We start from the raw sequence: 107,750 nt of genomic DNA, 5'->3' as shown, positions 1-107,750 counted from the left end.
CGAAGCTCCCAGCTCCATAGACCCCACAAACCACAGAGCCTACAACGCTTCCTCATCCCAGATTGTTAAAGAGCGAATCGAGCGGCGCCCGGCTTTCGCCGCCGTTGCGTCCCGCCCAATGCAGAAGCGTATTTTACGCATCGCGCGGTGCGGGTCAAGGGGTTTGTTTCAGGATTTTTGCAAACAGCCCTTTTTGTCCCCGCCGCCTTCTTCCGACCAATCTTTTCGTCGATCGGAAACCATCTACTTTACGCATCCTGCCTACGCTTGTCCAGGGCTCAGGGCGCCTTTTTTATCCATGCCCGGGCGAAACGCCTTTTCCCCACCTGCAATAGATATGGACCGCCACAGGCCAGGGTGCGTTCCCGGTCCCCCTCCTTTTCTTCATCCACGCGCACGGCGTTCTGCTTGATCATGCGCAGCGCATCCGACGTGGACGTGACGAGGCCGGATTCCTTGAGGGCGACGGGAAGCCGCAGGCCCTCTTCGCTTTCGGCTTCCAGCTCCACCTCCGGAATATCCTCGGGTACCTGCTTGCGCTGGAACTGGTCCTCGAAAGCTCGCTGGGCCGCGTCCACCTGGCCCTCCCCGGAGAACCTCGCCACCAGCTCCCTTGCCAGCTCCACCTTGACGTCCCGCGGATTGCGCCCCCCCTTCACCTGCTCCCGGAGCCCTTGCACCTCCTCGATGGGCCGGTCGGAGAGCAAATCGTAGTAGCGCCACATCAGCTCGTCCGATATGGACATCACCTTGGCGAAGATCTCCTTCGCCGGGTCATCGATGGCGATGTAGTTATTGAGGGACTTGGACATCTTCTGCACGCCGTCGGTGCCCTCGAGAATGGGCATGGTCAGGATCACCTGCGCTTCCTGTCCGTAGTGCCGCTGCAGCTCCCTGCCTACCAAGAGGTTGAACTTCTGGTCGGTCCCTCCCAGCTCCACGTCTGCCTCCAGGTGCACGGAGTCATATCCCTGAATCAGGGGGTACAGGAACTCGTGGACCGCAATGGCCCGGCCCTCGGTGTACCGGGTGTGGAAATCCTCCCGCTCCAGCATGCGCGCCACCGTATAGTTGGAGGCCAGCCGGATCATATCCGCGGAGGACATGCGGTTCATCCACTCCGAGTTGAACACCACCTCGGTCCGCTCCGAATCCAGCACCCGGTAGATCTGTGCCGCATACGTCTCGGCGTTTTTCCGGACCTCTTCTTCGGTCAGGGCGGGGCGGGTGGCGCTCTTGCCGCTGGGGTCCCCGATCATCCCCGTGAAATCCCCGATAAGGAAACAAATGCGGTGACCGAAATCCTGGAAGGCCTTGAGCTTTTGGAGGAGCACCGTATGCCCGAGATGCAGATCCGGCGCCGTGGGATCGAATCCGGCCTTTACCGTCAGCGGCTTCCCGGTCTGCGCCGCACGCTCCAGCTTCGCACGAAGCTCCGACTCCACCAGGATCTCTTCCGCTCCGCGGCAGATCTCCGCCAACTGCTGGTCAATACTGGCCGGGGACCCGGTCGTGGTCAAAATGATTCCCTCATCGCTGTTCGGTTAATGGGTGGCCCGTAGGATAGCGGAGCGGGTGGGCGTGGTTCCATGGCCGGGTGGTTTATGATGTCCTGAAATCGGCATTTTTCAATCGTCCACGCGAAACGATTCCATGAGTCAGAACCTCCCCGCCCTTGCCAGCAGCACCGACCCGGTGGATCGCATCCGCGACGCTCTCGACGAGGGCGACCTCACCACCGTGGAGGCCATTCTCAAGGATCTGCATCCCGCCGACCAGGTCAAGGTCCTTACCCAGCTGGGGGACGAGGAACGGGACCGGTGCCTCGATCTGTACGAGGCCCCGGATATCGGTCCCCTGTTCAGCGAAAGCTACGGGCGGCTGCGGGAGCATCTCCTCGAATACTTCCCCGCCGACGTCCTTTCCGAAGTGGTTCAGGAGCTGGACTCCGACGAGGCCGCGGACCTTCTTCAGGGGCTGGAAGGCACGGCCGCCGACCGGGTCCTGGCCCGACTGTCCTTCGAGGACCGCGCCGAGGTGGAGCCGCTGCTGTCCTATCCGGAGGATACGGCGGGCGGCCGCATGCAGCGGGAGGTTTTCGTGGTACCCGCCAAGACCCGGACGCGCAAGGTCCTCGCCGAGCTGCGCAAGGCGGGGCAGGATCTGGAGGAACTGCAGGATATCTACTTGGTGGACAACCGCGGGGTGCTTACCGGGGTGATATCCATATTCCAGCTACTGCGTCTGGAGCTCCACACCCCGGTGGTGGAAGGGGCCAACATGGACCCCCTGTACGTGTCCCCGGACGAGGACCAGGAGACCGTCGCCAATCTCTTCCGGAAGCACCGTCTGCACAGCCTTCCCGTGGTGGACGACACGGGGCGCATCCTGGGACAGATCACGGCGGACGACGTCCTGGGCGTGATCGAGGAGGAGGCCACGGAGGACCTCTACCGGCTTGCCAACATTAACGAAGCCAGCGATCTCACCGAGCCCATGTTCCGCTCCGCTCGCCGGCGCGTTTTCTGGCTGGTCATCAATGCCCTGTCCGCCCTTCTGGCCGCCACCATCATTTCCCTGTTCGAGCCCTCCATCGCCCAGATCACCGCTCTGGCGGTACTCATGCCCATCGTGGCCAGCATGGGCGGGATCGCCGGGGTTCAGACCCTGACGGTCATGGTGCGCGGCATCGCCCTCGGCCACGTCCAGGCCGAGAATACCTGGCGCATCGTCGTCCGGCAGGCCGGCGTAGGCCTGGTGATGGGTACACTCTTCGCCCTCCTCGGCGGCGTTCTCGCCTGGGCCTGGTTCGGCCAGCCCCTCCTGGGCGCGGCCATGGCCTCGGCCCTGATCATCAATTTGTTCGCCAGTGGTCTTTTCGGCTCCCTGATTCCGTTACTGCTCCGCCGTCTGAACATCGACCCGGCCCTGGCCTCCGGTGTACTTCTGAACACCCTGACCGACGGCATCGGCTTCTTCTCCTTCCTCGCCATCGGCACCTGGGTCCTCCTTTAAACCGACTTCCGGCCCTTGCAGGGTAAGCGAGCACCTCCTAACCTCTTCCTGGGGGTTTTCCCTTTCGCGAACCGGGAGCTACCGGATTCAAGGCCGTTGCACTACGGGATTTCCCGTTTCCCTGCCCGCGCAAATCAGGTATACAGGGGACGCAATGGGCTCACCACCGGAGACCAGGAGGCCTGCCGGGGATGTCGCGCACCTTTCGCCAGGATTTTTCGGATTCCCTCTCCCCCCCGAGCCGACGCCGGGGGAAACGCACCAAACCGCTATTGGGGGCCCCCAGGCAGGCTGCCTGGGCGCGACTCCTGAAATCCTCCCGTGCTCGCGCCCTCGGCCTGGGAGTCGTCACGGCGGTCGCTTCCGGCCTCTTCGGACTGTTACCCGAATCCCCCGAGGGGCCCTCCGGCCCCCGGCAAATGACCCTGACTCCGGGCGGGGGACTCGGCGCCCGAACTACAACCCTTCCCAATCCGCTCGCCTTTACCGAGGTCTCCGGTGAGAAGCCGGTCGCAGCCGCCGCGGAGCCGGAGCCCGAATGGGAATGGCAGAGCTACGAGCTGCAGAAGGGAGAAACACTCTCCCAGCTCGGTGAGCGGGCTGGGATCGGCGCCCGCACCACGTGGGCGCTCGCCAAGGCGAGCAAGGAAGTCTATCCGGTACGCCGCATGCGTTCCGGCCATTCCATCCGGGTCCGGCGGGACGGGCGGGGCAAGCCTGCGGAAATCCGGTACGGGATCGACGCCTCGCGCTACCTTTCCTGGAAGCCCGACGGAGAGGGGGGGTTCAGCGCCTCCGTTGAGAAATACCCCCGTACCGAGCTTGTGCGCGCCGCCTACGGCAGGATCGACACCAGCCTCTTCGAGGCCGGTGGGGCGTCGGGACTTCCCGACCGTATTACCATGGAGCTCGCCCGCATCTTCGGCTGGGACATCGATTTCGCCCACGATTTGCGGCAGGGGGACTGGTTCCGCGTCCTCTACAAGGAATATTACCGCGACGGCGAGAAGGTCGCGGACGGCCCCATTCTGGCCGCAGAATTCGTCACCCAGGGCGAATCCCACCGGGCCATCCGCTTCACGGATGCCCGGGGAAGGACCGACTACTATAGTCCCGACGGGCGCTCGGTTCGGAAGGCCTTCCTGCGCAGCCCCGTCAAGTTCACCCGTATAACCAGTCGCTTCAGCCGCAGCCGCGACCATCCCATCCTCAAACGGCGCCGGGCGCACAAGGGCGTGGATTACGGCGCCCCGACCGGGACACCCATCCGGGCCACCGGCGACGGCCGGGTCATCTTCCGCGGCTGGAAGGGCGGCTACGGACGCGTGATGATGCTTCGTCACGCTGGCCGGTACACCACGGTCTACGCCCACATGTCCCGCTACGGCCGCTACCGGAAGGGGCAGCACATCAAGCAGGGTCAGACCGTGGGCTATGTGGGCCAGTCGGGTCTGGCGACCGGTCCGCACCTCCACTACGAGTTCCGGGTGCATGGCCGGCACCGTAACCCCCTTACGGTGAAGCTTCCCGATGCCGAGCCGCTGCCCAAGAAGTATCGGGACGCCTTCGACAGCCGGCAGCACCACTTCACGGCATGGCTGGAGGGTATCACCGGGCCGGAAACCCGGGTGGCCGACGCCGACTAGGTTTCCACCGGCGGAGCCCGCTCCAAAAAAAGCCCGGCCCTCGAAAGGGCCGGGCTTTTTTACGTACTTGCGGCCGGAAGAGTGGCGCCGGTTACACGCCGAACGAGGACCCGCACCCGCAAGTGGTGCTCGCGTTCGGGTTATTGATCATGAACTGGGCGCCTTCCAGGTCTTCCTTGTAATCGATATTGGCACCCATCAAATACTGGATGCTCATCATGTCCAGCAGGATGGTCACCCCGCCCTTCTCGACGACAGTGTCCGTATCCTGGCGATTCTCATCGAAAGTGAATCCGTACTGGAAGCCCGAACAGCCCCCGCCGGAAACGAATACCCGAAGCATAAGGTCCGGGTTGCCTTCCTGGTCGATGAGCTCCTTGAGCTTGCCCACGGCGCTATCGGTCAGTTCTATGGGATCGGGCATCTGCTCGGTCTGTTCTTCCGTGCCAACCGTGGCTTCGGCCATGGTGTGCTACCTCCGCGACAGATATGTACAAAAGTCCTTCCGGACCCACGCAAAGGTGCGCATCCTGCCAAGCTAGGGGATCCGGGATGGTATGTCAAAGCTGGGGTCAGCCGGACTCGGTCTTCGCCCGGGCGGCCAGGGGAGCATCCTCCTCGGGGCTCGCATTGCCGCCCGCCAGGACCTCCGGCTTTCCGGATAGCTGGTTTTCCGTAGCGGGTGCGGCGACGGTTTTCCCCTGCTTAGTGGTGGAAATGTGGGAGCAAGTTCCCGTGATTCCCGCCCCCTCTTCCATCTGAATCACCTCGTAGTAGAGGTCCCCCTCCACGCTCGACTGGGCATGAAGCTCCAGACGCTCGCTGGCGTGCACGTTGCCGATTACCCGGCCGTTGATCACCACGTTGGGGACCTGGACTTCCCCCCGGATCTCCGCCTGATCGGAGATCACCAGACGGCTCCCGCTGCCGTCAGGGGCGGTAATCGTACCCTCCAGCGTGCCATCCACCCGCAGCCCACCCTCGAAGGTGACGTCTCCTTTTACCGAGGTCCCCGCCCCGATCATGGTCTCCAGGGTGCCACCGGTATTCACCTTACGTTTTTTGTGAATCATCACCGTCTTCCTTCTCTTTGCCCTGGACCAGCTTCTCCCAGTCGTGCGCCTGACTAAGGAGCTCCCCCAGGCTATTGCGATCGTAGAGCTGCACGGTAGCCCGGATCGGGCTGGCGCCCTCCGGCAGCTCGATGCGCCCCTGAAAATTCTGGAAATACCGGAACTCCGCATCCATTCCGCGCTTGCGATATTTGGAGCCCTCGGGGAAGAACCGGACCTCCTCTTCCCCCTTCCCGTTCAGATAAGCCACCACCACCCGCGCGTAGCCACGCACCGGATCCTTCTTGGCGACGCCCTGGATCAGGCGGAACGAGTAAGAATAATCCCGGCCCTTCCCTTCAGCCGGACGAACCCGGAAATCCCGCACGCTGGCATCCCGGTACGCCTTGTCGGGATCCAAGATGTTGCGATAGAACGCCACCTTGTCCTGGAGCTGATTGATGCGTCCCTGCAACTGGGCGAGCAGCTGACGGAGCTTCTCCACCTCTCCGGACTGGATGGCCTTGGCCGATTGCAGCTCCCCGATCCGGCTCCGGAGGTCCGCGATCCTGGCCTCCAGCGCGCTTTTCTGCTCCTCCAGATTGCCGGCCCGCGCCTTGAGGCGCTCCACGCTGTGGACCCGCCATACCTGGCCGAGCTCGAAGGCCCCCCAGATTACCCCCGGAGTGCCCACCACCAGAAGCACCACGAGGATATAGAACACCATCCGCCGCATATAAAGGGTGCGGGGGCGGCCCCGATTCGGATGTAGCAGAAGAACCAGCGAAGCGTAGCGACGATCCACAGGGACCTCAGGGCTGCATGGGAGGGGTGTCGAGGCCCGCTTCCTCGGGCAGGCCGAACATGAGATTCATGTTCTGCACGGCCTGTCCCGCCGCCCCCTTCACCAGGTTATCGATCACAGAAAGTACCACCACCTGCCGCCCGCCGCGGGGGCGGTGAACCGCCAGCCGGCAGAAATTGCTCCCCCGCACCGAGCGAGTACCCGGATGGCTGCCTTCCGGCATGACGTCGACGAACGGGGAGCCCCCGAAGCGGGCCTCGAACAGATCCTGCAGACCGGCCCCCGCCTCTCCATCCAGGAGCGCGTAGCAATCCGCATGGATGCCCCGGATCATGGGCGCGAGGTGAGGCACGAAGGTCAGTGCCACCGACTCGCCCGCCGCCCGGCTCAAGCCCTGCTCGATCTCCGGCAGATGCCGATGGCCGGCCACCCCGTAGGCCGACATGCTGTCGCTCGCCTCGGCCAGCAGAAGGTGGGTCTTCGCCTCCCGGCCGCCGCCGCTGGCGCCGGACTTGGCGTCGGCAATCATCCCCTCCCGCGAAATCACGCCCGCTTCGAGCAGGGGCAGGAAGGCCAGCTGCACCGCGGTGGGATAGCAGCCGGGATTGGCCACCAGCGCGGCGTCCCGGATGGCCGGGGTGTTCACCTCGGGAAGGCCGTACACCGCCCGCTCCAGCCAAGCGGGGGCGGCATGGGTCTCCTTGTACCACTCCTCGTAGACGGCGCGGTCGGCGATGCGGAAATCGGCGGAGAGATCCACCACCCGGACCCCACGATCCAGCAGAGCCGGCACCTGGTGCATGGCCACTCCGTGGGGGACGCCGCAGAAAACCAAGTCGCAGCCCTCGGCCAGCCGATCCGTGTCCGGCTCTTCGAATTCGAGATCCACCCACCCCCGCAGGGAGGGGAACATGTCCGCAACCGGCTGTCCGGCCGCCTGTCTTGAAGTCACGACGGTTACTTCAGCACGGGGATGACCGGCCAGGATGCGGAGGAGCTCTACCCCCGTATACCCGGAGCCCCCGAGAATGCCCACGCGCAAGGTGGTTTCCATTTCGACTGCATGCTCCTCAGAAATACGCCGACACGGCCCCGTCGACTCCGGGCTCTATGAAAGCACAGGGGGCCGCACAACAAAAGGCCACCGATGACGGTGGCCTTTTGTCTCCCAACAAGATGCCGCGGGCTTCACCGCTTGGAGAACTGCGGGCTCCGGCGGGCCTTGCGATGGGCGATCTTCTTCCGCTCCACCTCGCGGGCGTCCCGGGTCAGGAGCCCGGCGCGCTTGAGGGTGGGGCGGAGCTGGGGATTGTATTCCAGCAGCGCCCGGGCGAGGCCGTGGCGGATCGCGCCGGCCTGACCGCTGGGGCCGCCGCCGTCCACGTTCACCTTGATATCGAACTGCTCGCCGGTCTCGGTCAGCTCCAGCGGCTGGCGCACGATCATCTGGGCGGTTTCCCGGGGCAGGTAATCGGACAGGGTCTTGCCGTTGACCCGGATGTCACCGCTGCCGGGACGCAGGAACACCCGCGCGGTGGAGCTCTTCCGGCGTCCGGTTCCGTAGTATTGCTGCTGTGCCATTCTCGACCTCGATCAGAGTTCCAGCAGCACGGGCTGCTGGGCCTGGTGCGGATGCTCGCTGCCAGAGTAAACCTTGAGCTTCTTGAACATCTCCCGCCCGAGGCGGTTCTTGGGCAGCATACCGCGGACGGCGTCCTCGATGATCCGCTCGGGGTGCTCCGCGTTCTGCTTCCAGAACGGGATTTCCCGGATGCCGCCGGGGAAGCCGGTGTGGTGGTAGTAGATCTTGTCGGTTCGCTTCTTACCGCTCACCTGGACATTTTCCGCGTTGATCACTACCACGTAATCCCCGGTGTCCACGTGGGGGGTGTACTCCGGCTTGTGCTTGCCGCGCAGGCGCCGGGCCACTTCCGTGGCCAGACGACCGAGCCGGTACTGGCTGGCATCCACCACGTACCAGTTACGCTGCACCTCGTCCGGTTTCGCCGAATAGGTCTTCATCGAGCCCGCTCCGAAACTCGTTCTTGCTGGGGGTTGCCCCGGAGAAAGCGGAAAAGTATAGCCTGCCCGGCCCGTTGGTTCAAGCCACTTCCGCGCTCGCGGCCCGCTCCGCCGTGGAGGGCCGCCACACCAGGGGCAGGAGACGGGCGCTGGCGGCCAGCACGCCCCCCCACATAAGCAGGGCGCCGCCGCCCGCCATCTCCGTCCCCCCGAGCCAGCGGCCGGCGACGAACAGCCACAGCCCGCCGTGCAGGAATGCGAGCTGGGCGGACGGCAGCCATCCAGTGCGGACCGCGTGCCCGGTGAAGCGGGGCAGCATGTGCTCTGCCACCCCGAAGATCATGAAGACCAAAAAACCGTAGGTGAACAGATGGAACAGGCCGATTCCTCCGCCCAGAAGGTCCCCCCGGCCCACCAGGGTAAGCCCTGCCAGGGTAAGGTAGACCACCGAGGCGCGGACCATGTGGCGGGGCCCCCGGCGCATGGTCATGGTCGCCCCTGCCTCTTCCCGGGCCTCGCCACCACCCTCGCGGGGCGGGGCGCAACGGACCAGCTCCCGGGCCTCCTCGGCCCCGGGCACGCCCACCTTCTTCAGCGCATCGTCCACCAGGGTCGCGGGGACGGTCTTGATCAGCTTCTCGGCGACCACCTTCCGGCCCTCGGGCTGCGCCACGTCCAGGACCTCGAGCTCGAAGTCCTTCTCCTCATTGACCTGGCGCCAGATCCGCTCGGCGTTGGGGCAGACGCTGCACCACTCCGAGACCAGCAGGGTTACCTTCACGGCACGTCCTCTTCCTCGGCGCCCGGAACCGCGCAGCGCATGCAGTAGACATCGTAGCGGTCGACCCACACCTTCATGGCTTCCAGGGCCTGCTGCCCGGTGGCGAGGTTCTCGAGCGCGCTCTCCGGATTCTCGGGGCGCAGCCGCACCAGCCAGGCCTCTCCGTAGGGGGCGATGTTCACCTGGCCGGGATCCTGCTCCATAAGCGAATTCACCGCGACGATCTCGCCATCGAAGGGCGCGGGGATGCCGCCGGCCCACTTGCTGCTCTCCAGTCGGCCCACCGGCTTGCCGCTCCGGATACGCTTGCCGGGCTTCTTGAAACGAGCGTACTGCACCCGCCCGCTCATGGTCTGGGCCGGGTCGGTGATGCCCAGCGTGAAGGTGCCGTCCTCCTCCGGCCGCACCCAGACATAGTCCAGATCGTAGTAGAGGTCCTCGGGCAGATCGCAGCCGCGGTAATTCGCCATGTCAGCCTCCTTCCTCCTCGGCGGGACGCGCGGACACGGAACGGAGGATGTTATAGGCAAAGACCGCCATGGCGGCCCAGGCGATCGTGCCGCCCGTGAACAGCACCGCTTTCCAATACCCCAGCCACCCCACCACCAGCAGGACCAGGCCAATATTGGCCGCCCATAGCTGCAGGTTGGCCAACCGCTCGGAGTACAGGGGCCTGTTGGCGAAGCGGGGGAGGGTATGGAGGGCGACGCCGTAGATCATCATGGCCACGAAGCCCAGCAGCATGATGTGGCCGTGGGCGCGCGCGGGAGCTCCCGGGAGGAGTCCCGGGGCGATCGCCTGAACGGCGCCGAAGCCGCCGCCGATCACGGCGTAAAGGAGGGAACAGACGATAAACCAGCGGTTGCGGGGGTGCATTGGGCGGCTCCCTTGCCGATGTACCAACCACAGCACACCGGATGGGGGCCTGCAGCGCATTGACGCATATCAAAGTGGAAAAGCGGGCACCGCCCTACGAAAACCAGTGCGCCTCAGGCCTTGAGGATTTCCTGAAGCCGCTCGGAATCCCGGATGCGGATGCGGTCGCCCTCCACCTCAATGGCCCCCGCCTCCCGGAGGCGGCCCAGCACCCGGGAAAAGGTTTCCGGCTGAATGCCCAGGCGGCTGGCGATGGCCGCCTTCTTCGCCGGTAAATGAACCTCCCCGCCGGCACCCTCCGCCTGGGCGAGGAGATAGCCCACCACCCGTCCGGTGGCGTCCTCCAGGGTGAGGGCGGCCACATCCTGAACCAGCTGGTGCAGCCGCTTGCTGAGGGCGCCGAGCAGGTTGCGGGTCAGGCCCGGCCTGCTGTCCAGCAGGTGGTTGAAGCCCTCGGCGCCGATCTCCAGAAGCTCCGTGGCCTCCAGGGCCCGGGCATCCACCGGATACTTCTTGCCGTCCATGAACAGCACCGCCTCGGCGAAGGTCTCGCCGGGACCGATGATCTCCACCACTTTCTCGTGGCCCGTGCTGGCCAGGCGGGAAAGCTGGATGTGGCCGCTGTTGACGACGAAGAAGCTGCGGAAGGGATCCCCCGCCTGGAACAGGGGCTCCCCGCGATCCAGACTGCGGGAATGGGTAAATCCCGCAATCTCCGCAAGCACGTCCTCCCCCAGATTCCGGAAGAGCGGCGCCCGGCCCAGCTGCTCCATCGCTTCCGACATGGCGCACCTATCCTCCGCCCGGGATGTGGGACGCCCCCGCGCCGCGCACGAGCGCGCGGTATGCCGCGGGGTTCATGCAGCCGCCTAGGCGGGCGTCAGCGCCTCTTCCAGTGCGTGCTCGGCCACTTGCCCGGCCATTTCCCGCACCAGGCCGGTGAAGAAATGATCCGCCTCCGGATAGTAGAGCCATTCCGGCTCCTTGCCCATCTTCCCACGGAAGGCATCCACGGCCTCCGCATCCACCACCTCGTCCGCCCCGCCTTGCACAAGCAGGGTCCGCCGCGGATCGGTTTCCAGGAAGCCGAAGTCGTACCAGGCCACCGGCGGCGCCACCGCCGTCAGCTGCCGCACCCGATCGTCCAGGGCCGCAGCGCGCAGCCCCGCATAGGCCCCGAAGGAGAAGCCCGCCACTCCCAAAGGCACACCGGGGAGGCGTTCGGCTAGGGCCTCCAGCGCTGCCGCCGCGTCGGCCACCTCCCCCGGTCCGCCGGAGAACTGTCCGCCGCTGGTCCCCACCCCCCGGAAATTGAAGCGGAGGGTGGCCGCACCCCGGGCCCGCAGCGCACGCGCCAGATAGACCACCACCTTATTGTGCATGGTCCCACCGTACCGGGGATGGGGGTGGCACAGCAGCACGGCGGCGCTCGGCGCGCTGCCGCGCGGCAGCCCCAGACAGGCCTCCAGCCGGCCGGCCGGACCGGACAGATCGAGGAATTCGCCCCGTCCGCCGGAGGCATGGAGACCCCGGCCGTCACTCATCGTCCAGCCGCAAACGCGTAACCGGCTCGCCGTTCATGATGTGCTCGAAAAGGATTTCGTCAATATCTTCCGCGCTCTGGTAACGATACCAGATACCTTCGGGGTAGATGACCATGCAGGGACCCTCGCTGCAGCGTCCGAGGCAACCGGCCTGGTTGACCCGCACGCCGCCCGGCTTCTTCAGGCCCCATTCCCCGGCCCGATCCTTGGCGTACTGACGCAGCTCCCCCGCCCGGCCATCGCTGTTGCAGCAATCACGCCCGTCCGTCCGGACGTTCTGGCACATGAAAATATGGTGGCTGTAATAGAATTGACTCATTTATTATCCATCCTTGCGCTACCGGATTTACGGCAACCGCCCCGTGGAACAGGGGCTTCCTACCATGGAGCCCGGCAATAATGCCTCCCGGCGGGACGGTTGGAAAGCCGGTTCGGTGGCCCGTACCCAATGGTCAACCAGCCGCCGAGAGGGTTCCATCATGCCGTCGTTGTTCCTAGAGACCGCCATCCGGCACTTCGACCGGGCCCTGCGCACGGTGGCCGGCGTTCCGGACGAGCAGGCCGAGAGCCGCCCTTCACCGGCGCTGGACCTGCCGGCGCCGGGCGGGCCGGGTCCGGGAAGCGGCCAGGCTCGTCATATCGGCCGCCTCATGCGGGTCAACTACGCCGGCGAAGTGGCCGCCCAGGGCCTGTACCTGGGCCAAAGCCTCACCGCCCGCACCTCCGAAGTGGCCGACAAGATGGATCAGGCCGCCCGCGAGGAGCAGGACCACCTCAACTGGTGCAGCGAGCGCATGGCGGCCAGCGGGGTGCCGGCCAGCCGGCTCAACCCCCTGTGGCTCGCCGGCTCCGTCACCATGGGCGCGGTGGCCGGCCTCGCGGGAGACCGCTGGAGTCTGGGCTTCGTGGCGGAGACCGAGCGCCAGGTCATGCGGCATCTGCAGGGACACCTGGAACAGGTTCCGGACAACGACCCGCGCAGCCGGGCGGTGCTGGAGCAGATGTATCTCGACGAGCGCCACCACGCCGAATGGGCCGAAGAGGGCGGCGGCCGTCGTTTGCCTTTCCCCGTCCGGACGGGCATGCGCCTGACTTCCAAATTCCTGACCGTGGGCTCCTACTGGATCTAGCCCGAACCGTAAAGAAAGCGTACGGCCAGCCATGAGCAATCAGTTTCCCGCCAGCACCGGGCCCATCCGGGTCCTGTTCGTGGAGGACGAAGCCCCCATCCAGGTGCTCGTCCAGCACAACCTCGAATCCGCCGGTTTCCGCGTGGAATTGGCCGGCGACGCCGAAACGGCCTTCGAGCGGCTGGCGTACGAGCGCCCCCACCTGGCCATCCTCGACTGGATGCTGCCCGGTATGAGCGGGCTGGACCTGTGCAAGTCCATGCGCGAGGACGGCGCCTACAGCCACATCCCGGTGATCATGCTCACCGCCAAGGGCGAGGAGGACCACCGGGTGCGCGGTCTGGAGACGGGCGCGGACGACTACATCCCCAAGCCCTTCTCGCCCCGGGAGCTTGTGGCCCGGGTCAACAACCTCCTGCGGCGCAGCTACCCGGAGCTCCAGGAGGAAGTGCTCACCGTCGGCGAGCTGCGGCTCTATCCAGGCCAGCGACAGGTATTCTTCGAGGACCAGGAGGTCCACCTCGGGCCTACCGAATTCCGGCTCCTTCAGTTCCTGATGACCCACCCGGGCCAGGTCTATGAGCGCGGCCAGCTCCTCGACCGGCTGTGGGGACCCCACGCCGAAGTGGAAGAGCGCACCGTGGACGTCCACGTCCGCCGCCTGCGACAGGCCCTGGAGCCGGTGGCGCCACGCGATCTGGTGCAGACGGTGCGCGGCGCCGGTTATCGCTTCGCCGCCCTGTAGAGCCGGCTGATGCGGCTCCTCCCCGTCGGCGCCCGCGGGGTCATCGCGCTCGGGCTTATGGTGGCCCTCATGGGCGCCCTGCAGGCGCGCTGGCCCGTCATCGCCCTCGGCCTGGGGGGAATGGTGCTGGGGGGCATGATCGGCTGGGCATGGGCCCGGACCCGGCTGTTCGCCCTGCGGCGCTGGCTGCGCTCCCGGGAGGGCGTGGTGGCCCTGCAGGGAGCGCATGCATGGGACACCCTGGAAAGCGAGCTCCGCTACTACTTCAAGCACCGCGACCGCCAGATCCGGGAAACCCGGCGCCGGCTCTCCCAGCTGGAGGGGCTCGCCCAGGAGCTCCCGGTGGGGGTAGCGCTCCTCGATATTCGCGGCCGCCTCATGGAGGCCAACGGCAAGGCCTTCGAGCTCCTCGCCCTGGACCCCGAACGGGGTCACGGTCAGCGTCTGCAGGGCTGGCTCCGCGAACCGAGCCTGCAGCATCTGTTCAGCGACGACGGGGAGGCGCTGCGGCACGGCACAGCCCCCTATCACCCCGATCCCTCGCGAACGCTCTCCTTTACCGTGACCCACAAAGAGGACGGCACCTTCTTGCTGGTAGTGGAGGAGATCACCGAGCGGCTGCGCCTCCATCAGATGCGGGAGGATTTCGTGGCCAACGTCTCCCACGAGCTGAAGAGCCCCCTCACCAGCCTGCGGGGCTTCGCCGAGACCCTGCTTGGGGACCCCGACCTGGAGCGGGAGCGGCGCCAGGAGTTTCTCGCCATCATGAACGACCAGATCGGGCGCATGCAGGGGCTGGTGGCCGACCTGCTCACCCTTTCCCGGCTGGAAGGCCGGCCCGAGCCCGCCCCGGAAACCCCCGTGGCCCTGGACGCCCTGATCGCCAACCTCTCCAATCAGTTCTCGGGCACGGCGGCACACCAGGACATCGCGCTGATCCTCCCCGACTCCGCCACCCTGGCCGGCTACCACTGGTACGGCGAGGCGGATTCCCTGAACCAGGCACTGGGGAACCTGGTCGACAACGCGCTGAAATATTCCCCGGCCGGGGGCACCGTTGAGATCCAGGTGGAGCCGCGCGCCGGGGAGCTCGCCGTCCATGTCCAGGACTCCGGCATCGGTATCGAGCCGCAGCACCTGCCAAGGCTGACCGAGCGCTTCTACCGCGTGGACAAGGGCCGCTCCCGCGAGGTGGGCGGTACCGGACTGGGGCTGTCCATCGTCAAGCACATCCTGCAGCACCACGGGGGGCACCTGGAGGTAAGCAGCCGGCCCGGAAGGGGCTCCCGCTTCTCCGCCGTACTCCCCGACCACCCCGCCGGGGAGCGGGAAAAACCGCTGTCCGGAGGCGTCCACAAGGCCTTGTAACAATTTTGTAATAAAGCAGTGGGACACTCACCATTGGCTGGAAGCGACCTCCTGGAGACAGGCAGCCAATCCACACCCATTCGGAGGCATGTACCATGAAGATGCTGCGCACCATCGGCGTGGCCGCGGCCGCGGTGCTGGCGGTAACGGCGGGCCAGGCGGAAGCCCGCGAGCAGATCCGCATCGTCGGCTCCAGCACCGTCTACCCCTTCGCCAGCTATGTGGTGGAGGAGTTCGGCGCCACCACCAAATACCCCACGCCCGTGATCGAATCCACCGGCTCCGGCGGCGGGCTAAAGCTGTTCTGCGCAGGATCCGGTGCGGACACCCCCGACATCACCAACGCTTCCCGCCGCATCAAGGTCAGCGAGCTCAAGCGCTGCCAGGACAACGGCGTGAAGAGCATCACCGAGGCGGTGATCGGCTCCGACGGCATCGTGCTGGCCAACAGCGTCGACGCTCCGCAGTTCAAGCTCACCCGCGAGCAGATCACCCTGGCGGTGGCCGCGCAGGTGCCCGAGAACGGCGAGCTGGTGAAGAACCCCCACAAACACTGGGACGACATCGACGCCAGCCTGCCCCATGAGGAGATCCTCATCTACGGCCCGCCCACCACCTCCGGCACCCGGGATGCCTTCGAGGAGCTGGTCATGGAGGCCGCCTCCGAGGAGATGGAGGGCTACGGCGGGGGGTACACCAAGATCCGCCAGGACGGCGTCTACGTGCCCGCGGGCGAGAACGACAACCTGATCGTCCAGAAGCTGATCCAGAACAAGAATGCCCTCGGCATCTTCGGCTACGGTTTCCTGGAGGAGAACACGGACCGCATCCAGGGCTCCCGCATCGACGGCGTGGCGCCGAAGCCCGACACCATCGCCTCCGGGGAATACCCGGTGTCCCGGAGCCTGTTCTTCTACGTGAAGAATGCCCACGCGGGCGAGGTTCCCGGACTCTATGACTACGTGAACCTCTTCCTCTCGGAGAAGATGGTCGGCGACCTGGGCTATCTGAAGCGACTCGGCCTCATCCCGCTACCCAAGGAGCGGCGCGAGGCGATCCGCCAGCGAGCCGGGGAGCACGAGGCCCTGGAGCTGGCCGACCTGAAATAGCGGCCCCGCTCTGGACCGCCGGGCCGGCCAGAATGTTCTGGCCGGCTCCTTTTGTTATCCGTATGCGCACGGCGATACAGGTTTACGGGCAGGCGCCTGATTACAGGCCCGTTTTCCCGATTTTTCGGCCGTCCGGCCCCCACAGGACATACCCTCCGCGGGAATTCCCTGCGCAGGGGCGGCATTTCGCGACATGATCGGTATAATGGCGCCCCCTTTCCGGCCGGAACCATTGAGGAGCAGTCCTTGAGCCCCGGACAAGCCGCCTTGCTCTTCTTAGGAGGCCTGTTTCCCCTGATGGCCTTGGCCTACATGCTGGGCCGCCGTCGGGTACTCGCCTTCGGAAGCGGCCCCCCCCTTCATTCCCGGCCGGGCTTCTACGGCTGGTACGCGGTGGTCTGGCTCGCCCTGCCGGCCCTGGCCGTAGCCCTGGCCGCCAGCCTCCTGCAGCTGCTCGGCCTGGCTACGCCGCCCGCATCCATGACCCTCACGGCCAGCCTCCTGGTGGCCGCGGGGGGCCTGGCACTGGCCATGCGCAGCGTCCACCCGGCGCTGCGGGCACGCAACATCGTCGAGGCGGTGGTGCGCTGGCTGCTGTTGGCCGCCTCCCTGGTTTCCATCCTGACGACCCTGGGCATTATCTTCAGCATCCTCTTCGAGGCCATCCGCTTCTTCCAGGTGGTCAGCCTGTGGGAGTTCCTCACCGGCACCACCTGGAGTCCGGATACCGCCTTCCTGGGCGGCGCGGGACGCGGCGCGGAGGGCAAGGCCCAGGCGGAGTTCGGCTCCGTCCCCCTGTTCGCCGGCACCTTCATGATCACCGCCGTCGCCATGGCGGTGGCCCTGCCCGTGGGCCTGCTCTCGGCCATCTACATGTCCGAATACGCGCCCACGAAGGTCCGCTCCGCCGCCAAGCCGACCCTGGAGGTGCTGGCCGGCATCCCCACCGTGGTATACGGCTTCTTCGCCGCCATCACGGTGAGCCCCCTGGTGGTCCAGGCCGCCACGGCCGTGGGCCTGGAGGCCTCCTACAGCAACGCCCTGGCACCGGGGGTCGTCATGGGGGTCATGATCATCCCCTTCGTTTCGTCCCTGTCCGACGATGTCATCAGCGCCATCCCCCAGAGCATGCGGGAGGGCTCTTTCGCGCTGGGTGCCACGCCCTCGGAGACCATCAAGCACGTACTGCTTCCGGCGGCACTGCCGGGGGTGGTGGCGGCCTTCATCCTGGCCGTTTCCCGGGCGCTGGGTGAGACCATGATCGTGGTCATGGCCGCGGGTCTGCGTCCCAACCTGACCGCGAACCCCCTGGAGGACATGACCACGGTGACCGTGCGCATCGTCGACGCGCTTACCGGGGATCAGGAGTTCGACAGTCCCGAGACTCTGTCGGCCTTCGGCCTGGGGCTGGTGCTCTTCATCGTCACCCTGGCCCTGAACATGATCTCCGTATACGTGGTCCGTCGCTTCCACGAGAAATACGAATAAGGCCCATTAGAGACCATGGCCACCCCCAATTCCCGCACCGAGAAGCTACTCAGGCGCCGCTACCGCGCGGAGCGCCGTTTCAAGGCCCTGTGCATCGGCGCCCTGACCCTGGCGGTCGCCTTTCTCGTCTTCTTCTTCGGCGACATCATCAGCAAGGGCTACCAGGCCTTCCAGCGCGCCCAGATCAAGGTGGAGGTCACCTACAGCGAGCGCTCCGTGGAGCTGCCCCTGGCGGCCTTGCAGGAGGACGTCCGGTATCTGGTGAGCCGCGGCTTCCTCCGCCAGATCCCCAATCAGGTGGAGCGCAGGCCGGCCCTCCTGGGCAAGACCGTCACCAAGTGGGTGATCGCCGATATCGGCGTGGACCAGTACCTCAAGGGCAAGCATAACCAGCTCTCCCGCCAGGACCGGCGGATCGTCGACCGACTCGCCGAGCAGGGCCGCGCCGAACTGGCCTTCAACTGGAAGCTGTTCACCGCCGGCGACTCCACCATGCCGGAGATGGCCGGCATCCGCTCCGCGGTGGTGGGGACCCTCTACACCCTGCTGGTGACCATGCTGGTGAGCTTCCCCATCGGCGTGATGACGGCGGTCTACCTGGAGGAGTTCGCCTCCGACAACCGCTTCACGCGGGCCATCGAGGTCAACATCAACAACCTCGCCGCCGTGCCCTCCATCCTCTACGGCCTGCTCGGCCTGGCGGTGTTCATCAACTTCTTCGGGGTGCCGCGCTCCTCGGCGCTGGCGGGCGGCTTCACCCTGGCACTCATGACACTGCCGATCATCATCATCAGCACCCGCGCCGCGCTGCGCGCGGTTCCCGATTCCATCCGCGAGGGAGCCTTCGGCGTCGGTGCCTCCCGGCTGCAGATGGTGGCGCACCACGTCCTGCCGCTATCGCTGCCCGGGATCCTCACCGGGTCCATCATCGGCCTGGCCCAGGCCATGGGAGAGACGGCGCCACTGCTCATCGTGGGCATGATGGCCTTTATTCCGTCCCCGCCGGACGGGGTCATGGATGCCGCCACCGTGCTCCCGGCCCAGATCTTCACCTGGGCCTCCCGGCCGGAGCGCGCCTTTGCCGAGCTCACCGCCGCTGGCATCATTGTGCTGCTGGCCGTACTGCTTACCCTGAACGCCGCCGCAGTCCTGCTGCGCAGGCGCTTCGAACGGCGCTGGTAGGGAGAATCGAACCATGCAACAGCCGAAATCCGCCGATTCCGAGCCCCAATCCCATCCCGGGGGGTCCAGCGGCGGCGATCCCGGAAAAGCGGCCGACCAGCAGCAAGGCCCGTCGCAGGAAGCGGGGCGCAGCACCCCCATGCACACGGAGGTCCCCGCCTCCGGGGCACCGCACGCGGCCCCCGGATCCGGCCAAGTGAAGGTCCAGGTGAAGGACCTGAGCCTCTGGTACGGCGAGACCCGGGCCCTCTACGACATCAATCTCGATGTCCAGGAGCGGGAGGTTACCGCCCTTATCGGCCCCTCCGGCTGCGGGAAGTCCACCTTCCTGCGCTGCATCAACCGCATGAACGACCTCATCCAGGGCGTGCACGTAAAGGGGGGGATCTACCTGGACGGCCAGGACATCTACGACCCGAGCGTGGATGTGGTCCAGCTGCGCTCCCGGGTCGGTATGGTCTTCCAGAAGCCCAATCCCTTTCCCAAGAGCATCTACGAGAACATCGCCTACGCCCCGCGCATTCACGGCATCGCCAGGAAAGGCGCGGAGATGGACGATCTGGTGGAGACCAGCCTCCGCAAGGCGGGATTATGGAATGAGGTAGCGGACCGCCTGGACCAGCCGGGCACCTCACTTTCCGGGGGCCAGCAGCAGCGCCTCTGCATCGCCCGGGCCATCGCCGTCAGCCCCGAGGTGATCCTCATGGACGAGCCGGCCTCGGCCCTGGACCCCGTGGCCACGGCCACCATCGAGGAGCTCATCGATGAGCTGCGGCAGAACTACACCATCCTCATCGTCACCCACAACATGCAGCAGGCCGCCCGCGTAGCCCGCTACACGGCCTTCTTCCACATGGGTGAGCTCATCGAGTACGACGATACCGAAACCATGTTCACCAATCCCCGGGAGAAGAAGACCGAGGACTACATCACCGGTCGCTTCGGCTGAGGAGCCTCTTACCATGCAGAGCCGGGACCATCACATCAGTCACCGCTACGATCAGGAGCTGGAAGCCCTTCGGGACGATGTCCTGAACATGGGCAGCAAGGTGGAGGAGCAGATCGAGAATGCGGTGCGGGCCCTCACGGAAGGATCCGAGGAGACCGCCGAAGGCGCCATCCGCGAGGACCACGCCGTCAACGCCATGGAGGTGGCCGCGGACGAGAAGGCCGTTTCCCTGCTCGCGCGGCGGACCCCCGCGGCCCGCGATCTGCGCTTCGTCATGACGGCCATCAAGACCATCACCGACCTGGAGCGCATGGGCGACGAGGCGGAAAAAATCGCCCGCATGGCCAAGCACCTGAGCGGGCGGAAACCGCTGAAGCGCAATCTGGCCATTCCCTCCATGTCGGAGGCGGTGCGCAACCAGACCCGCCAGGCGCTGGACGCTTTGGCCGCCATGGACGCGGAGGCCGCCCTGCGCATCCACCAGGAGGATGCCAAGATCGACGAGATGTTCGAGGGCATCTTCCGCGAGCTCCTCACCTACATGATGGAGGACTCGCGCAACATCTCGGCCACCATCGACATCCTGTTCGTGGCCAAGGCCCTGGAGCGCATCGGCGATCACTCCAAGAACATCACCGAGTACGTCATCTACATGGTCCACGGCAAGGACGTCCGGCATACGGACGTGAACCACCTCGATCTGGAGGAGGGCGAAGGCTAGTCCGGCCCTCCTGCCACGAGCGAAGAAGGCCCTCCCTGCACGGGAGGGCCTTCCTTTTCCCGGCGCCGGAAAGCCTTCCCCGGCGGATCCGCCAGGGCACTCCGGCGCCTTGGCCCGCTAGCTCCGACCGGCCTCCCACTCCAGAATCGGCGGGTGGCAGATCATCTGCACGGTGTTGCCGTCCGGGTCGTAGCAGTAGAAGCTGCGCGCGCCGTCCCGGTGGGTGCGTGGCTCGGTCTTCATGCGGACCCCGTGGCCGCCGAGGAAGGCGTACCAGGCATCCACCGCCTCGAAGTCGGGCAGAAAGAAGCCGAGGTGGTCCAGGTGCTGCGCGTGGGGGTCGTCGAAGGCCGCGGGCGGCGCGCCCACCCGGTGCAGCGCCAGGTTGTCGGGCCCCGAGCTGAGGTACACGTTGTCGTCGTCCGGCCGCCACTCCACGGCCATGCCCAGCAGGGCGCCGTAGAAGTGCTCGCACTCCTCGAACGCCCGTACGAACAGGGCGAGGTGGCGCATTCCCAGGGTGCTCGCGGGGCGTTCGCGGGGCTCGTCTTCGGCCATGGTTCGGGAGCTCCTTAGGCTGGATGGGGTCGTGCCTACGGGCCTTGGCAGGCCCCGGCCATTGGGCTTCAATGGCAATGATACCGGCCGCCCGGCGCCGGGTCACCGCCGAGGATGCGTCCTATGCTATCCGGCCTCACGGCCAACTCCGTGGAGCCCACTCCCGCCGCGCCCGGGCAGCCCTTTTCCATCCGCCATGCCGCGGTCCGGGGCCGTACCCGCTTCGCCATTCCCGCCCTGCACCGGAATCCCGGGCTCGGCACCCGGCTCGAGGAGGAAATGGGCCGGCTTTCCGGCATCCACAGCGTACGCGCCAGCTCCCGCACCGGGTCCCTGCTGGCGCACCACACCCCGGATCTGACCCGGTCCGCCCTCCAGGACGTGCTGGGCTCGCTCCTCGCGGAGGCCGTCCCCGACACCGGCACGGAGCGGGGCGGTGCCACAGCGGACAAAGCCGACGCCGCCGGAGATGGCGGCACCCCGGGCCCGGGGACCACCCCCTGGCACAGCCACGCCCCGCAGCAGGCGGCCCGCCTCCTGGAAACCTCCCCGCATACCGGTTTGTCCCCGGAAACCGCCGAAGCCCGCCTCCGGGAGGAAGGGCCCAACCGGCTCGGAGAAGACCGTCCCCGGAGCGTGCGCGAGATCCTCCTGGACCAGGTCCTCAACGTTCCCGTGGGCTTGCTCGTCGGGTCGGCGGGCATATCCGTGGCCACCGGCGGGGTCCTGGACGCGGCGGTCATCCTGGCGGTGGTGGGAGTCAACGCGGCCATCGGCTACGCCACCGAGCGGCAGTCGGAGCGGACCATCCGCAGCCTGACCCGAGCGGCCCCGCAGCAGGCCACCGTGCTCCGCGGCGGCCGGCGCCGGCATCTCGACGCGGAGGACCTGGTCAGCGGCGACCTCCTGGAGATTTCCCCCGGGACCACCGTCCCTGCGGATGTCCGCCTGGTCCGGAGCCACCGCCTGAGCGTGGACGAATCCAGTCTTACCGGCGAGAGCCTGCCCGTGGAGAAGGAGGCCGCCCATCGGACCTCGCCCGACACGCCCTTGGGAGAGCGCCGGAACATGGCCTACATGGGCACGCTGGTCACCGGCGGGAGTGGCCGCGGTTTCGTCGTCGGCAAGGGAGCGGGGAGCGAGATCGGTCGGATCCAGGCCATGCTGGGCACGGCACGCTCCCCGGCAACGCCCATGCAGCGGCAGCTCGATATGCTGGGCAAGCGGCTGGTGCTTATCAGCGCGGCGGCCTGCGCAGCGGTGTTCCTGCTCGGGCTGCTGCGGAGCCAGAGCCTGCTGACCATGCTGAAATCCACCATCTCCCTGGCCGTGGCCGCCGTTCCGGAGGGACTGCCCACGGTGGCCACCACCACCCTGGCCATGGGGATCCGGGACATGCGCCGGCACCAGGTGGCCGTGCGCCGGATCGGCGCCGTGGAGACCCTGGGCTCCGTGCAGGTCTTCTGCCTCGACAAGACCGGCACCCTCACCCTGAACAAGATGAGCCTGGTGCAGGCTACCGCCGGCGAGTCCCGCTTCACCATGGAAGAAGGGCGCCTCCAGGTGGGGGGTGCCCCCGCCGAATCCGCGGCCCATCCGGAGCTGACGGCCCTGCTGGAAACCGCCGCCCTGTGCAGCGAGGCGGAAATCGCGGCCTCCGGGCAGGCGGCGGACTTCACCGGCTCCCCCACGGAGACCGCGCTACTGGAGGCCGCCCGCGACGCGGGCATCGGGGTGGGGCGGCTGCGCAGGCGCCACCCGCTTGCCACCATCCACCACCGAGCCGAGGGACGCCCCTACATGACCACCATCCATGAGCCCCCGGAAGGGGGTCAGGTGGTGCTGGTCAAGGGCAGCCCGGCTTCCGTGCTGGAGCGCTGCACCCGCTTTCGCGCCAACGGCGAGGCCTATCCGCTGGACGAGGGACACCGGCGCCGCATCCTGGGGGACAACGAGGCCATGGCCGGTGACGGCCTCCGGGTCCTCGGGCTGGCCGCCCGGAAGGTTGCCCCCGGAGTGGACCACCGCGGCGGGCGCGACCTGGAATGGCTGGGCCTGGTAGGCCTGGCCGATCCCATCCGGCCGGGGATGCGGGAGGTGATCCAGCAGTTCCACCGGGCGGGGATCGAGACCATCATGATCACGGGCGATCAGACCGCCACCGCCTACGCCATCGGCAAGCGGCTGGGGCTGGCCGGCGGGGACAGCCTGGAGATCCTGGATTCCACGCGCCTGGAGAAGATGGACCCCGAGGTGCTGCGCGGCGTGGTTCCCCATGTCCACGTCTTCAGCCGGGTGAGCCCGGCCCACAAGCTGCAGATCGTCGAGGCCCTACAGCACGCGGGTCGCGTGGTGGCCATGACCGGGGACGGCGTGAACGACGGTCCCGCCCTCAAGGCCGCGGACATCGGTGTGGCCATGGGGCGCAGCGGTACGCAGGTGGCGCGCTCCGTGGCCGACGTAGTGCTGGAGGACGACGAGCTGGCCACCATGGGCACGGCCATCGGCCGGGGGCGCACCATTTACGGCAACATCCAGAAGGCGGTCCATTTCCTACTGGCCACCAACTTCAGCGAGATCGCCGTGATGCTGTCGGGTACGCTCTTCACCGGCAGCCAGATCCTGACGCCCATGCAGCTTCTCTGGATCAACCTGGTAACCGATATCTTCCCGGGCCTGGCCCTCTCCCTGGAGCCGGAGGAGGTGGACGTCCTCGACCGTTCACCGCGCGACCCCGAGGAGCCCATCATCCCGTCACGGACCATGCGCCGCACCGCCCTGGAGACCGCCACCCTGACCGCCGGCAGCCTGGGCGTTTACGCCCTGAGCCGCTGGCGCTACGGGCCGGGTACGGCGGCGGGCAGCCACGCCTTCACGGCCCTGACCCTGGGCCAGCTCCTCCACGCGGTGAGCACCCGCTCGGAGCAGCGCGTGCTGTGGGGAAGCCCCCGCAGGCACAACCCCCATCTCGCCTGGGCGCTGGGCGGCGCGGCCGGGGCCCAGCTTCTGGCAAGCGGCGTCCCGGCCCTCCGCGGCCTGTTGGGCACCACCGCCATGGGCTGGCGGGACGGTCTGGCCGTGGCTGCCGGGGCCGGGCTCCCCCTCCTGATAAACGAGGCCACCAAGCCGGCGGCTCCCTACGAGCCCCCTGGGGAGGACGCGTCATGAGAACGGACTTCGTCTTCACTTCGGAATCGGTCACCGGAGGCCATCCCGACAAGCTCTGCGATTGGATCAGCGATGCGGTGGTGGACCGCTTCCTGGAGCGGGACCCTTTCACGCGCGTCATCGCCGAGGCCGCCGTGGCCACCGGCGTGGTATTCATCGCCGCCCGCTTCGTCTCCCGCGCCTCGGTGGACATCCCGGAAGTAACCCGCTCCGTCATCGACCGCGCCGGCTACCGCGATCCTGATTTCAATCCGCGCGACTGCACCATCCTCACCCGCTTCCGGGAGCTGCCGGGAGGGGAATATTCCCGCGTGGACGAGGAATCCCTGTCGGACGAGGCACTCGACCGGCTTCCCGCGGGCAATCAGGTCAACGTGTTCGGCTTCGCCTGCCGGCAGACCGAGAGCTTCCTGCCCCTGCCCATCTGGGTGGGCCACCGCCTGGCCTCCCGGCTCGCCGGGGCGCGCCATTCCAGCCCGGGCCTGGGACTGTACCCGGACGGCAAGATCCAGGTGGGCGTGGAGTACCGCGACCGCCGCCCGGTGCGGATCCACAGCGTCAGCCTCATCGCCGCCCAGCGTCAGGCCGATCACCCCAGCCCCGCCGCGCTCCACGAAGCCCTCACCGAGGAGGTGGTGCGCCCCGTGCTTGCCGATTCGGGGCTGACCGACGACAGCCATACGAATATCTACGTCAACCCTGCAGGCCCCTTCATCGGCGGCGGACCGGCCGCCCATTCCGGCATGACCGGACGCAAGAACGCCATCGACACCTACGGGGAGTATTCGCGCCACAGCGGGGCGGCCCTCTCCGGGAAGGATCCGTCACGGATCGACCGGATCGGCGCCTACGCCGCCCGGCATGCCGCCAAGAACGTGGTGGCGGCGGGCCTGGCCGGCGAATGCGAGGTGCAGCTCAGCTATACAGTGGGCCTCTCGCGGCCGGTCAGCATCCAGGTGGAAACCTTCGGCACCGGGCGCCTGGAGGACGGCGAGATCGCCCGCCGTCTGGAAGCGGTCCTGGATTTCCGACCCGGAGGCATCCTGCGCCGCTTCGGCCTGCGCCACCTGCCGCAGGCCCGGGCCGGAGACTTCTTCCAGGAGCTGGCGGTATACGGCCACATGGGCCGCCCGGAATTGGAGCTACCCTGGGAGGAGATCGAGGAAGCCGAGGCGCTCCGGTGAAGCCCCGGTTTCGTCGCGCGGGCTCACGACCGAAGAAAGAGCTGCGCCCAGGAAGCAAATACGCACAAACACGTGTAGCGTAGCGATATGGGGAAGAGGAAGGGTCAGCCCGGTACGGGCTCCTGCTTCAGGAGGTCGCGGGCATACCACAGGAGGGTGATGGCCGGGGCCATGACCTGGCCCTGCAGGGTCTGGCGGGCGGCCAATGCCAGTAGAACCAGGAAGAGGGCGGCGCGGAGATCCACCTCCCCGCGACTGGCGCTGTTCAGCCGCGCATCGATGCCGCGCAGGCGCGCCAGGACCTCGTCCATGGACGCGGAAGGCTGCTCCTGCGGCGCCAGGCGGAAACGGCCCTCCGCCTCGGCCCGGGCCGCCAGCGTATCCAGGGCGGATTCGGCGTGGCGGATGAGCACTCCGCCCGTACGGGGATCGGCGCGCACCGACTCCACGGCCTCGAGCGCACCCAGCCATTCCTCCAGCGCGGCGAAATAGGCGGCGTCCCCGCGCATGTCCGGAATGCGCAGGCGAGCACGCCGGGGGAGCCGGTGCCGAATCTGAGCGCGCGGCGTCATCCCTGCTCCGGATCAGCCGGGGAGGAGCCGCCGCCCTCCGCCTGGGCTTGGTCCGTACCCGGCTCCTCTTCGGGAGGGTGCCCTTGATGACGATCCGCCTCCAGCTCCGCCTGGGCCTCGGCCACCAGGTCCTCGAAGACCTCACCCATCTCCGCCAGGGTCTCGCGACCCTTGTCATAGAAGATGATCCCGGATTTTATGGCCGCCCGGGCGACGGGGCGTCCGAAGCCGGAGAGCGCCGAGGCGGCCACCGGCGCCACGAGGGCGGTGCCCAGCCCAATGGCCAGGCCCTTGGCCGTGCCGGAATTGAACAGGTCATCCGTGAGCGCCATGGCTTCCTCTCCAATCGGCCCGCCGATGCAGGCCTCGGGTCATTTGGTCAGGGATACCAGCCAGACCAGGAGCCTGGCCACGTTCAGGTCCGGGAACAGCGTACACAGGGCCTCGCCCAGGGACTCGGCGGCCTGCTCGGTAAGGAGCGCGCGGCGATCGTAGGTAAGCAGGACGCTTCCGGTAACGGTGCTGACCTCGGTGGGCTGGATACCCTGGACGCCTTCCAGGATGGACTGCACCCAGTCGGCGGTTTCCGGGCTGCCCTTTATGTCCTCCATCCGCAGGCGGACCCGCCCCGGCATGAAGTGGGTCACCCTGACAGTGTCGATATCCATGTCGAAAACCGCACTCCTCACGACCCGGGCCCTGGAAACGGCCCTACAGTCCTTTGTACCCCCCATCCCCGTAGGCGACAAGGCAGGGCGCTCCGGGACTTGAGCCATCCCCGGCGCCCCCTGTCCTGGCCGCCTCGGGGACGCTAGAGGTGCTACCCATGCAAATCCGTCTCCTTTTCCTGATAGCCGCATTCCTGCTGGGCTACTACATCGGCCGGCACATGGAGCGTGCCAGTCCCGTGCGGGACCACCTGAAGCGGTTTGAAAAGGGCCCTACCGATTCGGAGCATGCCACCGAAGAGGCTTTCCGCCCCGCCGATGGGCCGCAGCCCTAGGCGCCGCCAGGATGGGCTGGGAAGACATCCGTATGGATCTTTTCCCGCCCGGCGGAGTTACCTTGATAGTAAGATGGGGACTGGTAAGCACTGGCGAGGGCCGCAATGGGATTGTCCAATAAAACGGCGGCGACGCGGGAGGCAGGGCTCTACCCCATCCGCACCGTGGCCTCCATGACCGGCGTGAAGCCGGTAACACTGCGCGCCTGGGAGCGGCGCTACGGCCTGCTGCGTCCACGCCGCACCCCGAAGGGCCACCGCATGTACTCGCGGGCGGACGTGGAGCGTATCCAGACCATCCTCGAGCTGCTCGAGGAGGGCATTCCCATCGGCCAGATCCGGACGGTTCTGGATCTTCCCGGGGCGCGCTTCCCGGAGGACCCCGAATCCGTGGAAGCCGGCGGCTGGATCGGCTTCCGGAATCGCCTCCTGGAATCCATCTCCGGTTTCGAGGAGGGCGCGCTGGAATCCGTGCACAACGAGGCCCTCGCGCTGTACCCGGCCGAGGTGGTCAACCGGTACCTGGTCCAGCCGATCCTGGAGGACCTGGCGGAACGCCGCGTGAGCATGCCGGAGCGAGAAGGGGAGCTTTTCTTCTTCCTCGCCTACCTGCGCAACAAGCTGGGAGAGCGCTACCTGCATCAGCGCGCCCAGAGCGCGGGCCCCCGGCTCATGCTCGCCGGACTGCCGGAATCCGACAGCGAGCTGGACCTCATGAGCTTCGCCCTGATCGTTCAGGACGGCGGCTACCGGCCCGTGCTCATGGGGACCAACGTCCCGACGGAGGCCCTGGTGGGCGCGACGGACCGCGCCCGCGCCGGGGGCTTGGTCTTGTTCAGTGGCCCCGCCCCGCCGCCCGGATTGATCGAAGAGGAGGGCCCCTGGCTCGCCGAACGGGTTCGGGTGCCCCTGTACCTGAGCGGCCGGAACGCGCGCCGGCGCCTGCAGGGACAGTCCTGGGGGCGCGCCCTGCCGCCGGATCCACGGGAGGCCCTGACGGTGCTCGATGCGGACCTGAAACGCGCCTCCTAGCCGCTCCCGGCTTACCACTGGGCACCAGGAAGCGCACCCCGACACCGCAAGGGCTCGCCGGTTCACCGAACCGAGCCCCCCGGAGCGGGGGAGCCTCCGCGGTACTTTTCCCCCAAGAAGATTCCGAAGTTTGGGCGAAACGGGCCGAAACGCGTTATCCTATCCCGTTTCCCGGGCCCGAGAACCCGCAACACCCATCGTGACGGATAGACCTTCGTGATCGAGAATCTGCGCAACATCGCCATCATCGCCCACGTTGACCACGGCAAGACCACCCTCGTGGACCGCCTACTGCAGCAGTCCGGCACCCTTGACGAGCGGGCCCCCGAGGCCGAGCGCATCATGGACAGCACGGACCTGGAGAAGGAACGGGGCATCACCATCCTCTCCAAGAACACGGCCATCGACTGGGAGGGCTACCGCATCAACATCGTGGACACCCCCGGCCACGCCGACTTCGGCGGCGAGGTGGAACGGGTGCTGTCCATGGTGGACTCGGTGCTCTTGCTGGTGGACGCGGTGGATGGGCCCATGCCCCAGACTCGCTTCGTAACCGAGAAGGCCCTGGCCCGGGGGCTGCAGCCCATCGTCGTGGTGAACAAGGTGGACCGCCCCGGATCGCGGCCCGACTGGGTGGTGGACCAGACCTTCGATCTGTTCGACAACCTGGGCGCAAGCGACGACCAGCTGGACTTCCCGGTGGTCTACTGCTCGGCGCTGGAGGGCTACGCCTCCGAGAGCTCGGAGGCCCGCGAGGGCGACATGAGCCCACTGTTCCAGGCCATCGTGGACAACGTGGCCGTGCCCGACGTGGATCCCGACGCCCCCTTCCAGCTCCAGGTGAGCGCCCTGGACTACAACAAGTTCACCGGCGTCATCGGCGTGGGCCGGGTGACACGCGGCACCGCCCGCAAGAACCAGCAGGTCTCCATCATCGATCGCCACGGCGAGACCCGCAGCGGCAAGATCAGCCAGGTGTTCGGCTTCCGCGGCCTGGAAAAGATCGAGGTGGAGGAGGCCTCCGCCGGCGATATCATCTCCTTCACGGGCATCGACCCGCTGAGCATCTCCGACACCCTCTGCGATCCGTCCGAGGTGGAGCCGCTTCCGGCACTCACCGTGGACGAGCCCACGGTGTCCATGAACTTCCTTGTGAACAAGTCGCCCTTCGCCGGCCGCGAGGGCAAATACGTCACCAGCCGCCAGATCAAGGACCGGTTGGATCAGGAGCTGGTGCACAACGTCGCCCTCCGCGTGGAGCAGACCGAGGACGCGGAGAAGTTCCGGGTCTCCGGCCGCGGCGAGCTGCACCTGGCCACGCTCATCGAGACCATGCGCCGCGAGGGCTACGAGCTGGCGGTTTCCCGGCCAGAGGTGGTAATCCGCGAGATCGAGGGCGCCAAGGAGGAGCCCTACGAGCATCTAACCGTGGATGTGCCCGAGGACCATCAGGGCACGGTTATGGAGAAGGTCGGCGAGCGCGGCGGCGAGCTCAAGGACATGGCGCCCGACGGCAAGGGCCGGGTGCGGCTGGACTACGAGATCCCGGCCCGCGGCCTGATCGGCTTCCGAAGCGAGTTCCTCACCGCCACCTCCGGTGAAGGCCTCATGTTCCACGTCTTCGATCACTACGGCGCGGTGAAGCCCGGCGACTACGGCCGACGGGTGAACGGCGTGCTCATCAGCATGAGCACGGGCAAGACCGTGGAATACGCCCTGTTCAACCTGCAGGACCGCGGCGCCATGTTCGTCGGCCCCGGCGAGGACTGCTACGAGGGTCAGATCGTCGGCCGCCACGTGCGCGACAACGACCTCACCGTGAACCCCTTCAAGGGCAAGCAGCTCACCAACGTCCGGGCCGCCGGGTCCGATGAGAACGTCATCCTGGTGCCGCCGGAGAAGCCCTCACTGGAGGAGGCCCTGGAGTTCATCGACGACGATGAGCTGGTGGAGGTGACCCCGGAGTCCATCCGGCTGCGCAAGAAGCTGCTCACCGAGACCGAGCGCAAGAAGGCCGGTCGCGCCGGCTGAGCCCTACCACCCCCGGAATGGACGGCGTGCCTTCGCGCCGTCCGGACTCCGGGACACGCTTCCTTGCCGTTCGGACCCTTCCACCTCCACATCCCCGTCCATTGCGAAGCATCGCGGTGCCCACTTGGCCCCATCCGCCGAGTGGCGGGGCCGGTGCATCTTCTCAAGGGCAGCCGACCGGGATCGAGGGCACTTCTCGGCGTTTGGCCCGGCATGCTCCCCCGGACTTGTAGCGCGGCCCCAGAGCGCCGATGCAGGCATCCGGGGCCCAACCGCTGGTTTTTCGATACGAAGCGACGGGGAGGAATGCGGCTAAGGAGGGGCGAAAAAACGCCCCGCCCGGAAGGGCGGGGCGCGGAACCGAATACGGGGGAACCTATTCGGCGACCACGTTGGTGGCCTTGGGGCCCTTGGGGCCGGTCTCGCTCTCGAAGGAGACGTTCTGGCCCTCGGCCAGGGTCCGGAACCCGTCGCCCTGGATGGCGGAATAGTGGACGAACACGTCGTCGCCGCCGTCCTCGGGGGCAATGAACCCGAAGCCCTTGGCGTCGTTGAACCACTTAACAGTACCGCTACGCATGAGACACCTCGACAGATTAAGCGAAAAGAAAGTGCTCTTCAGTGCTGCCCTTGTCCAGGACCAGCGGGCGGCGGACCCCAAGGACCTCCGGCCCCGATGCACGACCGAGCACCACACCTTCTTGCGAGTGTAAACCCCTTTCTCCCGGCAGCCAAACCCCCCGAAACGCGAGAAAAGCGGTGCCACGGGAAGACATGCGCCCGGATACCGGGCGCGCCAGGGTGATTGCGGCCCGCATTGGGGATATCCCCTAGTCACTATCCCGGACACGCCGGGAAGCCATGGTCCGCTCCGACGCACCTCCGGACATCCATCCGGTACCATGGACGCAAAAAAGCCCCGCCGAATCGGCGGGGCTTCAACGTTGTCTGAGCCGGGGGACTTACTGGCCGACGACGTTGGTGGCCTTGGGGCCCTTGGGGCCGGTCTCGCTCTCGAAGGAGACGTTCTGGCCCTCGGCCAGGGTCCGGAACCCGTCGCCCTGGATGGCGGAATAGTGGACGAACACGTCGTCGCCGCCGTCCTCGGGGGCGATGAACCCGAAGCCCTTGGCGTCGTTGAACCACTTAACAGTACCGCTACGCATGAGACACCTCGACAGATTAAGCGAAAAGAAAGTGCTCTTCAGTGCTGTCCTTGTCCAGGACCAGCGGGCGGCGGACCCCAAGGACCTCCAACCCGGACGCACGTCCAAACACGATACCTGAATTTAGTGTACGCCTCCTGAGGCACACCGCCAACTCTCTTTACTTTGTTTAAAAGAGGGATATATGGGTGCGAGGAGTCAATTCTCCCGGATCTCCGAAGCCAGGCCTTTCCCTTCTGTATGCCGCCAGACACCTCCGGCAGGCTATAGAAGACAAAACGCAAAACGGCAACGGCATTCCCCAGGGGGCAGCGCACAAAAAAGCCCCGCCGGGTCGGCGGGGCCTTAACGTTGTCTGAGCCGGGGGACTTACTGGCCGACGACGTTAGTGGCCTTGGGGCCTTTGGGGCCGGTCTCGCTCTCGAAGGAGACGTTCTGGCCCTCGGCCAGGGTCCGGAATCCGTCGCCCTGGATGGCGGAGTAGTGGACGAACACGTCGTCACCACCGTCCTCGGGGGCGATGAACCCGAAACCCTTGGCATCGTTAAACCACTTCACATTACCACTACGCATTAGACACCTCGACAAAAAAAACGAAAAGATGACCCCTAGGCGCAATTCAGGAATACGGCGCACTACGTGCGAAAACCAGAAATCCCCCGTCGCCTCGGAGTAAGACTACACCTCCCGAGTGTACGCTTCTTACATTGTTCTGCAATAGCTTTTTTGCGGATGGAGAAAAGCCGTAGGGGCATCACGAAATAATAGGAAGCGCGCCGGAAGGACAGACCGAAGACAGCAGGGCCCCGCCGGTGAGCGGGGCCCTGCTGAACGTGCTGCGGGGGAGCTTATTCGACCACTACACGAGTCGCCTTGGGGCCCTTGGGGCCGGTCTCGCTCTCGAAGGAGACGTGCTGGCCCTCGGCCAGGGACTTGAAGCCTTCGGCCTGAACGGCGGAGTAATGGACGAACACGTCGTCGCCGCCGTCCTCGGGGGCGATGAACCCGAAGCCCTTGGCGTCGTTGAACCACTTCACGGTACCGGTACGCATCTACAACCTCTACAGAAAGAAAATACCGACGCGGGCCCCCGACGGGCCCTTGCGCCTCACCCGGCCCTTCCGGGCTAACGACATTTAGAAGCCGAATCGGCGCGTTGGTTCCCTAATCGAGAAAATCCGCGGGCAGGAGACGGTCCGGCAGGGCCCAGGCGGGGACCCGGGCGGTGGCCTCGCGCAGGCCCCGGTCCAGGGCCTGGTAGGCGGGCTCCATCCGTCCCACCAGTTCCCAGAAGGCGGGCGAATGGTTCAGGTGAACGGTATGGGCAAGCTCGTGGAGGAAAAGGTAGCGCACCAGCTCCGGCTCCAGGAACAGCAGGTTCCGGTTCAGGCTGACGGCCCCCTTGGCGGAACAGCTTCCCCATCGGGTGGCCTGGCAGCGGATGGTTACCCGGGCTGGGCGCAGTCCATGGGGCTCCGCCACCTCCTGCAGCCACCCCGGCAGATGGCTCTTGGCGGTGCGGTGGAGCCAAGTGCAGAGCGCCGAGCGCGCCGCCGCCCGATCCGGGGCGTGCACTCGGAGCCCGTCCCCGTTCCGCTCCCGGACCCGAGACTTCCCATCGCCGGACTCCGCGTATTCCACGGACCAGCCGCGCCCCAGGGCGGCCAGATGGATTCGCTCCGGCAACCCCGCATGCAGGTCCGGCCGCTCCGCCTGCCGACTCCGGACCCGTTTCAGGGCACGCTCCAGCCATTCCCGGTTGGCCGCAACCAGCGCGTCCGCCTCCCGGCGGGACACCCCCTTGGGTATCACCACCTCCACGCGCCCCGCTGGGGAGACGCTCAGGCGGGCCCGCTTGGCCCGCTGGCTTACCCGCACCGTGTATTCGGGCTGCTCCCCCATGCGATCCCCTGCGCCGGGAGTCAGTGCTCGCGCGTGGCGCGGAACTCGATATCGGGCCAGCGCTCCATGGCGAGGTCGAGGTTGATCTTGGTGGGGGCGAGGTAGGCCAGATCACCGCCGCCGTCCCGGGCCAGGTTTTCCTCCACCCGGCTCTCGAACTGCTCCAGCTTGCGGGGGTCGTCGCTTTCCACCCAGCGGGCGGTGGAGACGTTCACCCCCTCGAAGCGGGCATCCACGCCGTACTCGTCCTTGAGCCGGGCGGCCACCACGTCGAACTGGAGCTGGCCCACGGCACCCAAAATCAGGTCGTTGTTGATCAAGGGCCGGAAGAGCTGGGTGGCCCCCTCCTCGGTGAGCTGCTCCAGGCCCTTGTTCAGCGCCTTGTTCTTCATGGGATCGTTCAGGACCACGCGGCGGAACAGCTCCGGGGCGAAGTTGGGGATGCCCGTGAACTTGAGCTTCTCGCCCTCGCTGAAGGTGTCGCCGATGCGGATGGTGCCGTGATTGGGCAGGCCGACGATGTCGCCGGGATAGGCCTCTTCCACGCCCTCGCGGTCACTCGCCAGGAAGATCAGCGGATTGGAGACCTTCTGGTCCTTGCCGGTGCGTACCTGGTGGACCTTCATGCCCTTGCGGAAGACCCCCGAGCAGACGCGCATGAAGGCGATGCGGTCGCGGTGGTTCGGATCCATGTTCGCCTGGATCTTGAACACGAAGCCGGTGAGCTTTTCCTCGGCGGGGTCCACCGTGCGCCCCTCCCCCTCGGCCGGATCGGCGTCCTTACCGGACGCCACCGTCGCGGGACGGGCAAGCGGCGGCGGGGCGTGCGCCACGAACTCGTCGAGCAGCTCTTCCACCCCGAAGTTGTTGATGGCCGAGCCGAAGAACACCGGCGTGAGCTCGCCGCGCCGGTAGGCCTCGGCGTCGAACTCATGGCTGGCGGCACCCACCAGCTCCACCTCGTCGCGCAGCTCGGCGGCCTGGTCGCCCAGCACTTCGTCGAGGCGCGGATTGTCCAGGCCCTCGATGATCTCGCCCTCGGTGACCCGCTCGGTACCGGCGGGGAACAGGTGCACCCGGTCCTGGAGCAGGTGGAACACCCCCTTGAAGCGCTGGCCCATGCCGATGGGCCAGGTCACCGGGGCGCAGCGGATGCCGAGCACCTCCTCCACCTCGTCCATGAGCTCCACCGGATCGCGGCCCTCGCGGTCCAGCTTGTTCATGAAGGTCATGATGGGCGTGGCGCGCAGGCGGCACACCTCCATGAGCTTCTTGGTGCGCTCCTCCACGCCCTTGGCGGCGTCGATCACCATGAGGGCGGAGTCCACCGCGGTGAGGGTACGGTAGGTATCCTCGGAGAAGTCGCCGTGGCCCGGGGTATCGAGCAGGTTGACGATGCGCTCCCGGTAGGGGAACTGCATGACCGTGGAGGTCACAGAGATGCCGCGGTCCTTCTCCATGGCCATCCAGTCGGAGGTGGCATGGCGCTCGGCCTTGCGCCCCTTGACCGTGCCGGCGAGCTGAATCGCGCCCCCGTAGAGCAGGAGCTTCTCGGTCAGGGTGGTCTTGCCCGCGTCGGGGTGGGAGATGATAGCGAAGGTGCGGCGGCGATCGACTTCTTTGGTGATGTCCGTCATTGGGATCTTGGGTCGGCGTCCGGAGAAATGGGAAGGCTGGTGTTCTGCCTCCGCGGCTCCCCGGCCCGCGGCGCAACGCGGGAGCGCGAGGAACAGCCCCGGAAGTATAAACGACACCGGCCGGGCATGTCCCGGCCGTTCCCCACGGCACTCCGACCTCCGCCGCCCGCCCCGGTTTCCCGGCCGACTTCCCGCGCTAGCCCAGGAAGCGGCGCAGGAAGGTGAAGGCCATCTCCTCACGGCCGAGCAGGGCAAGCAGGGCATCCTCCGAGCGGCGGGGCTGACGCGGACGGCGGGCGATGGTCATGGAACGCTCCTTCATGTAAATGAGAACAATTTACATTTACAGTAAAGGATGCGGCGCGCCGGGGCAAGCCGTATCAGAACAGCCACTCCAGGAGCCAAAGGCAGGCCATCCCCCCGGCCAGGGTCAGGAGCATGTTGCGGGTGCGCCAGGCGAGCAGAGCAGCCGCCAGCGCCGCCACCGGGCGCCAGTTCTCCGGCGGCACGGCCGCCGCCTCCGAGGGGCGGAGCACGGCGGGCGCCACCAGTGCGGCCAGCACCGCCGCGGGCACATAGTGCAGGGCCCGCCGCAGGATCGTCGGAATCACCAGCCGGTCGGAGAGATGAATGAAGGACAGGCGCTCGAGGAAGGTGCCGAGGCCGATTACCAGGATGATCAGGGCCAGAGTGCCGCTCGCCATGGGGGCCTCGGGGCTCAGGAGGCGGAAGGATCCGGCCGCAGATTTTCGGCCAGGAGCGCGGCGCAGATCCCGGAAACACCCCCGAGCACGAGGCCCAGATTGAAGGGTAGCCCGGCTCCCGCCACCGCCACGGCCCCACCCACAACCGCGGCCACCACCGTGGGCCGGTCCCGCAGTAGGGGCACCAGCAGGGCCAGGAAGGTCAGCGGGATGGCGAACTGCAGGGAGAGCCCTGCGGGGACCCGGCCGCCGAAGGCGATACCGCCCAGATTGCCCATCAGCCAAGCGATCCACATGGTCACCGCGGTGCCCAGGTAATACCACGGCTTGTGGCCGTCCGGCTCCCCCGGACGGTGGTGGAAGCGCGCCATGCTCAGGGCATAGGCCTGATCGGTGAGGAGATAGGCCAACGGCCAGCGTCGCAGCGGCGGCATATGGGCGAGATGCGGCGCCAGGGAGGCGCTGTACATGACGAAGCGCAGGTTGATGAGCAGGGCGGTGGCGACGACCACCCAGGGCACCGCCCCCGCTTCCACCAGCTGCACGGTGGCCAGCTGCGACGCCCCCGCGAAGATGCCCACCGCCATGGCTACCGCCGTCTCCGGGGAAAGGCCGGCCTCCAGGGCGGTGGCGCCGGTGATCACGGCGAAGGGCAGCACACCGGGGAGCAGGGGGGCCACGTCACGCACCCCCTCCCAGAAGGGCCTGGCTGGCTGGGCCATGGGAATTTCCTGCGGTTCGGAGGGAAACGGCCGGGAGCCGGCCCAAGTACGCGATGTCCCGTTCCCGCACGGGCCCGGGGCTCAGCCCCGCGCCGGCGGCGCCATGAACTCCGGCCCCACGGGATCCGTCACGGTTTCGCGGATAATGGCATCGATCCGCTCCATGGCATCCTCGTCCAGGGACCAGCCGAGCACGTTGGCCAGGCGCTGGTGCTGATCGGGGTGGCGGCCACCCCACAGCGCGGTCGTCACGCCGGGCCGGTCCAGCAGCCAGCGCACCGCCAGCTCCAGGACGCCGACGCCGAAGTTCCGGCGCGCGAAGTCGTCCAGCCGCTCCACGGCCGCCAGATACTGCTCGTAGCGGGGCGCCTGGAACTTGGGATCCACATTACGCAGATCGTCGCCCTCGAAGGTGGAATCCGGCCGCATCTTGCCGGACAGTAGACCGCGGCACAGGGCCCCGTAAGTGACCAGGCCGATGCCCTGGTCCCGGCAGTAGGGCAGCACGTCCGCCTCGATCTCCCGCTCGAACAGGTTGTAGGGCGGCTGGTTGGTGTGCAGGGGCGCCTCCCGGCGGAAGGCGTCCATCTGCTCCGGGGAGAAATTGCTCACGCCGATGGCGCGGATCTTTCCCGCCTCCAAAAGCCCGTACAGGGCCTCCGCCGTTTCCTCCGGCGCCACCAGCGGGTCGGGCCAGTGGACCTGATAGAGGTCGATATACTCGGTACGCAGCCGGCGCAGCGAGTCGTCCACCTCCTTGCGGATCCGGTCGGCCGTGGCATTCCGCCGGATGTTCTCGCGGTCATCCCATTCCAGGCCCACCTTGGTGGCCACCACCAGCTCCTCGCGGCGGCCCCACTGCTCCAGGGCCTTGCCGACGATCTCCTCGGAGCGGCCGAAGCCGTATACCGGGGCAGTATCCACCAGGTCGATACCCTGCTCGAAGGCGGCGTGGATGGTGCGGATGGACTCCTCCTCGTCGGTGCCCCCCCACATCCAGCCGCCGATGGCCCACGTGCCCAATCCGACACGGGAAACCGCGATCTCGGTGCCGGGGATGACTGTACGCTCCACTGCCTCACTCCTCTATCCGGTGGCGTGATGCCCGATGCCCTATTTCTCCGGATGCTCCTCACCGATGACCCGCACCATGATGGCCTGGGGGCCCTCTTCGCCCATCTCCTCCAGGAACCGGACCTCGTCCCCGGAACGGATTTCCTCCAAGGGCTGGTTTTTCACGGCATGGCGATGGAAGTAGATGCTGCGCCCGTCGATGGACTCCAGCATGCCGAAATCCTGGTCCGGATGGATCAGGGTCACCCGGGCGTAACCCTCTTCGGGCTGGTGATTCTTCACCTCGCGGCGCTGCTTGTTGGCATGCGCCTCCAGCTTGCGCTCCATGGCCTCGAAGGCGTCGCGGATGGCCACGTACGGATCCTCGTGGGCATGGTTGGCGCCGGGGTCCCGGTTGACCACCAGCTCGCTCCCCGGGACGGTCACGTCCAGGCTCACATGGTAGATCTTGCCCTTGTAGTGATTGCGATGGGGGGCCTCCACCACCACCCGGCAGCTCATGATCCGATCGTAGAAGCGCTCCAGCTTCTGGGCGCGCTCCCGGATCTTGTTCTCCATTGCATCGGAATGGTCCATTCCGCGAAAGGTCACTTCAGGAGGAATCTGCATCCCTCGCCTCCTCTTCTGGCGAAACGGCGGTCTTGCCGCCTAGACGGTGGCGTTTAGCTCCTCGGCCCACTCCGTGGCTTCCACGTAGGCGTCGGCCAGCCGCCCCGGCTCCCAGCCGGCCTGCTCCAGGAGCAGCCAATCCCCGCGCTCGTGGGCCTCCACGGTATTCAGCAGTGCACCCGCGGGCCCGGCACGGTCGATCAGGGCGTCCCGCACGGTCTCGGCCAGCGGAAGATGGGCCAGGACCTCGGTCATGGAGGTATCCATCAATGCATCGAGCGTGGAGAAGAGTCCCACCAGGAAGCCTTGGTCCTCGGCTAGCCCCGCCTCCTCGGCCAGGAGGCCGCACATCCGCGCCCGGGTCAGGGTAACCACCCGCAGCTCCGCCGGCTTGTCGTCGAACCGGGACAGGGCGATCCAGGTCACCCAGGTCCGCAGGCCCTGGATCCCGAGCAGGACCGCGGCCCGCCGGATGGTCTCCACCTCTTCCCGGATGGGGAAATAGGCGGAGTTGATCAACCGCAGGAGCCGATAGCTCAGGGTCACGTCCTGGCTGACCAGATCCGCCAGCTCCTCCACCCCTACCTGGGGATCCTGCAGGCGCGCAACAAGGCGTAGCACCTGAGCCCGGTTGGTGGGGATGCGACGATGCCGGGTAGTCACGGGCCGGGCGAAGAAGAAGCCCTGGAAGAGCTCGAAGCCCAGCTCGCGGCAGTACTCCCATTCTTCCCGCGTTTCCACCTTTTCCGCCAGCAGCCGGGCGGGCATCCCGGCCAGCTCTTTGGCTTGGGCACTCAGCTGCTCGCGGGAAAAGGCCCGGATATCCACCTTGATGAAATCCACCAGGGGCGCGAGCCGGCGATGCTCCGTGTCCAGCATGAAGTCATCCAGGGCCACCTCCACCCCTTCCTGCTTCAATCGCCGGATGGCCCCTTCCACCTCCTCGTCCGCCGGCACGTTCTCCAGCACCTCCACTACCAGCCTGCCCACGCCAACGGGGTGATCGGCAAGCTGCAGCAGGGTGTTCTTGGTGAGGTTGATGAAGGGCCGGTGACCGCCCAGGAAACGGTCCAGGTCGAGGTTAGTGAAGAGGTCCACCAGGACGGAGGAGGTGGCCTTGTCCGCTGCACCCCGGGGCGCGCTGTCCGGATTGCCGGGATCCCGGTAGAGGATTTCATATCCATATACATTCTGCCGGACATCCAGAATCGGCTGCCGGGCGATCAAGGTCTGGGTCATAAATCAGCAATCCTGACCTTATGGGTCGCGAAACGGATCAAGTAGGTCGTTGGGGATACGGGAATTTCCTCATAGGACTATATAGCGCCGCCCGCGTCCGGGGGAAGGGCCACGGGCGGCGAATTCTGGGCGGATGGACCGTACTTAGGAGGCCAAGCGGCAGGGGGAGAGTGCTTCCACGAGGGTCCGCCAGGCGCGCTCCTCGGGGCAGCCCGGCACCCGTTTCCCGGCCAGGCGCAGCACCCGACCGCCGTCGGCGTCGAACAGATCGACCACATGGGCCCGGCCATCGGCGACATGCATCTCCGCCACCCAGGCACTGGCCACCGCGGCCAGGCTGAGGTCGAGCCGGAAACCGGCACCGCGTACCAGGAGTCCCTCCGGGGTGGGGAGCGGATTGTCGATCAGTCCCGTATAGGACTGCAGGGCACCCCGATTTCCCAGCTCGATGCGCACGGCGATGGCGGCGTCGGCCAGGGTCTCCAACAGCTCACGTATCAGGGACGGATCCACCGCGTACCTGGCGATGCCCGGAAACAGCGGGGCCGTGGCACGCCCGGTAATCACGGGCCGACGGACGTTGGGGGCCCGATGACTGCGGACCAGACGGGCGAAAACCCCGGCCGCACTGGCAGGCGTGAGCTCGGCACGCACCCCGGCTTCCCCGGTCCGGTCCACGAACTCCAGGCGCTCCTGACGTCCCGCCGGACCGCCCTCGGTCACCGCGGCGGCGAAATCCCACTGGGCAGGATAGAACCACAGAGCGGACTCGCGCCCTCCGAGCCACAGGGCGTTGCCCGTCCATTCGGCGTGGGAAAGCGCCTCGGTAATGGCATGGCTGGCATAGCGGTTCTGGGCTTTGAGGGTCACCGGTCCCAGCTCGGGCAATTGCTCCGCGAGGGCGGCGGGATCGCCGTGCAGGCGGGTGGTGAGGCTCCCGCCGTCCGTGGCGGCTGCTTCTTCGGCGCGGGCCGTTTCGGCGGGTAGTGTCCAATCCATTCTCGCTCCCCTCCCTTTTCCAGTAGTGGGGCCTTCCATGCTTTGCCAGCCTATCCGGAACGTATTACGCCCTTGTGGCAATCCCGGCCTGCCCATGTCGTCACGCAACGTCATCTCGATCCAGGGGGTTGTCCCCCATAGGAAACACTATTGGGAATCATTCTCATCTATGTAGGTATGATACCCCTTGTCCCCCTGTCAGGCCATACCGGGATCTCCCTAGGACGGACAGGCCGCCTCCGTATCCGGCACCCCGTCCCATAAGCGCAATATCTAGCGGACATGGCAATCAGCACCAAAGCCGGACGGGCGGGGTGGGACGCCGGACCGGGCATTTCCCGATGTCCGATGGGGACCGTCCGGGATCGACCAACCGTATGAACGGTTCGAGAATCAGACTGAGCACGAAACCCCGGGCCGGGCTCCGGCCCAGCCCGTCCAAGCCCACTGGAGCAAAACATGCTGCTGAAACGGAACGACCGGAAAAACCGCTTCTCCGTCCTGCTGGCTGCCGCCGCCCTGCTGGCCCTGGGAGGCTGCGCGACGGACGGAGGCTACAACTATGACGAGGAGGATAATTTTGGTAGCGAGGGGGATGTGATCCAGGAAGATGAGCTCTTCGGGGACGAGCCCATGATCGAAGAGGAGGAAGACCCCGGAGACTCCACGGGCCTCGACTAGCGCGGCCCGCGGGATCCAGCTCCACCGACCCCATCGGGATCCGGCCCGTACGCCCTGAAGGAGGCACTCATGCCCTCGACGGCCCGCCCGCCCCGGGATACCGGCGACACCCCCTTCGTCGCCGACATCTCCCGCCATATCTGGCGAACCAAGTACCGGTTCGGCTTCGCTTCCGATGGCGAGGCGGGGATACGGGAAAGCTGGGCGAGGGTGGCGGAGGCACTGGCGGCCATGGAAGCACCGGACCAGCGGACAGCCTGGGCGGCCCGCTTCCGGGAAGCCCTGGAGGGCTTCCGATTCCTCCCCGGCGGCCGGATCCTGGCCGGGGCCGGCACGGGGCATCGGGTCACCCTGTTCAACTGCTTCGTCATGGGGCGCATCGAAGATTCCATGGACGGCATCTTCGATGCGCTCAAGGAAGGCGCCCTGACCATGCAGCAGGGCGGCGGCGTGGGCTTCGACTTCTCCACGCTGCGGCCGCGCGGCACCATGACCCGCCACACCCGGACCATTGCCTCGGGCCCGGTGTCCTTCATGGACATCTGGGACGCCACCTGCTCCACCATCCTCTCCACCGGCGCCCGGCGGGGGGCCATGATGGCCACCCTGCGCTGCGACCATCCGGACATCGAGGAATTCGTCGAGGCCAAGCGGGAGCCGGGCCGACTCACCCGCTTCAATGTCTCCGTGCAGGTTACCGACGCCTTCATGGAAGCGGTACGGGACGATGCCGCCTGGCCCCTGGTCTTTCCGGCGGAGGCCCTCGAGCCCGAGGCGGGATCCGAGGAGCTGCTGGAGCGGGACTGGCCCGGTTACGAAGGGCCGGTACCCTGCCGGGTGATGCGCTGGGTGGGTGCCCGCGAGCTGTGGGGGCGCATCATGCGCGCCACCTACGACACCGCGGAGCCGGGCGTGCTGTTCGTGGACCGGGTCAACCACTGGAACAATCTCTGGTACCGCGAGCACATCACCGCCAGCAATCCCTGCGGGGAGGAGCCCCTGCCCCCGTACGGAGCCTGCAACCTGGGCTCCGTGAACCTGGCCGCCTTCGTAGGCAAGCCCTTTTCCGAGCAGGCCGAGCTCGACTTGGACGGCATCCGCGATATGGTCCCGGTTGCGGTGCGCATGCTCGACAACGTGGTGGACGCCTCCCGCTTTCCCCTGGAGGCACAGGCGGAGACGGAACGCGCCAACCGTCGGCTGGGGCTGGGCATTACTGGACTGGCGGACGCCCTCATCATGCTGGGTCTGCGCTACGACGGCGAGGCGGGCCGGCGAAAGGCCGCGGAGGTCATGCGCGTCATCACCCACGCCGCCTACCACGCCTCCGTGGACCTAGCCCGGGAAAAGGGGCCTTGCGCCGTTCTGGAACGGGAGCGGTACCTGCAATCGCCCTTCGTCCAGAGTCTGCCCGAGGACATCCGCACGGGCATCACCGAGTACGGCATCCGCAACAGCCACCTCACTTCCATCGCGCCCACGGGCACCATCAGCCTACTGGCCAACAATGTTTCCGGCGGTCTGGAGCCGGCCTACGCCTTCCATTTCCGGCGGCATGTCCTGGAGCTGGACGGCACCACCACCGAATACCCGGTGGAGGACTACGCCCACGATCTGTGGCGCCGGGAGCGCGGCGAGGACGCACCCCTGCCCGAAGCCTTCGTCACCGCCACCGAGCTGGATCCGCAAGCGCATCTGGCCATGCAGGCGGCCTTGCAGCCGCAGGTGGACAGCTCCATTTCCAAGACCATCAACATCCCGGCCGACTTCCCCTTCGGTGCCTTCGAGGACCTCTACCAGCGGGCCTACGACCTGGGGCTCAAGGGCTGCACCACCTACCGGCCCACACCCGAGCGCGGCGCAGTCCTGGAACTGGAGGACAGCGTCCTGGCGCCGCACTGCTGCAGCCCGGAACGGGAGCCGGACTGACGTCACGTTTCTCTTTTCTGCTCGGGAGGCCGGAGCCCGGTGAGCGATTCGCTGCTGATCCTGGCGGGTGTACTTCTGCTGGCCTACGGGGCCGTGCTGCTCGTGGTCTATTTCGGCCAGTCCCGCCTCCTGTATTTCCCCGACACGCCGAGCCGGGAGGTGGAGCGAACCCCGGCGGCCATACGGCTGGATTTCGAGCCCGTATCCCTTACCACCGGGGACGGCGTGGTCCTGGACGGCTGGTTCGTTCCCGCCCCCGGAGCGGAGCGCGGCGTGGTGGCCTTCTTCCACGGCAATGCGGGAAACATCGGCCACCGCGTGGACACCCTCCGGATCCTCAACGAGCTGGGACTGGCCACCCTGATCGTGGATTACCGGGGCTACGGCCGGAGCGGCGGCCGGCCCTCCGAGGCGGGCACCTACCGGGACGCCGAAGCGGTGTGGCACCACTTGGTGGCGGAGCGGGACATTTCCCCGGAGCGCATCGTGCTCTTCGGGCGCTCGCTGGGCGCGGCGGTGGCCGCGGAGCTGGCCAGCCGGCACCAGCCGGGGGCCCTGGTACTCGAATCCGCCTTTACCTCGGTACCCGACCTCGCCGCCCGAATCTACCCGTTTCTCCCGGTTCGCTGGCTGGCCCGCTTCCGCTACCCCACCGCCGAAGCCGTGGCGCAGGCGGCCTGTCCGGTACTGGTCATTCATAGCCCCGACGACGAGGTGATTCCCATCGAGCACGGACGGACGGTATTCGAGCGGGCCCGGTCCCCCAAGCGTTTCCTGGAAATCGAGGGCGGGCACAACACCGCCTTCCTGGAGAGCGAGCGCACTTACATGGAGGGATGGGAGGCCTTCCTCGCCGCACATTTGCTTGCGGCCCCGGAAACCGCTCCGTGACCGCCCTCCGTTACTGCAGACTGCCCGGCATCGTCCATCCCCGGGTCCAGAACCGTCTCCCCAGGGCGCCGAGGAATTCGCCATCCGCCTGGAGCGGGGCGGACCCCTTCAGGTGCGGATCCGCAAGATGATTACCCCCTTGCGCCCAGCCCAGGACGTCAAGCACGAACCAGTCCTCGCCGGACTCGGCCACGAACCCGGGCGTTCCGTTCCGCGGCCCACCAGGGAGCGCCGAAGTCGAAGGTGGACCCGGTTCGCCGCTGTCTCCATGGCGTCCACGTCCAGGCATCCCACCCGGAAGGGGCCGCCCCCCGATCCGATTCTGGTCACGTGACCCCAGCTCGGTGGGGAACGGGGCTCCGCTTCCGGATTCCGTCCGTTGTTGTCCCCCTCCACGCTCCGGTCGACCCCCTGAGTATCCGTCCGCCGAGGAAGCAGGAGCGGTCGTCGTAGCGCATGCCAGGCGGCGGGCACTCCCCGTTCCCCGGTCCCGCGGCGGAGGGCCGCGCTCCGCCGCTTTCCTGGCCGGCGCCTTCCAGGTGGCCGGCCGCGGCCCCCACCACCAGGGCGACCGCCCCCGTCCACCCCACCAGCCACAGGGCGACTACCTTCCAGAAATTCATGGCCTTTCCCGAGTCCGGCGGCCAGACGCGCCGATCCGTGGCTTGGAAACGGCGACAGTGTCGACAGGGGGATTTGCGGATTCATGACAGGCAGGGAAAGGCCAAGTATGCGATCCTGGGAGGCCCAGGAGAGGAGACCGCATGCAGACATACCTTGACCTCATGCGCCATGTTCGCGAGTACGGCGTGGCCAAGGAAGACCGCACCGGAGTGGGTACCTACTCGACTTTCGGGGCGCAGATGCGCTTCGATCTCCAGGCGGGATTCCCGGCGGTAACCACCAAGCGGCTGTTCTTTCGCGGGGTGAAGGAGGAGCTTCTGTGGTTCCTGCGCGGATCCACAAATGCCGCGGAGCTGCAGGAAAAGGACGTCCACATCTGGGACGAGTGGGCCGACGCCGAGGGCGAGCTGGGCCCCGTCTACGGCTACCAGTGGCGCTCCTGGCCGGCACCGGACAGCCGCCACATCGACCAGATCGCCCGGGTCCTGGAGGACCTGCGGAACGATCCGGACAGCCGACGGCACCTGGTCTCCGCCTGGAACGTGGCCGACCTGGACCGGATGGCCCTCGCTCCCTGCCACGTGCTGTTCCAGTTCTACGTGGCGGAGGGCCGGCTGTCCTGCCAGCTCTACCAGCGCTCCGCCGACCTGTTCCTGGGCGTGCCCTTCAATATCGCCTCCTACGCCCTGCTCACGCACATGGTGGCGCAGGTCACCGGGCTGCGGCCCGGGGAGCTCATTCACACGCTGGGTGACACCCACATCTACCGCAACCACCTGGAGGCGGTGGACGAGCAGCTTTCCCGCGAGCCGCTTCCCTTGCCCACCTTATGGCTGAACCCGGACGTGGACGACCTGTTCGCCTTCGGCTCCGACGACATCGTCCTGGAGGGCTACCACTGCCACGGCCGCATCGAAGCGCCGGTAGCCGTGTGACCGGCACGCCCGGAGGACCCCGCGCTCATCTGCCGGAATCCTCCAGGTCGGGATCCAATTCGCCTTTCAAGGCCTCCCCCACCTTGAGCTCCACCTCGGGCTGCGCCAGCGGCCCGTGGAAGCGCACGGGGACCACCAGACCGTCCACCAGATCCGGAATACCCTCCGCCTCGCCCCGCAGGGCCATGTCGAGGCGATAGTCCATGCGCCTGCGCTCCCCCGGGGCCACGTAGCCGTGTCCCGCCACGTGCACCAAGTCCACCAGCGCCTCCAGATCGTTGCTGTATGCCCGTCCCTCCCGGATCTCCAGGGAGCCGTGCAGCGCATGGATCCAGGTGCGGACCCCGCCTTCTTCCCCGTCGCCGAAGGGATTCACGGCTTCCAGGACCCGTTGGCGCAGCCCCATCCCCATGACCTCCCCCTCCTCCAGCCCGTAGGCCCCGCGGCCGCTCAGGGACCGGAGCACATCGCCCAGCGTGCGCCCCCGGGCCCGGAGGGCCAGGTCCATCCGCGCCGTTCCGGTGACCATCACCTCCCCCAGCAAATCCCGTTGCAGCGGGCCCACCTGGAGACCGCGGGCCCGCTCATCCACGGTCAGGCGGGGCACGGTCCCGGAGGCATCGACCCGCAGGTCCCCCCGGTAAGCACCCTGGAACAGAGGCGCCTTCAGGGGATGGAGGCGCACATGGCCCTTCTCCACCTGCAGCCGGGTCTCGAGGTGGTGAGCGCGCACCCCACGCAGGTGCAGCGAATCCACCCGGAGCCGGCCGTCCACGGTGAGTTCGCGAGCATGGCTCACCGGAGTCAGCGGCGTTTTCGCCAGGTCCCGCACCGCGGCCCGCCCCCGTACGGAGGGCAGATAGGGGTCCAAGTCGAGGCGGTTCAGGCGCAGATCGCCCCCGAGTGCCACCGGGCGGCCCAGCTACCGCTCCGCCAGGTTCTCCAGCTGGCCCCGATAGGCATCGGCATCCACCAGCAGGGTCAACGCCATGACGCTCACCCCGAGCAGAAGGAACAGGGCGCCCCCGGCAAGCAGGACCCATCTCAATACGCGTTTCATGTCACCACCTCGGCCCCGTGCGGGGATGCCGATTCGCGGAGCGGTTTCCTCCGGGCCGTTGGGACATGCCGGGCGGGCCCGGGGATCGGAAGGCCATGTATGGAAGGAAGTCCCAACTGATTGGACTCCTGCCGCACGGGAAGTGCGGGCCTGGGCGATCTCCCCGATGGGGGACGGCCCGCCTTCCTCCGTAAAATCCCGGCCTCCTTGGACGGAGACCGGGCCGGCGCCCTCGGGAACCGCCGCTGGCCCCGTACCGCGGTTCCCCGTAGAATCCCCGGCACGCGGACACTGGAGCAGGGAGCACGCCATGGACATCACCCTTCTGGTCGCCGCCGCCGAGAACGGCGTGATCGGCAAGGACAATCGCATGCCCTGGCACCTCCCGGCGGACCTGCGCTACTTCGCCCGCCAGACCAAGGGCCGTCACCTGCTCATGGGGCGCAAGACCTACGACTCCCTGGGCCCCACGGCGGAGGGCCCCAACCCCCTGCCGGGACGCCGGCTGATCGTGGTGACCCGGGAGCCCGAGCGGTTGCCCGCGCACCCCGAAGTGATCCCGGTAGGCTCCGTGGAAGCGGGCATCGCCCGCGCCGAGGAGGCGGGGGAGGCAGAGCTATTCGTGGTGGGCGGGGCCCAGATCTTCCGGGAGGCTTGGCCCCGGGCGAACCGACTGCGGCTGACACGCGTCCACTGCGCGCCGGAAGGCGATACCGTCCTCACCGATCCCGACTTCACGGAATGGTCCCTCGTGGAATCCCACCAGAGTCCCGCCGACGAAAAGAACCCCTACGCCTGCACCTTCTGGGTCTTCGAGCGTCCGTTATGATCCGGCACCGGGGCCCCGGTGCCCGGCAGCTCCTCAGCGGCCCCGGGCCAGGCGCTCCCGCACCTCTCTCAGCGTGGTGATCAGCCCGGGAAGGGTGGAGACATACGGCCGGCGGGCGGCCACGTGCTCCACCGCCGCACCGAAGCCCATCCCCCGCACCGCGCAGAGGTAGGCCACCGCCACCGAGGGCGAGCGGCCCACCCCTTCGTTGCAGAACACCAGGATGCGGTGCCCGGCGATGTGGTCCCGGATCCAGACCACGGCCTCGGTTAGCTGCTCTGCCGGTATGGGCTGCATATCCGCCATGGGAACCTTGTGATAAGGCCGCCCGCGCGGGTCCACCTCCTTCTCCGCGGCCACGCACAACAGGGCGTCCACCTCCTCCGGCGGCTCCCGGGCCTCCGCGTACCGCCCCACGGCCAGGCCGTCGAGGATCCAGTCCATCGCTCAGTCCCCGGCCATCGGGGGCGCCCCCCGGATGAAGGCGTCGCACCGGTCCCGCGCCACGGTGTCCCGCATCTGCACCGGCGGGGATTTCATGTAGTAGGCGCACACCGCCTCCAGAGGGCCGGCGAGTCCCCGGTCCAGACCGAGCCTGGCGCAGCGCAGGGCGTCGATGACCACCCCCGCGGAATTGGGCGAGTCCTGCACGGACAGGCGCAGCTCGGCTTCCACCGGGGCGCCGCCGAACCCCTCCCCCTCCAGCCGGATGAAGGCCACCTTGTTGTCCTCCTGCCAGGCCACGTGGTCGGAGGGGCCTATATGGATTTCCCGGTCGGCCAGGGGCGTGTCGAGCTGCGACTGGACGGAGCGTGTCTTGGAGGCCCGCTTGGAGGCCAGCCGCTCCAGGGCCAGCATGTTGAGGAAGTCCGTATTGCCGCCGGTGTTGAGCTGATAGGTGCGCCTGAGGCGCACGCCCCGGTCGTTGAACAGGCGGGCCAGGCTGCGATGCACGATGGTAGCCCCCACCTGGCTCTTGATGTCGTCGCCCACCAGGGGCAGGCCGTGGCGGCGGAAGTTTTCCGCCCACTGGGGGTCGGAGGCGAGGAACACGGGAACGCAGTTGACCAGGGCCACTCCGGCCTCCAGGCAGGCCTCCGCGTAGTGGCGCACCGCCCGCTCCGAGCCCACCGGCAGGTAGCACAGCAGCACCTCGGCCCCGGTATCCCGGAGCACCCGCGCCACCGACACGGGATCCGCATCGGCCACCCGGAAAGCCTGGTCCTCCGGGTAATCCGTCATGTGCGCCGCCACGCCGTCGAGCACCGGGCCCATTTGGACCGTTACCCCGGAGGGCGGCAGCGTTTCCTGGAAGATCCGCGTGCAGTTGGGGGCCGCGAGCACCGCCTCCTCCAGAGGGCGGCCCACCTTGCGCCGGTCCACATCGAAGGCCGCCACCACCTCCCAGTCCGCCACCCCCCAGGAACCGATGCGGGGGTGCATGAGACCGGCCACGTCCGCACCCTCCCTGGAGCGGTAATAGTGCAGACCCTGAACGAGCGCGCTCGCGCAGTTGCCGATTCCCGCGATGGCCACCCGGACCGGTTTCCCGTCGTGCTCCATGGACCCTCCTCCTTTCACGGCCGCCGGAGGCTCCCGCCCCGGTACGGTTGTCCCTTCCCCCATGCCTCTGTCCCCAGACACTGCAAAGGCCCCTACCGCCACCTTAAACACCCCTTCACCACTCCCCCAAGCACCCCCGCGCCTCCGCGCCCCCACTCCTTGAAACCGTCGGCGTCTCGCCATCCTCCAATGCAGTAGGAGCATGCATTCACCATCATCGACTCGTTCGAGGAGGCTGCGCCATGACCGGATTCACGGTTTCCTCCCTGGACCGCATCGTCCAGGAGACGGAGATTGGGCCTGGAGGACCGCCAGGTGGCCTATCACGCCCTGCGCGGCGTGCTGTACCCGGTACGGGACCGCCTGGAGGTGAACGAGGCCTTCGACCTCGCCGCGCAGCTGCCCATGCTGGTGCGCGGCATCTATGAGGTGGAAGAGGTTCGCGCCATGCTGCCCGAGGAGGTGCGGGCGCTCTGGCCCCACGAGGCCGGTACGCATTAGCGTGCAACGCCTTCGGCCCGGCCCGTGCCGGTCTCCCCGGGTCGGGCCGCCTGCGTCACGAATCTGAGGAGGGAGCATGCGGATCTACCTGATGCAGCACGGCGAGGCCCTTTCCAAGGAGGCGGACCCGGACAGGCCGCTCTCGGAGCGCGGCACCCGTGACGTGCGGGCGATCGCCTCCTTCCTGGGTCAGGCGCGCGTGGTGGTGGAGGGCATCCATCACAGCGGCAAGACCCGTGCCCGCCATACCGCGGAGCTGGTGGGAGAGCAGGTGGCTCCGGGCCTCCTGCCCGAGGCAGTGTCCGGGCTGGGGCCCGACGACCCCGCGCCGGAAATGGCCCAAGAAATAGGGGGCCAGGAGCGGGACCTCCTGCTGGTGGGACATCTGCCCTTCCTGGGCAGACTGGCGGGCACCCTGGTGGTGGGCGGCGATGCAAAACCGCCGGTGGGCTTCCAGCCCGGAAGCGTGGTCTGCCTGGAGCACGCCCCGGATGGCGGCTGGCAGGTGGCCTGGATGGTCCGTCCCGAGCTGGTGCGCTGAACCAAGCCCTCGGGAAGGCACCGCCATTCCGGGAAATTGCCTCGCAAACGGCGATCCCCTACCCTTGGAGCTGGGACCCAGATCCAGGAGGCCACCGACCATGCCACGCCCCTCGCCCGTGGAACGGATACGCGAGGCGGGCAAGGCCGGGCTGGAAAGGCTGCTGGGTCCGCTGGTGCGCGCCCTGGCGCGATCCCCGGTCACGCCCAACCAGGTCACCGCTGCCTGCCTGCTGTTAACCCTCGCCGCCGCGGGGGCACTGGCAGCGGGCCACTTAGCGACCGCGGGGGCGCTGTTCCTGGTGGGCAGCGCCTTCGATCTGCTGGACGGCACCCTGGCCCGCGCCTCGGGCCGCACCACCCCTTTCGGCGCCTTCCTCGATTCCACGCTGGACCGCCTCGGGGAGGGCGCCCTGCTGGCCGCCGCCGCCTACCGGTTCGCCCTGGAGGGCCAGGCCCTGGCAGTGGCCGTGGTGGCGCTCGGCCTGCTGGGCGCCCTGCTGACCAGCTACACGCGGGCACGCGCCGAGGGGCTCGGCCTAGCCTGCACCGTGGGCTGGCTGAGCAGGCCCGAGCGGGTCGGTCTCCTGGGCATCGGCCTGCTCTTCAATGTGCTGGCGGAGGCCGTCTTCCTCCTGGCTGTCCTCTCCCTGTGGACGGTCGGCCAGCGGATCCTCCATGTCCGCCGCCAGACCGGCGGCGGGCCACCCGATCTCCCGAGCTCGAGGGATGCATGAGCCGCGATAAACAGGAACCACGACAGCTTTCCATGCGCCTCCGGTATCAGGGCCGCAAATTCGGCTTCGAGGTGGCCGCCCTGCGCCTGCCCAACGGCGTGGAAGGGGAGTTCGAGACCATCCGCCACCCGGGCGGCGCCATGGCCGTTCCCGTTACCGGGGACGGACGCTTCGTTCTGGTGCGGCAGTACCGGTTCCCCGTGGGCGACTGGCTGCTGGAGTTCCCCGCCGGCACGGTGGAGGATGGCGAGGACCCGGCGGGCACCATCGAGCGCGAGCTCCAGGAGGAAACCGGATACCGGGCCCGGCAATGGCGGGACCTGGGGCGCTTCCCGCTCGCGCCGGGCTATTCCGACGAGCACATCCACGCCTTCCTCGCACGGGAGCTCGAGGCGCTGGCGGAACCGCCGGCCCAGGACGAGGATGAGGACCTGGAAACCGTGCTGCTCACCGAGGACGAGCTGCGGGACGCCGTCGCCGCCGGCCATGTGGACGCCAAGACCATGGGCGGCTATCTCCTGGCCCGGGACCAGCTATAAAACCGGCCTTGAGGCGCCCATAACCCCTTCTCCCCGAGGAGCTCCCGTACCCCTCTGATACCTCCTAAGGTATGCTTGCCCGAAAGTCGGCACCCCGCTATGGTTCGCTTGGCGCGGCCGATTGCCGGCGCCGGACAATTCCCCAGTTGGGAGCGGCCTTGACCACGCTCGGCATCACCCGGTTCGAGGACCTGATCAGTCACATGGACGGCCTGGCGGATTCCGCCAGGCGGTCGCACGTGGACGCGGAGACCGTGGATTTCCTGGTGACCATCCGCCACCGGCTGGTGCGCATCCACAACCACCTCACCGGGCAGCCCGCGGAGGCGGAGCCGGGTACCCATGCCCAGTCCAAGTCGGTGACGGATACCGAGGACCTCCTCAACCAGTTCGGCATGCTCACCGATGCCGCGCGCGGGGCGGGCCTGCCCTCGGCGCTCACCCATTACCTCCATACGGCCCGTCTGCGCATGCGCTTCTCCCTGCGCGGCCAGGCGGGGCGCCGGATCGTCAACCGCGACGAGAAGACGGGGACCGCGGAGCTCGAATGGCCGGGCGGCCGGGAGACCGTGGAGGTGGTGGACAGCTCCGCCTATGGCGCCGGCGTCATCGGCCGCAACCCCATCGCGGTGAGCACGGTGGCCCGGCTCACCACCCAGGAGGAAGCCCGCCGGCGGCGCTACGAGTGCCTGGTGGTGTACTGCGAGCAGAACCGCTTCGAGTACCACATCGGCCTCGAGGTCTTCGCCATCCTGTAGGGCATCCCCTCAGGGGAGGGCGATGCCCAGGTCCCGCAGGGCCTGCTCCGCCTGCTCCGCCCAGCCCTGGTTGGCCTTGGGGCTGGCCGGGCTGGGGTGCAGCACCATGCCGGTGCGCACGTCCCGGCCTTTCAACGCCGCGGTCGCCCGCCGTTCGGCGAAACGGCCGATGCCGAGCACCCACTCCGGCCGCATGGCGTCCACGGTGGCGGCCAGGGCCCGGTCACAGGCCTCGAACAGGGCCTCCCGGTCGGCCTTGCGGAGCTTATCCGGGGTCCGGTTGGCGCCGGATTCCTCGAAGAAGGCCAGAGGGCAATAGTTGGCCACGTAGAACCGGCCGAAGAAGGCTTCCGCCGCCCCGAAGCGTTCCCGTGCCCATCCCCAGAGGCGCTTGCCGCTCACCTCGCTCTTCGGGCAGGCGAAGCCCTCCACCGGGCGCTTGGGGTGCTCCCGCTCCGGACGGTCCACCACGCCCTCGATGCCCATCCAGTCGCGGACCATGCCGATCTCCCCGAAGGGGACCCCCGTCTGGACCATGCCGTACGGCCCCGGATTCATGCCCACCAGGACCACCTCCCGCTTCCCACGCCCGAACCGCTCCAGGTATTGCCGGTGCGGCTCCCGGGCATAGTCCAGGGGGTTGTACACGTAGTCCACCGCCTCCGAAAAGCGCAGGGAATCCACGGCCTTGCGCAGCTCGTCATCAATGGCAATCAGATCGGAAATGGTGCATCCTCCTCGTTTTACGGAGCCGCCTTGTCCAAATCGACTCGCGGGGCTAAGGTTGCCGGCAATTCCAAGGGTCACGGCCGAAGGGGTAGGGGTGCAGGAGCAGATTCAGGATTTCAAGGATCTTTTGGCCCGCATCGACGGGCTGGTGAACGCGGCCTGGGCCGCCCGGGTGGATCCCCTCCTGGCCCGGCAGCTGGCCGCGGTACGGCAGCGCTTGGTCCGGATCCAGGCCCACCTCACGGGGGAAGCGAACCCCGCCTTTCCGGCCCCCGAGCCCAGCCACCAATCCGTCCAAGACAGCGAGGATCTGGTCACCCGCTTCAGTGCGCTGGTGGACGCCTCCAAGGGCAGCGGCCTGTCCAGCACGCTGACCCACTACCTGCACAACGCCCGCCTGCGGCTCACCTTCTTCCTGCGCGGCGCCGAGCACCGCCTGGCCAGTCGCCAGCTCCCGGAGCCCGGACGCAGCGTACAGCTCGAATGGCCGGACGGCGCCGCCGAGGGGACCCTGCTGGATACCTCCGCCTTCGGCATCGGGATCGAGACCGATACGCCCCTGGAGCCCGACGGCGTGATCCGGGTCACGGTGGCCGACCCGGACGGGGCAAGCCGCACCTACGAGTGCGTGGTGGTGCACTGCCGGCCCCTGGACTCCGGCTACCACCTCGGCCTGGAGATCTTCACCACCAAGCTCTAGGCGCCCGCCCGTCCTCCGCCCCACGCCGCTCCATTCCACCCACCACGGAGTCGCCGCCCCGCCAAAGCGGGACGACCCCCTAATCCCGCCGCAGCGCCGCCGTTCCGGCAATCGGCGAGGGATAGCTCCGCCCGATGACGAAGGACGAGACCATGAAGGTGGCCACCGTGGCCACCTGGATCAGGGAAGCCGCCCGCGCGCCGATGACGCCGCTGGTGGTCGCCACCATGGCGATGAAGAGGGCGAACTCGCTCATCTGCCCGAGGCGTACGCCCACCTCGGTGGCCAGCTCCCCCTTCTCGCGGACACGGCTCAGAAGCAGGCGGAACACCCAGGGCTTCAGGAGCAGTGTGCCGCCCGCCAGTACCGCCGCCGGCAGCGCCACGTCCTCCACCATGCCCAGCTCCAGCCCGGCGCCGAGCGCGAAGAAGTACAGCACTAGGAAAAAATCCCGGAGCGGCCGCAAGCTCTCGGCGATGAAGCGGGATATGGGACTGTTGGCCACCGCCACCCCGCCGATGAAGGCGCCGATCTCGTGGGACAGGCCCACGACGCTGCCGAGCTCCGCCACGGCCAGGCACCAGGCCACGGCGGTAAGGAAGACGTACTCCTGGACCTGACCGAAGCGGTGCCAGACATGGCGGAGGAGGAACCGTTCGGCGAGGAAGGCGCAGGCGATCACCGCCGGCGGCCCCAGCACGAGGGCGGCGAGATCGCCCATGCCCGCCTCCCCGGTCCCCAGTCCCTGCAGACCGATGAGGGTGGCGATGGCGAGCAGGTCCTGCAGCAGCAGCACGCCGATCACCACCCCGCCGATGTGCTGGTGGTGCAGAGCGGTGGCCGGGAGCAATTTGAGGCCGATGATGGTGCTGGAGAACATGGTGGCCGCCCCGATCACCGCACTTTCCCCGGTGCCGAAGCCGAAGGCCGCCGCCACGCCAAAACCGAAGGCGGCGAATATCAGGGAGCTGAGGAGCGTGGTCAGGGTCACTTCGCGGAACAGCTGCACCAGCTTCTGGGGGTGCAGGTTCAAGCCCAGCAGGAACAGCAGGAATATGAGCCCGATGCCGGCCGCCTCCTTGATGAGGTCGGGACTGCTCACCCACCCCAGCACGGACGGGCCGAACAGGATGCCCAGCAGGATATAGCCCACCAGCATGGACTGCCGGGCGAACAGGGCCCCCGTGGCGCCGAGCGCGGCACCCACGAAGACCAGGAACAGGGCGGTCAGGATGGGGTCGTGCAAGGCCCTCGCTCCGCCAGCTCAGCTGGGATCCACGGGCTCCGGTGCGCCCGGCGCCGGCGGTTTGGGACGGCGCGGCAGATCGAGCCGGGCCAGCGTGCCGCCGTCGGCCACGAAGGACTGTCCGGTCACCCAGCCCGCGGCATCGGAGGCCAGATAGGCGGTGAGCCGGGCGATGTCCGCCACCGCGCCGTAGCGTCCCAGGGGGATATGGGGCATGAAGCCCGCCCGGTTGGCTTCCAGGGCCTCGGCGGTGCGCTCCACCGGCACCACCCCCGGGGCCACGGCGTTCACGCGGATGCCGTGCTCCGCCCACTCCAGGGCCTGCACCTGCATGAGCGCCTCCAGGCCTGCCTTGGAGGCGGCGTAGGCGGAGAAGTGCGGCACCGACCTGTGGCCGTGGATGGAGGTGTTGTGCAGGATGACCCCGGGTATACCGGCGGCGATCATGGCCCCGGCCGCCCGCCGCGCCAGCAGATAGGGCGCGCGCAGGTTGATGTTCAGGGTGTCGTCCCAGTGCTCGGACCCGGCGTCGAGGGCGGCGGCCTTGAGCACCACCCCGGCGTTGTTGATCACTACGTCCAGCCCGTCCCAAACTGCCCAGGCCTCCCGGAGCGCCCGCTCCAGCGCGGACTCCGCGCGTAGGTCCCCGTACACGGTCACCGCCTCGCCGCCCCCGGCGCGTACCGCCGCGGCCGTTTGCTCCGCCCCCTCGGGGCGGCTGCGGTAGTGGACCACCACCCGCGCGCCGTGCCGGCCAAGCTCCTCGGCCATGCCCGCGCCCAGACCGCCGGAGGCCCCGGTGACCAATGCCCGTTTACCCGCCAGCCCAAGTTCCATCAAGCACTGTCTCCCGAGCGATCAAAAAGATAGGGTGAAACAGGGGAATCTACCCCATGCGCGCTTGTCCGAAAAACCGAATGCACCGTAACCCCGTTCCACAAAGGTCCCCCATCGTGCGTCAGACCACCTCCACGGTTCCCCATCTGCCCGAGTCCAAGATCCCGGTGGGCATCAGCAGCTGCCTGCTTGGCGAGGAGGTCCGTTACGACGGTGGGCACAAGCGGAACTCCTACATAACCGGCACCCTTGGCGAATACTTCGATTTCGTCCCCGTTTGCCCAGAAGCGGCCATCGGCCTGGGCATCCCCCGCGAGCCCATCCACCTGGTCCGTGATAAGGGCCAGCCGGTGCGGGTGGTGGGTAAACGGAGCCCCGACCTGGACGTTACCGAGGAGCTTACCGAATACGGCCGACGCATGGCCGGGGAGCTCAATTCCATCCACGGCTATATCCTCAAGAAGGGCTCTCCCTCCTGCGGCATGGAACGGGTAAAGGTCTACACCCCGGAGGGCCAGCCGGCGGGCAGCGACGGCCGCGGCGTCTACGCCCGGGCGTTCATGGAGGAGCGGCCCGAGATTCCGGTGGAGGAGGAGGGGCGGCTGGGCGACCCCACCCTGCGGGAGAACTTCATCGAGCGCGTCTTCGTGCACTACCGCTGGCGTACCCTGGAGGCCGAGGGGCTCACGCCCGGCGCGCTGGTGGATTTCCACAGCCGCCACAAGCTGCTGGTCATGGCCCACGGACAAAAGCCCTACCGCGAGCTGGGACGCCTGGTGGCCGAGGCCGGAAACGGGGATTTCGAGGCCACGGCGCGGACCTATTTCCACTCCCTCATGGAGGCCCTGCGCCGACCCGCCGGGCCCAAGGGCCACACCAACGTCCTCTACCACCTCATGGGCTTCCTCAAGGAGAGCCTGGACCCGGGCGACAAGGCTGAGCTGGTGGAGGTGGTGGAGTCCTACCGCCAAGGCTTCGTCCCGCTGGTGGTACCCATCACCCTGTTCAACCACCATTTCCGGCGCCATCCCCATCCCTACGTGGAGGACCAGATCTACCTCCAGCCCCACCCCGCGGAGCTGATGCTGCGCAACCGCCTCTGAGCGATCATGACCATGACGGCACACGCGGAGCCAGCAGGCGGCGCAGAATGTCGCGGCTGAAGCATTCCCGCCAGCCGAGGGCACCGTTCTCGGCGGAGCCCGGGGTGCGGAGCTCCGAGGGGCCGATGGCGGCCTGAATAGGCCCGGGGGCTCACCGGCGGTGAGCCCGCTGGTCCACACCCAGGCAATCCGGTTCCGCAGGACCTTGCCGGACCGCGCCGCGCCCCGGGCCCCTGTCGGAGCCGGGGCGACGGCTGCTAGGTTGGCTGGAGAAGCGCGGGGAGGCGGCCATGAAGCGCTTCATCCCGAGCACCAGCAGCTTCACCAGCCCGGCGTCGCCGGGTCGGAGCTTATCCAGCCACGCCACTTCACCCGGATCCTGGAAAAACCGGCCGGAGACCGATCCGGACCCGAGCCACCACGAGTTTGGAGCCTATGCTGCTTTTCGCCGGTGATCCCCACGGAGCCTTCCGCCACCTGGAAGAGGCCGTCCGCGGCCACGGGCCGGACGCCCTGATCCTGCTCGGCGACAACGAGCCGCCGCTTCCCGAGACGCTGCCGGCCCTCGATTGCCGGACCAGCGTCCATTTCATCCTGGGGAACCACGATACGGACCGGGAGGCGAGCCTGACCCACCACGACCCCCTGGTCCATCGCGACCTCAATGGTCGGGTAACCGAGGTAAAGGGCACGCGGGTGGCCGGCCTGTCGGGGGTATTCCGGGAAAAGGTCTGGCATCCGGAGGCGGGCCTCACCTGGAGCCAGCGGGCGGACCTGGCCGCCGCCACCCCCGCCGGCGACCGCTTCCGGGACGGCCCACCGCTGCGCCACTGGTCCTCCATCTGGTGGGAGGACTATGCGGCCCTCTGGGAACAGCGGGCGGACGTGCTGGTGACCCACGAGGCCCCGGAATCCCACCCCTATGGGCACGAGGCCCTGGGCGACCTGGCCCGGGCGCTGGAGGTGCACACCGTGGTCCACGGCCACCAGCACGAGAACTACATGGCCACCATCCCCGGCAACGACGCGGAGCCCATCCGGGTCATCGGCGTGGCCAAGCAGGGGCTCGCCGACCTGGCGGGGAACCGGCTGATCACGGGGACGGAGCGCCAGCGCGCGGAGCTGTGGACCGAGGCGGGCTGAGCCCCCGACTCCGGTCTGCCGCCTCCGGAGGGGCGGGGGCCACACGGTCGGCTCCCCCGAATGGACGGCAAGGCGTCTCGCCTACCATACGGTCGGCCAACCGCGGGCGTGGATCGGGATCAGTCCACGTCGGGCACCCGATCGCGGACCGTCTGCAGCCAGTCATCCGCGTCGCGGGTGCGCAACAGCTCCACCCCCAGCTCCTCGAGCACCTTCTCCTCGCCAATCCGCTCCAGATAGGGCTGGCAGGCGGTGGCCACCTCTTCCCCGTACAGATAGTCCACCTGGCCGGAGAGCAGGAGGCGCTGGCCGTTCTTGAGGTCTTCGAGGGGGTCCGCCTCCTCGGCAGCCGACTCACCCGCCTCGGCACGCTTGTGAAGCTTGGCCCGGATGAAGGCACGCTCGGCGGTGGTCACCTCGCCCACCGCCTGGCCGATCAGGTTGTAGCGCCGCCGCTGGCCGAAAGTCGCTTTCAGGTAGCGGCTATCGTTCACATGACGCCGCAGGGCGGCAATGATGCGCCAGTTCGGATCGTCCGGAAAATGGCTCTGCAGCTCGTTCTCGATGCCGGGCGCCAGCGGCCGGAACTCGGCGAACACCGGGAAACGCCTCCGGAACTCTTCCAGGAGCGCATCGGCCCGTCCGCTGGAATGCTGCTGGCTGGACGTGTGACGGTTCATGCTTCCTTCTTTCCGCTGTCCCCTTTTTTCGGCGGCGGGTGCGTTTCGGCCCACCGCCGCCCCCTGCTCCGGCGAGAGGGTGGCCGCGATACCCCCCCAGGAAAATAAGGGAAACCCCCTACCCCGATATGGGCATACCCCCGGAACGCCCCAGCACAGCCAGCGGCAGTGTACCGGTATCGGACGATTTAGGGCACGCCCCCGAACCCCGGGTGCTTGCCACGGACTGTCCCCGGTACGCTTGGGCACCATTGCGAGGACCTCGTTCCAACCAGCGAAGCCCTGTAGCCGCCGAAACCGGGATCGCCCCCTTGATTTTGTCCCCGTTTATGTTGTCTAAAGGGAGATGTCCCCTGTCCAGGAGGGACCCATGGCCCGTCCGCCCATTGTCCAGCCGCACACCCGCATCCAGCCTTCCGGCACGCCCCGGAAGCCGGCCCGGGACCCCGACCGCTATTTCCTCGGCCGCTTCTGGCGTGCCGCGAAGTGGGGCTCCATATTCCTGTTGGTGCTGCTCGCCACGGCGGCGCTCCTCAGCCGGTACATCGGCGAGGACGGCGCCCCCTTCGCCTGGCTGGAGGAGGACCGTACCTTCACCGTGGCCGCCCCCGTGGACTGGTCCAGCGTGGACGCCGAGATCCGCGCGGTATTCCTGGAGGCCCGGCGCAAGGCGGAGCAGCGCGCCCGGCAAGAGCTCGATGCCTGGCAGGCGGAGCTCATGCAGCGAGTGGAGGAGGACTTCCTGCCCTGGTATTTCGGCTTCTGGAACCAGCAGTGGCGGGACCTCAAGGCCCTGGGCTATCTGGCCGCCGATTGGGTCGGCGGCGCCGGCGCCCAGGACACCATGATGGCGGATTTCCGCGACGCCTTCGCCGTGCAGGTCATGCCCCCGGGCGAGACCCAGATGCGCATGGAGGCCATTGCCCGCGAATCCCTGCGCGTCTACCTGGAGCACGCCCGCAGCCGCCTTCGGGAGATCCCCGCCGAGTACCAGGTCCCCCGCGACGACTGGCAGCAGCACCTCTCCCACATCGGCCTGCAGCTGGCCCAGGCGCGCACCCAGGATGAGCAGGTGCCCACCACCCTCAAGGGCCTGGTGACCTTCGGCGCGGCCGGAACCACCGCCGTGGTGCTGCGCGGCAGCCGGGCCATGGGCCGGGTGGGTGCCGCCGCCATGCGCTGGGCGCCCCGCGCCGGGGCGGCCGCGGGAGAGACGGCCCTGGTGGGCAGCGCCCTGCGTGGCCGCGTCGCCCGCACGGGCGGCCGGCGGGCCGCGCGGACCGGGGGCCGGCTCGGCGGCCGGGTGCTGGGCGCCGCCGCGCTGGTGGGCTTCCTGGCCTGGGACGTCTACGACTACAGCCGCACGGAGGCGGAGCTGCGCCCCAAGCTCCGCAAGCGCCTGGCGGCGTACCTGGACGCCCTGCGCCAGCGCATGCTGCGTGACTCCGGTAACGGCGTGCTGGCCCCCGTCCACGAGGTGGAGTCCGCGGTCCACGACCAGCTCTCCGGCGCATCGTCTCCGGGCGCATCCTGAGCAGCGCACCAAGTCGGCACGGCCGGCCGGCCCGGTGCACCAGCCTGGGCCCCCCACCGCGCCCCACGACCCTTCCAGCCGCCGACCCCCTTGCCGGAATGCACGCAACCTCTTGAAAAGGCGCCCTTCCGACTCAATAAGCCGCCCTTCGCCGCTCTGGCACACCCCTTGCTATTTCGGGGATAAGACCGCATCTCTTCCTTTAGCGAGCCAAGAGGGAATGGCCATGGAGACCCAAAGGCCCCTGCGCGTCGGCATCGGCGGACCCGCCGGCTCCGGCAAGACGGCGCTCCTGAGCGCCCTGTGCAAGCGGCTCGGCGACGAGCTCAGCATCGGCGTGGTCACCAACGACCGCGCCACCGGGCAGGACGCCGAATTCCTGATCGCCAGCGGGACACTGCCCGAGGAACGGGTCATCGGCGTGGAGCTGGGCGACTTCCCGCGCTCCACCGCCGGCAGGAGCGCCTCAATGACCCTGAACGCGGTGGGCGAGCTGTCCATGCGCTTCCCCGGACTGGACCTGGTCCTGGTGGAGTTCGGCAACCAAAACCCCGGGGCCGCCTTCAGCCGCGAGCTTTCCGACCTCACCCTCTACGTGGTGGATGCCTCGCTCGGCCAGGACCTCCGGCGGGAGGAGGGCGCCGCCCTGTCCCGCGCGGATCTGCTGGTGGTCAACCAGGCCGACATGGCGCCCATGATGGGGGCCTCCATGGCGGATCTGAGCCGGGATGTCGGCGCCGCGCGCGGCGACCGGCCCTACGTCCTCACCGATTTCCGCACCGGCACGGGCCTCGACGCGGTGGCCGAGCACATCCGGGAGGCCGGAATGATCCCCCTGTCCGCCTGACGGCCCCTGCACCTTCTCCTCCGGCGGTCCGGTTCAGGGAGCGCATCCCCTGTTCCGGGCCGTTTTTTGCGCCGGCAGGTAAAGGCACGGGGATCGGGGCGCGGACCATCTTGGCCGCCCCGCGGCCAGGGTGTGCAATGGATTCGTACCCCGCCTCGCGGAGGGCCCCGCATGACCCCGCATGCAGCCCCGGACCGAATCCGCCTGTTCCTCTGCGGCGACCTGATGACCGGTCGCGGCATCGACCAGATCATGCCCTGGCATTGCCCGCCGCACCTGCACGAGCCCTATGTCCGCGATGCCCGCGACTACGTGGAGCTGGCCGAGCGGGAGAGCGGCCCCCTTCCGCGCGGTGTGGCGGAGGACTACGTGTGGGGGGACGCCCTGCGCTGGCTGGCGGCCCTAGCCCCGGACCGGCACCTCGCCAACCTGGAAACGGCGATCACCGGCAGCGAGGACCACTGGCCCGGTAAGGGCATCCACTACCGCATGCACCCGCGCAACGCCCGCCTGCTCCAAGCCGCGAGCCTGGACGCATGCGCCCTGGCCAACAACCACGTGCTCGACTGGGGGTACGCAGGCCTGGCGGAAACCCTGGACGCCCTGGAGCGGGCGGGCGTGGCCTCCGCGGGGGCCGGGCGGAACCTAGCGGCCGCCCGAGCACCAGCGATCCTGAAGGTGCCGGGGAAGGGCCGGGTGATATTCCTTTCCATGGGCTCGGATACCAGCGGCATCCCCGCACAATGGGCGGCGGCGAGCCGCCAAGCCGGCGTCTGGCTGCTCCCGGAGCGGACCTCCCGGGCCGCGGCGGAGGTGGCGGCGGGCGTGCAGGCCATCAAGGGCCCGGGGGACCTGGTGGTGGCCTCCATCCACTGGGGCTCCAACTGGGGCTACACCATCCCCGAGGCGCAGCGGACCCTGGCCCGGGCCCTCATCGACGAGGCGGGGGTGGACCTGATCCACGGCCATTCCTCCCACCACGTGCGGGGCATGGAGCTGTACCGCGACCGGCTGATTCTCTACGGCTGCGGCGATTTCCTGAACGACTACGAGGGCATCGGCGGACACGGTCCCTTCCGGGACGACCTGACGCTCATGTACTTCCCGGACCTCGACCCGCGCAGTGGCCGGCTCCTGGACCTCCGCATGCGGCCCATGCGGATCCGCCGCTTCCGGGTGGAGGATGCGGCTCCCGGGGACGCCCGCTGGCTGGCGGAACTGATCACCACGCTCGGCAAGCAGCTTGGCACCGCCGCCACCCTGGATGCGGAAGGGGCCCTCCGCCTCGACTCCCCGTAGGGCGCCGCCCGGCTCCGGGGGCCTTCCGACTCAGGCTCCTGAGCACGCCGCGCGCCTCGGAGCCCGGCCGGCTACAGCCGGCGCCGGAGCACAACCAATTGCGTGGAATCCCACCCCTGCCGCCAGTAGAAGTCCCGGGCCGGCGCATTCGAGCGGTCGGCCACCAGCTGCAGGCGGCTCAGTCCCTGCTGGCGCGCCCAGGCGCAAGCCGCCCGCAACAGGCATCTCCCCAGACCGCGGCCCCGCCAGCCTTCCGCCACCACCAGGTCCTCCAGCCAGCCCACCAGGCCGCCCTCGGCGGTGGAGACCACGGACTGCACGCTGCACATGCCCCGGACCGCGCCCGCCCCCTCGGCCACCAGGACCCGGGCCTGGCCGGGCCTGGCCAGCAGGCTCCGCAGCCCCCGCCGCTGGCACTCCGGATCGGCGCCGAAATCCACCTCAAGGGCGAAGAGCTGCCGCAGGAGCCCGATCATGGCCTCCAGATCCGCCTCCTCCGCGGGCCGCACCCGGCAGGGCACCCGCTCCGCATCGCCGCTCATCCTTTTTTCCTCCCGTGCCTGCACAAAAAGCGGGCGGCCCACGGGGGCCGCCCTGCACTGCCACGCAAGATCGCCGAAAGGCGCCTCAGGAAGCTCCCAGGCTCGGCTGGGCGCCGCCAACGGGGCGGCTGACCGCGCCGTCCCGGTCCTCGCCCTCCGGCTCGGAGGCGGCGGCTCCGGGCATGAACTCGGGGTAGCCGAGCATGCCGCATTCGTGGACATCCATGCCCTCCAGCTCCTCCTGGTCGCTCACGCGCAGGCCCATGACCGCCTTGATGGCCAGCAGGACCACCGCGGAGGCGGCGAACATCCAGGCGAAGGTGGCGCCGGTGCCGATGAGCTGGCCCAGGAAGGTGGCGTCGGGGTGCGTCAGCAGCACCGCGAAGATGCCCCAGATGCCGCAGGTGCCGTGCACGGAGATGGCGCCCACCGGATCGTCCACCCGTGCCCGGTCCAGAGCCAGCACCGAGAAGAACACCACCACGCCGCCGATGCCGCCGACCAGCAGGGACAGGCCCATGGAGGGCAGCAGGGGCTCGGCCGTGATGGCCACCAGGCCGCCCAGGGCGCCGTTGATGCTCATGGTGATGTCGGTCTTGCCGAAGCGCAGGCGGCTCAGGAGCGCCGCCACCACCATGCCCGCGGCCGCGGCGGCGTTGGTGTTGACGAAGATCCGGGCCACGGCGTTGGCCTCTTCCACGTTGGCGATCTTCAGCTCGGAGCCGCCGTTGAAGCCGAACCAGCCCATCCACAGGATGAACATGCCGAGTGCCGACAGCGGCAGGTTGGCGCCGGGCAGGGCGCGCACCTCACCGTTGGGCCCGTACTTGCCCTTGCGGGGCCCGATCAGCAGCACCGCGGCGAGTGCGGCGGCGGCCCCGGCCATGTGCACCACCACGGAGCCGGCGAAGTCCTGGAAGCCGAGCTGGGCGAGGAAGCCGCCGCCCCACTTCCAGTAGCCCTCCACCGGATAGATGAAGGCCACCATGAAGACGGCGAACACCAGGAAGGACCAGAGCTTCATGCGCTCGGCCACGGCGCCGGAAACGATGGACATGGTGGCCGCGGCGAACACCGCCTGGAAGATGAAGTCGGACATGGCCGAGTAGTAGGGCGCGCCCTCGCCGCCAGCCACCACGGCGTCCACCGAGTGATCCGCGCCGAGGAACAGGGATGCACCGGGCAGCCAGCTGCTCACCGGATCCCCGGGGTACATGATGTTGTAGCCGATCACCCCGTAGACGATGGTGGCGACGCCGTAGAGCAGGATGTTCTTGTTCAGGATCTCCACGGTGTTCTTGCTGCGCACCAGCCCGGACTCGAGCATGGCGAAACCGGCCGCCATCCACATGACCAACGCCGTGGACATCAGGAAATAGAACGTGTCGAGCGCATACGCCAACTGCGCGATCATTCCTTCCATGGTTTCTTACCTCCTGCCGGGGCGACTACCCCGTTTGTAGGGTTGCGGGACGGCCGCCGCCGGCGTGCCTTTGTGCTCCTGGAACCGAGACGTTTCATGGGGGACTGCTCCTGGGTTGCGGGTCCGGACCATGCCCCGGAATTAAAGGAATTCACCGTCCCTAATGAAATTCTCGTACCAACTTTTATAAACTCATAAAAATCAAAGTGTTTAGCCGTTTTCCCGGCTTTCCGCCCTCCTTGCCGCTCCCCGTTACAGGGCGGTGCGCTCGGCCGCCCGCCCCAATCTGGTGCAACAGGCACGGGGGTCCCTACGCGCCGACCCCGGGCACCCAGCCCGTACCCGCCAGGGGCACCCGCGCCATGGCGGCGGCCTCCACATTGAGGGCCACCAGGTCCTGGGGCTCCAGATTGCGCAGATGGGACTTGCCGCACGCCCGGGCCAGCGTCTGCGCCTCCATGGTCAGCACCCGGAGGTAATTGGCCAGGCGGCGGCCGCCCGCCTCGGGATCCAGGCGCCGGGCCAGGGCCGGATCCTGAGTGCTGATGCCGGCAGGGTCCCGGCCCTCGTGGTAGTCGTCGTAGAAGCCCGCCGCCGTGCCCAGCGTCCGGTACTCCGCCTCCCAGCGGGGATGGTTGCAGCCCAAAGCGATGAGCGCGGCGGTGCCGATGGAGACCGCATCGGCGCCGAGGGCCATGGCCTTGGCCACATCCGCGCCACTGCGGATACCCCCGGAAACCACGAGCTGCACCTTGCGGTGCATGTCCAGCTCCTGCAGGGCCTGCACCGCCTGGGGCAGGGCGCTCAGAAGCGGGATGCCCACATGCTCGATGAACACCTCCTGGGTGGCCGCCGTACCGCCCTGCATGCCGTCGAGCACCACCACGTCGGCGCCCGCCTTCACCGCCAGCTTCACGTCGTAGTAGGTGCGGGTGGCGCCGATCTTGATGTAGATGGGCTTCTCGCCGCCGGTGATCTCGCGCAGCTCCTCGATCTTGATGGCGAGGTCGTCGGGGCCGGTCCAGTCGGGATGTCGGCAGGCGCTGCGCTGGTCCACACCCTTCGGCAGGGTGCGCATCTCCGCCACGCGGTCGCTGATCTTCTGGCCCATGAGCATGCCCCCGCCGCCGGGCTTGGCGCCCTGGCCGAGCACCACCTCGATGGCGTCGGCCTTGCGCAGGTCGTCGGGATTCATGCCGTAGCGCGACGGCAGGTACTGGTAGACCAGCTTGTCCGACTGGCCGCGCTCCTCGGCGGTCATGCCGCCGTCCCCCGTTGTGGTGGAGGTGCCCACGACGCTGGCGCCCCGTCCCAGGGCCTCCTTGGCCTGCGCGGAGAGGGACCCGAAGCTCATGCCGGCGATGGTCACCGGGATGTCCAGCTCCAGGGGTTGGGAGGCATAGCGGGTGCCGAGGGTCACGTCCGTGGCGCAGCGCTCCCGGTAGCCCTCCAGGGGATAGCGCGACATGCTGGCCCCCAGGAACAGCAGGTCATCGAAGTGCGGCACGGCGCGCTTGGCGCCGAAGCCCCGGATGTCGTAGATGCCCGTATCGGCGGCGCGCTGGATCTCGGCGATGACGTCGCGGTCGAAGCTCGCCGACTCCCGCATGCCGGGCCGCTTGTGCTGCTCGCTCATGATTCGATTTCCTCCTCGCCGTAGCCGGCGAAGGCGTTGTCCACCCGGAAGTTGTAGAGTGCGCGGGCGGAGCCGTAACGGCGGAATCCGGCCGGATCGTGATCCATGCCGGCCGCCTCCAGCAGCTCTGCCAGGGCGGCCCGGTGCTCCGGGCCCATGGACTTCTCCTCGCAGTCGGCACCCAGCGACCGCACGGACCCGCGCACGTAGATGTCCACCTCGTAGAGCGAGTCGCCCAGCGCCTCGCCGGCGTCGCCGCATACCACCAGGCGGCCGGCCTGACCCATGAAGGCGCTCAGATGGCCGACGCTGCCACCCACCACGATGTCCACGCCCTTCATGGCGATGCCGCAGCGGGCGGAGGCATCCCCCTCCACCACCAGGAGCCCGCCGTGGGCGGTGGCGCCGGCGGACTGCGAGGCGTTGCCGCGCACCCGAACGCTACCCGACATCATGTTCTCGGCCACGCCCACGCCGGCCATGCCGTTGATGGTGACGTGCGCCTGCTGGTTCATGCCGGCGCAGTAGTAGCCCACGTGGCCGTCGATGGTGACGTTCAGGGGAGCGTCGAGGCCCACGGCCAGGGCGTGCCGGCCGCCGGGATCGGTGATCCGCCAATCGGGCTCCCGGAAATGGGCGGCCTGCTCCTGGAGCTGGCGATTCAGCTCGCGCACCGGGGTCTCCGCCAGACTAATGGTCTTCATTGCCTTCTCCTCTGCTGTTCCGCTAGCGGTGCCAGGCATAAACCCGCCCCGGTTCCGGCTCCCAGACCTCGCCGGCCTCGATGCCCGGCAGGTGCGCCAGGGCCTGGTATTCCGAGGCCATGGCCACGTAGTCCCCGGTCTCGGCGAGCACCGCGGGCTTGCAGGCGATGGGGTCGCGGAGTACGGCGAAGCCGTCCCGGGTGCCCACCGTGAAGGTGTAGAACCCGTCCAGGTCGGTGAGGGCCGTTTCCAGGGCCTCCTGGAGGTCCGCCCCCTCCGCGAGCCGCCAGGTGAGGTAGCCGGCGGCCACCTCGGAATCGTTGTAGGTGGCGAAGGACAGCCCCCGGCGCTCCAGGGAATCCCGCAGACGGTTGTGATTGGAGAGGGAGCCGTTGTGCACCAGGCACAGGTCCCGCCCCGTGGAGAAGGGATGGCTCCCGGCCAGGTCCACGGCGCTCTCGGTGGCCATGCGGGTATGGCCCACCACGTGGCTGCCCTGCATGCGGGCCAGGCCGTAGCGCTCGGCGATCTCCCCGGGAAGGCCCACCCCCTTGAGGATCTCGATGCCGCGGCCGACGCTCATGACCTCGATCCCGGGCTGCCGATCCTCCAGCCAGGACCGCACCGCCGCCTCCCCGGCGCCGGTCTTCAGCACCGCCACGTCGGCGTTGCGGAACCACTTCACCGGGACATCCAGGTCCCGCTCCAGCCCTTCGGCGATCTCCTCCCAGGGGAAATCCGGGTCCGCATGCTGCAGGGTGAGCTTCACCCAGTCCTCCGGCACCTCGTCGCCGTAGACGGCGAAGCCCGCGCTGTCGGGACCCCGCCCCGTCATGGCCGTGAGCATGGGGGTGTACAGGGCCCCCAGCTCCGGCTCCAGCGCCCGGTTCTTCAGGAAAAGGCCGGCAATTCCACACATGCGTCTCGCTCCTTTCGCGCTCCGGGCCTAGAAGAACTCGGCGTAGTGGGCCAGCTCCCAGTCGCTCACGTGGCGGCTGTATTCGGTCCACTCCGCGCCCTTGACCCGGAGGAATTCGTTGACGATGCCGTCGCCCAGCCGCTCGGCGAACAGCGGGTCCGCCTCCAGCGCCGCCAACGCCTCGTTGAGGTTTTGGGGCAGCAGCTCGATGCCCTGGGCCCGGCGCTCCTCCGGGCTCAGCGTGAACAGGTTGACGTTCTGGGCGGGGCCGGGATCCAGGTGCCGCTCCACACCGTCCAGGCCGGCGGCGATGAGGGCGGCGGTGACCAGGTAGGGGTTGCAGCCGGAATCGGGCAGCCGGAATTCCAGGCGCCCGTAGGGCACCCGCACCATGGCCGAGCGGTTGTTGTCGCCGTAGGTGATGTAGGCCGGCGCCCAGGTGGCCCCCGAGGCGGAGCCGTCCACCACCAGCCGCTTGTAGGAGTTCACGGTGGGGGCGGCGAAGGCGCACAGAGCGGGGGCGTGGGCCAGCAGGCCGCCGAGGAAGTGGTAGGCCGTCTCGGACAGCCCCATGCCCTGCGGGTCGCCGTCGTCGTGGAACAGGTCGGCGCCCGACCCGTCCTCCACGGAGAGGTGGAAGTGCATGCCGCTGCCCGTGCGGCTGCCGTCCGGCTTGGGCATGAAGGAGCAGATCATGCCCAGGTCCTCGGCAATCTCCCCCGCCCCCATGCGCAGGAAGGTGAAGCGGTCGGCGGAGGTGAGGGCGTCGCTGTAGGTGTAGTTGATCTCGAACTGGCCGTTGGCGTCCTCGTGGTCGATCTGGTAGACATCGAAGCCCACCTCCCGGAGATTGCCCACCAGGCGCTCCAGGAAGACCCGCGACCGCGACAGGCCCTTGTAGTCGTAGCAGGGCTTGGTGAGGTCGTCGCTCTCGTCCACGGGCCGCAGCCTCCCCGACTCGTCCCGCTTCAGCAGGGCGAACTCCGGCTCCACCCCGGTATTCAGGTGCCAGCCGCGCTCCGCCAGCCGGGCGAGCTGCTGCTGCAGGACGAAGCGGGAGTCGCAGGCATGGGGCGCGCCGTTGACGTGGCCGGTACAGGCGATGCGGGCGTAGCCCGGCTGCCAGGGCACCCGGGTCAGCGTCGCGGGATCGCCCACGGCCATGAAATCGGGGTCGTGCGGCTCCAGTCCCAGGCCCCAGACGGCGAACCCGGCGAAGCCGGCGCCGTCCTCCAGGATGGTCTCCAGGCACTGGGCGGGAACGGCCTTGGTCTTGGCCACGCCGTGGATATCCACGAACTGGGCGAGGACGTACTCGATATCGTTGTCGGTGAGAAAGCTTTGCAGCTCATCGGACAGCATGGTCCACCTCCTAGGGGTCAGCGGGTAGGGCGCCGGAGCCGTTCCGGTCGTCGATCACGCCCTGCAGGGTGTTCCGGAAATAGTCGCCGTGGGACGGGTCGCAGCCGAGCAGCAGGCCCTCCGGGCGGGACCGGGGCCGGGCGCACCAGGCGGCAACACCCGCCACCTCCGTCATCAGCCAACCGTCGAGCGGGAAGCCGCGAAAGTCGTGCTCGCAGACCTCGCGCAGCACACCGGCCGGATCGTCGCCGAGCAGCCACAGGGCCCGGTCCGACCGGGTCAGCACCCAGGGCGGCGAGGCGCCCTTGCCCAGGCCGGGCTCCTCGCCGTCCCAGCGCAGCAGCAGGTAGCCGTTGACGCCGGTCCGCGCCACCAGGCCGCGCTCGTTGGAAAGGGCGGTGAGCTCGGCGTCCGGTTGCGGCCAGCCCGCCATGCGCAGGACCCGTTCGGCGCCCGGACCAACCACTTCGCGCAGCGCGGCGTGGGGAAGGGATTCCAGCACCAGCGGTGCCGCGAGCTCTTCGGACATCAGCAGGCCTCCTCGGCGTGGGCCCCCAGGCAGCGGCCCTGGGGGTCGTAAAAGGTTTTCGGGGCGGGGCGGGCGGTCACCAAGCCGCCGTCATCCAGGCGGATGGGGAGGGGCGCCCCGCTGTCGGCGAGCTCGGCATCCACCATGGCCAGGCCGATGGGGTGGCCGAGGGTGGGGCTGAAAGCGATGCTGGTGACGCGGCCGGCGATGGCACCGTCCACGATCACCAGATGGCATTCCTCGGGAAGCGGCGCGTCGGGCGGCAGGGTGAAGCCCACCAGCCGGCGCTCCCGGCGCTCCTTCAGCAGCGCCAGGCTCTCCCGGCCCGTGAAGGCGGGCTTGTCCAGGTGGACCAGGCCGCCCAGGCCCGCCTCGAAGGGGGTGGTGAGCCCGTCCGTGTCCTGGCCCACGAGCAGATGTCCCTTCTCCAGGCGCAGCACCCGCTGGGCCTGGACGCCGAAGGCCCGGATGCCGCCCGCCTCCCCCCCGGCGCGCCACAGCGCCATCCAGACCGTCCGGGCGGCCTCGGGCGCCAAGTGGACCTCGAAGGCCACCTCGCCCACGAATCCCGAGCGCAGAAGGTGGGCGGCATGCCCCGCCACCCGGGCCTCGGCGATCCCCTGGCGGGGAAAATCCGGCTCGTGCAGGGGGAGGTCGGTGAAGGGCTGCAGCAGCTCGCGGCTGCCGGGACCGGCCACGCTCAGGGCGGCCAGCTGGCCGGTGCGGGGCACCACGTGCGCGTCCAGGCCGCGCTCCGCCGCGTGGCGCAGCAGCAGCTTGGTGGTGGCCTCGGCGTGGCTGGTGGTGGCGGTGACGTAGAAACGATCCGCGGCCAGCCGGCCCACGACGCCGTCATCCAGCACCACCCCGGTCTCGTCCGTGAGCACCGCGTAGCGGCTGCGTCCCGACCGCAGGTCGGCGAGGCGCGAGGTGTAGGCGCTTTCCAGCAAGCGGGCCGCATCCGGGCCGAGCACCTCGATCTTGCCCAGGGGGGAGAGGTCCATGAGGCCCACGCCTTGGCGAACCGCCGCCACCTCGGCGGCCACCGCCTCGGCCTTCCGGGGACCGTAGAAATCCGGGCGCAGCCAGGGTCCCGCCTCCATGAAGGCGGCCCCCTGCGCCTCGTGGAACGCCTGGAAGGGGCCGGTGCACCACGGCCGCAGCCGCCGTCCGGCGACGTGGCCGAGGGGCACCGGGTGGTAAACGGGGCGGGCGGTGGTGGTCCCCGTCTCGTCGATTCCCTGGCCGCGCCAACGGGCCAGGATGCGGATGGCGTTCATGTTGGCGTGCTTGCCCTGGCTCGGCCCCATGCCCACGGTGGAGAAGCGCTTGAGCAGCTCGATGTTGTCGAAACCCTCGGCGGCCGCCTGCTCCAGGTCCTTCAACTGGAGGTCCTCGTCGAAATCCACGAAGTCGCGGCCTCGGCGATGGGGCACGATGGGCCAGGGGTGGGAATGCGGCTCCGCCGCCCGGTACGGGGAGACGCCCGGGTCGGGTGCCCCGGTTCGCGCCGCCAGGGCCCGCTCCGCCGCGTGGCGGCCATCCGCCAGCTGCTCCGACAGGACGAACACGCCGTTGAGCCGTCCGGCGGGATAGACGCCGTGCGGGGTCCGATGGGGGACCGGCTGGTGGAGGCTGTGGTCGTAGGAGAAGGTACCGCCCGCCTGATAGAGCAGGTGGCCGGCGGGCGCCCAGCCCACGCTCATGAGCAGGGCGTCGCAGTCGATCCGGACCCCCTGGCGCGCGCCCGGGGCCCCGGCACGGTTCGCGGGGACGGCGGTGACGCCGGCAAGCGCCTCCCTGCCGTGAGCTTCGCGGACCGTCCAGCCCTCCCGCACCTCCACGCCGAAGTTCTGAAGGGTCTTGGGCAGCCCCCGTTCCGGCTCGCCGCATACCCGCCAGTCGAGCACCGCCTCCGGGGGCAGGCCGGCGGCGATCAAGGCCAGGGCGGCGCGGTAGCCCTCGGCATTAGCCACCAGCAGTACCGGCCGCAGGCCGGGCGCCACCCCGAACCGGTGCAGGAGCAGCATGCCGCCGGAGGCCAGCATGACCCCGGGCAGGTCGTTGTTGCGGAACACCGCGGGCTGCTCCAGCACGCCGGTGGCCAGCACCACCGCCTCCGCCCGGACCTTGCTGATGCCCTCCGGGCCGGCCACCGGGACCTGATGATCGGCGTAATGGCCAAGGGCCACGCTGGAGGTCCGCACCGTGACCCGCGGATGCGCGCTCACCCGCTCCACGAGCCGCGCCCGCTCGCGGTCGGCCACGGTGGTGCCCACCCACTCGTAATCCAGGCTGCCGCCGACGTGGGGATTCTCGTCCACCAGCAGCACCTCCGCCCCTGCATCCCCCGCATGGAGGGCGGCGGCCAGCCCGGCTGGCCCGGCGCCCACCACCAGCACCTCGCAGAAGGCGTGGGCCTTGGGGGCACGGTCCGCCGGCCAGCCCGTATCCACCTCGCCCAGTCCCGCCTTACCGCGGATCAGCCGCTCCCAGAACGGGAACAGCCACTTGGGCCGGTGCAGGGACTTGTAGTAGAAGCCCACCGGCAGGAACCGGCCCAGCCGGTCGAGGATCCGGTTGCGGTCGCTGGCCAGGCTGCCGCCGACGTTCACCGGCTCCAGGACCATTCCCTCACGCACGGGGGTCACGTCGGCGCGGATATGGGTGGCCCCGGCGTTCTGATAGAGGGCGTTGACGTCGTGGTTGGCCGCGGAAAGCACGCCACGCGGGCGGTGGTACTTGAAGCTTCGCCCGAGCACCCGCACGCCGTTGGCCCACAGGGCGGAGGTGACGGTATCGCCGGGGTGGGCCCGGTAGGTGCGCCCCTCCAGGGTGAAGCGCACGGTCCGCGTCCGGTCCAGCCACTCGCGGGGCTTCCTGCTAAGCCGGAGCATGGCGCCGCACCTCCGCGAGGGGGATCTGGCGCAGGAACCGGTCCGTGCCGGTATCCCGCTCGAAGACCAGCCACCGCCCAGTGGGACGGTGGAACCACCACTCCCTGCGGACGCCGGGACCGCCGCTGCCGGGGAATACCCTGGTACCAATGGACCCCGTCTCGGTTTCCCCGGAAGGCGGCCGCGCCTCGCCGCCGTAATCGAGCTCGCTCGCCGGCCGCTTGCCGAGGCCGAAGACTTCGATCAATCTCATGGCAGCCTCCTAGTGCCCCACCGAGGCCGCGCCGCGCTCGCCCACCAGGCGCAGATCGTCGAAGCGGGAGAGGCGGAAGGGCTCGATGAGCTCGTGATTGCGTCCGTTGGCAACGGTCCAGGCCATGGTCATGCCGCTCGCCGGTGTGGCCTTGAAGCCCCAGGTGCCCCAGCCGCCGTCCAGGTAGAAGCCCGCCACGGGCGTGGTGCCCATGACCGGGGCGAAATCCGGTGTCATGTCGGCCATGCCCGCCCACTGGCGCATGAGCCGCAGGCGCGCGGCGAAGGGGAAGAGGTCGAGCAGCCGGTCGGCCAGCCCCTCCACGAACTCGAAGGAGGAGCGCGTCGAGTGGAGTACCGCCGGGTCCACGGCGGAGCCCATCACCAGCTCGCCCCGGGACGACTGGCTCACGTACACGTGCAGGCTTCCGGAAACGACGATGGTGTCCAGGAAGGGCTTCACCGGCTCGCTCACGCAGGCCTGTAGGGGAAAGACGCGGACGGGCGTGGGCAGGCCCACCATGTCGGTGATGCGCGGCGTGGAGCCGGCCGCCGCGGACACCACCGCCCCGCATTCGAGGTCGCCCCGGCTGGTGGAAACCCCGGCCACCCGGCCACCCTCGGTACGGATCCCGGTGACCCGGGTCTGCTGATGGAGTTCCACGCCCCGGTTGGCCGCGCCGCGGCCGAAGCCCCAGGCCACCGCGTCGTGGCGGGCCACCGCGCCGGGGGCATGGTAGAGGGCACCCTGCACCGGGCTCCGGCCGCCGCAGTCCAGGTCCAGAAAGGGCACGTCGGCGGCGATGGCCGTCCGGTCCACCACCCGGCTGTCGACGCCGTGGTGCTTGTTCACCTCCGCCCGCCAGCGCATGGTGCGTAGGGCGCCGTCGGAATGGGCGAGGGTGTAGTGGCCCCGGGTGGAGTAGAACAGGTTGATGTCCAGCTCGCCGGAGAGGTCCTCGAACAGGCGCCGGCTGGTGTCGTAGAACCGCACCCCTTCGGGCGTCAGGTAATTGGAGCGCACGATGGTGGTGTTGCGCCCCGTGTTGCCGCCGCCGAGATACCCCTGCTCCAGCACGGCCACGTCGGTGATGCCGTGCTCCTTGGCCAGGTAGTAGGCGCAGGCCAGCCCGTGCCCGCCGCCGCCGATGATCACCACGTCGTAGCGGGACTTGAGCGGCCGCTCCTCCGGGAAGAAGCGGGGCTCGCGCCCCCCCACCAGACCCCGCTTAAGCAGCCGCCAGGGCATGGGGGCTTTCCTCCGGTAGGATTGGAATCGGGTTGGCTGTGGGCATCCGGTTTTCCTGATGGGAAACTTTGTTTACCTTCAGGAAAGCAAACGGCTTGCCAACCCGGGGATATCCCGGAGGAAGACTTGAACAGCAGTACTCAAGATACTGTTTTGTTGGGTTAATTCCGTTCCGACCCGCCCCGGGGCGGCTGGCCGCTCTTCTAAGCGGAGCACCGCCACCCCGGAGCTCGGGCACCGGGACGGTGCAGAGTCCGGCCACGGCGCACCATGACGGAGCCAACAGAGGGGAAGGACGTGGACGAGGGGCTTATTCAGGGAACAACGGGGCGCTCCCGGCTGGAGCTGGAGGCCTACATTGGCACCCGGATCCGCCAGGAGCGGCGCGGCCAGGGCCTGAAGATCGCCGACGTGGCCCGCATAACCGGCATCAGCCAGGGCATGGTGAGCAAGATCGAGAATGCCCAGGTCTCCACCAGCCTGGATACCCTGAGCCGCCTCTGCGAGGCCATCGGCCTGCCGCTGTCGCGGCTGTTCACCGACTACGACCAGACCGGTTCGGCGGCGCAGCTGGTGCGCGCCGACGAGGGCATGGAGGTGGTGGGGCGGGGCACGGACAAGGGCCACACCTACCGGCTGCTCGCCCACCGGCGCGGTCCCCGGCAGAATTTCGAGCCCTTCCTGGTGACCCTGGACGATGCCAGCGAGGTGTTCCCGACCTTCTCCCACCCGGGCACCGAGTTCCTGCACTTCCTGGAGGGGCGAATGGTCTACCGGGTGGGCAACGAGCTGTTCGAGGTGGGCCCCGGCGACAGCCTGACCTTCGAGGGCGAGGTAGCCCACGGCCCGGAGGCCCTCCTGGAGGTGCCGATCCGCTTCCTCTCGGTGCTGAACTACGGGGAGGAATGAGCCGGCGGGGAGGCGGGCGCCGCTTACATCGACTTCGAAACCGCCGCCGACCCGACTACCGACCGGACACTATCGGCGAGGCCGCTGGGCTCCGGCCTGTCCGCGGAAACGGGGCCCTACCCGAGGGGTCCAATCCCGATAGGTCGGATGCCACCCGCCTACGTCTCCCTGAATTTTCCCCGAAGAGTTACGACATTTTTCAGGAGGGCCACCATGGAGATCGACCTGTCCGGAAAGACCGCCATCGTCAGCGGCTCCACCGCCGGCATCGGCTTCGCGGTCGCCGAGGGGCTTGCCGATTCCGGAGCCCGGGTCGTCGTCACCGGACGCACCCAGTCCCGGGTGGACGCGGCTTTGTCTGCGCTGCGCGAGCATCGCCCCGAAGCCGCCGCCACGGGCGTGGCGGCGGATCTCGCCACCACCGAGGGAGTGCGGGCGCTCACCGAAGCCGAGCCGCGCGCCGACATCCTGGTCAACAATCTCGGCATGTTCGGCTTCAAGCCCTTCGAGGAGTACAGCGACGAGGAGTGGCAGCAATACTTCGAGGTCAACGTCATGAGCGGGGTGCGGCTGACCCGGGCCTACCTCGGAGGCATGACCGAGGCCGGCTGGGGCCGGGTGGTCTTCGTATCCAGCGAGTCGGCCCTGCACATTCCCGAGGACATGATCCCCTACGCCATGACCAAGACGGCCCAGCTCAGCATCGCGCGCGGCCTGGCCGAGCGCGTCCGCGGTACCGGGGTGACGGTCAATTCCGTGCTGCCGGGACCGACGCTTTCGGAGAGCCTGCGGGAGTTTTTCGAGCGGCAGGCCGGCGAGACGGGCGAGAGCGTCGAGGAGGTGGGCCGGGAATTCGTGCGGGAGAAGCGGCCCGACAGCCTGATCGGACGACCTCTGGACGTGGCGGAGGTGGCGAGCATGATCGTCTACGCCTGCTCACCCCAGGCATCGGGGACTTCCGGTGCCCCGCTGCGCGTGGAAGGGGGCCTCATCCGCTCCATCGCCTAGACCGACGGCGGTCAAGACGAGAAAAGCCCCGGGGACCTGCCCCGGGGCTTCCTTTCCGGGCCGGATGCCGCTCAGGCGGCTTTCCGCTTCTCCAGCCACTCGGCGATGGCCTCGGAGCCGCCGATGCGCTCGCCGCTCACGAAGGCCTGGGGCACGGTCTCCGCCCCGCAGATGGCGCGCACCGAGCGGATGGTGACCTCCCGGCTCAGCTCCACCTCCTCGTAGTCCACGCCGTGCTTCTCGAGGTCGGCCTTGGCCCGGGCGCAGTACGGGCAGCCCGGCTTGGTGAACAGGGTCACCACGGTGGGCCGTTCGGCCTCGGGATTGAGGTAGTCGAGCACCGTGTCGGCGTCGGAGACCTCGTAGGGGTCGCCGGGCACGTCCGGCTCCACGAACATCTTCTCGATCACGCCGTCGCGCACCACCATGGCATAGCGCCAGGAGCGCGGCCCGAAGCCGAGGTCGTCCTTGTCCACCATCATGTCCATGCCCCGGGTGAACTCGCCGTTGCCGTCGGGGAGGAAGGTGATCTCATCGGCGCCCTGGTCTTCCTTCCAGGCGTTCATGACGAAGGCGTCGTTCACCGAGAGGCATACGATGTCGTCCACGCCGTTGGCCCGGAACGACGGGGCCAGCTCGTTGAAGCGCGGCACGTGGGATCCCGAGCAGGTGGGCGTGAACGCCCCGGGCAGGGCGAAGACCACCACCGTCTTGCCGTCGAAGACTTCGCTGGAGGAAACATCCACCCAGTCGCCCTGCTGCCGGGTCTTGAAGGTCACCTGGGGTACACGCTGTCCTTCTCGCTTGTCGGCCATTTCCGTTTACCTCGTTTCTTATGCGATTCGCTTGCGGGCTCGTTTGGGGATCGGGCCGTGGCCCGAATGCAAGGATCATCCTAGCCAAGGGCCGGGGATTACAAAAATGAATTAATGCAATAAAAGCTATAGCTACTAGCTATCAAGAAATCGCACGCAGCTCAGCGGGCAGCCCTGCACGGCTTCGGCCACGGTGGTCACCGCCTCCGGCCGCGGAAAGCTTTCCCGCCAGGCCAGGGCCACCTGGCGGGTCGGCGCGCCGGAGGAGAAGCGCTTCTGGGCCAACAGACGCTGGGAGAACAGCTCGCCCCCCACCGCGGTACAGGGCATCACCGTGACGCCGAGGCCGCTGGCCACCATGTAGCGGATGGTCTCCAGGGAGCTGCTCTCGATGGTCCGCCGCATGCCCTCCGGCTGCCCCTTCTCCGGACGGCATTCCGGGCAGCTTGCCAGGACCTGGTCGCGGAAGCAGTGACCGTCGTCAAGCAGCAGCACCGTCTCCTCGCCCAGCTCCTCCCGGTTCACCGTCTCGCGCCGGCTCCAGGGATGGGCGGCCTGGACCACCACCTTGAACGGCTCCTCGTAGAGGGCGCGGGTCACCACGCCGGGCACCTCGAAGGGCAGGGAGATGAATAGGAGATCTAGCTCGCCGTTGCGGAGGCGCTCGGTGAGCCCCTCCGTGTAGCCTTCCTCCACCACCAGCGGCATGTCCGGGGCCTGCTCGTGGATGCGCGGCACCAGGTGGGGCAGCAGATAGGGACCCACGGTGTAGATGGCACCCATGCGGAGCGGCTCCGCCAGGGGATCCTGGGCCGCCCGCGCCAGGTCGGCGATCTCGTCCACCCCCTCCAGCACCCGCTGGGCGCGGGCCACGATGCGGTCGCCGATGGGGGTCGGCGTAACCTCCCGGGTGCCGCGCTCGAAGAGCGTGACGCCGAGGGAATCCTCCAGCTTCTTCACCGCCACGCTCAGCGTGGGCTGGCTGACGAAGGCCGCCTCCGCGGCCCGGCCGAAGTGCCGGTGGCGGGCCAGGGCGACAATGTACTTGAGCTCGGCCAGGGTCACGATGTTCCTGCCTCGTATCGGATAGACGTTTGCCGGACCCGGCATTATGGCACCCCCCGCCTCGGGAGAAAGCCCCTAAGCTCAAGGGGATCGGAAAGCCCTCCCACCGGCGTGCAACGATCCGGCTAGAACCCGTAACGGGCGCTCAGCCAGTAGTACCGGCCCATCTCGACGCCCGATTGTCCTTCGGCAACGGTGTGGGTCCGCTGGTTGAAGAGGTTCTTGATCTGGGCCTGGAGCGTGACCGTGTGGCTGCCGACGATGGGCTGCTCGTAGGTCACCTTGAGGTCGCTGATAAAGGTGGCAGGACGGGTGGTCTGCTCGTAGACCTCCAGCTGCTCGTAGGTGGTTCCGCCGCTGCCGTTGTCCACCTGCTCACCGCGCCGCGTCTCGCCGGTGCTGACGATGTTGGTGTAGCGCCCCCGGTAGCGCGTGCTCAGGCTGGCCGTCAGCCGCTCGCCGATGGGCTGCGTCAGGGCCAGGTTGGCCACCCAGGGACGGGCGAAATCCTTCCGCAGCACGTCCAGCTTTCCGTAGCGGATGCGCTTGCCGTCGTAATAGACGTGATCGCTGGGGCTGGTGTCGTCCACCGGATCCTCGTAGTCGGCGTTGCTGGTCTCCGTCTTCGAGTAGCTGGCGTGAAGGTTCACCAGGGTGGAGCCGAGCTCCGCGTACCAGCCCACGGAGATGCCGCGGTAGCGGCTGCTGCCCTTATTGCTCATCAGGTAATAGCGGTAGCCGTCGGGCCGGGTCGGGGTGGTGGTGCGGGCGAATTCGTCCCGGTTGCGGCGCTCCACCAGCTGTAGACGAAACCGCCCACCGAACAGGTCCTGCTCCAGGCCGAGCATGCGCTCGTCGCTGTAGGGGGTATTCAGCCCGTCGAATACGTACCGGTAGCTGCCCTGGCCGGCATCCCGTTGCCACTCGCCCACCACGTTCTGCTCGGTGCCCCGGTACTGCCGGTAGTAGGGCTTACGGGCCTCGCGCAGCTTGTAGGTGAGCAGGGCGGCGCCGTAGTAGCGGTTGAGCCCGGCGCGCAGGACCGTGCCGCGATCGCCGAAGAGGTCCAGGGTGGCCCGGGAGCGATAGGCGAGGTTGTGGTTCTGCAGGAAGTCGTCGTAGGAGTAGCGCAGACCCAGGGTGGTGGTCAGGCGCTTGTAGGAGAAGGTGGCCTCGCCGAATAACGCTCCCTTGTTCAGGGCCACGGAGACGTCGTCGGCCTGGTAGACGTTGCGGCCCGAGAAGTACTGCTCCTCCTGGACGCAGTCGTAGTCGTTGCCGCGGCACTGGACCGCGCTATTCACCACCGCGTCCTGGTAGATGTAGAGGGTCTCCTCACGGCGGAACCGGTAGCGCCGGTGGCTGAGCTTGGCGCCGAATCTGTGCCGGAGGCCCACCGGACCCACCCAGTGTTTTCCGGTATCGGCGCGCCACTGGCCCGTGACGCTGGCCTGATACTTGTCCAGGTCCCCGAAGCCGCCCTCGCGGCTCTTGCCCACATCCGCCCGGCGGCCCCAGTCGCGGCTGCGGGTGTTGGCCCAGTTGAAGAAGTCCTTGGGCGCCGAGCGGCTGTTCTCGCTGTAGTTGGCGCCGAGCTCCCACTCGTGGTCCAGGCGGTCGCCGATGTAGTCCAGCGTGGCGCTCAGTCCGTAGCCGCCGCCGGTAATGGTGTAGGCGCTTTCGCGGGCGTCCTTGGTGAGCCGCTCACTGCGGAAGGGCGCGTAGGTGGCGCTCACGTCCAGCAGGCCGTCCATGCCCACCGGGGTGGTGAGCTTGGCCATGGCGTTGTGGTTGAGCTGGCGCTGGGTGCGCGTCTCCCCCAGGGAGACCACCGGCTCGCGCGACATGGCGCGGTTCAGGCCCAGCACCACCCCGGAGGCCTCGCCCACCGGCGCGGCATAGCTGAGCGCCACGCGGTCGCGCCGGTAGGTGGGCGTATCGGGCGCCTCCGGCGGCCGCCCACCGCCGTCCCAGTCCTCCGTATAGACCCGGTAGTCCACCCAGTCGCTGCGCGTGGTGCTGTAGGAGAGGCTCGCCTCCGGCTCCGGTCCGGCACGCCGGGTCTCCATCTCCACCACGCCGCCCGTGAAACCGCCGTACGCCGCCGGCACGTTGGCATCGAAAACGCGCACCTCGCCGAGCAGCGAGCTGTCGATGAACTGGGACTGCTCGTGCCCCGGCACGTCGTTGATGGCGCTGGAGTTATCCGCGGCCGGGTCCAGCTGGTTGCTGATGCTCATGCCGTCGAGCAGGAACTGATTTTGATAGTAGCGCCCGCCCGAGATGGAGATGGACTCGGGCCGGAGATCGGACGCCGAATCGGCGCTCCGGGCCTCCTCCCCGAACTGCAGACCGGGCACCATGCGCAGCACGCCATCCAGGCTGCCGTCGAGGCCGCCGAAGCGCTCCAGGTATTCCCGGTCGAAGCTGTAGCCCCCGGCGCCCGTGTCGTCACCGGACAGGGGCGTCGACGCCTGTGGCCGGACGTCGATGTCCTCCAGCTGCGTGGACTCCGGGCCGGAGCCGCTGGAAGCCTCCTCCGCTTCCGCGGCGGGTGCAAAGAGCACGGCCACCAGCACGGGCCACAAGGGCGTAAGGAGGCGCAACGAGGCCGGCGATCCATCGATCGGTGGGATGTTCATCAGCGGATTGGCGTCCCTGGGGAATGCGGAAGTGCCTTGCGATATCGCCGCTGTGGAGCCGTCGCGGAGCCGGGGGCGGGGCAAGGGTTTGCCCCGCGTGCTCCGAGCGGGCTTTGCGCCCGGTTACGTCTGGCAGGTATCGCAGTAGGGCGTCCGGTCGGACGTGTCCGGATCGCCGTCGCCGTCGATGTCGGTGTCCAGCCGCAGCGCGGAGGAGGCCCGCTCGCTCGACGTGCTCTGCTTGCTGAAGAAATCCGGCTCGCCGTCGCCGTCGTGGTCGTAGTGGGCCACGTTGGTGCCGGGGAAGTCGTCCCAGCCCTCTACGCCAACGATGCCGTCCATATCGATCGTCTGGCCGCCCAGGCCCTCGGCGATCTTGACGAGGCGAGCATTGCGCACCGGATCCTGCTCAGCGGCACGGGCGAGCTCCTCGGCATTGTCGTAGTCGCGGGCGGCGGCCAGGAGCCCCACCACCAAAGAGCCCGTGTCGGCGCGCTCTTCCGGATCGTTCAAGGCATCCAGGAAGGCCCGGGCGCCCGCCCAGCCCGACAGATTTCCGCCGTCGGTCAACAGGGCGGATACGCGGCCGCGCGCCTCGTCCACCCAATCCTGCTGCTGTTGGGAGGCCATGCCGTTCTCGGTGACCCGCTCGCGGACGTCGGTGACAATGTCCAGATAGGCACGCGCGGTCCACCGGGCTTGGTACAGCGCATCGACGAGGGCCTCGTCGTCGCCGCTGGTGCTGGCGACTCGCGGCAGGTGCTTCGCCACCGCTTCCTTCAGGGCTTGCATTGCCCGCGCGGTCTCCCCGGCACTGCTGCGCAGCTCGGCCACTCGCCGCCGGTTCTTCACTCGTTCCTCGGCCTCGGCAAGGTAGGAGCCAACCCCGTAGAGGCTGTCAGAAAAGGCGAGGGCCTCGTCCGTCAACCCCACCCAAAGGTGGAGATAGCCGAGCTGCTCGGCCGTTTTCGCCTGGTTGTCGGTGGTAGACCCGGCGAAAACCTCCTGGGCCCGGTCAGCGCAGGCCCGTGCGCGGCTCTTTGCCTTTTCGGGCTGCTCCAGCCACTCGTAGAGCCGCGCCACCTTGCGGCAGCCCTGCCCCACGAAAGTCCCGGGAGCATCGCTGGCCTCCTGGGCATAGCCATCGGAGACGGCCAGGCCCCAAGCGGCGTCGGCTACCTGCCGGGCGGCGGATTTTTCGCCCTCTTGCCACAGGAGCCGGGCGAGGTAGGGTCGCCCACCGCGGCCGCCACCGGAGCCCACGGTGGTCAGGTACTCGATCTGGGCCTGGATGTTCTCCTGGGCGTCCTCAACGGTGGTGATCGCCGCCGAGACGTTGCCATTGCGGGCCATGTCCAGGGCTTCGTAGACGGCCAACCGGGCGCGGGCCTCGGCGGCGTCATCCGCGTCCGCCGGCTCCACATAATTGTCCACCAGATCGTTGAACTCGGAGACCAGCCCCAGGCGGCCATAGACGGAGGCCATGTCCCCGGCCCGGCCGACAGCGAAACCGGAGCAGTCACCGGTAGCTCCCGTCGCCAGGGACTCGTAATCGGTAACCGCTTCGCTTGCCGCAGTCTGGTCCGCTAACTGCAAGGCCAGATCGGCGTAGTCGACCAGATGCATCGAGCGCAGGTTGCATGCCACTCCCGTAGTGCCGAGCCCGTATACCGCGTCTCCGAACAGGTCGAGGGCGCTTTCGGCCTGTTCCTGCCTGCCATTGTCCGGGCCCTGTTCCTCGATGGCCGCCACGGCGTCCTCGGCGGCGTCCCGGGCGGCGGTGGTAAGCCGGCCATAGGCGGTGGTGTAGGAGCCTCCGTTGGCATCGATGAAGGAGCGCACCAGCTCCATGGCCCGATCGGCATCCTCGTCGTAGCCGCCACGCCTGAAGCTACTCCGCAGATTCTGGAAGAACTTGGCGTCATCGCTGGTCATGTTCTCCACGTCGCCCCGAGCGCTATCGAAATAGTCCTCGTAAGTGCGCAGCGCATCCTTCCAGTAAGAGTGGGCCGTCTCGGTATCGCCAATGGCGTGCTGCGCGTTGCCCACTTGCCGCATGGCCTCGGCTCGCTGCGGAGGCTGGAAGATGTTGGCCTGCAGCACCAGCTCGGCCTGCTCAAGAAGGCCGGCACCGGCCAGGCCGGCGGCCACGTTCACGTAGACCGGGTCGCGCGCGCCATCGTCGTAGACGTCGCTGATGAGCTGCTCGGTCCGGTAGTACGGCGAAACGTCGGACCGGAAGAAGTAGTCCAGGCGGACCTGGTTGTCGGTGCCCAGGGCCTCGCCGGAAGCCAGCGGAATGGTGTGGTCGATCACCCGCGAGGCCATGAGGCTCGGCAGCACCGAGTCCGCGGCGACGGCACCGGTGGGCAGGGATTGGCCGGAAGTGGCCAGGTCCGCCGCGGCGATGCCGTGCTGGTCCAGGATGTAGCGGATCGAGTTGAGCAGCGCCGGGCTGCCGGCCGGGGCGGCGGTCCCGCCCGCGCCCTGCCAGATGGCCTCCGCGAGGGTGGCCACTTGGTCGTCATCGGGGGTCAGTCCCTGGTCCTCCAGATAGGTCCGAAGGCCGTCCCGGATATTGATCTGCCCGAGGGCGGCGATGATCTCCTGGGCGGAGGCTCCGGAGCCCGCGGGCCTATCCATCAAGGCCTCGGCCCGGCGTTCGACGCCTTCCAGACGTTCCCGGATCCGCGAGGAAAGGTCCGAATCGCCCGACAGGGCGGCCGCCGCCTGATCGAACTGGCCGGAGCTGCCCTCCAGGGCCTCCGCGGCGCGCGCCAAGGGCTCCTCCGATCCACGCAGGGCCACCAGCAGCTCGGCGGCCAGCATGCTGGCCCGCTGCGCGGATGCGTCGCCCGCCGGATCCGCGGTGACCGCGGCCGGATCAAGGTCCAGCAGGTCGGCAACCCGGCTCCGGGCGTCCTGCAGCGATGCGCCCCGCTTCTGCATGCGCCGCTCCACCAGCGTGGTCAGCGGGGTTACGTGGCTCTTGCCGCTATCGGCGTCATAGGGCGCGGACAGCTCCAGTCCCTGGAAGTCCTGCCCGGTCACCGTGTCCACCCCGCCGCGGGCCACGATCCGCGCACCGGAAGGGGGCGGGCCGTCGAGACTGAAGCTGAAGCGTCCTCGCGCGTCCGTACGCTCGATCAGGGTTAGCACGTCCCCGTCCGCATCCTCCAGACGGACGGCCGCCCCTTCCACGGGCGGATCGGTCACCACGCCGCTGACCGTGTATCCCGTCCCGCCCGACGACGAACCGCCGCCCCCACCGCCGCACCCGGCGATGATCAGGGTGGCAGCCGCGAGGACGCCTGCCATGATCCGGCTCAGTACTCCCGATTCCCGCATGCCCGCTCCTCCTTTCGCGCTTTTACGGACCACCGGAGGAGCAAAATACCCAATATTTAAATGGTAATCAATATCATTTTCATTCAATGGATAGCCGGGACGGACAGGCCTTCTGGCCCGACAGTACTCGGTCCGGAAAGGACAAGCCCGGGCTTCGGCTTCCGGACCGGGAAATTGCTCTACGGCAGGGCCGGATCAGTACGCTTTAGAGGACTTTGAGGAGGGTGGGCGTCCAGCGCCCCAGGAGGTTGGTGGCCCCGACCACGCCGGCGGCCAGGGCGAGATGCTGCAGTACCGCCGGAGCCGCCGGTACTCGCCGGCTCCGGGCGGTCAGGTAGCTCAGCCCCGCGAGCAGGCCGAGCCCCCAGACCACGCTCGCCAGAACGGCGGCGCGCGGTGGCAGGAAGAGCACGGGGAAGAGGAAGGAGGCCGCCATGGCGAACTTGGCGGCGAATACGCCGCCGGCGGCCGCCCACGGCTGTCTCGGGGAGCCGTCCTCCGTCTGCGCCTCCATGGACATGCGCATGCCCAGGGCCTCCGACAGGGCATCCGCCACCGCGATGGCGAGGATCCCGCCGACAACGGCCAGCAGAGAGGCGGTGCCCGCGTGCAGGCCCACCACCAGGCCCAGGGTGGTGAGCACCCCGGAGTTAAGACCGAAGCGCAGGCCGATTCCCAGATCGCTTCCCAAGGCGCGCTCCTCCCGCTTACGGCATGCCGAAATACCGGGCTACCCAGAGCCCGAGGGCGTACGCGATCCCCACCACCAGCAAGGCCAGGAGCAGGTGCTCCAGGACCACCCGGGCGGGCGCCACCCGGCGGGAGCGGGCGATGAGGTAGCTCAGCCCGGTGATCAGGCCCAGCCCCCAAACCACGCTGACCAGGATGGACCAGGGCAGCGGCAGGAGCACCACCGGCACCAGGAAGGTGAGGGCGATCACCAGCTTGGCGCCGAAGGTGGCCCCCGTGGCCAACCAGAGCTCCCGGTCGAGGTAGATTTCCTCCGCCTCCCGGGACACATGCACCCCCATGGCGTCGGAAAGGGCGTCCGCCACCGCGATGGTGAGGATCCCGCCGATCACCGCCAGCTGGGAGCGCGTGCCCGCGTGCAGGCCCACCACCAGACCCAGGGTGGTGATCACCCCGGAAGTCAGACCGAAATGGAGACCGGCTTTCAGACTCGACTGCATCGCCCCGGCCTTTCTGACGGGAGAGACCTCTGGAAGTGGCCCCAGCCCTGGCATGCAGCCCCTGGACTACGGCACCCTTTCCCGGATCGGTCCGCGAGTGCCGAGCGGCCCCGCATGGATCGCGGTTGCCTGTACCACTATCGCAGAGCCATTCCGGTTCTTTAAACCAAGCTTAGCGGGAAGGGAAAAGCAGGATTAGCCAAGCCTCCGGAACGGCGCCAGGAGCAGTCCAAACAGGGCCAGATCACCGGGATCCTCCCGCCCCCGCACACCCACGGTCATGGCCGCGTGCCCCGCAGCGGGCCGAGCCCGGTAGGAGCCGAACAGGTAGTCCCACCAGGGGAAGACCACCCCGTAGTTACTGTCCGCCTCGGCACGCACCACCGAATGGTGGACGCGGTGCATGTCCGGAGTAACCACCAGGTAGCGCAAGCAGTGGTCGAGCCGCCCCGGCAGCCGCACGTTGGTGTGCTGAAAAAGGTTGACCACCAACGCCAGCAGCTGGATGACGGCCACACCGACGACCGGCATTCCGAGCAGCAGCACCACACCCGCCGAGGTCAGCAGTTCCAGCACCGCCTCCAGGGGATGGAAGCGAAACCCGGTGCTGGCGTCCATCGCACTATCGTCATGGTGAACCTGGTGGATGCGCCACAGGAGCGGGAAAGCATGTAGAAGCCGGTGGCGGGCATAGAACAAGAGGTCAGCGGCTGCCACGCACAGTGGAATGGCCAGCCAGGCGGGCGCCTGGACCAGCTGGAACAGCCCCCAGCCCTCCTGCTCGGCCAGCAGGGCCATGGACCCGGCCCCCAGCACCCCGAGCAGGGACTGTAGGTGACCGTTGACCAAGAACAGGACACCGTTGCTTGTCCAGCGCACGAAACGGGACAGAGGCCCCTGGCGTCTGGGCCAGAGGACCTCTGCCGCAACCAGGCCGGCGAAAACGCCGGCCAGGACCATCCAGGACCAGGAACCTTGGCTCATCCGGATTACGGTTTCCAAGGCCTGCCCCCGCTTTCGCTACTTCTTGCGATTCCTGTAAGTGGCGTACCCCGCCGCGGCGCCGCCCGCAATGGCCAGGGCGAGAACGCTGGGGGTCGGTAGATCGATGGGCTCCTCGATCGCCGCGGATGCAGAGGCAAGGGCCGGGATACCGGCCATTCCGAAGGTTCCGACGGCACGCAGCCCATGGCGGACAAAAGAAGATTCGATATTCATAGGGTTCTCCTTTTTTTTACCGCTGAGACAGCGGAAACAATGGATTTCAAGGACATCCCAGCAAGCTCCGTACCATAGATAATCTCCATATTTTAGAAATAAATACGACAGAAATACGCGCACGGTTCCGCGGCGGTGTAAGTTTTTTCTACACCATTATCCCTTTTCCTCCCATCTGCTGCTTGGGACACCGGGGACAACAATCGAGGGATACCGGCGAACCGCCGAAGAGACGGTGTAAAACGATTTGACAGGACGGCGTCCAGGCGCTGGAGGGTAGTGGAAAAGCAGGCGGGACCAGTCATGAAGGTCCGGCTCGACCGCCTTCACGACGGACTCTGGCCAGGGGCCTCGCGCACCCGGTTGCGGCCCGCCTCCTTGGCGCGGTAAAGGGCCGAATCCACGCGGCGCAGCAGCTCCTGCCCCGCCTCCCCACCTTTCAGCTCGGCCACACCGAAGCTCGCCGTAACCGGCGGTGCTTCCGGCATGGAGGCGGCCTCCAGGGAGATGCGCAGATCCTCCGCTACCTTGCGGGCGTTGGGGAGGGCCGTCTCGGGCAGAAGGACGATGAACTCCTCCCCGCCCCAGCGGGCGAGCACGTCGCTGGCGCGCAGGCGCTCCTCCAGTACCCCGGTGACCCCCTCCAGCACCAGGTCCCCCACGGGGTGCCCGTGCACGTCGTTGACCCGCTTGAAGTGGTCGATATCCAACAGGATCACCGAAAAGGAGCGTCCGTAACGCTCCGCCTTTTCCCGTTCCTGCTCCAGGAGCTCCTGGAACTTGAGGCGGTTGTAGGCGCCGGTGAGGGGATCGTGGGTGGCCCGGTGCTCCAGCTGGCGCTCCATGTGCTTGCGCTCGGTGATATCCCGCATTACTGCCACGAAGCGGATGATCGCGCCCCCTTCATCCTTGACCGGAGCGATGGTCTGCTCCCCGGTGAACGGCCGACCGTCCTTGCGCCGGTTCACCAGCTCCCCCTTCCAGGACTTCCCGGCCCGGATGCGCCGCCAGAGCTCCTCGTAGACCGCCTCGTCCTGCTCCGGACTCTTCAGGAAGGAGGGATAGCGCCCCCGGACCTCCCGTTCGGAGTAGCCGGTGGTCTGCTCGAAGGAGGGATTCACGTACTCGATGGTGCCGTCCGGTCCGGTGATCATGACCATGTCATCGGCGGCCTCCAGGGCCACCAGACGGGTCTGCACCTCCCGGGCAAGGCGCAGGTTGCGCAGCTGGCCGCGCATGAGCAGCAGCAGAAGCGTCACGAGGAGCGCGGTCCCGCCCAGGTAGGTGGCGATCTTCAGCCCCCACGGACCCAGGAGCTCCATGGGTGAAGCGCCCACCAGCACCAGGAAGGGGTAGCCCTCCACCTTCCGGAAGGCGTAATTCCGGGGCTTGCCATTCACGGGGAGGGTGGCCCGGAGCTGCCCGGTCACCTCGCCCCGGGAAAGACGGGTGTCGAGCGGGGCGCTCCGGAGGGCGGCGCCACGCTGCTCGGCCGCCGGAGGGCGACGGGCCACCAGGTGCAGGGCCTCGTCCAGGATCGCCACGCTCTGGCTCCCATCCAGACCCAGCTCCGCCAGCTTCCTGCGGAAATAGGCGGGCCGGATCCGGCAATCGGCGAATGCCACCACGCGGCCGTCGGGTGCGCGAATGCGGCGAACCAGCACCACCTCCATGCCCCGGCTGGCGTCGCGCAGCATCCCGGCTCCGGTATCCCCGGCCTGCACGAATCCCGCCGGGTCCGCCAGCGGGAGCGCCTCGTCCGTCGCCCCCGCGCGGAGCCGTACCCCTCCTTCCGGACCGTAGAGGGTCATGGAATGCGCGAAAGCCAGGAATTCCACCTGCTGCCGGAGCAGACCCCGCAGACGCGTCTTCTGGGCCTCCGGGAGGGTGCCGCCGCCGAGCTGCGCGGGCTCCAGGCGCATTTCCAGACCGCGCAGGACCAGGTCCGCCTCGTGCAATGTTCCGGATAGGCGCTCACTGAGCAGATGGGCAAGGTTGCGGGCGTGGCGCGTGCTCTGCGCCACCGCCTGGAAATAGGAGGTGGTCAGCTCGGCGCCCACCAGCACCAGGATGCCGATGAAGACCGCGACCCACAGGCCGATGGCGCCCTTCCTGGCTCGGACATGGGGGGTCATTTTCCACCTCTACGACCCGGAGCAATGGGGGATGGGGTCAGCATTGCATTCCCCCGCCGGAAGCGGAAGGCGGAGCGGCTGCGAGCTTCCGCGTTGTCGCGGGCGGGCTGGGATTCGTGGGATCATTTCCCCTTGGGCGGACACGTCGCCGCCCGGGAATCCGGAACGACCAACGAGGATTAGGACCCATGCATATCGCGCTGATCGGAACCGGACTCATGGGCGAGCCGCTGGCTCGCCGGCTCCTGGAGGGCGGCCATCGGGTCACCATCTGGAACCGCAGCCCGGAGAAGACCAGGGCCCTGGCGGAGGAAGGCGCCGTGGTGGCCGACCATGCGCACGAGGCCCTGGAGGACGCCGACTGGGTGGTCACCATGCTCGCCAACGCCGATGCCATGCAGAGCGTGCTACTCAACAACCAGGCCCGGCCCATGCTCGCGGGGCGCAAGGTACTCAACATGGCCACCATTGCCCCGCACGAGGCCCGGCAGCTTCAGGAGCAGGTGGAGGCCGCCGGCGGCACCTTCATGGAGTGCACCGTCCTGGGCTCCATCCCCGAGGCCAAGAGCGGCAGCCTGATCCTCATGTTCGGCGGCACGGAGGCCCAGTTCGAGGAGGCGGCGCCGCTGCTCGACGCCTTCGGCCCCAAGCCCCTCCACATCGGCGAAGTGGGCAAGGCGGCGGCGCTCAAGCTCGCCATGAATCAGCTCATCGCCGGGCTGACCACTTCCTTCGCCCTCAGCCTGGGCCTGGTGCGCCGGGAGGGCCTGGACGTGGAGCAGTTCATGGAAGTGGTGCGGGACAGCGCCCTGTACGCGCCCACCTTCGATAAGAAGCTGAACCGCATGCTGGAAGGGCACTTCGACAATCCCAACTTCCCGGTGGCCCATCTGCTCAAGGACGTCTACCTCATGGAGGACGCGGCGCGTAAGGATGGGCTCGACGGCACCCTCATGCAGACCATCGGCCGCCTCCTGGAGAAGGCGGAGATGGAGGGGCTGGACCAGTCCGACTACTCGGCCCTCTACAAGGTAATCGACCCGGACCATGCATAAGCCCGAGAAACCGGCCCGCCGCCCCGCGGGGGACCGGCGGGCGTCCCGGCCATGAGCGCGCCTCCTTCCCGGCGGTTCGGCTTCCCCGACAGCCCGCCCGACCCCCGGGTCATGGCGCGCTTCACCGAGGCCCTGGAAGACAACGTCAACAGCTACGGCATGCACTGCCGGCCCCCGGGCCCGCTGGAGAATCCCTACCGGGACCTGGAGCGCCGCCTGGTGGCCGACGCCGCGCGCTTCGTGGGCCTGCCGGAGGATACGCTCGGCTACGTCTGCGGCGGTGCCAGCGAGGCCGCGCTGTTCGCCGCCTGGACCGCCCGCAAAATGGGCATCCGCCACGTGCTCGTCTCCCGCAACGCCCACGCTTCCACCCTGAAGGCCGCCGAGGTGGCGGGGCTCGACGGCGGCATGATGCGGGCGCAGGCGCCGCTCACCGCCGCCGGGGTGGCCGAAGCGCTCGCGCGGCTGCCCGATGACGCGCCCCTCTGGGCGGCCCTGACCTGGGTGAACCCCATTCACGCCGAAACCGACGACCTGGAAGGGGTGGTCCGGCTGCTCCGGGAGCGGCCGGCCCCCACGCTGGTCTTCGTGGACGGGGCGGTGGGCGGCCTGCTGGGACCGGCGGTGCGCGGGGAGACCCTGGCGGGGCTGGACGTGGACGTGCTGGGTATGGACTTCCACAAGCTCGGTCAGGCGCCGGTGGGTACCGGGCTCCTGCTGTACCGGCCTGGCCTGCACGAGCTGGTACGAACGCCGGGGGCCTACCTGCCCTACGGCGAGGACACCACCCTGGTGGGCAGCCGCAACGCCGCCTTCGCCGCCGCCGCCACGGCCAGCCTGGAGCTGGCCGCCGACGGCACCCTCGGGGCGCGCTTCGAGGCCCTGCGCCCCTGGGACGCGGCCCTGCGCGACCGGCTCGGCGAGCACCTGGCAGCCCGGCTATTCCCCTACTACCTGCTGGACGGCGGTCCGGCCCCCCTCGGCGAAGAGGACGCCCGGGCGTTGGCCGCCTTCGGCATCCACCCCATGGAGGTTGCGGGACGGGTGCGCATCCGCATCTGCCTGGCCCCCGGCCAGGACCCGGAGGCCTTCGAGGCCCTGCTGGCCAGGCTGGAGCGCACCCTTCCCCGGCATTCCGGGGTGGCCGCGCCCTGAGGAGGTCGACCATGACGCGCCTGCTGCACATCCAATCCTCGCCCCGGGGCGAATCCTCGTTTTCCCTGGCCGTCGCGGATGCCTTCCTGGAGGCCTTCAGGGAGGCAAACCCGGAGGCCGATGTGGATACCCTGGACCTGTGGCGCCAGGACCTTCCACCCATGCAGGGCGCCGTGCTGGCGGCCAAGGACCGCTGGATGGCCGGCGAGGCCATGACCGCGGAGCAGGCCGCGGCCTGGGCGCCGGTGGAAGCCCTGGCCCGGCAGTTCCGGGAGGCGGACGGCTATCTGTTCTCGGTGCCCATGTGGAGCTTCGGCGTTCCCTATCCCCTGAAGCACTATCTGGACGTGATCACCCAGCCCGGACTGCTGTTCCACTACGACCCGGAGACGGCGCACCGGCCCCTGCTGGGGGACCGTCCGGCCTATCTGGTTTGCGCGCGGGGCGACCGCTACGGGCCGGGCTCGCCCTACGAGGGCCTGGACTACCAGGCATCTTGGCTGGCGGACCTGTTGCGCTTCGTGGGCATCCGAACGGTTCATACCGTCCTCATGGAGCCCACGGAAGGGGACAGCCAGACGGTCGACGCCGCCCTGCAGCACGCCCGGAAGACCGCGGCCGGGCTGGGACGCGCTTTCCCGGGCCCCGGCACGTAGAAAGACCGACCCGCCGGGGGTCGGTCCCGCGCTAGCCCTCGGCCGGCTCCGGGTACCGGACCGGCCACCTCAAGCCTTGGGCACGTAGGAGGTGCACCAGCCTTCGGCGGCGACTTCGCGGCCTCCGAAGATGGTGCACGGCCCCCATTCCGTATCGGGGCCAGCCTGATAGAACTGACAGTTACTACACTTCTGGCCCTCGGAGTACTGGGGCGCCTCCACGGTGCTGGCGTCGTGGGTGTATTTGAGCGACTTCGCCTGCGGCTCGGACGGCTGCACCTTCTCCTGGGCCCAGGCCTGCCGGCTGGTCAGGGCGGCGGTAACGGGCAGGACCGCCGTGGTCAGCACTGCGTTGCGGAGAAAACCGCGCCGCGTCAGCTTGGATGCCGTCATGTTTGCCTCCTCTCCAATCCTTCAGAATGTACGGGGCGCAACGGGCCACCGGGGCGGCCCCGCCCCTTCCCAGCATTCCCCGCTCCTCCGGCTCCGGGTCAACCGCGTGGAATCCCCTAATCCCGCCCCGTTCTTCCTCCGTACCGAACCACGCCCTGAAATCCTCTCCGCCCTCCGACCGAACGCCGCGCTCCGCCGCCACCCAATCCAAAACGGAATAGAACCCTAGAGCACTGAAAAGCGGACATTCCCGTTTCGCCCCCGGGAAACGCCTTGCACCCGGTCGGGAACCGGTTCATGCTCTGCTCCCCTAGGGGTTATTAGGGAAAACCCCTAGAAAGAGAGAAACGGCGCGACCCGCCTCGGGGGAGGGGCAAACTATTCCTTTTACTTATACGTACACGACCCCGTCCGGCTCCGCGCGGACGCGGATCGAGCGGATCCGTTCCACCCTGCCGGCGACGCTGGCGCTGGCCGCCGGCCTGGCCCTTCCCGGGACCGGCACGGCGAACGACATCGAGCGGACGGGCGACATCGCCCAGGTCGCCCTGCCCCTTACGGCGTGGGGGCTGACCTTTACGGCCTGGGGCACCACCCACGCCAAGCACGACGCCCCGGGGCGCCGGCAGTTCTACTGGTCCCTGGGAAGCACCTTGCTCACGGTGCACACCCTGAAATACGCTATAGACGAGAAGCGGCCGGATTCGGAAGCCCGCAACTCCTTTCCCAGTGGGCATACGGCCGCGGCCTTTTCCGGGGCCTCCTTCATCCAGCGCCGGTACGGTTGGACCCTCGGCGCGCCGGCCTACGCGCTGGCGACCTTCGTCGGCTACTCCCGGGTACACGCCGGCGCCCATTACGTGCACGACACCCTTGCCGGAGCGGCCATCGCGGTGGGCTTCACCTACCTCTTCACCGAGCCCCGAGCCGACGGTCTGCGGATCGCTCCCGTGGTGGGGGAGCGCAGGACCGGCCTGCGCATTTCCGGACGCTTCTGAGGCCCGCACCCGGAGCAAGCATGCCCTGTAGAGCGCTACCCGCCGTCCTGGCCCTTCTGCTTCTCGTGCCGGCCCCGCCGTCCCGTGGCGCGGAATGGCACTTCACCGCCCAGCTCGGCGAGGCCTGGGCCACCTCGGAGCGGCTACGCTTCCGGCACGCGGACGGCCGCACCACCCGCTTCACCCTGGAACCGGAGACCCGGGGCCTGACCCGCCCGTACTACTGGTCCATGCGCCTGGGACGCTTCCAGGGCGGGGCCGGCTGGGAATTCGAGCTGATCCACGACAAGGTCTTCGCCAGCGCACCCCCGGCAGCCATCGACCACCTGGACATCACGCACGGCTTCAACCACCTGTTCCTCAATCGCGCCTGGCGGTTGCAGGGCTTCACCACGCGGGTCGGGGTGGGTGCGGTACTCGCCCATCCGACCATCCGCGCCGACGGCCGGACGGACGTGCCGAGCCGGCCCGGTTTTCTGGAGGGGACCTCCCTGGAAGGGCAGCAGCTCTCCGGGGTGACCGGGCAGGCGGCCATCCAGAAACTGTTTCCGCTCGGGGGCGGGGTGGCGATCAGCTTGGAGGCCAAGGCCTCGCTGAGCGTGGCCGACGTGGAGGGGGCGGGCGGCTCCATGCGGGTACCCCGCAAGGCCGTGCACCTGCTGGGCGGACTCCGCTTCAGCCCATAACCGGGGCGGGAGCGGCCCCGGCGACGGCACGTTTTACCGGGGCCGCCGTCGCGGCTACCGCTCGAACACCAGGGTCTCCGGCGAGGCGCCCAGCTCCTCCAGAGCAGCGTTCACCGCCTTATCGAACTTGGGCGGGCCACAGGTATAGAAGTGCTGGTCGAAGTGCTCGATGTGGTTGGTCAGGAAGTCCTTGGTGATGTGACCCTCGGCGTAATCGGTACCGGCCGCCCGGTCGCAGATGTAGATGCAGTTGTCCCCCAGATAGTGCTGGAACTCCCGCTCGCAGATGATATCCGCCGGGGTCTTGTTGGCGAAGATCAGGCCGTGGCCGTTGAGCCGGCCCTCCGCGGCCAGGGTCCGCAGCATGGCCATCATGGGCGTGATGCCCGCGCCTCCGGCGATGAACCAGCCGCCGCCCTGGTAGGTGAGGGTGCCGAAGGCCTCCGAGATCAGGAGCTGCGCGCCGGGCTGCAGGGAATGGAGCTTCTCGGTGACCCCCTGGTGGCCCGGATAACGCTTTATGGTGAACTCCAGGACCCGGTCATCCCGCAGGCTGGTGGGGGTGAAGGGCCGTTCCTCTTCCTCCCAGCCCGGCTCGTTGACGGACAGTGCCACCCCCTGCCCGGGCTCGTACTGAAGGCCCTCCGGCCTGCTGACAATGAAGCGCTTGACGTCGTGGGTGACGAACTCGGTCATCAGGATTTCGGCGATTTGCGTCATGGTGATGCCTCCCGGAAATTGGGGACGCTTTCTTCCACCGTAGCAAGGAAGCCGGGCCGGCGACCCCCGGATAAATCCGGTGCCGGTACCGGTTCGTATATGGTGGGAATGCCCGATGGATACGGGCGAAATTTCGGCAACCTTGCCAATAGGGAGGAGTCTGCTATGAGCTGTCACAATTCAGTGGTGGTACAAGCCTCAGCCGACGAGGTGTGGAACGTCCTGCGGGATTTCCTCGATATGTCCTGGGCCCCGGAGGTGATCGAGCAGTGCGAGCCCCAGGGTGGCCTGCCCGGCACCCAGATTGGTGCCAAGCGCATCCTCAACGGCACCTTCCAAGAAACCCTGGTGGGGCTGGATGACCACGCCCGGACCCTGCGCTACAGCATCGACGACGGTCCGGACGCGGTCTCCAAGGACAACGTCCAGGGCTACATCGCCACGGTCCAGGTCCTGCCCATCACCGACACCGGCGAGAGCCTCGTGCTCTGGACCTCCAGCTGGGAATGGAGCGGCGGCGGCGTGGCCCAGTTCTGCAACCCCATCTACCAGGCCCTGCTGGGCCAGCTGCAGAAGCACTTCCGCTGACGGCGGACGGGCCCGAGGCCCGCCCGCGAATCCTCCCGGGGACCTCCGCCGCCGGAGGTCCCCCACGGGGTCTTCCCCCTCCGCCCCGGACCGATCCCGGACACGCCGACCCGTCTCCCGTTTCGGCGCCGCCCCCGATTACCGGGGGGCACCCATCCGACTACAGGAAACACCCTAATTGCGTAAGCCGGAGCCGGGCGGAAAATGAAGAATTCATCCGCCCGGAGGACGGCGCACCCCGCCGGGGCGCCGAAATCCATTTGGAGGTCCGCATGCCCTGGAGCCCGCAGCACTGGACCCAAAGCATCCAGGCCGTGCGCAGCACCCTGGTCCAGCGGGATCTAGCGGCCGCCAGCGGCCATCCCTGCCCGCTGCACGGCGGCCACCGCGCCGACCAGGAAGCCTGCCGCCACTGGACGGATACCGCCCGCGCCCACCTGGCGCACCTCCGCCGCCTGGCGGAGCAGGCCCCGGATGTCCAGGCCGCCCGGGAGCGGGTGGAGCGGCTGGGATTCTGGGCGGATCAGCTGCCGCGCTCCACGGAGGACTGCCGAACCTGCTGCCGGCCGGCCCGGCCGGAGGGCATGCTGGAGCGCACCGGCACCCGCGGCCCTGGCCCCTTGCAGCCGCCCATACAACCCGTACCCCGCTGAACCGCAAGCCGGGGCGGGGGCTAGACCGTGGACGGCCCGGGCACGGGCAGCTCCGCCACCCGCTGTAGACGCACCGTCACCTTCTTGGCGGAATCCTCCTCCAGCTCGCCGCAGAGCTCCATGGCCCGTTCGGCCAGGGGGCCGGAAACGTGCAGGGTGAACGCGTCGCGATTCCCGGCGATGTGGTTGCGTCCGCCGTGGAAGTGGGTGGCGGAGAAGGTGAGCGTGATGTTGCCGCCTTCCTCCCGGTAGCTTCCCTGGTAGTGGTAGTTGTTGTCGCCCCCGTGCAGGTGGCCGTGCTGTAGCAGGATCACCCCGCCGGAATGGGGACCGGTTTCGTCGGAGAAGACGGCGGACCAGAGGGCCTGGGTATCCAAGGCAGCGCTCCTGTGGCTCGGGTGGGTTTCAGGATGCCCGGCGGTCGTCAGCTTGCGCGCCGGTGGCGAGCCTCGCCGCCGAGGATGCGCTTGGCGCCCACCATGGCCTCCAGCTTGCCGAAGGCCACGTCCCGGGGCAGGTGGTTCATCCCGCAGGTACTGGTGATCAGGGTCTGCTCCGGCGCCAGCCACGAATGCCGCTGGATGCGCTCGACGATGGTCTCCGGGGATTCCACGTCGAAGTCCTGGACGTCCACGGCGCCCACCGCCAGCCGCTTGTCGCCGAGCAGGCCCTCGTAGGCGTCCACCATGTCGTGCTCCACCAGCAGGGCGTCGTAGTTGATCCGGCTGATGCGGTCCGCGGGATAGCGGCCGGTGAAGTAGCGGTGGCCGATCTGGCCGTCGTAGTCCTCGCCAACCGCATAGTTGCCCTGGCAGATGTGGCCCATCACCGACATGCTGGAAAGACCGTCCACCGCCAGGTTGATGGCATCGACGGCGGCGTCCACCTCGGCGTCGTCGGCAATGGCGAACAGCGGCTCGTCGATCTGCGCGTACCGGCAGCCCGCCGCCTCCAGGTCCTTCAGGTTGCGGTTAATCACCTTGGCGATGTCCTGCATCATCGCTGCCAGGTCGCCGTAGTGCTCGTCGATGGCCACCTTGGCCAGCATGTGCGGCCCGGTCATGGTGACCTTCACCGCGCCGCGGGCGAACCGCGAGACCATGCGATACTCGTCCACCAGGCCGAGGTCCGCGTCGCCGATGGGACCGGTGCACACCGCCGCCGGATGGGTGACGTTGGGATCCTGCTCGGTGATGGGCTTGGGCCGGGTCTCCTTCGAGAAGCCGGGCAGCTTGTTCCAGAAGAAATTGAGCATGGCGTTGGGCGGCGCGTGGCGATTGTTGGTGCGCCGGTGCATCTCGCCGCCGGTGAGAATGTCGATGCCCGCCGTGTCGTGGTCGAGAATGGCCGCTTGGCTGGCGACGAACTGGGCGTTCTCCATGTCCGCCCGATCCAGCTCACCGCGCTCCACCTCGATCTCCAGGGCCTCGTACCAGCGCGGCACGCTGTAGGCACCGACCACGGTCGTCGCGTAGGGGGAATAGTCCGGCATGACGCTCCCTCCTCATGGGGTGCGGCACGGCCCGCCGGGGAAGCGGGCGGGGAAGGCCCGCGCGGATCGCCCGGCGGGGTGCGGGGGCTTTCCTCCAAAGTGGAATGGCCGGGTAACCGGGTCAAGCTCCCCGGCGCCGCGCCCCGTTGCCAGGCCCGGCCCATCGGCCCACGCTGGGTGCGAGGAGCATCCACAGGAGCGGCCATGCCCACCATCCTCGGCCTTTCCCTGCCCGAGCGCGACGCCGCCCGCCGGGCGGTGACCGCCGCCCACCTGCCCCCCGAAGGGCCCGCCGTGGAGACGCTGGCGGAGCTCGCCGCCTTCGACGAACCGGCGCGGCAGCGCATCCGGGAGCGCGGCGCCACCCTCGTGGAGCGCATCCGGGAGCGCCCCAATCCGCTGGACAGCTTCCTGCACGAGTACGACCTCTCCAGCCAGGAGGGGGTGCTGCTCATGTGCCTGGCGGAGGGGCTGCTGCGCATCCCCGACACCGAAACCGCCGACCGCCTCATCCACGACAAGCTCGGCAGCGCCGACTGGGACCGCCACCTGGGCCACAGCGCCTCCCTGCTGGTAAACGCCTCCACCTGGGGGCTCATGCTCACCGGGCGCCTGGTCGGCCTGAGCCCGGGCCTCGACAGCCGCCCGAGCGGCCTGCTCGGACCCATCCTGGGCCGCAGCAGCGAGCCCGTGGTCCGCAGCGCCCTCAAGCAGGCCATGCACCTCCTGGCCCGGCAGTTCGTCATGGGCCGCCACATTGGCGAGGCCCTGCAGCGCGCCCGCACCGGCGAGAACCGGCGCTACCGCCATTCCTTCGACATGCTCGGCGAGGCGGCGGTGAGCGAGACGGACGCCCAGGCCTACATATCGGCCTATCGGCGCGCCGCCTACGCCGCCGGCATGGCGACGGAGGCCGGGCAGCCCCTGCTGGCCCGGCCGGGCATCTCCATCAAGCTCTCCGCCCTCCATCCCCGCTTCGAGCGCTCCCAGAGCCTGCGAGTGCGCGAGGAGCTGACGCCCCGGCTCCTGGACCTGCTCTACCGTGCCCGCACTGCAGGCATACCGGTGACCGTGGACGCCGAGGAGGCGGAGCGCCTGGAGCCCTCTCTGGACGTGCTGGAGGCCGCCTTCCGCGATCCCGAGCTGGCGGACTGGGAGGGGGTGGGCCTGGCGGTGCAGGCTTACCAGAAGCGCGCCCTGCCGGTGCTCGACTGGGTGGGTGAGCAGGCCGGGCGGCGCGGCGCGCGCATCCCGGTGCGGCTGGTGAAGGGCGCCTACTGGGACACGGAGATCAAGCGCGCCCAGCAGGAGGGGCTCAGCGACTATCCGGTGTTCACCCGCAAGACCCACACCGACATCTCCTACCTGGCCTGCGCCCGGCGGCTGGCCGAGCTGGGCGGGCGCGTCTTCCCGCAGTTCGCCACCCACAACGCCCACACCATCGCCGCGGTCTACGAGCTCATGGGCGCGGAGGCCGACTACGAATTCCAGCGCCTCCACGGCATGGGTGCCGGGCTGTACGACACGGTGGTGGACGGTTGGGGCCTGCCGTGCCGGGTCTACGCACCGGTGGGGGGCCACCGCGAGCTGCTGCCCTACCTGGTGCGCCGCCTCCTGGAGAACGGCGCCAATTCCTCCTTCATCAACCGCATCGCCGACAAGCGGGCCGAGCCGGAAGCGCTGCTCGCGGACCCGGTGGAGACCTGGCGCTCGGGCGACACGGAGGGACCGGCGCTGCCACTGCCCCGCGATATCTATCCCGACCGCGCCAACTCCGCCGGCCTGCCGCGCGACGATCCGGACGTGCTGGCGCAGCTGGACGGCACCCTCCGGACGGCCTGGGCCGGAGCGCCCTGGCGGGCGACGCCGCGCATCGACGGCCGTCGGCTTCCGGGCTCCGAGCACGCGGTCACCGCCCCCGCGGACCATCGCATCACCGCCGGCACGGTGGCCGAGGCGGGCGCGGAGCAGGCCACGGCCGCCATGGCCGGGGCCGCCGAGGCCTTCCCGGCCTGGTGCCGCACGCCGGTGGAGGAGCGGGCCTCGATACTGGAGCGGGCGGCGGACCGGATCGAGACCGAGCGAGCCGGACTCATGGCGCGCATCATCCGGGAGGGCGGCCGCACCGTGCCCGATGCCCTGGCCGAGGTGCGCGAGGCCGCCGATTTCTGCCGCTACTACGCCGCCATGGCGCGCGATCAGCTCGCCGAGCGGCCCCTTCCGGGCCCCACCGGCGAGCGCAACGCGCTGCGGGCGGAGGGCCGCGGCGCATTCCTGTGCATCAGCCCCTGGAACTTCCCCGCCGCCATCTTCACCGGGCAGATCGCCGCCGCCCTGGTGGCGGGCAATACGGTGGTGGCCAAGCCGGCGCGGGCCACGCCCCTGACCGCCATGCGCATCATCGAGCTGCTGGCGGAGGCAGGCGTGCCCGACAGCGCCCTGCAGTTCCTGCCCGGGCCGAGCGGCGCGCTGGGTCCGGCCATTCTCGGCGATCCGCGCCTGGCCGGAGTGGCCCTCACCGGCGGCACCGGAACGGCGCGGCACATCCAGCACGCCCTGGCCGAGCGCGACGGGCCGCTGGTGCCCTTGATCGCCGAGACCGGCGGGGTCAACGCCCTGATCGCGGACAGCTCCGCCCTGCCGGAGCAGGTGGCCAGGGACGTGGTGCGCTCCGCCTTCAACAGCGCGGGCCAGCGCTGCTCGGCGCTGCGGGTGCTGTTCCTGCAGGAGGAGGTGGCCGATGCCATGCTGGCGGCCATCGCCGGGGCCACCGCGGAGCTCCGGGTAGGCGACCCCGCCCGGCTGGATACGGATCTGGGGCCGGTGATCGACGAAAACGCCCGCGCCGAGCTGGCGGAGCACGCCCGGCGGTTGGATGCCGAGGCGCGGCTGGTGGCCTGGACCGATCCGCTCCCCGGGGCGCCGCCCGGCAGCTTCTTCGGGCCCCGCATCTACGAGCTGCCCGAGCTCGAGGCCCTGCCCGGCGAGGTGTTCGGCCCCATACTCCACGTGGTCCGCTACCGTGCCGGAGAGCTGGACCGCGTCATCGCCGCCATAAACGGCACCGGCTACGGCCTGACCCTGGGCGTGCATTCCCGCGTGGAGGAGACCGCCCGCTACGTGGCCGAGCGGGCCAATGCCGGCAACGTCTACATCAACCGCGACATCATCGGCTCCGTGGTGGGGGTCCAGCCCTTCGGCGGCCGGGGGCTCTCCGGCACCGGTCCCAAGGCCGGCGGCCCCCACTACCTGACCCGCTTCCTCCACGAAAAGACCGTTACCGACAACATCGCCGCCGTGGGCGGCAACGCCACCCTGCTCGGAGGTCGGTACGGATAGGGCGCTCCCATAAAGGGGCCGGTGGGCAATGGCGCCCTGTAGGAGGGGCCTCCCGGCCCCGAAAAAAGCCATGGCATAGGCTCGAGGCCCGATGAGGCGCCAGGGCTGATCGCGGTCGCGGCCGGAGGCCGCTCCCACAGAGGCCCTTGTGAGCCGGAAAGCAGGATCGGCCAGTAGCCCGCGAGCCCGCTGGAATCCTTCATCGGCATGGAAGCTGGATCGTGGGAGCGGCCCCCGGCTCCGCGAGTCGCTCCGGCCCCTTACTCCCCGTGCTGCACCAGGTCCGCCAGCTCGTGCACCTTGTCGAGAATGGCTTCCCGGTCCGTATCCGTGTGCGGCACCGAGCGCTCCACGTTATCGAGGGCCTCGGTGAACACCTGCTCGAGCATGGAATGCTTGTTGTCGGCGGTGAGGATCAGGTGCGTGGCCAGGCTCGCCAGCACGGCCCGCTGGGCGGCGAGCTCCTGCCGCAGCGCCGCCAGGTTCTCGGCGGATTCGTTCCGCTCTTCCGACATGGAGGCCTCCTCCGGTAGGTGCGGCTTGGCTTGTCCTTCCAGCAGTAACACAGCCGCGCCCCCCTTGGGCCATTCCCCGACGTTCCCGGATCGCATCCGTAAATGCCGCGGCGCTCGACCCGGAGCCGCTTCCCCCTTACGCTACTCGCGGGGCGCGCCAGGCGCGAATTCGCGGAGCGGGCGGGGAATACATGGGGAAACGGACGGAAACGGCGTTGCCTTCCGGGCAAGGGCGGATCGCCGGACTCGGCATCCGGGGCCGGAGCCTGGCGGTGGTTGCCCTGGTGTCCCTGCTCATCGGCGCGGTGAGCCTGGGCTCGCTCTACGTGGTGGGCGGCAACATCGCCGAGAAGCTCGGCTACTCCGTGGCCGAGCGCTACGTACTGGGCCACAAGGCGCGGGTGGAGGGCTTCATGCAGCGGGAGCTGACCCTGGCCCGGCGCCTGGCCGATTCCCCGCCCGTGCAGCGCTGGGCCCGTGCGGAGGAGGACCCGGCCGCCCGGGCGGCGGCGCTCGACGAGCTGGCCTCCCTCCGCGACCTGTTCTCCGGCGATTCCTACTTCGTGGTCCTGGCGGATTCCGGCCACTACTACTTCAAGGGGCCGGAGGGCGGGGACGAAGCGCCGCCGCGGATAACCCAGACCCTGAGCCGCAGCGACCCCAAGGACAGCTGGTTCTTCGACGCCCTGGAAGGGGAGGCTCCCTACCACCTGAACGTGGATTTCAACCGGGAGCTGCGGGAGACCAAGGTCTGGTTCAACGTCATCATGCGGGACGGCGACGCCCGGCTGGGGGTGGCGGGCACCGGCGTGGACATCAGCCACTTCGTGCGGCAGTTCGTGCAGACCGAGGAACCCGGCCTGCAGGCCATCCTCCTCAACCGCAAGGGCGCCATCCAGGGCCATGAGAACGTGGACAATATCGCCCTGAATGCCCAGGTCACCGGCACGGGCGCGGGCCGGACCGCCCTGTGGGGACACATACCGGACGGACAGCGGCCTGCCGTCCGGCGGCACATGGAACGGCTCCGGACCGGCGAGCAGCGGCTGGCCACCTTTCCCTTGACGCTGGACGGGCGTCCCCGGCTGGCGGCGCTCGCCTACCTGCCCGAGCTGGACTGGTTCACCCTGGCCAGCCTAGACCCCCAGGCGGTGCTGGGCTGGCCGGAGTTCCTGGCGGTGGCGGGGGTGCTCGTGGTGGCCCTGCTGCTCGCCCTGGCCCTGCTCGGCCTCCTGTTCAACCGCTTCCTGCTGCAGCCGGTGGCGGGGCTCGCCCGCGCCGCGGAAGGGGTTGCCCGGGGCGAATACGACACCCAGCTGCCGGAGGACCGCCGCGACGAGCTGGGCACCCTGGCCCACACCTTCAACAACATGGCGCGCACCGTGCAGGAATACACGGGCTCCCTGGAGGAGCGGGTCCGTGAGCGCACCGCGGACCTCCAGGAGGCCAACACCGCACTGGGTCGCACCAATCGCATGCTCCTGGAAAGCATCAGCAGCGCCCGGCGCATCCAGGAGGCGCTGCTGCCCGGACCCGGGTCCCTGGAGGGGCTGCCGCTGGAGCACTTCGCCCTGTGGCTGCCCCGCGACCGGGTGGGCGGCGACCTCTACGTGATCCGGCAGGCAGGCGACGGATTGCTGGTCGGCGTGATGGACTGCACCGGACACGGGGTGCCCGGCGCGGTCACCGTCATGGCCGCCCATTCCGCCTTCAACCACGCGGTGGACCGGGGTGGACTGCGCAGTCCCGGGCCCATCCTGGCCAGCCTCAACCGGGAGCTGCGGGACATGCTCAACCCTGAATCGGACGGGGCCGATACGCGCGGCTCGGACAACGGCCTGGAGATGGCGCTGTGCCGCTGGGAGCCGGGAGCGGACACGCTCCGCTTCGCGGCCACCCGGCTCTCCCTGTACCGGGCCCGGGCCGGCGAAATCGAGGAATGGGCGGGGGACCGCACCGGGCTCGGCTACCGGGCCGCCGACCCGGGGCACCGCTTCACGGAGCACGACGTGGCGGTGGAGGCGGGCGATACCTTCTATCTGGCCACGGACGGCTTCCTGGACCAGGGCGGGGGCCCCAAGGGGCTGCCGTTCGGGCGGCAACGGCTGCGGACCCTGCTGGCGGAGCAGGCGGAGACCTCCCTGGCGGACCAGCGCGCCGCGCTGGTCGAGGCCCTCGCCGAGTGGCAGGGCGAGCGGGAACAGCGGGACGACGTGACGGTGCTGGGGTTCCGGCCATCTCCCCGGGCGACCGGGCCGGACGGGCGAAGGGGCTAGTCGCCCCTGGAGAAATGGCGGGCGTCCTCGCCCGCGAGGACGCTGCGGTTGCGGCCCTGGCGCTTGGCCTCGTAGAGCGCCACATCGGCCCGGCTGGTAAGGTCGTCCGCCTGCTCGCCGGGCTGATACACCGCCACGCCAAAGCTGATGCTGACGCGGATGGGCGTCGTTCCGCCCATCACCGGCTCGCCGGTGACCGCCTCCCGGATCCGCTCCATGGTACGCACCGCCTGGGCGGCCGAGAGGCCGGGGCAGAGAACCAGGAACTCCTCGCCGCCCCAGCGGGCGCACTGGTCGTATTCCCGCAGGCCGCCCTCCAGGCGGTTGGCCACCTCCTGCAGCACCGTGTCCCCGGTTTCGTGCCCATGGCTGTCGTTGACGGCCTTGAAGTGGTCCACGTCCCCCATGCCCACCACGAGCCAAGTTCCCTCCCGCTCGGCGCGGGCGGCCTCGAGCTCCAGCTGCTCCTGCATGGCGCGCCGGTTGGGCAGGCCGGTAAGCGGATCGGTAAGCGCCGCCTGCTCGAAGGCCTCGTTGTCCTCACGCAGCAGGGCCTGCAGCAGGTCGCCGATGCGGCTGACCTTGCGCAGCTGCCGCTCCACCTTGTAGAAGCGCTCCGCGAGGCGGTTGAGCTCCGCCATGAGCGGATGGTCCCGGTAGGCCGGGTCGCGCTCCAGCGCGGCCAGGCGCTTGGCGATCTCCTCGCTTTCCTTGGTCATGGCACCAGCTCCGAAGGGACGGTTACCGGCTCACCGGGGAAACCCGGAAGGGAAGGCTCATATCCTCGCGCAGCTCTTCCGCCATCTCCAGGCTGCGGTCGTTCTCGGCGTCGTAGACCCATTCCACCTCGACGGCCGCGCCCCGTTCATGGGCCTCCTCGGCCCGGTCGAGGATATCCATGAGGGCCTTCACGCTGCTGGTATTGAGGTAGGACAGGTCGATCCGGATGGTCAGGGACGGATTCCCCTGCGCCAGGTAGCCCCCCACTCCCTCCACCACCGGCTGGAAGAACGCCAGGGCATTCTCCGGATAGGACTCCCCGCGCACCTCCAGGAGCCCCTGGTCGCGATCCAGGATGACGGCGGGGGTCGTCTCCGACGCCTCGTAAAACAGGTTGCCCATTTTCCTCCCCCGATACTACAGCGTCGCCTGCAGGCTGAAGAATACGTACCCCCTTTCGGATTCCCTGTCGGGCTCCCGGCACGAATAGCTGAGCGGCTGGCTGGATTTGCGCGCCATGTCGATGAGGCCGAGACCGGCGGTGGTGGCGCCCTCCGCGGCGGGGGACCGCAGCACCTCCTTGTAGAGCTTCTTCAGTCCCGGGCCGTCCAGGGACCGCAGCCGGTCCAGGTGCGCGGTCAGATCCGGCAGGTCCGCCTCGCGCACCCAGTTCCCGGAGCTCACGAAGTAGTTGCTGCTGTTCGCGGAGATCACGGAAATGGCGGAGGAAAGCAGCCAGAACTCGGCATCATCCCCGCCGCGACTGGTGGCGTACTGCCGGATGTTCTGGGTCTGCTCGATGAACACGGAGAAGACGTCCATGACCGTGGCGCGGCTGGCGGCCTCCTCCTCCAGGTAGCGGCGAACCGCATCCCCCAGGTCCTTGATGATGGATTCCGAGAGCGGACCGTTGAAGGACATCAAGGCATTGAAGTCATTCAGCCGATCGCGCAGATCCAGCAGATCCAGACTCGCCATTCCCCGTTTCCTTTCCGGCTGGAGGTGCATGAGCGAGGCCGGGCAGCAGGCCGACCTTCGACCCGACAACCGGGCACGCACCGGGAGCCCGTACTTTCTACCATTTGCGGGTGCGCGGCGATAGACCGGGTAAGGAAGGACTGGATTCGCGGACCTTCTTGCTGGTGGAATACGGAAAATCCAGCCGACAACCAGCACACCACAGCCCAGGAGCACCCCATGGCGGACAACCGCGGCCAGATCGAGGCCCTCAACTACGCCGTCGCCCAGCTCTACACCACCCTGCTCATGGAATCGGACCAGCCGGAGGCCGACGCCAAGGACCTCCGCGAACAATGGGGCGAAATCGAGGCCCCCGAGGAAGGCGACGAAAAGGGGGATTTCTTCTGGGAGCTCCAGGAGGGCCTGGACCACCTGGGCTACCTGATCCAGGAGCTGGTGGCCGAGGAGACCGGGGGCGAACCGCCGAAGAGCTGAGCAGGATCTTGGCTATGCGCCGGGCCCGGCCCAACCGGCCCCTAAGCCCCTGCCTGAAGATCGGACCGGAGCCCGGCCACCTCGTCTTCTTCGGCCCGGAAGCGCGGCTCCAGGGTCGGCAGCTCCACACCCAGCAGCTGCAGCGTCACCACCGCCCCGGGCTCGGTGGTTTTGGGCAAGGTGACGCTGGTCTCCAGGGCCAGCTCCGGGACCAGCACCCGTCCCTTGGGCCCGTTGCGCTCGACCACCACGCCCTGCCCCTGCCATGCCCCGTAACGCTGAAGATGCACCAGCTTGAAGTGCTGATTGGAAAGCCGTTCGGCCCGCCGCAGCCTTCGGACCCGCTCGCCTACGCCCGCGACCCGCTGGGCCAGGGCTTCCTGGTCGGCGGGCTGTCCCCCGCCCACATGGGCGCGCAGCTGCTGGTGGGTCACCAGGTCAAAGTAGCGTCGCATGGGACTGGTGGCCTGGGCATAGGCGGAAAGGCCCAGACCGCTATGGGGCTCGGGGGTGAGCTGAACCCGGGAGGGCCGCATGAGCTTCCGCAGCTCATAGGCCCGCAACAGCCCCTCGCCCTCCGCTTTCCCCTGCGGGGCCTCCTGGGTGGCGAAGGGGATGGCCAGGCCCTCCTGCTGGGCGAAGCGGGCCACGGCGTGGCCGGCCATGATCATGGCCTCGGTCACCAGGCGGCGGCTGGCCAGCTCAACGATGGGGCGGATCACCACCTCGCCGTCCTCCAGGCGCACCGAGACCTCGGGGAGCTGGAACTCCACTGCACCGTCGGCCCGCCGCCGCTGCCGGAAACGTTCCGCGGCCTCGGCGAGGCTGGCGAACGGTTCCTCCGCCATGCGTTCTTCGGCCGCCTGGTAGGACAGGCGGGCGGCCCGCACCCAGCTGGGCGCCACTTCGATGTCGGTCAGGCCGCCGTCCTCCGCCACCCGGAAGCCCACCGACAGGGCTGGCGAGGTGTCCGCCAGGCCCAGGCCCAGCCGCTCCACGGCCGGCGGCGGCAGCATGGTGCGCATGCCGTCGGGCAGGTAGAGGGTGGCGCCGCGCTCGCGCGCTTCCAGATCCAGAGGGGCGTCCGGCGGAGCCACGGCGGCCACGTCGGCGATATGCACCCAGATGCGATCGCCGTCCAGGCTGAGGGCGTCGTCCGGGTCCGTGTTGCCGGCGTCGTCGATGGCCCAGGCTTCCAGGTGGGTGAGATCGCGGCGCGCCTCCTCCGTAAGCGGCGGCACCTCCCCTTCGGCGCTTGCCTGCGGTGCCCCCTCGCGGACCGGGTGGGGGTTGGTCAGCTCGTCCCAGTAGCCATTGGCCAGCAGCAGCCGGTGCGCCTCCTCGGGGGTCTCTTCCCGGCCCAGCTCCCGGAGGATGAAGCTGGTCCGCGAGGCCCCGAGGGCCAACCGCTCCACCTCGGCCAGGTCCTCCTCGTCCCCGGGCGCCATGGCCCCGGCGACCAGGCGCTCCAAAAGCGCCTTGCGGGCGGCCGCCGCCTGCGCCTTGGTCTCGCGGCGCTCCCGCTCGGCGGCGACGGTCTCCCGTTCGCGGGCCACCAGGGCATCGGGCTCGCCCTCGAACAGCAGGCCGTCCGCCACCTCCCGCCAGCTCGACCAGGCCGTGGCCGGGGTGAACGCCCCGTAGGCCAGCTCCGCGAGGTCTTCCAGGCTCAACGACTCCCCGGCCAACGCCTCCCAGGCCTCCTCCATCTCCCCGGCCCCGGCATCCAGGGCCCGGATATCCGCCACCGGACCCGGATGGAGAACCAGCACATCCTTGGGCCGCACCCGCTTGGTACCGCCGTCCGGGAGCTGCAGGGTGAGCTTGTCCCCCTCCACCGCGTGGACGCGGGCGGGCTGCTGTTTGTAGACGACAAGATTGCCAGTTTCAACAGGAGAAGAGGGCAAAAAAATACTCTTATGGGGAGTGAATGGCTAAAAGATTATTAAATAAAAAGACATACTCATGCCTTTTTAATGTCCACCTAGAAATTAAACTTCTTAAAATTGCATAGCGACCCAAACCTAACCATTAGGTCAGCCATTGGAATACCTGTTCCCATGCAAGTTCCGCCAATCTTTCCGAACGTTCATTAATAATTTCTACGCCCCATTCTCCCTCTACACGCGATAGCGATCTACAAGTTGCTAAGTAGCGACCAAATTCGGATATCTCAGAGGGGTCCTCGCTCAGGGTCATACCATTTAGTTTGATTTCTTCAATCCAACTTTCCGCTTCTTCCTCTTTCAATGACCCATATAACCCATAAATTCTTCTTTTTTCAGGCCAGGCCCTATCAGAAGCAATACTATTTGCACGGGCGGGAAGAAGGGTTAAATTTCCTAATCTATTTTCAGCCTCATCAGAGTAAATCAGACTTCCCCAGCTTCCATTATTATTTTGCGGGGCTATGTGCTCTACAGTTAAAAACTCTTCATTTTTCCAGGTTTCTATATTTATCCAATCAAATACCCCTTTTCTCCCCTTTGTGATCAAATGAGGTTTTCCTTCGTCGACTATGGAATCGTGGCCTGCAGTTAACAGTATAAACCTAGTAACCGCCTGCGAGGCTTTATATATTTTATTCCTCTTTACCTTTTCAACCCAAATTTCTTTATCATCCAAACTGCCCTTTTTATGCAACAAATTTATTAGAGCGAACTTAAAATCTTCTATGTTTATTTCTGTTGGAGATACATTAATAGCAGATAATGGAGAAACCACTTCGGATATGCCTTTCTCCATCAAATCCCGGTACTGCTTATCTATTTGGGCAGTATTGCTATGCGCAGCTCTCCATATAGCAGAAAACGCCGCGACGGCCTTAATTGCGTCAAAAAACTCCGATGCGCTATTATATTTACTTTCTGTTTCCGAAAGTAAAAATTTTGCATAGAAACGGGAAAGGGGCCCAATAGTTATATCGTGCTTCAAATTTCTCAAAAATTCTATACAAAATAAAGCCTCCTTCCTCTTCTGAGGATCCCCAGTTTCGGGCAGACAGGGAACTTTCCCTTTAGGAGGATTCCAGCAATTCCTTATATAATCAGATGTCCTAGCCAGCTCGAAGACGAACCCTCTTTTACCTTCTAGAGTTCCCCTGTTTTCATACGAACTTTTTAAAAATTTTCTTTGCTGGTTAAGATGGCTTGAAAGCCTCTTTCCTTCCCATGACAAACGAAATGCAATCATCAAGTCGGTTGTTGCTTTTTGCTTGGCATTTGAGGAATCAAAGCTATCAATATATTTTTCTATCCAATCTAATGCATTTTTGGAAGGACTGTGTTTATACTCTAATTGACCCTCCTCGTTTATCACCTTTGGCTTAAAAGTTTCATAAGCGGTCAACGGCTCTCCGGTTGTGTTTAATGCCTCGAAAATATCAAATGCATAATCCTCTATTTCTGTGACAACTACCGTAAATGCGATTGAGTTATTAAATAGCTTTGACAGCATCAAAGCTTTATA

The 107,750-nt window shown here is 68.1% G+C and carries 111 protein-coding genes (1 of these 111 only partly in view); 43 read left to right on the top strand and 68 right to left on the bottom strand.

Features of this window, described 5'->3' with window-relative positions; genetic code table 11:
- Positions 1-278: 278 nt before the first annotated feature.
- On the bottom strand, positions 279-1,520 hold the full coding sequence (gene tyrS, locus ACERLL_RS02105; protein ID WP_373654404.1) for a tyrosine--tRNA ligase: 1,242 nt from the start codon (positions 1,518-1,520) through the stop codon (positions 279-281).
- Between the two features lie 133 nt (positions 1,521-1,653).
- Here tyrS and mgtE point away from each other — a divergent pair, with 133 nt between their 5' ends.
- The gene (gene mgtE / locus ACERLL_RS02100; RefSeq protein ID WP_373654403.1) at positions 1,654-3,015 is read left to right on the top strand and encodes a magnesium transporter; all 1,362 of its coding nucleotides are present in this window, start codon (positions 1,654-1,656) and stop codon (positions 3,013-3,015) included.
- 419 nt (positions 3,016-3,434) lie between these two features.
- Positions 3,435-4,661 carry a M23 family metallopeptidase gene (locus ACERLL_RS02095; protein WP_373654402.1) on the top strand — a complete coding sequence of 409 codons (1,227 nt, stop codon included), beginning with the start codon at positions 3,435-3,437 and terminating at the stop codon, positions 4,659-4,661.
- A 91-nt stretch (positions 4,662-4,752) separates the two neighbouring features.
- Here the strand turns inward: ACERLL_RS02095 and erpA are convergent, their stop codons facing one another.
- The 12 genes from erpA to ACERLL_RS02035 all read right to left on the bottom strand — a co-directional run bounded on the left by erpA (position 4,753) and on the right by ACERLL_RS02035 (position 12,060).
- Complete coding sequence (erpA, locus tag ACERLL_RS02090) at positions 4,753-5,127, bottom strand: iron-sulfur cluster insertion protein ErpA (protein ID WP_373654401.1); 375 nt, start codon at positions 5,125-5,127, stop codon at positions 4,753-4,755.
- Between the two features lie 106 nt (positions 5,128-5,233).
- Entirely contained in the window at positions 5,234-5,734 is a 501-nt protein-coding gene (locus tag ACERLL_RS02085; protein ID WP_373654400.1) for a bactofilin family protein, read from the bottom strand.
- Positions 5,715-6,449, bottom strand: a complete 735-nt coding sequence (locus ACERLL_RS02080) for a DUF6776 family protein (RefSeq protein WP_373654399.1) — start codon at positions 6,447-6,449, stop codon at positions 5,715-5,717. Before ACERLL_RS02080 ends, ACERLL_RS02085 begins: the two co-directional genes overlap by 20 nt.
- Before the next feature lie 76 nt (positions 6,450-6,525).
- Positions 6,526-7,572 carry an N-acetyl-gamma-glutamyl-phosphate reductase gene (argC, locus tag ACERLL_RS02075; RefSeq protein WP_373654398.1) on the bottom strand — a complete coding sequence of 349 codons (1,047 nt, stop codon included), beginning with the start codon at positions 7,570-7,572 and terminating at the stop codon, positions 6,526-6,528.
- A gap of 134 nt (positions 7,573-7,706) precedes the next feature.
- Positions 7,707-8,099, bottom strand: coding sequence for a 30S ribosomal protein S9 (gene rpsI / locus ACERLL_RS02070; protein WP_373654397.1), 393 nt, complete (start codon positions 8,097-8,099; stop codon positions 7,707-7,709).
- A gap of 12 nt (positions 8,100-8,111) precedes the next feature.
- Positions 8,112-8,540, bottom strand: a complete 429-nt coding sequence (gene rplM, locus ACERLL_RS02065; protein ID WP_373654396.1) for a 50S ribosomal protein L13 — start codon at positions 8,538-8,540, stop codon at positions 8,112-8,114.
- A gap of 79 nt (positions 8,541-8,619) precedes the next feature.
- Positions 8,620-9,321 carry a glutaredoxin family protein gene (locus tag ACERLL_RS02060; RefSeq protein ID WP_373654395.1) on the bottom strand — a complete coding sequence of 234 codons (702 nt, stop codon included), beginning with the start codon at positions 9,319-9,321 and terminating at the stop codon, positions 8,620-8,622.
- Positions 9,318-9,791, bottom strand: a complete 474-nt coding sequence (locus ACERLL_RS02055) for a biotin/lipoyl attachment domain-containing protein (RefSeq protein WP_373654394.1) — start codon at positions 9,789-9,791, stop codon at positions 9,318-9,320. Before ACERLL_RS02055 ends, ACERLL_RS02060 begins: the two co-directional genes overlap by 4 nt.
- Before the next feature lies 1 nt (position 9,792).
- Positions 9,793-10,197: a hypothetical protein gene (locus tag ACERLL_RS02050; protein WP_373654393.1), complete on the bottom strand. Its 405-nt coding sequence runs from the start codon at positions 10,195-10,197 to the stop codon at positions 9,793-9,795.
- Positions 10,198-10,310: 113 nt separating this feature from the next.
- Positions 10,311-10,982: a Crp/Fnr family transcriptional regulator gene (locus ACERLL_RS02045; protein WP_373654392.1), complete on the bottom strand. Its 672-nt coding sequence runs from the start codon at positions 10,980-10,982 to the stop codon at positions 10,311-10,313.
- An 84-nt stretch (positions 10,983-11,066) separates the two neighbouring features.
- Positions 11,067-11,741 carry an alpha/beta hydrolase gene (locus ACERLL_RS02040; RefSeq protein WP_373654391.1) on the bottom strand — a complete coding sequence of 225 codons (675 nt, stop codon included), beginning with the start codon at positions 11,739-11,741 and terminating at the stop codon, positions 11,067-11,069.
- The gene (locus tag ACERLL_RS02035) at positions 11,734-12,060 is read right to left on the bottom strand and encodes a (2Fe-2S) ferredoxin domain-containing protein (RefSeq protein WP_373654390.1); all 327 of its coding nucleotides are present in this window, start codon (positions 12,058-12,060) and stop codon (positions 11,734-11,736) included. The genes ACERLL_RS02040 and ACERLL_RS02035 overlap by 8 nt, the downstream gene beginning before the upstream one ends.
- A 160-nt stretch (positions 12,061-12,220) precedes the next feature.
- Here ACERLL_RS02035 and coq7 point away from each other — a divergent pair, with 160 nt between their 5' ends.
- From coq7 to phoU, 8 genes are all read left to right on the top strand, one after another.
- Complete coding sequence (gene coq7, locus ACERLL_RS02030) at positions 12,221-12,871, top strand: 2-polyprenyl-3-methyl-6-methoxy-1,4-benzoquinone monooxygenase (protein ID WP_373654389.1); 651 nt, start codon at positions 12,221-12,223, stop codon at positions 12,869-12,871.
- 31 nt (positions 12,872-12,902) lie between these two features.
- Positions 12,903-13,616, top strand: coding sequence for a phosphate regulon transcriptional regulator PhoB (gene phoB, locus ACERLL_RS02025; protein WP_373654388.1), 714 nt, complete (start codon positions 12,903-12,905; stop codon positions 13,614-13,616).
- 9 nt (positions 13,617-13,625) lie between these two features.
- Positions 13,626-14,984 carry an ATP-binding protein gene (locus tag ACERLL_RS02020; protein ID WP_373654387.1) on the top strand — a complete coding sequence of 453 codons (1,359 nt, stop codon included), beginning with the start codon at positions 13,626-13,628 and terminating at the stop codon, positions 14,982-14,984.
- 95 nt (positions 14,985-15,079) lie between these two features.
- Positions 15,080-16,093 carry a PstS family phosphate ABC transporter substrate-binding protein gene (locus ACERLL_RS02015; RefSeq protein WP_373654386.1) on the top strand — a complete coding sequence of 338 codons (1,014 nt, stop codon included), beginning with the start codon at positions 15,080-15,082 and terminating at the stop codon, positions 16,091-16,093.
- Between the two features lie 246 nt (positions 16,094-16,339).
- Complete coding sequence (gene pstC, locus ACERLL_RS02010; protein ID WP_373654385.1) at positions 16,340-17,581, top strand: phosphate ABC transporter permease subunit PstC; 1,242 nt, start codon at positions 16,340-16,342, stop codon at positions 17,579-17,581.
- A gap of 15 nt (positions 17,582-17,596) precedes the next feature.
- A complete protein-coding gene (gene pstA, locus ACERLL_RS02005; RefSeq protein ID WP_373654384.1) occupies positions 17,597-18,763 on the top strand; it encodes a phosphate ABC transporter permease PstA in 1,167 nt (388 codons plus the stop codon).
- Positions 18,764-18,902: 139 nt separating this feature from the next.
- The gene (pstB, locus tag ACERLL_RS02000) at positions 18,903-19,712 is read left to right on the top strand and encodes a phosphate ABC transporter ATP-binding protein PstB (protein ID WP_373654413.1); all 810 of its coding nucleotides are present in this window, start codon (positions 18,903-18,905) and stop codon (positions 19,710-19,712) included.
- 13 nt (positions 19,713-19,725) lie between these two features.
- Entirely contained in the window at positions 19,726-20,433 is a 708-nt protein-coding gene (gene phoU, locus ACERLL_RS01995) for a phosphate signaling complex protein PhoU (protein WP_373654383.1), read from the top strand.
- A gap of 117 nt (positions 20,434-20,550) precedes the next feature.
- Here phoU and ACERLL_RS01990 read toward each other — a convergent pair whose 3' ends face one another.
- A complete protein-coding gene (locus ACERLL_RS01990) occupies positions 20,551-20,991 on the bottom strand; it encodes a VOC family protein (RefSeq protein WP_373654382.1) in 441 nt (146 codons plus the stop codon).
- 123 nt (positions 20,992-21,114) lie between these two features.
- On the opposite strand from ACERLL_RS01990, the gene ACERLL_RS01985 reads away from it, so the two are divergent.
- Both ACERLL_RS01985 and metK read left to right on the top strand, forming a co-directional pair.
- Positions 21,115-24,159: a cation-translocating P-type ATPase gene (locus ACERLL_RS01985; protein ID WP_373654381.1), complete on the top strand. Its 3,045-nt coding sequence runs from the start codon at positions 21,115-21,117 to the stop codon at positions 24,157-24,159.
- On the top strand, positions 24,156-25,343 hold the full coding sequence (gene metK, locus ACERLL_RS01980; protein WP_373654380.1) for a methionine adenosyltransferase: 1,188 nt from the start codon (positions 24,156-24,158) through the stop codon (positions 25,341-25,343). Before ACERLL_RS01985 ends, metK begins: the two co-directional genes overlap by 4 nt.
- 104 nt (positions 25,344-25,447) lie before the next feature.
- On the opposite strand, the gene ACERLL_RS01975 is transcribed toward metK, so the two are convergent.
- From ACERLL_RS01975 to ACERLL_RS01965, 3 genes are read right to left on the bottom strand one after another with little or no spacing between them, the layout of a single operon-like run.
- Positions 25,448-25,915 (bottom strand): HMA2 domain-containing protein, encoded by a 468-nt coding sequence (locus ACERLL_RS01975; RefSeq protein WP_373654379.1) that lies wholly within the window; start codon positions 25,913-25,915, stop codon positions 25,448-25,450.
- Positions 25,912-26,247 (bottom strand): DUF5132 domain-containing protein, encoded by a 336-nt coding sequence (locus ACERLL_RS01970; protein ID WP_373654378.1) that lies wholly within the window; start codon positions 26,245-26,247, stop codon positions 25,912-25,914. Before ACERLL_RS01970 ends, ACERLL_RS01975 begins: the two co-directional genes overlap by 4 nt.
- A gap of 39 nt (positions 26,248-26,286) precedes the next feature.
- Positions 26,287-26,583, bottom strand: a complete 297-nt coding sequence (locus ACERLL_RS01965; RefSeq protein WP_373654377.1) for an HMA2 domain-containing protein — start codon at positions 26,581-26,583, stop codon at positions 26,287-26,289.
- Between the two features lie 158 nt (positions 26,584-26,741).
- On the opposite strand from ACERLL_RS01965, the gene ACERLL_RS01960 reads away from it, so the two are divergent.
- The 3 genes from ACERLL_RS01960 (at position 26,742) to typA (ending at position 29,981) form a co-directional block, all read left to right on the top strand.
- On the top strand, positions 26,742-26,918 hold the full coding sequence (locus ACERLL_RS01960; RefSeq protein ID WP_373654376.1) for a hypothetical protein: 177 nt from the start codon (positions 26,742-26,744) through the stop codon (positions 26,916-26,918).
- Positions 26,919-27,023: 105 nt separating this feature from the next.
- Positions 27,024-27,950: a MerR family transcriptional regulator gene (locus ACERLL_RS01955; protein ID WP_373654375.1), complete on the top strand. Its 927-nt coding sequence runs from the start codon at positions 27,024-27,026 to the stop codon at positions 27,948-27,950.
- Positions 27,951-28,166: 216 nt separating this feature from the next.
- Positions 28,167-29,981: a translational GTPase TypA gene (gene typA / locus ACERLL_RS01950; protein ID WP_373654374.1), complete on the top strand. Its 1,815-nt coding sequence runs from the start codon at positions 28,167-28,169 to the stop codon at positions 29,979-29,981.
- A gap of 376 nt (positions 29,982-30,357) precedes the next feature.
- On the opposite strand, the gene ACERLL_RS01945 is transcribed toward typA, so the two are convergent.
- The 12 genes from ACERLL_RS01945 to ACERLL_RS01890 form a co-directional block, all read right to left on the bottom strand.
- Entirely contained in the window at positions 30,358-30,561 is a 204-nt protein-coding gene (locus ACERLL_RS01945; protein ID WP_373654373.1) for a cold-shock protein, read from the bottom strand.
- 382 nt (positions 30,562-30,943) lie between these two features.
- On the bottom strand, positions 30,944-31,147 hold the full coding sequence (locus ACERLL_RS01940) for a cold-shock protein (protein ID WP_373654372.1): 204 nt from the start codon (positions 31,145-31,147) through the stop codon (positions 30,944-30,946).
- 369 nt (positions 31,148-31,516) lie between these two features.
- Positions 31,517-31,720 (bottom strand): cold-shock protein, encoded by a 204-nt coding sequence (locus ACERLL_RS01935; RefSeq protein ID WP_373654371.1) that lies wholly within the window; start codon positions 31,718-31,720, stop codon positions 31,517-31,519.
- Between the two features lie 275 nt (positions 31,721-31,995).
- Positions 31,996-32,199, bottom strand: a complete 204-nt coding sequence (locus tag ACERLL_RS01930) for a cold-shock protein (protein ID WP_373654370.1) — start codon at positions 32,197-32,199, stop codon at positions 31,996-31,998.
- A gap of 112 nt (positions 32,200-32,311) precedes the next feature.
- Complete coding sequence (locus ACERLL_RS01925; protein WP_373654369.1) at positions 32,312-33,049, bottom strand: M48 family metallopeptidase; 738 nt, start codon at positions 33,047-33,049, stop codon at positions 32,312-32,314.
- 20 nt (positions 33,050-33,069) lie between these two features.
- A complete protein-coding gene (locus ACERLL_RS01920) occupies positions 33,070-34,686 on the bottom strand; it encodes a peptide chain release factor 3 (protein ID WP_373654368.1) in 1,617 nt (538 codons plus the stop codon).
- 380 nt (positions 34,687-35,066) lie between these two features.
- Positions 35,067-35,390, bottom strand: coding sequence for an AzlD domain-containing protein (locus tag ACERLL_RS01915; RefSeq protein ID WP_373654367.1), 324 nt, complete (start codon positions 35,388-35,390; stop codon positions 35,067-35,069).
- Positions 35,391-35,404: 14 nt separating this feature from the next.
- Positions 35,405-36,112 carry an AzlC family ABC transporter permease gene (locus tag ACERLL_RS01910; protein WP_373654366.1) on the bottom strand — a complete coding sequence of 236 codons (708 nt, stop codon included), beginning with the start codon at positions 36,110-36,112 and terminating at the stop codon, positions 35,405-35,407.
- Positions 36,113-36,193: 81 nt separating this feature from the next.
- Positions 36,194-37,186 (bottom strand): aldo/keto reductase, encoded by a 993-nt coding sequence (locus ACERLL_RS01905; RefSeq protein WP_373654365.1) that lies wholly within the window; start codon positions 37,184-37,186, stop codon positions 36,194-36,196.
- 39 nt (positions 37,187-37,225) lie between these two features.
- Positions 37,226-37,795, bottom strand: a complete 570-nt coding sequence (locus ACERLL_RS01900; RefSeq protein ID WP_373654364.1) for an HPF/RaiA family ribosome-associated protein — start codon at positions 37,793-37,795, stop codon at positions 37,226-37,228.
- 39 nt (positions 37,796-37,834) lie between these two features.
- Positions 37,835-39,034, bottom strand: a complete 1,200-nt coding sequence (locus tag ACERLL_RS01895; protein ID WP_373654363.1) for an EAL and HDOD domain-containing protein — start codon at positions 39,032-39,034, stop codon at positions 37,835-37,837.
- A 144-nt stretch (positions 39,035-39,178) separates the two neighbouring features.
- Positions 39,179-40,033, bottom strand: coding sequence for a ChuX/HutX family heme-like substrate-binding protein (locus ACERLL_RS01890; RefSeq protein WP_373654362.1), 855 nt, complete (start codon positions 40,031-40,033; stop codon positions 39,179-39,181).
- 459 nt (positions 40,034-40,492) lie between these two features.
- Between ACERLL_RS01890 and ACERLL_RS01885 the strand changes: the two genes are divergently transcribed.
- The 3 genes from ACERLL_RS01885 to ACERLL_RS01875 all read left to right on the top strand — a co-directional run bounded on the left by ACERLL_RS01885 (position 40,493) and on the right by ACERLL_RS01875 (position 43,534).
- Positions 40,493-40,714, top strand: a complete 222-nt coding sequence (locus ACERLL_RS01885) for a hypothetical protein (protein ID WP_373654361.1) — start codon at positions 40,493-40,495, stop codon at positions 40,712-40,714.
- Between the two features lie 69 nt (positions 40,715-40,783).
- Positions 40,784-42,643 (top strand): adenosylcobalamin-dependent ribonucleoside-diphosphate reductase, encoded by a 1,860-nt coding sequence (locus ACERLL_RS01880; protein ID WP_373654360.1) that lies wholly within the window; start codon positions 40,784-40,786, stop codon positions 42,641-42,643.
- 39 nt (positions 42,644-42,682) lie between these two features.
- Positions 42,683-43,534: an alpha/beta hydrolase gene (locus ACERLL_RS01875; RefSeq protein WP_373654359.1), complete on the top strand. Its 852-nt coding sequence runs from the start codon at positions 42,683-42,685 to the stop codon at positions 43,532-43,534.
- A 10-nt stretch (positions 43,535-43,544) separates the two neighbouring features.
- Here ACERLL_RS01875 and ACERLL_RS01870 read toward each other — a convergent pair whose 3' ends face one another.
- A complete protein-coding gene (locus ACERLL_RS01870) occupies positions 43,545-43,727 on the bottom strand; it encodes a hypothetical protein (RefSeq protein ID WP_373654358.1) in 183 nt (60 codons plus the stop codon).
- A 571-nt stretch (positions 43,728-44,298) separates the two neighbouring features.
- Between ACERLL_RS01870 and ACERLL_RS01865 the strand changes: the two genes are divergently transcribed.
- On the top strand, positions 44,299-45,093 hold the full coding sequence (locus ACERLL_RS01865; protein ID WP_373654357.1) for a thymidylate synthase: 795 nt from the start codon (positions 44,299-44,301) through the stop codon (positions 45,091-45,093).
- Between the two features lie 25 nt (positions 45,094-45,118).
- Here ACERLL_RS01865 and ACERLL_RS01860 read toward each other — a convergent pair whose 3' ends face one another.
- Together ACERLL_RS01860 and ACERLL_RS01855 are read right to left on the bottom strand one after the other, a co-directional pair.
- Positions 45,119-46,003, bottom strand: a complete 885-nt coding sequence (locus ACERLL_RS01860; RefSeq protein ID WP_373654356.1) for an AsmA family protein — start codon at positions 46,001-46,003, stop codon at positions 45,119-45,121.
- A gap of 12 nt (positions 46,004-46,015) precedes the next feature.
- On the bottom strand, positions 46,016-46,153 hold the full coding sequence (locus tag ACERLL_RS01855; RefSeq protein ID WP_373654355.1) for a hypothetical protein: 138 nt from the start codon (positions 46,151-46,153) through the stop codon (positions 46,016-46,018).
- A 310-nt stretch (positions 46,154-46,463) separates the two neighbouring features.
- Here ACERLL_RS01855 and ACERLL_RS01850 point away from each other — a divergent pair, with 310 nt between their 5' ends.
- Positions 46,464-46,982 carry a dihydrofolate reductase gene (locus ACERLL_RS01850; protein WP_373654354.1) on the top strand — a complete coding sequence of 173 codons (519 nt, stop codon included), beginning with the start codon at positions 46,464-46,466 and terminating at the stop codon, positions 46,980-46,982.
- A gap of 33 nt (positions 46,983-47,015) precedes the next feature.
- Here ACERLL_RS01850 and ACERLL_RS01845 read toward each other — a convergent pair whose 3' ends face one another.
- Both ACERLL_RS01845 and ACERLL_RS01840 read right to left on the bottom strand, forming a co-directional pair.
- Entirely contained in the window at positions 47,016-47,426 is a 411-nt protein-coding gene (locus tag ACERLL_RS01845; RefSeq protein ID WP_373654353.1) for a dual specificity protein phosphatase family protein, read from the bottom strand.
- A 3-nt stretch (positions 47,427-47,429) separates the two neighbouring features.
- Positions 47,430-48,545 (bottom strand): inositol-3-phosphate synthase, encoded by a 1,116-nt coding sequence (locus ACERLL_RS01840; protein ID WP_373654352.1) that lies wholly within the window; start codon positions 48,543-48,545, stop codon positions 47,430-47,432.
- Between the two features lie 294 nt (positions 48,546-48,839).
- Here ACERLL_RS01840 and ACERLL_RS01835 point away from each other — a divergent pair, with 294 nt between their 5' ends.
- From ACERLL_RS01835 to ACERLL_RS01815, 5 genes are all read left to right on the top strand, one after another.
- Positions 48,840-49,046: a DUF2267 domain-containing protein gene (locus ACERLL_RS01835; protein WP_373654351.1), complete on the top strand. Its 207-nt coding sequence runs from the start codon at positions 48,840-48,842 to the stop codon at positions 49,044-49,046.
- A 76-nt stretch (positions 49,047-49,122) separates the two neighbouring features.
- Entirely contained in the window at positions 49,123-49,587 is a 465-nt protein-coding gene (sixA, locus tag ACERLL_RS01830; protein WP_373654350.1) for a phosphohistidine phosphatase SixA, read from the top strand.
- A 100-nt stretch (positions 49,588-49,687) separates the two neighbouring features.
- Positions 49,688-50,323, top strand: a complete 636-nt coding sequence (locus ACERLL_RS01825; protein WP_373654349.1) for a CDP-alcohol phosphatidyltransferase family protein — start codon at positions 49,688-49,690, stop codon at positions 50,321-50,323.
- Positions 50,320-50,862, top strand: coding sequence for an NUDIX hydrolase (locus tag ACERLL_RS01820; protein ID WP_373654348.1), 543 nt, complete (start codon positions 50,320-50,322; stop codon positions 50,860-50,862). The genes ACERLL_RS01825 and ACERLL_RS01820 overlap by 4 nt, the downstream gene beginning before the upstream one ends.
- A 158-nt stretch (positions 50,863-51,020) precedes the next feature.
- Positions 51,021-51,620 (top strand): hypothetical protein, encoded by a 600-nt coding sequence (locus ACERLL_RS01815; RefSeq protein ID WP_373654347.1) that lies wholly within the window; start codon positions 51,021-51,023, stop codon positions 51,618-51,620.
- A gap of 9 nt (positions 51,621-51,629) precedes the next feature.
- Here the strand turns inward: ACERLL_RS01815 and ACERLL_RS01810 are convergent, their stop codons facing one another.
- Positions 51,630-52,304 (bottom strand): uracil-DNA glycosylase family protein, encoded by a 675-nt coding sequence (locus ACERLL_RS01810; RefSeq protein ID WP_373654346.1) that lies wholly within the window; start codon positions 52,302-52,304, stop codon positions 51,630-51,632.
- Between the two features lie 139 nt (positions 52,305-52,443).
- Between ACERLL_RS01810 and ACERLL_RS01805 the strand changes: the two genes are divergently transcribed.
- The gene (locus ACERLL_RS01805; RefSeq protein WP_373654345.1) at positions 52,444-53,049 is read left to right on the top strand and encodes a PilZ domain-containing protein; all 606 of its coding nucleotides are present in this window, start codon (positions 52,444-52,446) and stop codon (positions 53,047-53,049) included.
- 79 nt (positions 53,050-53,128) lie between these two features.
- On the opposite strand, the gene ACERLL_RS01800 is transcribed toward ACERLL_RS01805, so the two are convergent.
- Together ACERLL_RS01800 and ACERLL_RS01795 are read right to left on the bottom strand one after the other, a co-directional pair.
- Entirely contained in the window at positions 53,129-54,295 is a 1,167-nt protein-coding gene (locus ACERLL_RS01800) for a cation:proton antiporter domain-containing protein (protein WP_373654344.1), read from the bottom strand.
- Positions 54,296-54,313: 18 nt separating this feature from the next.
- On the bottom strand, positions 54,314-55,132 hold the full coding sequence (locus ACERLL_RS01795) for an SDR family NAD(P)-dependent oxidoreductase (protein ID WP_373654343.1): 819 nt from the start codon (positions 55,130-55,132) through the stop codon (positions 54,314-54,316).
- Between the two features lie 116 nt (positions 55,133-55,248).
- Here ACERLL_RS01795 and ACERLL_RS01790 point away from each other — a divergent pair, with 116 nt between their 5' ends.
- A complete protein-coding gene (locus ACERLL_RS01790) occupies positions 55,249-56,235 on the top strand; it encodes a YbgA family protein (RefSeq protein ID WP_373654342.1) in 987 nt (328 codons plus the stop codon).
- A gap of 151 nt (positions 56,236-56,386) precedes the next feature.
- Here the strand turns inward: ACERLL_RS01790 and ACERLL_RS01785 are convergent, their stop codons facing one another.
- Positions 56,387-56,602, bottom strand: a complete 216-nt coding sequence (locus tag ACERLL_RS01785; protein ID WP_373654341.1) for a hypothetical protein — start codon at positions 56,600-56,602, stop codon at positions 56,387-56,389.
- A 68-nt stretch (positions 56,603-56,670) separates the two neighbouring features.
- Here ACERLL_RS01785 and ACERLL_RS01780 point away from each other — a divergent pair, with 68 nt between their 5' ends.
- Positions 56,671-57,378 carry a metallophosphoesterase family protein gene (locus ACERLL_RS01780; RefSeq protein ID WP_373654340.1) on the top strand — a complete coding sequence of 236 codons (708 nt, stop codon included), beginning with the start codon at positions 56,671-56,673 and terminating at the stop codon, positions 57,376-57,378.
- A 119-nt stretch (positions 57,379-57,497) separates the two neighbouring features.
- Here ACERLL_RS01780 and ACERLL_RS01775 read toward each other — a convergent pair whose 3' ends face one another.
- Positions 57,498-58,058, bottom strand: coding sequence for a ProQ/FINO family protein (locus tag ACERLL_RS01775; protein ID WP_373654339.1), 561 nt, complete (start codon positions 58,056-58,058; stop codon positions 57,498-57,500).
- A gap of 370 nt (positions 58,059-58,428) precedes the next feature.
- Between ACERLL_RS01775 and ACERLL_RS01770 the strand changes: the two genes are divergently transcribed.
- The 3 genes from ACERLL_RS01770 to ACERLL_RS01760 all read left to right on the top strand — a co-directional run bounded on the left by ACERLL_RS01770 (position 58,429) and on the right by ACERLL_RS01760 (position 61,738).
- The gene (locus ACERLL_RS01770; RefSeq protein ID WP_373654338.1) at positions 58,429-59,592 is read left to right on the top strand and encodes a hypothetical protein; all 1,164 of its coding nucleotides are present in this window, start codon (positions 58,429-58,431) and stop codon (positions 59,590-59,592) included.
- Positions 59,593-59,818: 226 nt separating this feature from the next.
- On the top strand, positions 59,819-60,439 hold the full coding sequence (locus tag ACERLL_RS01765; RefSeq protein ID WP_373654337.1) for a GTP-binding protein: 621 nt from the start codon (positions 59,819-59,821) through the stop codon (positions 60,437-60,439).
- Positions 60,440-60,610: 171 nt separating this feature from the next.
- On the top strand, positions 60,611-61,738 hold the full coding sequence (locus ACERLL_RS01760; protein WP_373654336.1) for a CapA family protein: 1,128 nt from the start codon (positions 60,611-60,613) through the stop codon (positions 61,736-61,738).
- Positions 61,739-61,809: 71 nt separating this feature from the next.
- On the opposite strand, the gene ACERLL_RS01755 is transcribed toward ACERLL_RS01760, so the two are convergent.
- The 10 genes from ACERLL_RS01755 to ACERLL_RS01710 form a co-directional block, all read right to left on the bottom strand.
- The gene (locus ACERLL_RS01755; protein ID WP_373654335.1) at positions 61,810-62,280 is read right to left on the bottom strand and encodes a GNAT family N-acetyltransferase; all 471 of its coding nucleotides are present in this window, start codon (positions 62,278-62,280) and stop codon (positions 61,810-61,812) included.
- Positions 62,281-62,365: 85 nt separating this feature from the next.
- Entirely contained in the window at positions 62,366-63,703 is a 1,338-nt protein-coding gene (gene amt, locus ACERLL_RS01750; RefSeq protein ID WP_373654334.1) for an ammonium transporter, read from the bottom strand.
- Between the two features lie 310 nt (positions 63,704-64,013).
- Complete coding sequence (locus tag ACERLL_RS01745) at positions 64,014-65,339, bottom strand: FMN-binding glutamate synthase family protein (RefSeq protein ID WP_373654333.1); 1,326 nt, start codon at positions 65,337-65,339, stop codon at positions 64,014-64,016.
- Positions 65,336-66,043 (bottom strand): GltB/FmdC/FwdC-like GXGXG domain-containing protein, encoded by a 708-nt coding sequence (locus ACERLL_RS01740; RefSeq protein WP_373654332.1) that lies wholly within the window; start codon positions 66,041-66,043, stop codon positions 65,336-65,338. Before ACERLL_RS01740 ends, ACERLL_RS01745 begins: the two co-directional genes overlap by 4 nt.
- A gap of 22 nt (positions 66,044-66,065) precedes the next feature.
- Entirely contained in the window at positions 66,066-66,962 is an 897-nt protein-coding gene (locus ACERLL_RS01735) for a class II glutamine amidotransferase (RefSeq protein WP_373654331.1), read from the bottom strand.
- Positions 66,963-66,989: 27 nt separating this feature from the next.
- Positions 66,990-68,324 (bottom strand): type III glutamate--ammonia ligase, encoded by a 1,335-nt coding sequence (gene glnT, locus ACERLL_RS01730; protein ID WP_373654330.1) that lies wholly within the window; start codon positions 68,322-68,324, stop codon positions 66,990-66,992.
- 10 nt (positions 68,325-68,334) lie between these two features.
- Complete coding sequence (locus ACERLL_RS01725; RefSeq protein WP_373654329.1) at positions 68,335-68,853, bottom strand: hypothetical protein; 519 nt, start codon at positions 68,851-68,853, stop codon at positions 68,335-68,337.
- Positions 68,853-71,750, bottom strand: coding sequence for a 2Fe-2S iron-sulfur cluster-binding protein (locus ACERLL_RS01720; RefSeq protein ID WP_373654328.1), 2,898 nt, complete (start codon positions 71,748-71,750; stop codon positions 68,853-68,855). Before ACERLL_RS01720 ends, ACERLL_RS01725 begins: the two co-directional genes overlap by 1 nt.
- The gene (locus ACERLL_RS01715) at positions 71,737-72,003 is read right to left on the bottom strand and encodes a sarcosine oxidase subunit delta (RefSeq protein ID WP_373654327.1); all 267 of its coding nucleotides are present in this window, start codon (positions 72,001-72,003) and stop codon (positions 71,737-71,739) included. The genes ACERLL_RS01720 and ACERLL_RS01715 overlap by 14 nt, the downstream gene beginning before the upstream one ends.
- A gap of 9 nt (positions 72,004-72,012) precedes the next feature.
- Positions 72,013-73,251, bottom strand: coding sequence for an FAD-dependent oxidoreductase (locus ACERLL_RS01710; protein ID WP_373654326.1), 1,239 nt, complete (start codon positions 73,249-73,251; stop codon positions 72,013-72,015).
- A 270-nt stretch (positions 73,252-73,521) separates the two neighbouring features.
- Here ACERLL_RS01710 and ACERLL_RS01705 point away from each other — a divergent pair, with 270 nt between their 5' ends.
- A complete protein-coding gene (locus ACERLL_RS01705; RefSeq protein WP_373654325.1) occupies positions 73,522-74,160 on the top strand; it encodes a helix-turn-helix domain-containing protein in 639 nt (212 codons plus the stop codon).
- Between the two features lie 213 nt (positions 74,161-74,373).
- Entirely contained in the window at positions 74,374-75,168 is a 795-nt protein-coding gene (locus ACERLL_RS01700; protein ID WP_373654324.1) for an SDR family NAD(P)-dependent oxidoreductase, read from the top strand.
- A gap of 71 nt (positions 75,169-75,239) precedes the next feature.
- Here ACERLL_RS01700 and ACERLL_RS01695 read toward each other — a convergent pair whose 3' ends face one another.
- The 9 genes from ACERLL_RS01695 to ACERLL_RS01655 all read right to left on the bottom strand — a co-directional run bounded on the left by ACERLL_RS01695 (position 75,240) and on the right by ACERLL_RS01655 (position 87,581).
- The gene (locus ACERLL_RS01695) at positions 75,240-75,983 is read right to left on the bottom strand and encodes a glutathione peroxidase (RefSeq protein ID WP_373654323.1); all 744 of its coding nucleotides are present in this window, start codon (positions 75,981-75,983) and stop codon (positions 75,240-75,242) included.
- Between the two features lie 135 nt (positions 75,984-76,118).
- Positions 76,119-77,048, bottom strand: a complete 930-nt coding sequence (locus ACERLL_RS01690; protein ID WP_373654412.1) for a hydrogen peroxide-inducible genes activator — start codon at positions 77,046-77,048, stop codon at positions 76,119-76,121.
- Positions 77,049-77,173: 125 nt separating this feature from the next.
- Complete coding sequence (locus ACERLL_RS01685) at positions 77,174-79,690, bottom strand: TonB-dependent receptor plug domain-containing protein (RefSeq protein ID WP_373654322.1); 2,517 nt, start codon at positions 79,688-79,690, stop codon at positions 77,174-77,176.
- A 123-nt stretch (positions 79,691-79,813) separates the two neighbouring features.
- Positions 79,814-83,038: a carboxypeptidase-like regulatory domain-containing protein gene (locus ACERLL_RS01680; protein ID WP_373654321.1), complete on the bottom strand. Its 3,225-nt coding sequence runs from the start codon at positions 83,036-83,038 to the stop codon at positions 79,814-79,816.
- 205 nt (positions 83,039-83,243) lie between these two features.
- Positions 83,244-83,729, bottom strand: a complete 486-nt coding sequence (locus tag ACERLL_RS01675; RefSeq protein WP_373654320.1) for a VIT1/CCC1 transporter family protein — start codon at positions 83,727-83,729, stop codon at positions 83,244-83,246.
- Between the two features lie 16 nt (positions 83,730-83,745).
- The gene (locus ACERLL_RS01670; RefSeq protein ID WP_373654319.1) at positions 83,746-84,228 is read right to left on the bottom strand and encodes a hypothetical protein; all 483 of its coding nucleotides are present in this window, start codon (positions 84,226-84,228) and stop codon (positions 83,746-83,748) included.
- Positions 84,229-84,423: 195 nt separating this feature from the next.
- Positions 84,424-85,212, bottom strand: a complete 789-nt coding sequence (locus ACERLL_RS01665; protein ID WP_373654318.1) for a sterol desaturase family protein — start codon at positions 85,210-85,212, stop codon at positions 84,424-84,426.
- A gap of 36 nt (positions 85,213-85,248) precedes the next feature.
- Complete coding sequence (locus ACERLL_RS01660) at positions 85,249-85,446, bottom strand: hypothetical protein (RefSeq protein ID WP_373654317.1); 198 nt, start codon at positions 85,444-85,446, stop codon at positions 85,249-85,251.
- A 326-nt stretch (positions 85,447-85,772) separates the two neighbouring features.
- On the bottom strand, positions 85,773-87,581 hold the full coding sequence (locus ACERLL_RS01655; RefSeq protein ID WP_373654316.1) for a diguanylate cyclase: 1,809 nt from the start codon (positions 87,579-87,581) through the stop codon (positions 85,773-85,775).
- A gap of 188 nt (positions 87,582-87,769) precedes the next feature.
- Here ACERLL_RS01655 and ACERLL_RS01650 point away from each other — a divergent pair, with 188 nt between their 5' ends.
- From ACERLL_RS01650 to ACERLL_RS01640, 3 genes are read left to right on the top strand one after another with little or no spacing between them, the layout of a single operon-like run.
- Positions 87,770-88,636, top strand: a complete 867-nt coding sequence (locus ACERLL_RS01650) for an NAD(P)-dependent oxidoreductase (protein ID WP_373654315.1) — start codon at positions 87,770-87,772, stop codon at positions 88,634-88,636.
- A gap of 51 nt (positions 88,637-88,687) precedes the next feature.
- The gene (locus tag ACERLL_RS01645; RefSeq protein ID WP_373654314.1) at positions 88,688-89,791 is read left to right on the top strand and encodes a hypothetical protein; all 1,104 of its coding nucleotides are present in this window, start codon (positions 88,688-88,690) and stop codon (positions 89,789-89,791) included.
- 11 nt (positions 89,792-89,802) lie between these two features.
- Positions 89,803-90,447 carry an FMN-dependent NADH-azoreductase gene (locus ACERLL_RS01640; RefSeq protein ID WP_373654313.1) on the top strand — a complete coding sequence of 215 codons (645 nt, stop codon included), beginning with the start codon at positions 89,803-89,805 and terminating at the stop codon, positions 90,445-90,447.
- 69 nt (positions 90,448-90,516) lie between these two features.
- On the opposite strand, the gene ACERLL_RS01635 is transcribed toward ACERLL_RS01640, so the two are convergent.
- The gene (locus ACERLL_RS01635; protein ID WP_373654312.1) at positions 90,517-90,840 is read right to left on the bottom strand and encodes a high-potential iron-sulfur protein; all 324 of its coding nucleotides are present in this window, start codon (positions 90,838-90,840) and stop codon (positions 90,517-90,519) included.
- A gap of 662 nt (positions 90,841-91,502) precedes the next feature.
- Between ACERLL_RS01635 and ACERLL_RS01630 the strand changes: the two genes are divergently transcribed.
- Positions 91,503-91,838, top strand: coding sequence for a phosphatase PAP2 family protein (locus ACERLL_RS01630; RefSeq protein ID WP_373654411.1), 336 nt, complete (start codon positions 91,503-91,505; stop codon positions 91,836-91,838).
- A 20-nt stretch (positions 91,839-91,858) separates the two neighbouring features.
- Positions 91,859-92,524, top strand: a complete 666-nt coding sequence (locus ACERLL_RS01625; protein ID WP_373654311.1) for a CRISPR-associated DxTHG motif protein — start codon at positions 91,859-91,861, stop codon at positions 92,522-92,524.
- Between the two features lie 54 nt (positions 92,525-92,578).
- Here the strand turns inward: ACERLL_RS01625 and ACERLL_RS01620 are convergent, their stop codons facing one another.
- Positions 92,579-93,244, bottom strand: coding sequence for an FAD-binding oxidoreductase (locus ACERLL_RS01620; protein WP_373654310.1), 666 nt, complete (start codon positions 93,242-93,244; stop codon positions 92,579-92,581).
- 165 nt (positions 93,245-93,409) lie between these two features.
- On the opposite strand from ACERLL_RS01620, the gene ACERLL_RS01615 reads away from it, so the two are divergent.
- Together ACERLL_RS01615 and ACERLL_RS01610 are read left to right on the top strand one after the other, a co-directional pair.
- Positions 93,410-93,832 (top strand): SRPBCC family protein, encoded by a 423-nt coding sequence (locus tag ACERLL_RS01615; RefSeq protein ID WP_373654309.1) that lies wholly within the window; start codon positions 93,410-93,412, stop codon positions 93,830-93,832.
- A 272-nt stretch (positions 93,833-94,104) separates the two neighbouring features.
- On the top strand, positions 94,105-94,485 hold the full coding sequence (locus tag ACERLL_RS01610) for a hypothetical protein (RefSeq protein WP_373654308.1): 381 nt from the start codon (positions 94,105-94,107) through the stop codon (positions 94,483-94,485).
- Between the two features lie 20 nt (positions 94,486-94,505).
- Here ACERLL_RS01610 and ACERLL_RS01605 read toward each other — a convergent pair whose 3' ends face one another.
- Both ACERLL_RS01605 and ACERLL_RS01600 read right to left on the bottom strand, forming a co-directional pair.
- A complete protein-coding gene (locus ACERLL_RS01605) occupies positions 94,506-94,862 on the bottom strand; it encodes a hypothetical protein (protein ID WP_373654307.1) in 357 nt (118 codons plus the stop codon).
- A gap of 47 nt (positions 94,863-94,909) precedes the next feature.
- Positions 94,910-95,977 carry a uroporphyrinogen decarboxylase/cobalamine-independent methonine synthase family protein gene (locus ACERLL_RS01600; RefSeq protein WP_373654306.1) on the bottom strand — a complete coding sequence of 356 codons (1,068 nt, stop codon included), beginning with the start codon at positions 95,975-95,977 and terminating at the stop codon, positions 94,910-94,912.
- 204 nt (positions 95,978-96,181) lie between these two features.
- Between ACERLL_RS01600 and putA the strand changes: the two genes are divergently transcribed.
- Positions 96,182-99,316, top strand: coding sequence for a bifunctional proline dehydrogenase/L-glutamate gamma-semialdehyde dehydrogenase PutA (gene putA, locus ACERLL_RS01595; protein WP_373654305.1), 3,135 nt, complete (start codon positions 96,182-96,184; stop codon positions 99,314-99,316).
- Positions 99,317-99,576: 260 nt separating this feature from the next.
- Here putA and ACERLL_RS01590 read toward each other — a convergent pair whose 3' ends face one another.
- Positions 99,577-99,831 carry a hypothetical protein gene (locus tag ACERLL_RS01590; protein WP_373654304.1) on the bottom strand — a complete coding sequence of 85 codons (255 nt, stop codon included), beginning with the start codon at positions 99,829-99,831 and terminating at the stop codon, positions 99,577-99,579.
- A gap of 215 nt (positions 99,832-100,046) precedes the next feature.
- On the opposite strand from ACERLL_RS01590, the gene ACERLL_RS01585 reads away from it, so the two are divergent.
- The gene (locus tag ACERLL_RS01585) at positions 100,047-102,107 is read left to right on the top strand and encodes a SpoIIE family protein phosphatase (RefSeq protein ID WP_373654303.1); all 2,061 of its coding nucleotides are present in this window, start codon (positions 100,047-100,049) and stop codon (positions 102,105-102,107) included.
- On the opposite strand, the gene ACERLL_RS01580 is transcribed toward ACERLL_RS01585, so the two are convergent.
- Genes ACERLL_RS01580 through ACERLL_RS01570 form a run of 3 tightly spaced genes read right to left on the bottom strand, consistent with a single transcriptional unit; the run spans position 102,104 to position 103,805 of the window.
- Positions 102,104-102,826, bottom strand: a complete 723-nt coding sequence (locus ACERLL_RS01580; RefSeq protein ID WP_373654302.1) for a diguanylate cyclase — start codon at positions 102,824-102,826, stop codon at positions 102,104-102,106. The two genes, ACERLL_RS01585 and ACERLL_RS01580, sit on opposite strands and share 4 nt — an antisense overlap.
- A gap of 22 nt (positions 102,827-102,848) precedes the next feature.
- Complete coding sequence (locus ACERLL_RS01575; protein ID WP_373654301.1) at positions 102,849-103,229, bottom strand: SiaC family regulatory phosphoprotein; 381 nt, start codon at positions 103,227-103,229, stop codon at positions 102,849-102,851.
- A gap of 15 nt (positions 103,230-103,244) precedes the next feature.
- Entirely contained in the window at positions 103,245-103,805 is a 561-nt protein-coding gene (locus ACERLL_RS01570; protein WP_373654300.1) for a SiaB family protein kinase, read from the bottom strand.
- A 219-nt stretch (positions 103,806-104,024) separates the two neighbouring features.
- On the opposite strand from ACERLL_RS01570, the gene ACERLL_RS01565 reads away from it, so the two are divergent.
- Positions 104,025-104,282, top strand: a complete 258-nt coding sequence (locus tag ACERLL_RS01565) for a hypothetical protein (RefSeq protein ID WP_373654299.1) — start codon at positions 104,025-104,027, stop codon at positions 104,280-104,282.
- A 41-nt stretch (positions 104,283-104,323) separates the two neighbouring features.
- On the opposite strand, the gene ACERLL_RS01560 is transcribed toward ACERLL_RS01565, so the two are convergent.
- Positions 104,324-106,189 (bottom strand): RNB domain-containing ribonuclease, encoded by a 1,866-nt coding sequence (locus tag ACERLL_RS01560; RefSeq protein WP_373654298.1) that lies wholly within the window; start codon positions 106,187-106,189, stop codon positions 104,324-104,326.
- Between the two features lie 124 nt (positions 106,190-106,313).
- A protein-coding gene (locus ACERLL_RS01555; protein WP_373654297.1) for a DUF262 domain-containing protein crosses the window boundary here: on the bottom strand, positions 106,314-107,750 show its 3' portion. It continues 882 nt past the right edge of the window; the window shows 1,437 of its 2,319 coding nt (coding positions 883-2,319); its start codon lies off the right edge, out of view — the gene reads right to left on this strand; its stop codon occupies positions 106,314-106,316.

The organism is Thiohalorhabdus sp. Cl-TMA, assembly GCF_041821045.1.
In the GTDB taxonomy this organism is placed as follows: domain Bacteria; phylum Pseudomonadota; class Gammaproteobacteria; order Thiohalorhabdales; family Thiohalorhabdaceae; genus Thiohalorhabdus; species Thiohalorhabdus methylotropha.
The sequence above is the reverse complement of the archived record's forward strand: the minus strand, read 5'-3'. Positions and strand labels throughout refer to the sequence as shown.

Excerpts from the sequence above, each read along its gene's own strand:
- ACERLL_RS01745 (WP_373654333.1), bottom strand. The coding sequence starts at position 65,339 with ATGAGCGAGCAGCACAAGCGGCCCGGCATGCGGGAGTCGGCGAGCTTC.
- ACERLL_RS01700 (WP_373654324.1), top strand. The coding sequence starts at position 74,374 with ATGGAGATCGACCTGTCCGGAAAGACCGCCATCGTCAGCGGCTCCACC.
- ACERLL_RS01935 (WP_373654371.1), bottom strand. The coding sequence starts at position 31,720 with ATGCGTAGTGGTAATGTGAAGTGGTTTAACGATGCCAAGGGTTTCGGG.
- ACERLL_RS01895 (WP_373654363.1), bottom strand. The coding sequence starts at position 39,034 with ATGACCCAGACCTTGATCGCCCGGCAGCCGATTCTGGATGTCCGGCAG.
- ACERLL_RS01770 (WP_373654338.1), top strand. The coding sequence starts at position 58,429 with ATGGCCCGTCCGCCCATTGTCCAGCCGCACACCCGCATCCAGCCTTCC.
- ACERLL_RS01580 (WP_373654302.1), bottom strand. The coding sequence starts at position 102,826 with ATGACCAAGGAAAGCGAGGAGATCGCCAAGCGCCTGGCCGCGCTGGAG.
- erpA (WP_373654401.1), bottom strand. The coding sequence starts at position 5,127 with ATGGCCGAAGCCACGGTTGGCACGGAAGAACAGACCGAGCAGATGCCC.
- coq7 (WP_373654389.1), top strand. The coding sequence starts at position 12,221 with ATGCCGTCGTTGTTCCTAGAGACCGCCATCCGGCACTTCGACCGGGCC.
- ACERLL_RS02035 (WP_373654390.1), bottom strand. The coding sequence starts at position 12,060 with ATGAGTCAATTCTATTACAGCCACCATATTTTCATGTGCCAGAACGTC.
- ACERLL_RS01825 (WP_373654349.1), top strand. The coding sequence starts at position 49,688 with ATGCCACGCCCCTCGCCCGTGGAACGGATACGCGAGGCGGGCAAGGCC.
- ACERLL_RS01865 (WP_373654357.1), top strand. The coding sequence starts at position 44,299 with ATGCAGACATACCTTGACCTCATGCGCCATGTTCGCGAGTACGGCGTG.
- ACERLL_RS01625 (WP_373654311.1), top strand. The coding sequence starts at position 91,859 with ATGCCCTGTAGAGCGCTACCCGCCGTCCTGGCCCTTCTGCTTCTCGTG.
- ACERLL_RS01640 (WP_373654313.1), top strand. The coding sequence starts at position 89,803 with ATGACGCGCCTGCTGCACATCCAATCCTCGCCCCGGGGCGAATCCTCG.
- ACERLL_RS01735 (WP_373654331.1), bottom strand. The coding sequence starts at position 66,962 with ATGTGTGGAATTGCCGGCCTTTTCCTGAAGAACCGGGCGCTGGAGCCG.
- ACERLL_RS01705 (WP_373654325.1), top strand. The coding sequence starts at position 73,522 with ATGACGGAGCCAACAGAGGGGAAGGACGTGGACGAGGGGCTTATTCAG.
- putA (WP_373654305.1), top strand. The coding sequence starts at position 96,182 with ATGCCCACCATCCTCGGCCTTTCCCTGCCCGAGCGCGACGCCGCCCGC.
- ACERLL_RS01725 (WP_373654329.1), bottom strand. The coding sequence starts at position 68,853 with ATGTCCGAAGAGCTCGCGGCACCGCTGGTGCTGGAATCCCTTCCCCAC.
- ACERLL_RS01855 (WP_373654355.1), bottom strand. The coding sequence starts at position 46,153 with ATGAAACGCGTATTGAGATGGGTCCTGCTTGCCGGGGGCGCCCTGTTC.
- ACERLL_RS02085 (WP_373654400.1), bottom strand. The coding sequence starts at position 5,734 with ATGATTCACAAAAAACGTAAGGTGAATACCGGTGGCACCCTGGAGACC.
- pstA (WP_373654384.1), top strand. The coding sequence starts at position 17,597 with ATGGCCACCCCCAATTCCCGCACCGAGAAGCTACTCAGGCGCCGCTAC.
- ACERLL_RS01945 (WP_373654373.1), bottom strand. The coding sequence starts at position 30,561 with ATGCGTAGCGGTACTGTTAAGTGGTTCAACGACGCCAAGGGCTTCGGG.
- ACERLL_RS01590 (WP_373654304.1), bottom strand. The coding sequence starts at position 99,831 with ATGTCGGAAGAGCGGAACGAATCCGCCGAGAACCTGGCGGCGCTGCGG.
- ACERLL_RS01620 (WP_373654310.1), bottom strand. The coding sequence starts at position 93,244 with ATGACGCAAATCGCCGAAATCCTGATGACCGAGTTCGTCACCCACGAC.
- ACERLL_RS01840 (WP_373654352.1), bottom strand. The coding sequence starts at position 48,545 with ATGGAGCACGACGGGAAACCGGTCCGGGTGGCCATCGCGGGAATCGGC.
- metK (WP_373654380.1), top strand. The coding sequence starts at position 24,156 with ATGAGAACGGACTTCGTCTTCACTTCGGAATCGGTCACCGGAGGCCAT.
- ACERLL_RS01845 (WP_373654353.1), bottom strand. The coding sequence starts at position 47,426 with ATGGACTGGATCCTCGACGGCCTGGCCGTGGGGCGGTACGCGGAGGCC.
- rplM (WP_373654396.1), bottom strand. The coding sequence starts at position 8,540 with ATGAAGACCTATTCGGCGAAACCGGACGAGGTGCAGCGTAACTGGTAC.
- ACERLL_RS01695 (WP_373654323.1), bottom strand. The coding sequence starts at position 75,983 with ATGGCCGACAAGCGAGAAGGACAGCGTGTACCCCAGGTGACCTTCAAG.
- ACERLL_RS02095 (WP_373654402.1), top strand. The coding sequence starts at position 3,435 with ATGACCCTGACTCCGGGCGGGGGACTCGGCGCCCGAACTACAACCCTT.
- ACERLL_RS01920 (WP_373654368.1), bottom strand. The coding sequence starts at position 34,686 with ATGACGGACATCACCAAAGAAGTCGATCGCCGCCGCACCTTCGCTATC.
- ACERLL_RS01975 (WP_373654379.1), bottom strand. The coding sequence starts at position 25,915 with ATGACGCCGCGCGCTCAGATTCGGCACCGGCTCCCCCGGCGTGCTCGC.
- ACERLL_RS01910 (WP_373654366.1), bottom strand. The coding sequence starts at position 36,112 with ATGGCCCAGCCAGCCAGGCCCTTCTGGGAGGGGGTGCGTGACGTGGCC.
- phoB (WP_373654388.1), top strand. The coding sequence starts at position 12,903 with ATGAGCAATCAGTTTCCCGCCAGCACCGGGCCCATCCGGGTCCTGTTC.
- ACERLL_RS01615 (WP_373654309.1), top strand. The coding sequence starts at position 93,410 with ATGAGCTGTCACAATTCAGTGGTGGTACAAGCCTCAGCCGACGAGGTG.
- argC (WP_373654398.1), bottom strand. The coding sequence starts at position 7,572 with ATGGAAACCACCTTGCGCGTGGGCATTCTCGGGGGCTCCGGGTATACG.
- ACERLL_RS01990 (WP_373654382.1), bottom strand. The coding sequence starts at position 20,991 with ATGGCCGAAGACGAGCCCCGCGAACGCCCCGCGAGCACCCTGGGAATG.
- ACERLL_RS02080 (WP_373654399.1), bottom strand. The coding sequence starts at position 6,449 with ATGCGGCGGATGGTGTTCTATATCCTCGTGGTGCTTCTGGTGGTGGGC.
- ACERLL_RS01970 (WP_373654378.1), bottom strand. The coding sequence starts at position 26,247 with ATGGCGCTCACGGATGACCTGTTCAATTCCGGCACGGCCAAGGGCCTG.
- ACERLL_RS02045 (WP_373654392.1), bottom strand. The coding sequence starts at position 10,982 with ATGTCGGAAGCGATGGAGCAGCTGGGCCGGGCGCCGCTCTTCCGGAAT.
- ACERLL_RS01795 (WP_373654343.1), bottom strand. The coding sequence starts at position 55,132 with ATGGAACTTGGGCTGGCGGGTAAACGGGCATTGGTCACCGGGGCCTCC.
- ACERLL_RS01955 (WP_373654375.1), top strand. The coding sequence starts at position 27,024 with ATGGGATTGTCCAATAAAACGGCGGCGACGCGGGAGGCAGGGCTCTAC.
- ACERLL_RS01885 (WP_373654361.1), top strand. The coding sequence starts at position 40,493 with ATGCTGCTGAAACGGAACGACCGGAAAAACCGCTTCTCCGTCCTGCTG.
- ACERLL_RS01780 (WP_373654340.1), top strand. The coding sequence starts at position 56,671 with ATGCTGCTTTTCGCCGGTGATCCCCACGGAGCCTTCCGCCACCTGGAA.
- ACERLL_RS01565 (WP_373654299.1), top strand. The coding sequence starts at position 104,025 with ATGGCGGACAACCGCGGCCAGATCGAGGCCCTCAACTACGCCGTCGCC.
- ACERLL_RS01720 (WP_373654328.1), bottom strand. The coding sequence starts at position 71,750 with ATGCTCCGGCTTAGCAGGAAGCCCCGCGAGTGGCTGGACCGGACGCGG.
- ACERLL_RS01665 (WP_373654318.1), bottom strand. The coding sequence starts at position 85,212 with ATGAGCCAAGGTTCCTGGTCCTGGATGGTCCTGGCCGGCGTTTTCGCC.
- ACERLL_RS01710 (WP_373654326.1), bottom strand. The coding sequence starts at position 73,251 with ATGCCCTGGCGGCTGCTTAAGCGGGGTCTGGTGGGGGGGCGCGAGCCC.
- ACERLL_RS01930 (WP_373654370.1), bottom strand. The coding sequence starts at position 32,199 with ATGCGTACCGGTACCGTGAAGTGGTTCAACGACGCCAAGGGCTTCGGG.
- ACERLL_RS01965 (WP_373654377.1), bottom strand. The coding sequence starts at position 26,583 with ATGGATATCGACACTGTCAGGGTGACCCACTTCATGCCGGGGCGGGTC.
- ACERLL_RS01645 (WP_373654314.1), top strand. The coding sequence starts at position 88,688 with ATGAGCGCGCCTCCTTCCCGGCGGTTCGGCTTCCCCGACAGCCCGCCC.
- sixA (WP_373654350.1), top strand. The coding sequence starts at position 49,123 with ATGCGGATCTACCTGATGCAGCACGGCGAGGCCCTTTCCAAGGAGGCG.
- ACERLL_RS01635 (WP_373654312.1), bottom strand. The coding sequence starts at position 90,840 with ATGACGGCATCCAAGCTGACGCGGCGCGGTTTTCTCCGCAACGCAGTG.
- ACERLL_RS01820 (WP_373654348.1), top strand. The coding sequence starts at position 50,320 with ATGAGCCGCGATAAACAGGAACCACGACAGCTTTCCATGCGCCTCCGG.
- ACERLL_RS02040 (WP_373654391.1), bottom strand. The coding sequence starts at position 11,741 with ATGAGTGACGGCCGGGGTCTCCATGCCTCCGGCGGACGGGGCGAATTC.
- ACERLL_RS01570 (WP_373654300.1), bottom strand. The coding sequence starts at position 103,805 with ATGGCGAGTCTGGATCTGCTGGATCTGCGCGATCGGCTGAATGACTTC.
- ACERLL_RS01900 (WP_373654364.1), bottom strand. The coding sequence starts at position 37,795 with ATGCAGATTCCTCCTGAAGTGACCTTTCGCGGAATGGACCATTCCGAT.
- rpsI (WP_373654397.1), bottom strand. The coding sequence starts at position 8,099 with ATGGCACAGCAGCAATACTACGGAACCGGACGCCGGAAGAGCTCCACC.
- ACERLL_RS01985 (WP_373654381.1), top strand. The coding sequence starts at position 21,115 with ATGCTATCCGGCCTCACGGCCAACTCCGTGGAGCCCACTCCCGCCGCG.
- ACERLL_RS01915 (WP_373654367.1), bottom strand. The coding sequence starts at position 35,390 with ATGGCGAGCGGCACTCTGGCCCTGATCATCCTGGTAATCGGCCTCGGC.
- ACERLL_RS01760 (WP_373654336.1), top strand. The coding sequence starts at position 60,611 with ATGACCCCGCATGCAGCCCCGGACCGAATCCGCCTGTTCCTCTGCGGC.
- ACERLL_RS01960 (WP_373654376.1), top strand. The coding sequence starts at position 26,742 with ATGCAAATCCGTCTCCTTTTCCTGATAGCCGCATTCCTGCTGGGCTAC.
- ACERLL_RS01575 (WP_373654301.1), bottom strand. The coding sequence starts at position 103,229 with ATGGGCAACCTGTTTTACGAGGCGTCGGAGACGACCCCCGCCGTCATC.
- ACERLL_RS02050 (WP_373654393.1), bottom strand. The coding sequence starts at position 10,197 with ATGCACCCCCGCAACCGCTGGTTTATCGTCTGTTCCCTCCTTTACGCC.
- ACERLL_RS01680 (WP_373654321.1), bottom strand. The coding sequence starts at position 83,038 with ATGCGGGAATCGGGAGTACTGAGCCGGATCATGGCAGGCGTCCTCGCG.
- ACERLL_RS01925 (WP_373654369.1), bottom strand. The coding sequence starts at position 33,049 with ATGGGGGAGCAGCCCGAATACACGGTGCGGGTAAGCCAGCGGGCCAAG.
- ACERLL_RS01670 (WP_373654319.1), bottom strand. The coding sequence starts at position 84,228 with ATGCAGTCGAGTCTGAAAGCCGGTCTCCATTTCGGTCTGACTTCCGGG.
- ACERLL_RS02020 (WP_373654387.1), top strand. The coding sequence starts at position 13,626 with ATGCGGCTCCTCCCCGTCGGCGCCCGCGGGGTCATCGCGCTCGGGCTT.
- ACERLL_RS01850 (WP_373654354.1), top strand. The coding sequence starts at position 46,464 with ATGGACATCACCCTTCTGGTCGCCGCCGCCGAGAACGGCGTGATCGGC.
- ACERLL_RS01610 (WP_373654308.1), top strand. The coding sequence starts at position 94,105 with ATGCCCTGGAGCCCGCAGCACTGGACCCAAAGCATCCAGGCCGTGCGC.
- ACERLL_RS01740 (WP_373654332.1), bottom strand. The coding sequence starts at position 66,043 with ATGAAGACCATTAGTCTGGCGGAGACCCCGGTGCGCGAGCTGAATCGC.
- ACERLL_RS01890 (WP_373654362.1), bottom strand. The coding sequence starts at position 40,033 with ATGGATTGGACACTACCCGCCGAAACGGCCCGCGCCGAAGAAGCAGCC.
- ACERLL_RS01650 (WP_373654315.1), top strand. The coding sequence starts at position 87,770 with ATGCATATCGCGCTGATCGGAACCGGACTCATGGGCGAGCCGCTGGCT.
- ACERLL_RS01655 (WP_373654316.1), bottom strand. The coding sequence starts at position 87,581 with ATGACCCCCCATGTCCGAGCCAGGAAGGGCGCCATCGGCCTGTGGGTC.
- ACERLL_RS01600 (WP_373654306.1), bottom strand. The coding sequence starts at position 95,977 with ATGCCGGACTATTCCCCCTACGCGACGACCGTGGTCGGTGCCTACAGC.
- amt (WP_373654334.1), bottom strand. The coding sequence starts at position 63,703 with ATGGAAGGAATGATCGCGCAGTTGGCGTATGCGCTCGACACGTTCTAT.
- ACERLL_RS01775 (WP_373654339.1), bottom strand. The coding sequence starts at position 58,058 with ATGAACCGTCACACGTCCAGCCAGCAGCATTCCAGCGGACGGGCCGAT.
- glnT (WP_373654330.1), bottom strand. The coding sequence starts at position 68,324 with ATGCTGTCCGATGAGCTGCAAAGCTTTCTCACCGACAACGATATCGAG.
- ACERLL_RS01660 (WP_373654317.1), bottom strand. The coding sequence starts at position 85,446 with ATGAATATCGAATCTTCTTTTGTCCGCCATGGGCTGCGTGCCGTCGGA.
- ACERLL_RS01715 (WP_373654327.1), bottom strand. The coding sequence starts at position 72,003 with ATGAGATTGATCGAAGTCTTCGGCCTCGGCAAGCGGCCGGCGAGCGAG.
- mgtE (WP_373654403.1), top strand. The coding sequence starts at position 1,654 with ATGAGTCAGAACCTCCCCGCCCTTGCCAGCAGCACCGACCCGGTGGAT.
- ACERLL_RS01880 (WP_373654360.1), top strand. The coding sequence starts at position 40,784 with ATGCCCTCGACGGCCCGCCCGCCCCGGGATACCGGCGACACCCCCTTC.
- ACERLL_RS02015 (WP_373654386.1), top strand. The coding sequence starts at position 15,080 with ATGAAGATGCTGCGCACCATCGGCGTGGCCGCGGCCGCGGTGCTGGCG.
- pstB (WP_373654413.1), top strand. The coding sequence starts at position 18,903 with ATGCACACGGAGGTCCCCGCCTCCGGGGCACCGCACGCGGCCCCCGGA.
- ACERLL_RS01685 (WP_373654322.1), bottom strand. The coding sequence starts at position 79,690 with ATGAACATCCCACCGATCGATGGATCGCCGGCCTCGTTGCGCCTCCTT.
- ACERLL_RS01765 (WP_373654337.1), top strand. The coding sequence starts at position 59,819 with ATGGAGACCCAAAGGCCCCTGCGCGTCGGCATCGGCGGACCCGCCGGC.
- ACERLL_RS01940 (WP_373654372.1), bottom strand. The coding sequence starts at position 31,147 with ATGCGTAGCGGTACTGTTAAGTGGTTCAACGACGCCAAGGGCTTCGGG.
- ACERLL_RS02055 (WP_373654394.1), bottom strand. The coding sequence starts at position 9,791 with ATGGCGAATTACCGCGGCTGCGATCTGCCCGAGGACCTCTACTACGAT.
- ACERLL_RS01755 (WP_373654335.1), bottom strand. The coding sequence starts at position 62,280 with ATGAGCGGCGATGCGGAGCGGGTGCCCTGCCGGGTGCGGCCCGCGGAG.
- phoU (WP_373654383.1), top strand. The coding sequence starts at position 19,726 with ATGCAGAGCCGGGACCATCACATCAGTCACCGCTACGATCAGGAGCTG.